This is a genomic window from Burkholderia dolosa (assembly GCF_902499135.1).
GTDB classification, from domain to species: Bacteria; Pseudomonadota; Gammaproteobacteria; order Burkholderiales; family Burkholderiaceae; genus Burkholderia; species Burkholderia dolosa.
In genome coordinates this window covers 56,828-168,662 of the sequence record NZ_CABVPR010000001.1, presented here as the reverse complement: position 1 = coordinate 168,662, position 111,835 = coordinate 56,828, and the positions used below count along the sequence as shown (strand labels likewise).

The following is a 111,835-nucleotide window of genomic DNA, read 5'->3' as shown; positions in this document are numbered from 1 at the left end:
GATCGAGCAATGCCGATCGGCCGCGTCGACGGGGTTCGTCGCGTCGCGGCAAATCGTGCCGGACGACCTGAAAGCGATCCGCAGCGCCGGCTTCCGCTCGGTGATCTGCAATCGGCCGGACGGCGAAGAGGCCGATCAGCCCGCGTTCGACGCAATCGCCGCGGTCGCGCGCGAACTCGGGATGGACGCGCGTTATCTGCCGGTCGAACGCGACCGGATCGGCGATGCGGAAGTCGACGCGTTCGATGCGCTGCTCGACTCGCTCGCGAAGCCCGTGCTCGCGTATTGCCGAAGCGGGAGCCGATCGGCTGCGCTGTGGAACCAGCTCGCGTGCCGGCGCATGGCATCGGCCGAGTAAACGACGTCACGATCGAGCCGCGTGAGCGACGCGGCACGGCGCATCGTCAACGCGCCGACGGTCGGTGCGCATCGCACGCCGACCGTCGCCCGCGTGCACCGCTACCTCGCTACTCCTGCTGGTTTTGTTGCTGCTGCAACTGTCGCTGCTGAATGAACTGCCGCACATCGCTCATCGTCACGCGGCCCGTGTGTTTCGCATCGATCTCGTCGAAGTGCTGCGCGACGAAGCCGAGGCCGCTGCTTTGTGCCTGCGCCTTCGTGACGGCCGCACCGTTGCTCAGCACCGTATTGCCGCCGAGCCGCGCGTCGACGCGCTGCTGCGCCTGCTGCTGCAGCGTCGCACCGGTCGACGGCAGCACCGGCGCCGCGCGCGTCGCAGGAAAGAACGGACCGTCGACGCCGTGCGCGCCGCGCGGCAGCTTCACCGGCGCGACGGCCTGCGGCGGCAGCGCATACGCGCTGCTTGCCATCGCGCCGGCGACGATCAACGAAGAGATACGCCGCATCGAGTTGAGTAAGGACATGATCGCTCGCATTCGGTAAAGGAACAGGGAGTTCGTTCGACGCCTGCGCGCCGGTTCATGGCGCCGCGGCCAGCGTCGCGGCGGCCGTCGCGCCGCCGGGCGTGCTGCCGGTCGGCGTGCCGGCCGGATTCTCGTCCGGCCACGGCGGCGGCAGCATGCGCAGCGTCAGCGCGGTCGGAATCCGCTTGCCCTGATAGAACAGCTTCAGGTCGCGCTTCATCTGTGGGCGTGCGACGTCGTCCAGATACGTCATGTGCCCGCCCTGGAAGAAGTTCACCTGCAGCTTCGGATTCAAACCCTTCACCGTCTGCAGTCGCGCGAGCTGCTTCTCGGTGTTGAAGAACGGCGTCGCGAGATCGTGCAGGCCGTTCTCCGCGAGCACCTTCAGCTTCGGATTCAGCTGCAGCGCGCCGAGCAGATCGGGAATCGTGTCGGGCATCGGCTGGCCGTCGTGCGAGAAGTCCCATACCTCGATGATCGCGTCGTTCAACGGCAGGTACGTCGCGTTCGGCGCGGTATAGCCGAGATAGTCGGGCATCTGCGTCGCGAGTGCGTTCGTGAACGGCTGCGAAATCAGGATGTCCGACGGATCGCCGTCGCTTTGCAGCCGCGGATCCGAGTTCGGCAACGACACGCGTCCGTCGTAACGACCGATCGTCGTGCCGGGCAGCAGGCTCGTGTTGAACGGATTCGCGTTGAAGTAGCCGCGCAGCGCCTGCACCGTCAGGCTCGACGGCAGCGACCACAACCGCAGCGTCGCGTCGCTCGGGAACACCGGCGTGCCGAGCGCATCCGGAATGCCGAGCTGGCTCAGCACCCACGACTGCGAATACTTCTGCAGCTGGTTGTAGATGAGCGTCGTGAACAGCTCCGTCTGCAGCGCATACAGATCCTGGTTGGCCGGCGCCGGCGATACCTGGTTGAAGTACGCCGCCACCGCCGCGTAGCCGGGCAGATAACCGGCGACGGTATCGGTGTCGAGCAGCAGCCCTTCGGTCGACTGCGTGATCGCGACCGCTTCGACCGCATCCGCGAAGTAGTTGAGGATCGACGACTGCAGCACGACGCCCGTCAGATGCACGCCCGCCGATTCGAGCGCGAGCGCGAGCATGTCGGTACGCGGCGTGCCGTACGACTCGCCGTACAGATAGATCGGCGAACTGCCGCGGTTGTTGACCGTCAGGTAGCGCTGGATGAAGTCGCGCATGATGTTGACGTCCGCGTCGGTGCTCCAGTACTTCTGGTTCGTGTTCGGCAGCACCGCTTCGGACAGCCCGGTTCCGGGCGGATCGATGAACACGAGATCGGTCGTGTCGATCAGGCTTTCCTGGTTGTCGACGAGCGGATAGTTCGGCCAGTCGTTGCCGAACAGCGGGTCCGGCGTCGCGACGCGCGTCGGCGAGAATGCGCCGAGACGCAGCCAGATCGAAGACGAGCCGGGGCCGCCGTTATAGACGAACGTGACCGGCCGCGGCTTGCCGTTCGTGCTCGGCGCGGTGTACGCGACGTACGACATCGACGCTTCCGGGTTGCCGTTCGCGTCCTGCGCGGTCAGATGGCCGGTGGTCGTCGTGTAGTTGACGGTCGTGCCGCCGCCGTTCCACTGGTAGTGCATCACCGCCGCCTTCTCGGACACCTGCGACGGCGCGAGGCCGTCGGTCGCGTTCATCGAATACGCGACGGGATCGACGTACGGCTGGTTCGCGGCCGACGTCTGTCCGGCGGCCGACGATTGCGCGCTCGCCTGCCGGCTCGCGGTGGCCTGCGCGAGACTCGATACGCCGACCGACGACGAATCGTCGCCGCCGCACGCCGCGAGCACCGCGGTCATCGCGGCCAATGCGCCTAGCGCGGCCAGCCGGCCATGACGGCCACGGCGGCTGCCGCTACTGCTCCTGTCTGGTTTCATGCCTCTGTCCTTGGTGTGGGGTACGAATGCCGCTTCACAAAGGCCGCCTTTGCCGGCGAGACGCGCACGCTCACCCGCCACTCGCGCTGCCCGGTCGGCATACGGCGGTTGGGGATTGCACTTCTTCAAGAGACTGAATCGATACAGACACAGCAAACTGCTGGCGGAGATGGATGCTCGAACGCCGCCCCCTGCAGTTTTGAACGACTTTTTGTATGACGAGATTTACGACAGAAACAAAAATAGGCGGTGCTGCGCCGCGTTGTCAAAGATCATTCCGATATTAAAAATGTTCTTATGATGCGGACGAACGTCAGTGTCTGGATTTTGAAAGAAAGCGCGGTTATTCGCGATCGATCGGCTTTATTGCGGCGCCGATCGCGCATGCGCCGCGCGGGTTCCGCATGATGGCCGTTTCTTTTAATGATCGAAGCGCGGCTTCCGGAAGTTTTCAAATCGACAGGATTTGTCTTTCATTCTAATTATCCAAATCGATTAATCGGGATCGCCCGCCTTAATAAGGCCTCGCATCCTGAAAATACCGATTTTTATAATGATCCCGAACACGCCGCGGAATTATTTACACGGTATTCAGGCAGGTATCGCGATGCGCGCGGCCGCATTGCGGCGCTCTTCGGGGCATTCACGGTCAGACGGCGATCGTGGGCCGCGCGCGTGTCTGCTTGTGGCCGCGTGTCGGTATCGCTATCGAGCGCCGCGGTCCGCCCGGCACAAACTCCGGCGTTCGTCAGCGGCCGCCGCCCGGCAGCGCGATGTCGACCAGCACCGGATCGTGATCGGACGAACGATACGCGTCCGGCGCGTAGTACGTGTTCTGCTGTTCGGCCGACTTGTACGCGAGCGTGTACTGCAGCGCGATCGGCTCGTCCGCGTTGATGTGCCATTCGTGCACGGCCTTCACGTGCGATGCGAGCGGCAGCGACGCCAGCGCGTGGTCGAGATAGCCGGCTTCACCGTTGTACACGTAGCTGTATGCGTCCGCGCCGACCCAGCGCGACACGAGATTGCGATAGCCGCGCGCTTCGAGCACGCGGATCGGATCTTCGAACGTGTAGCTGTTGAAGTCGCCGATCAGCAGCACGCCCTGCCCCGCGACGCCGGTCGGCGTGCCGGCCAGCCAGTCGGCGAGCTTCGCGGCGGCACGCGTGCGTGTCGCGTTCCAGCAGCCCTGACCGTCGCCCTGATCGAGATCGTCGTTCGCCGCGTCCGGGCAGTTCTTCGACTTCAGATGGTTGACCGCGATGGTGAGCGCCTGCTTGCCGCCGATGCGGCGGAACGATTGCGCGAGCGGCTGGCGGTTCTTGTCGTCGATCGCGAGCGTCGCCGCGCGGCCGACCGGCTCGACCTTGCGGCTGTCGTAGATCATCGCGACGGCGATCGCGTCGCCGCCGAGCCGCGGCGTGCCCGGATCGACCACGCGCCAGTGGCTGCCGAGCTTCGCCGCGAGCTGACGCACCGCGCTCAGTTCGCCGTAGCCGTTGTTCTGAATCTCCATCAGCCCGATCACGTCCGCATCGAGCGCCTTCAGCGCGCTGACGATCTTCGCGTCCTGACGCAGGAATTCCTGATACGTCTTCGCGCCGCGATTGTCCGGATCGTCGAAGCCGCCGCCGACACCGTTCCCGTTGAAGTAGTTCAGCACGTTGAACGACGCGACGCGCAGGTTCGAATGCGGCGCGCGTGCAGGCGCGCGCGTGCGCGGGTTCGCACGCGCGTCGAACGCGGGCGCGGCCGCATCCGGCAGCGGCTGAACGCGCCACGCGCCGTAGCGCACCTCGAGCACGCCTTCGACGTCGCGCACCGTGTAGCCCGAACGCAGCGTGTTCGCGGCCGACAGCTGCGGCGCCGGATACGGAACGCTCGCCGGATTCTGCTTGTTCGAGCCGTCGTCGAGAATCAGCCGGTTGCGTGCGTTCGCATCGATCTGCGTCTTTGCGTACGCGGGCGGCACGACGCTCGTCGGCGTACGCAGCCGGCCGTTGCTGAGCAGCACGCTGCCGTAGCGGCCGAGCTCGTACGTGTCGGTGACGGTCAGCGTCTGCGGCAGCCGCACGCGCATCCCTTCGTACGCGGCGAACGCGTTCGGATTGTCGACCGGCAGCGTGAGCGTCGCGGGCGTGACCGTCTGGCCGTTCGCACACACCGCGATCGCGCCGGCGAGCGTCAGTTGCGTCTGACCGTACTTCTCCTCGACCTTGCCGGTCACATGCACGAGATCACCGGCTTTCGCGCGCGCTTTCGGCGCATAGACGAACAGCCCTTCGGACACGCCCGGCTGGTTGCGGCGCTGCGAATCGGCTTGCTGGACGAAGAAGCCGCCGAAGCCGTCGGTGCCGCCGAAATCCGCGGTGACGACCGCTTCGATCGACACGGTCCGGCCCGCGAGCGGCGACGGCGCGCCGGCGCCCTGAATGTCGGCGATCGGCGTCGCGCTACCGCCGCAGTTCGGGCTGACCGGCGCCGCGCCGGCGGCGAATGCCGGTGCTGCAACCAGCGCAGGCAGCAGCAACAGCGAAGCAAACGAACGGATCGTCGAGCGCATAACAGGCATCCCGGTGATGAGATGGGCGAAAGCTTAGCGGCGCTCGATGACAGTTTGTAGTAACCGGAAGACAGGGGAATGTAATTATTTCCATGTCGATCGAACGCGGTGACGCGTTGCGCCGGGCGGCACCGCATCCGGCGAGCGCCGGACGACGCGCGTGGCGGCCGTATGCGGCGCGTGCGGCGGGCACGACGAACGCATTGCAGCGCTCACAGGCGCGATCGATGCGCAACGGGCCGCAAGGCCGGCGCAAGCTTGCCGAACACCATCCGCTCCGCTAGACTGGCCGACGTCTTTTGGGAGTAGCCTGCTTTCCGCTGCCGGAAAGCGAACGCGTCAACACACTCGGCCGCCGGCCGTGGCGCGTTCGGCCGAATCGGTCTGGCGAGACCAGAGGCGCATCGCGTCGTTCCCGGTCGGACGTCGGCGGATGCGCCATGGTTATCGTCTACGTCCGACCACGGAGTCCCCATGTCTCTTTCCGTCGTCCTCCCGCGCTTCACCGTCTCCGTCGTCCGTGCCTGCGGAGGTGCGGCATGACGGTCATGCTCGTCGAACTCGCGTTCATGCTGATCGTCATCCTCGTCGCGGCCGAACTGTTCACGAACGCGCTCGAACATCTCGGCGAACGCCTGAAGATCTCCGAAGGCGTGACAGGCTCGCTGTTCGCGGCCGTCGGCACCGCGCTGCCCGAAACGATGGTGCCGCTGCTCGCGCTCATCGGCGGCACGTCGAATCAGGCGGTGAACGAGGAAATCGGCGTCGGCGCGATTCTCGGCGCGCCGCTGATGCTCGCCACGCTGACCACGTTCCTGATGTCCGTCGCGGTGATCGGCTCGCGCGGGCTGCGCGGCACGATCGCGCCCGAACGAACCGGCTTCGTGCGCGACCTGAACTACTTCCTCGCGGCGTTCGTGCTGGCCGCCGGCGCCATGTTCGTCCCGCATCACAACTCGGCCATTCGCGCGCTGCTGGCCGCCGCGATGGTCGGCATCTACGTGCTGTACGTGTTCATGACGTTCCGCGCATCGAGCCGGCTCGTCGATGCCGGACACGGCACCGAAGCGCCGCACGCGATGTTCCTGTCGCGTATCGGCATGCCGACCAACCTCGCGACGATCGCCCTGCAGCTGCTGCTCGGCGTCGCGCTGCTCGTCGGCGGCGCGAAGGGCTTCATTCACGGCGTCGAACGCGTATCGCAGCTGATCGGCGTCTCGGCGCTGCTGCTGTCGCTGATCATCGTGCCGATCGCGACCGAGCTGCCGGAGAAGATCAACAGCGTACTGTGGATCCGGCGCAGAAAGGACACGCTCGCGTTCGGCAACATCACCGGCGCGATGGTGTTCCAGGGCACGCTGCTGCCGGCGATCGGAATCATGCTGACGCCGTGGGAGCCGCGCCCCGAAGTGCTGACCGGCGTGATCATCACGATCGCGGCCGCGCTGTGGCTGCGCATTCATGCGCGCACGCACGGGCTCGCGATCTGGGCGCTGCTCGCGAACGGCGCCGGCTATGCCGGTTATCTGTTCGTCACGCTCGCACGCTGAACCTCGTGAGCAAGCGCGCGCGTCGGCCTGCGGCGCGTGCGCTGCTGCACGGCCCGCCGCTCGCGACTGCCGCTGTACTGCGCGAGCGCCGATGCCGATTTCATGCACGGTCGATATCGGCGTCGTACCGGAAACGCACTTCCCTCGCGCGCTGACTCATCGCCCCGCGCGCGAGTCGATGCGCGTCGGCACGCGCACGCGGCCGCTTCGTCAATCGAGCGCCGCACGCGCACGGTGCCGATCATCGTCCCGCATGTTCGTGAAGAACGACCGCACGCGTCCCAGTAATAGGGAAGCCTGCCCAAATGTTGACGCGCTCGGCCGCGCCGCTCTAACGTTTGCTCCAACGCCATTCGATACGGCCGCTCCGCCACGCGGGCGACGGCCGGGCACAGAACACAGGAGACGACCGTGGCCCCTTCCGCGTCCCGCATCGACGATGCGTCCCCGCCGCAGCAGCAGCCGCAACACGCGCGCGCCGCGACCTCGCAAGATTCTTCCGTTGCACCCGCAACGACCGCGCCGCCGACCCGCAAGCGTCTGCTGATCCTCGCGCTGCTGTTCGTCACGGTCGTGATCAACTATCTCGACCGCAGCAATCTGTCGATCGCCGCGCCCGAGCTGTTCAAGGCGCTGAACATCGACCCGGTGCGCGCGGGCCTCGTGTTCTCCGCGTTCGGCTGGACCTATGCGCTGATGCAGATTCCCGGCGGCTGGCTCGTCGACAAGGTGTCGCCGCGTGTGCTGTACGCGGGCGCGCTCGCGCTGTGGTCGGCGGCGACGCTGCTGCTCGGCTTTGCCGGTTCGTTCGTCGGACTGGTCGTGCTGCGTCTCGCGGTCGGCGCGCTCGAGGCGCCCGCCTATCCGATCAACAACCGCGTCGTGACGACGTGGTTCCCGACCCGCGAACGCGCGAGCGCGATCGGCGGCTACACGTCCGGGCAGTTCGTCGGCCTCGCGTTCCTGACGCCGATCCTCGCATGGCTGCAGGTGCATCTCGGCTGGCACATGGTGTTCGTCGCGACGGGGCTCGTCGGCATCGTGTGGGCGGCGATCTGGTATGCGGTGTATCGCGAGCCGCGCGCATGCCGCGGCATCAACGCGGCCGAGCTCGCGCTGATCCGCGACGGCGGCGGACTCGTCGATCTCGAAGACCGCATCGCCGCGCGGCGCGAGCGCACGCCGTCGACGTGGCGCGATCTCGGCATCGTGCTCGGCCGGCGCAAGCTGTGGGGCATCTATCTCGGCCAGTTCGCGCTGAACTCGACGCTGTGGTTCTTCCTCACGTGGTTCCCGACCTATCTGGTGAAGTACCGCGGAATGGACTTCATCAAGTCCGGCTTTCTCGCATCGCTGCCGTTTCTCGCGGCGTTCGTCGGCGTGCTGTGCTCGGGCCTGCTGTCGGACTGGCTGATGCGTCGCGGCGCGTCGCAAGGCTTCGCGCGCAAGCTGCCGATCATCTCGGGGCTGCTGATCTCGACGTGCATCATCGGCGCGAACTACGTGAGCTCGACCGGCTGGGTCATCGCATTCATGACGATCGCGTTCTTCGGCAACGGGTTCGCGTCGATCACGTGGTCGCTCGTGTCGGGGCTCGCGCCGGCGCGGCTGCTCGGCCTGACCGGCGGCGTGTTCAACCTGATCGGCAATCTCGCCGCGATCGCGACGCCGATCGTGATCGGGCTGCTCGTCGACGGCGCCGACTTCTCACGCGCGATCACGTACATCGCCGCGCTCGCGCTGGCCGGCAGCCTGTCGTACGGGCTGCTCGTCGGCAAGGTCGAGCGGATCGACGCGTAAGCGGCGATCGCCACGCTGCGTCGTGGGCCGCGACGCGGTCGCGCGGCGCACGGCATCGGGTACGCAACACGCGCACGCCTACGCGGCAAGCGCACGCGTGCCGATGTCGAATGCGCGACGCAGATCGTCGCAGAACGCATCGACGATCGGCTTGCCGCTCGCGCTGCGCTTCATCGCGAGATGCATCGGCACGTCGAACCCGAACGTCGCGCGTCCGACCGCCTTCACGAGCCCGCGCTGCTCGAACGGCTCCGCGTAATGCGCGGGCAGATAGCCGAGATGGCCGCCCGACAGGATCAGGACGGTCGCCGCCTCGATGCTGTCCGCGCTCGCGGTCACGCGCCGCTCCGGCAGCGCGAGCTGTTCCTCCGGCACGGGATACGTGCGCCACACCCAGTCGTACGCCTGCAGATCGTCGGCCGTCACCGGCCGCGACGCATGAAACAGCGGGTGTCCGCGCCCGCAATAGATCGCCTGCTGCTCGGTGAAGAGCGGCGTGTAGTCGAGCCCCGGCACGCGATGCCAGAAATAGCCGATCGCGAGATCGAGCTGATTGTTGACGAGGCCTTCCTCGAGCTCCTGCGGCGACGCGATCTTCATCGCGAACGTGACGGCCTGGTCGCGCTGGCGGAACGCGCCGATCGCATCGGCGAGCCGCGCATTCTCGACGAGCGGCGCCTGCCCGATCAGGCCGATCGACAGCGTGCCGACCAGCTTGCGATCGATGTCGCGCACGCGCGCGACGAACTCGGACGTCGCCGCGACCAGCGTGCGCGCGGTCGCCGCGAAACGCTCGCCCTTCGACGTCAGGCGAAACCCGCCGCGGCCGCGATCGCACAGCTTGAAGCCGACGCGCGTCTCGAGCGCCGAAAGCTGCGTGCTGATCGTCGACTGCCGCACGCCGAGCGATGCTTCGGCGGCCGTGATGCCGCGCGCGTCGACGACGGCGAGAAAGACCCGGATGAGGCGGAGATCGAGATCGGTGGTATTCGAAAACATGCTGGCTGCCGCTGCGCATGTGCGCGTTGTCCGCGGCCGGCACGATGGCGGCCGCGTTCGCCGATGAACCCGATCGGACGCGCGCCGCCATCGGCAGCGGCGCACGCCGTACGCGACGCGCCGCCTACATCGGAAAGCCCATCGCCTTGATCCCGTTGATCCACGCGCGCTTCCAGCCGCCTTCGGCGTCCGCGCCGTCGAACGCATGGAACGTGATCTTCGCGGCGATCCAGCGCATCGGTTCCGGCGGAATGTAGCTCGGGCTCCGGTTCGCGATGTCGAGCTTGCGCTCGGGGCTGTCGCGATCGAACAGGATGTTCAGCCCCATGAACGCGCCGAACCGGCTCGCGGCGACGCCGAAGCCCGTATAGCCGGCGACGAACACGGCCTTGCCGCCGAGATAGCGCTTCGCGAACACCGACCCGCGCGAACAGTAGTCGATCGGGCCGCCCCATGCGTGCGAGAAACGCACGTCGCGCAGCTGCGGGAAGGTGCGATAGAACGCATGCGCGAGCCGATGATAGGTTTCGCGCCGGCCGTCCTGATGCGGCTCCGGATCGCCGTCGAAGTGATAGCTGACCAGGCCGCCGAAGATGATCCGGTTGTCCTTCGTCAGCCGGAAATAGTTGAGCTGCGTGCGCGTGTCGTACACGCCCTGCCGGTTCTTCCAGCCGATCCGCGCGAGCTGTTCGTCGGTCAGCGGCTCGGTCGCGAGCACGTGGTCGCGCACCTGCATCACGCGGCGGTTGATGTCCGCGATCCCGACCTTCGCGGTGCCGCTGCCGAACACCACGCGCGGCGCGCGCACGCTGCCGTTCGGCGTCTTCACGGCCACCGTGCGGCCTTCGTCGGCCACGGCGACGAGCGGCGTGTGCTCGTACAGCTTCACGCCGAGCGACAGCGCCGCGCGCTTGAGCCCCCACGCGAGCTTCGCCGGATGCACGATCCCGCTGCGATTGCGCGACCACAGCGCGCCCGCGAACAGCGGCGAGTTCAGCTGCGCACGCGTGTCGTCGCGATCGAGCAGCACGACGTCGTGGCCGTACCGGCGATGCAGATCGTAGTCGGCCTGCAGTTGCGCGACGTGCTCGGGATCGACCGCGACCGTCATCTCGCCGTTCCATTCGACGTCGGCATCGATGCCGTAGCGCGTCAGCGTGTCCTCGAAACCGTCGAGGTTGCGATGGCCGAACTGCTCGAGCTGCGCGATGTCGTTCGGGAACACGCGCACCGCGTTCGGCAAGCCGTGCATGACCGACGTCGAGACGATCCCGCCCGCGCGGCCCGACGCGCCGTGCGCGACCTTGCCGGCTTCGATCAGCACGACGTTCAGGTGCGGCATCTGCTCCTTCGCCTGCACGGCCGCCCACAGCCCGGTGAAGCCGCCGCCGACGATCAGCAGGTCGGCCGTCGCGTCGCCCGCGAGCACGGGCTCCGTTGCGGGTGCGGCAGGGTCGTCGAGCCAGTAAGGGAACAGCTTCGTATTCGCGAGCGCGTCGTCGATGTCCGGCACGAGCGGCTCGGCGCGCCGCGCAGCCGCAGCGCCCGGCGTGCCGCGTGTTGCTTCGTTGACTTCCATTTCCATGATCCCAGCCGTCATAGCTTGCGGTCGATCGAAAACGCAGCCGCCGTGCGGCGCTGGTCGCCAGGCAACGGCACCGGCGCGGCGGCCGCCCGCATCACGATTTCTCGAGCAGCACGTAGAACTTCTTCGCGTCCTCGATCGTCTCCCAGCGCCCCGCGAAGCCGGCCGGCAGCAGATAGCCGTCGCCGGACGCGAATTCCTTGCGGTTGCCTTCGACGTCGGTCAGCGCGATGCGGCCTTCGACGAGCCACACCGCTTCGTCGGCTGCGGTTGCCGGAAACTCGACCGCGCCGACCTTGCCCTCCCACCAGCCGACGATGTAGTTGCCGCTGCTGCCTTCGGCCGCGCGCCAGTCGCTTTCGTCCATCCCGAAGTCGAGCTTCGTGAATTCGCCGATGCGTGCGCCGAGCGGCACGATGTCCTTGATCAGTTTTTGGGTCATCTGGATCTTCGTCCGTCGATTGAAAAAGTACGGACAAAGGTACGCATCGGCGTCGCGCCGGTATGCCCCCCTTCGGGGGGGACAAGCACGCTTTCGGTCGCGTGTGCACCACACAAACGTGCGCCGGTATTTCCCCCTAATGACGTCTTTTTTGGCCGACGTTAGAATCCCGCCGGCTTTTCATCAGGGGACCGCATGCTGCTCGACGTGAACCCCCTTCATCGCGACACCGACCGCGCCGGCGTGTCGTTCAAGGCGCTCGGCGAGCTGATCGAAACGGTCGGCACGCCGCACTTCGTGCCGCGTCTCACGCAACTGCTGAACGACGTGGTGCCGCTCGACGTCGCGCACGTCGAACGCTCGCGCGTCGACGGCACGATGCCCACCGGCTACCGCTGCGAATGGATCGGCAGCAGCGGGATCGGTACCGCGACGTCGGAAATCTCCGACGTGATGACGCTCTACTACGAGCGCTTCTTCGATCGCGATCCGCTGTTCGCGGGGCTGCGCGGCAAGACCGGCACGATGCTCGTCGTGCGCGACATCGCGGCGATTCCGCCCGGTGAATTCCGCCAGCGACTGTTCGACGACGTGCGCATCGCACACGAATGCGTGCTCGCACGCGGCACGCGCTATGCACAGCATTCGATCGCGCTCGAACGCGGCCGCGACCGGCCGCCGTTCACGCTCGCGGAAATGAACCGTTTTCGCAGCGTCAGCGACGTGCTGTTTCCGCTGCTCGAGCTGCACGCGTCGACGACCGCCGCGCGACGCGTCGCGCATCCGGCACCCGACGTTCATCCGCTCGCGCAGTTCGATGCGCGGATCGCCGCCGACGGCGTGAAGCTGTCGAAGCGCGAATACGAAACCTGCAAGCATCTGATCTCCGGCAAGACCGTGCCCGAGACTGCCGCGATTCTCGGCGTACGCGTCGCGTCGGCCGAGTCGTACGTGAAGCGGGCGTTCATGAAGCTCTGCGTGCGCACGAAGCGCGAACTCGTCGCGTGGGGTTCGGCCGTCACCGCGCTGCCGGACACGGCCGGACGTCGCGACGACGGCTCGTTGCGCGCGATCGCCGGCTGACCGCTGCTGCAGGTTCGACGCCGCCGCGCGATGCCGGCGCACGGCTTGCATCGACGCCCGTCGATGTAAACGTTGCGACTTCAAGATCTTCGCGTCCGCGTTGTCCTCTACCATCGGCCGATCGTTTTCGTTTGCGAAGCGAGCCGGTTCGATGCACCGCGATGGGAACGACGCGATGCGCGACGGCGGATGCCGCGCGTCGGCAGCATTGCGGCGGCGACCCGCGCGCCGTATCCCGCATGCCGGCGTTGCGGACTTCGCCGCCGCGCGCTTCGTCGGCGCACGCATCGCGTCCGGCATGCGCTGCGCGATGCCGGCCGCCGCATACCGCTAACCCGTTCGACAGGAAACCTTCATGTCCGCCACCGACCTTTCACGTTGCGCCGCGCCGCTCGTGCCGCCCGCCGCACGCATCGCGGGCGTGCCCGTCGCCGCGCAGACCGACGGAGCAGGCGCGCCGATCTTCAACGCGTCGACCGGCGCAGCGATCGGCTGGCAGGCGTTCGCGACCGAAGCGCACGTCGATGCCGCGGTGCGCACCGCGCACGATGCGTTCGCCGGCTGGCGCGACACGCCGCCCGTCGAACGCGGCCGCGCGCTCGCGAAGATCGCCGAGCGCGTCGAAGCCGAGCGCGAACGCCTTGCCGCGCTGCAAATGCAGGTGAGCGGCAAGCCGCGGTTCGAGGCCGACGCGGACGTCGGCGACGTCGCCGCGACGTTCGCGTACTACGCGGCGCTGTGTGAAGATCCGGCGACGTTCGCAGCCGAGCCGGTCGCGCTGCCGAACGGTGCCGTCGCGGCCGAACGTTTCCACGACGCGGTCGGCGTGGCCGCGCTGATCGTGCCGTGGAACTTCCCGATGGTCACGACCGCGTGGAAGCTCGCGCCCGCGCTCGCGGCCGGCTGCACGGTCGTGCTGAAGCCTTCCGAGCTGACGTCGCCGGCCGAGCATGCGCTGCTCGACATCGTCGCGCAGGCCGGCGTGCCGGCCGGCGTCGTGAACGTCGTCAACGGCGGCGCCGACGTCGGCGCGCTGCTGACCGCGCATCCGCTCGTCGACAAGATCTCGTTTACCGGCAGCACGGCCGCCGGCCGCAACGTGATGCGCGCAGCCGCGCACGACATGAAGCGCGTGACGCTCGAACTCGGCGGCAAGTCGTCGCTGATCGTGCGCGACGACGCAGACGTCGACGTCGCCGTGTCGCTCGCGGTGGCCGGCGCATTCACGAACGCGGGCCAGATGTGCTCGGCAACCGCGCGCATCCTCGTGCACGACAGCGTGTACCGCCGCTTCATGGCCGCGTTCGAGACGGCCGTGCGCGCGCTCGTCGTTGCGCCGCCGGACATGGAACGCGCCGCGATGGGGCCGATGATCTCGGCTGCGCAGCGCGCGCGCGTGCACGCGATGCTCGAACGTGGAATCGCGTCGGGCGCACGCGTGGCCTTCACCGGCCGCGTCGCAGACACCGCGGGCGACGGCTTCTTCATCGCGCCCGTCGTGATCGCCGAGCCGGCCGCGGACAACGTGCTGTGGACCGACGAGGTGTTCGGCCCGGTAGCATGCGTGAAATCGTTCCGCACCGACGACGACGCGATCGCGCTCGCCAACGACACGCGCTACGGGCTCGTCGCGACCGTCGTCACGCGCGATGCGGCAGCCGCGAAGCGGTTTCAGGCGCGCTTGCGCGCGGGGCTCGTGTGGATCAACGCGCCGCAGCTGATCTACCCGCACGTGTGCTGGGGCGGACTCGGCCTCAGCGGAATCGGCCGCGAACTCGGCATGGCCGGCCTGCGCAGCTATCAGGAGCTGCGTCACGCGATGCGCGCGGTCGATTGACCGAATGATCGGCGGCGTGGTCGGTCGCGCTACGGACGCTCGGGGCCTGCGATGATGCAGTGCCGTCCACGCTCTATACGCGGCCTGCGTGAGCGATTACATCGACAGCCGTGCGGTGGACGGCACGCGGTGCGCATGCCGGCAGATTGAGGTTGCGTGACTGCTCGGGAACGACACCGGGCGTCGCATAGCAACGACGGCTGTCACGGCGCAGGACGCGGATGCGGTCGTGTTCGCGGCTGACGTATCGGTCGCGGTCCATCCGATTTGATCGCACGCGGTTACACGGCGGCAACGTCGATGACCGCAAAACGCGGCCTGCCGTAATGACGCTGGACGCGAGCGCGGTCGTGTTCGCAGCCGGCGTACCGATCGCGACCTATCCGAAGAACCGGTGCACGCGCAACCAAGCGGGTTGCCGGACCGCGTTCCGTTCGTCGCACCGCGCAACGGTTCGTCACGTCTGCTCGCAGATTGGCCGCCCCGGCTCGACGTGCGTTTACGCACGCGGGTGTCGGTGAACCACGTGGGCCGACATACGGCGCGCATACCTTCGACACGGCCGGCCGACCGAAGCCGCACGCGGCTCACCGTTTTCGCACCTGCCGGCGATCGTCTGCAGACTGGCGCAAGACGCGCGCAGCCTGTCCCGCTGTCAACGCCGATCATCTCGCCGAACGATGTTCGCGTATGCGTGCCGGCGTGCGACCGACGACCGACGGCGGCCTGCATGTCGATATCCCGCATAATCGCGCAGTTGAACGGGCACGATGCCCGGCATCGCCGCGCCGCCGACCGCGCACGGCCGTGCAACGACGCGAATCCCGCCAAGACAGGACACCGACACATGGACCGAGCCGAGCACATCAGCATCGAACAGGCGACCGATCTTCCCGCCGACGAACTGGATGGCTGCGACTTTTCGTTCGAAATCGCGTGGGAGCTCAACCCGCCGTATCGGGATCTGCTCGATCTGCGCGCGCTGCCGGTCCGGCGCAAGGACTACGGCTTCGATCCGGCCGGCTGGGCGCGCGAAGCGTCGGGCAGGACGGCGCTGTTTCGCGCGACCGCCGGCGGACGCCTCGCCGGATTCGTCGCGATCACCGAGAGCTGGAACGGGATGGCGGAGATCGCGGAGCTTGCCGTCGATCGCGCGTGCCGACGGCAAGGCATCGGCCAGCTGCTGCTGGCCGCCGCGGAAGCGTGGTCGCGCAGCCGCGGGTTCGGCTTCATGCGGCTGGAAACGCAGGCGAACAACGTCGCGGCGTGCTGCACGTACGCGCGCGCGGGCTTCGTCCTCGGCGGGCACGACCGCTATCTGTATGCGGACGGCGAGCACGACGGAGAAACCGCGCTGTTCTGGTACAAGGATCTGCGCGACGGTCAGACCGCGAAGAGCCGGACCGTCGATCCGGCTTCGGTACGCGCGATATCCTGACGGCGGCCGCCCGCGCCGCGCTACTTCCGCGTCGCGACGATGAACAGTCGCGGAAACGGCAGCAGCACCGTCCCGTCGTCGAGTGTCGGATAGCCGTTCGGCCCCGCAACGGCATCGCGATAGCGCGCGATGAACGCGCCGCGTTCGCGCTCGTCGAGCGCCGCGAGGAACGGCCGCAACGCGCTGCCCTTGAACCATTCGACGACCGCATCCGCGCCGCCGCGCAGCGGATGGTGGTAAGTCGTGCGCCATACGTCCACGCGCGAGCACAGCGGCGACAGCAGCGTGTAGTAGTGGCGCGCGTCGAAGCGCTCGGTGCGCGCCGCGCCGGCCAGCTTGTCGGCCCACGGTCCGTCCGCGGCGATGTCGCGCATCAGCCGGTGCGCGGGCTCGTCGAGGTTGTCGGGCATCTGCACCGCGAGGTGGCCGCCCGGCGCGAGGCGGCCGACGAGTTTCGGAAACAGCGTGTCGTGCGCGGGCACCCACTGCAGCACCGCGTTTGCGAGGATCAGATCGTAGCCACCCGGATCGTCCCACGTGGAGATATCGGCGATATCGAAACGCAGCGCCGGCAGGCGTTTGCGCGCGGCCGCGATCATGTCGGGCGACGCATCGATGCCGCGAACCGTCGCGTCGGGTGCGCGCGCGAGCAGCGCTTCGGTCGAATTGCCGGGCCCGCAGCCGATGTCGATCGCGGTACGAATCGGCGTGTTCGGCACGGCGGCCAGCAGATCGCGCACCGGCCGCGTACGTTCGTCTTCGAACTGCACATACTGATGCGCGTATTGATCCAGCGAGATCGTCACGGTAATCCTCCTTGTCGGCATGACGGCGTCGCCGTGGGTTGGCAGGACACCGCGCGGCCGCCGATGCAGCGCATTCTGCGATTGCGTCGTCCTTCAGTAAAATGAATTTAATATCGTTATTGATTCAAATTTCTGATGAAAATCGATACGTTGGGCGTGCAGGCATTCGTCGCGATCGCCGACGGCGGCAGCTTCAGACAGGCGGCCGACACGCTGCACGTGACGCAGACCGCCGTCACGCAGCGGCTGCGCAAGCTCGAGTCGTTTCTCGGTGTCGCGCTGATCGAACGCACGACGCGCCGGACGACGCTGACCGAGATCGGGCGGCGCTTCCTGCCGCAGGCGCGGCGGCTGCTCAACGAGCTGTCGGACGCGCTCACCGAAATCCGCGAGACCGGCCTGAGCCAGCGCGGCGACGTCACGATCGCGTGCGTGCCGACCGTCGGCGTCCAATATCTGCCGCGTATCCTTCGTGCGTTCTCCGCTCATCGACCGCACGATCGCGTGAAGATTCTCGATCACGCATCCGCCTCGGTGCTGCAGGCCGTGCTGCGGCGCGAAGCGGAATTCGGGATCGGCATCGCCGGCGATCAGCATCCGGAGCTCGTCAGCGTGCCGCTCGCCGACGATCCGTACGTGCTCGTCTGCCGCGACGATCATCCGCTCGCGAAACGGCGGCGCCTGCGCTGGGCGGCGCTGCAGCCGCATCCGCTGATCTTCGCCGGCGAAGTGAGCGGCAATCGCGGGCTGCTCGACGGCGCGCTGAAGACGAGCGGCGTATCGCTGCATTCGTTCTACGAGGTGCAGCGCAGTTCGACGGCGCTCGGGCTCGTCGCCGAAGGGCTCGGTGCGGCGGTCGTGCCGAAGCTCGCGATCCAGAAGAATGCGTATCCGATGATTCGCACGATCGAACTCGTCGAGCCGGCGGTGTCGCGCACGCTCGTGCTCGTCGCGCGACGAAGCGCGCAGCTGTCGCCGGCGGCACGCGCGTTGTACGACATGATCGTCGAGCGTGCGGCGGCGGTGAGGTGATTTGGGGGCGCGACGGCAGATCGCTTTCGAGCCCGCGTCAGTTGTACCCGAGAATCGCGACCGCAGCGATATCCGGCCGGTCGATCGCATTTCCGACGAGCGACGTCATCGGCTCCTGCAGCACCGCCCGATATGAAGTCACGCGCGGCGCTTCCGGCGCGCCTGCGTCGTCCCACGTCGGTTCGTCGAACGCGTCGACGTCGCTGAAAAACTCCGGCTGCGTTTGCGTAAAAGTCATCTCCACTCCTTCGATATGCGACGTTTCAACTTGCCTGCTTCAGCGCCGCCGCGCGCACGGGCACCGCGTCGTGCGCGGCCTCGGCGCGCAACGGATGATCGATACACCACTCTTCCGGTTCGATTCGGTATGCCGTACAAGCCGGCGTGATTCGACTATGGCAGACACATATCAACAATAAAAACGCATAATGCTGATCGTTACCTTCAGCTTTTCTGATACCGATGAAGATGCTCGATCACGACGTGCTGGCGACCGTCGTCGCCGTTGCGGAGACCGGCAACATGACCCGCGCGGCCGAAGCCGTGAACCGCTCGCAGTCGGCCGTGAGCATGCAGATCAAGAGTCTCGAGGACGCGATCGGACGGCCGCTGTTCGTGCGCAAGCCGCGCAGCATCGTGCTGACGCGCGAAGGCGAGGTGCTGCTCGGATTCGCCAGACGAATGCTCGCGCTGCGCGACGAAGCATGGGCCGCCGTGGTGCGGCCGGAAGTGACCGGCAAGGTGGTGATCGGCGTGCCGGACGACTATGCGTCGTCGCTGCTGCCGTCGGTGCTGAAGAAGTTCTCCGCGACGTATCCGAAGGTGGAGATCCAGGTGATCGGTCTGCCGAGCAGCGCGCTCGCACCGCTGCTGAAGGACGGCACGGTCGATCTGGTGTGCGGCACGCGCGTGAAGGGATTGTCCGGCGACTTCGTCCGCCACGAGCCGATGGCGTGGGCCGCGATGACGAACGGGCCGCGCGTGTGGGAAGAGCGTCCGCTGCCGATCGCGGTGTTCATGCCGGGCAGCGTCGCGCGCGAAAACGCGATCCGCAGCCTCGAACGCGCGAAAGTGCCCTACCGCACGTCATATGAAAGTCCGAGCCTGCTCGGGCTGCTCAGCATGGTCGAGGCCGGCCTCGCGGTCGCGCCGCTCGCGCGCTGCGCGATTCCCGCGCAATTGTCGATGCTCGGCCGTTCGCACGGGCTGCCCGACCTGCCGCCGCTCGAGCTGATTCTGGCGCGCAGCACGAAATCGAAGCGGCCGCCGTGCGACTTTCTCGCGGAACAGTTGATGGAGGATCTGCAGCGGCAGACCGGGCAGGCGGCCGATGCTTGAACGAGGATTTACCCGTGCCGATCGGCACGGCGCGTGACGTGCGCCGCGCGCCGCGCGTGAAGCGACGCTTCACGCGCCGGCGCTATACCGCTGCGTTCGTCGGGAAGGTAGCGTCTGCTGCGTTGCGCCGCTGCGGCGTCACGAATGACCCTGGAGGCCGTATCCGGCCCCGCGCAACGCGGTATTGACGATCGCCGCGACCGTGTCGACGAGCGCTTCGAGCGTATCGCCGTGCACGTGCCGCACGGCGGGCGGCACGTATTCGTTGCGTCGGCCGCCCCACTGCGATCCGGCCGTCACCGACATCGTCGCGCCGAACCGGTTGCCGTGCCGCCGGCCGAACACGCCGATGCGCTGCTCGCCGACATAAGCCTGCTCGGGAAGAAACAGCCGGATCTCGACCGCGATCTGCTGCGGATCGGCGGCGCGCGCGTTCGCATCGACGTCGGACGTACACGTCTTGCCGATGCGGAACGTCACGTGGGAATCCCACGCGGCAAGCGGCCCGCCGGCGGCCTCGACGCGTTCGATGTCGACCGACCACTCGTGACGCTCGGGCACGTGGACGGTCTGGCGCAGCAGCACGTCCGCCGCGCGAACCGTCATCATGATCTGCCGCGCGAGCTGCCGGCCCGACGGCAGCACCGCGGCACGCGCGCGCCGGCTTGCGGGGCGCGCGGTGCGTACTTCTTCCGTAAGGTACATGGACCCTCCGTAGTCAGGAGCGCCGTCGCATACGACGCGGCGCACAAACCGCTGTCGACCGATAGAAAGACACGGCGCGCAGCGGCGGATCGAACGAGCAAGGGCTGTTCCCGTCGTCGCAGACGCTCGCGCGGCGCGTGCTCCAGCAGCGCCGCGCGTCGACGACTCGACGCGACTGCCGCGCGGCCCGCCGCAGTGCCTGATCACGCGCGGCTCCGTCGAGCGCCGCGCGAGCCGAAGCCGCGTGGCACGGGCCGCACGACGCTCACGGCGCGCCGCGCGGCCGCAGTTCGTGCGCCGCGTCATCCACACACGAAGCCGGCGAACGGGACCGGTCTAGCGGATCGCTGCCGGCTCATCGATTCGACATGTCCGCAGCTTCGCGCATTACGCGTCGATGTCGTGCAAAAAAACGCCTTGGGGGTGAAAAAACGGCATGTACGCCCGGGAACCCGGTCGCGGAGCAGAACATCGGGGGTGCCGGAGCGGCAGCCGGAAGCGCGGCCGGCATGCCGCGCGGCGCGGTTCGACACGATGCGACGCGAGGCAGGAAGGCAAGGAGAGGCACCGGCGAACGCAACGACGAGCGGGCGCGGCCGCCCGCTCGCGTCGATTGGAGCAGTGAAGCGAATCCGGCGGGTCAGCGAATCGCCGTGGCGACCACCGTTCGCACGTTGCGCAGCGGGGCTCGGCCGATCGAGCATTCGATGCGGGCGGCGGGCGCATGACACAGCGAACGTCGACACGCCGGCAGCACGATTGCGCGCCGGTACGGACCGGCTTGCGCGCACCGTCCGGCCGCGTCCGCATCGGTTTCGCTGCGAAAGCATCCGTCGCGCGACCGGCATGCACACGTCGATGCCGCCGAAAAACCGGCAGCACCCGCACCCGGGCCGGGCCGCCCCGAAGCCGGCGGCGAATCGCGGCCCGTCCAGATACTCGGCACCACGGCGCACCGCGCGCCGGCTATCGCACGCCCGCGCCGCCGCCGTTCACCGCAGATTGGTTCTCGCCAGCTCGACAATCTCGTCGCCGCGTCCGCTCAGGATCGCGCGCAGCATGAACAGGCTGAAACCCTTCGCATGCGCGAGCTCGATCTTCGGCGGCATCGCGAGCTCGTACTTCGACGTCACGACGTCGACGACCGCCGGCCCGTCGTGCGCGAACGCGGTGCGCAATGCGTGCTCGACGTTCTCCGAATGCTCGACACGTACGCTGAAGATGCCCGCGCCCTTCGCGATCGCCGCGAAATCGGTCGCGCTCAGGTCGACGTTCGTGTCGAGATAGCCGGCCGCCTTCAGCTCCATCGACACGAAGCCGAGCAGGCTGTTGTTGTACACGACGACCTTGATCGGCAGATTCAGCTGGCGCGCGCTCAGCAGATCGCCGAGCAGCATCGACAATCCGCCGTCGCCGGACAGCGACACGACCTGCCGCCCCGGATGCGCGCCCTGCGCACCGAGCGCCTGCGGCATCGCGTTCGCCATCGAGCCGTGATTGAACGAACCGTGCAGCTGCCGCTTGCCGTTCATCGTCAGATAGCGCGCGGCCCACAGCGTCGGCGTGCCGACGTCGGCCGTGAAGATCGCGTCGTCGGCCGCGACTTCGTCGACGATCTTCGTCAGATATTGCGGATGGATCGCGCGGCCCGGCGGCTCGGCCACCGCGAGATCGTCGAGGCTCTTGCGCGCGGCCGCGTAGTGCTTCAGCGCGTTCTCGAGGAAGCGCCGCTGCGTCTTGCGCGTGAGCCGCGGCAGCAGCGCCGCGATCGTTTCCTTCACGGTGCCGACGAGACCGAGCGCGAGCGGCGCGCGATGGCCGAGCTGCGAGCCCTTCCAGTCGATCTGCACGATCTTCGCGCCGGTCGGATAGAACGGCCGGTACGGGAAATCGGTGCCGAGCATCAGCAGCGTGTCGCACGATTCCATCGCGTGATAACCGGAGCTGAATCCGATCAGCCCGGTCATCCCGACGTCGAACGGGTTGCCCCATTCGACGAACTGCTTGCCGCGCAGTGCGTGCACGACCGGCGCGCCGAGCGTATCGGCGAGCGCGACCACTTCGTCGTGCGCGCCCTGCGTGCCGCTGCCGCACAGCAGCGTGACCGCGTCGGACGCATCGAGCAGCGCGGCGAGCCGGTCGAGATCGGCGTCCGCCGGCACGATCGACGGCGGCGCCGATTCGGTCCATGACGGCGCTTCGTCCGGCCCGTCGCCGAGCGCGATATCGCCGGGCAGCACGATCACCGCGACGCCGCGCTCCTCGATCGCGGTGCGCATCGCGCGCGCGAGCACACGCGGAAATTGCGACGCATTGGTCACCAGCTCCGCGAAATGGCTGCACTCGCGGAACAGCTCCTGCGGGTGGGTTTCCTGGAAGTAGCCGAGCCCGATCTCGGTCGACGGAATATGGGCCGCGATCGCGAGCACCGGCTGATGATTGCGGTGACAGTCGTACAGCCCGTTGATCAGGTGCAGGTTGCCGGGGCCGCAGCTGCCCGCGCATACCGCGAGCCGCCCGGTCGATGCCGCATCGGCGCCCGCCGCGAACGCGGCGCTTTCCTCGTGCCGTGTGTGCATCCAGCGAATCGAGCCGAGCTGGCTCAGGCTGAACGACAGACCGTTCAGGCTGTCGCCGGTCACGCCCCAGATCCGTTCGACGCCCGCGGCCGCGAGCGTCTTCGCCAGGTATTCCGCCATCGTCTGTCTTGCCATGATGCCCTCACAGGTTGGTTGTCGCGACATGCCAGCATCCGGGCACGCTTCGCTCGCGCGAACGCGGCGAAGCAATGCGTCCGTGCATGATAGTGAAGAGCGGCAAACGGCGTATCGACGGTGAAGCCGCGCGCGGAATCGGCGCGGCCGCGGCGTACGTGGCGCGCTACAACGGCAGCGCGTGCGTCGACAGGATTTCTTTCAGCACCATGAACGAGCGCACTTGCCGCACGCCCGGCAGATACAGCAGCTGTTCCGCGTGCAGCCGATTGAAGCTCTCGTTGTCGCGCGTACGCACGAGCATGAAGTAGTCGAATTCGCCGGTCACGACATGGCATTCGACGCATCCCGACACCTTTTGCGCGGCCTTCTCGAATGCGGCGAACGCCTCCGGCGTCGAGCGGTCGAGCACGAAGCCGATCACGACCAGCATGCCGGCGCCGAGCGACTTCGGATCGAGCAGCGCGACGATCCCGCGGATCAGCCCCATTTCCTTCAGCCGTTCGACGCGCCGCAGGCACGCGGGCGCGCTGAGCTTCACCTTCGCGGCGAGGCTCACGTTCGAGATCGATGCGTCCTGCTGCAGCTGCCGCAGGATCGCGCGGTCGATGCGGTCGAGCGCCGGTGCGGCGTCGGCGGACGCGGCCGCGTTTCGTTCTAATTTCATTGCGTGTTTTCCCTCTTCGACGAAGTGAAATTTTTCCGAATGCCGGCATCAATGACGTAACGTAGATTCCGGCGTTTTATTTCGCAAGCTCATTTCGCGCGGTGCTGCCTATCATTTTCCCGAGCGACGATGCGGCCGGCCGCCGCGCTTCGCCCCCTTCCGCCACCGCTTTCCGGAGCACGCCGATGAACCTGCAACGCTTCCCCCGTTATCCGCTGACGTTCGGCCCGACGCCGATCCAGCCGCTCAAGCGCCTGAGCGCGCATCTGGGCGGCAAGGTCGAGCTGTACGCGAAGCGCGAGGACTGCAACAGCGGCCTCGCGTTCGGCGGCAACAAGACGCGCAAGCTCGAATATCTGGTCCCCGACGCGCTCGCGCAGCACGCGGACACGCTCGTGTCGATCGGCGGCGTGCAGTCGAACCAGACACGCCAGGTCGCGGCCGTCGCCGCGCATCTCGGCATGAAGTGCGTGCTCGTGCAGGAGCACTGGGTCAACTATGACGATCCGGTGTACGGCCGCGTCGGCAACATCCAGTTGTCGCGGATGATGGGCGCCGACGTGCGGCTGGTCGACGACGGCTTCGACATCGGCATTCGCCGCAGCTGGGAAGAAGCGATGGAGAGCGTGCGGCAGGCGGGCGGCAAGCCGTATCCGATTCCGGCCGGCTGCTCCGAGCATCCGCTCGGCGGCCTCGGGTTCGTCGGCTTCGCGGAAGAAGTGCGCGCGCAGGAGGCGCAGCTCGGTTTCCGGTTCGACTACATCGTCGTGTGCTCGGTGACGGGCAGCACGCAGGCGGGCATGGTGGTCGGCTTCGCGGCCGACGGACGCGCGGATCGCGTGATCGGCATCGATGCGTCGGCGACGCCCGAGCGCACGCGCGAACAGATCACGCGGATCGCGCGGCACACGGCCGAGCTGGTCGATCTCGGGCGCGACATCGGCGACCGCGACGTCGTGCTCGACACGCGCTATGCGGGCCCGGAATACGGGCTGCCGAACGACGGCACGCTCGACGCGATTCGTCTGTGCGCGCGGCTCGAAGGCGTGCTGACCGATCCCGTGTACGAAGGCAAATCGATGCACGGGATGATCGACAAGGTACGGCGCGGCGAATTCGAGCCCGGATCGAAGGTGCTGTATGCGCACCTCGGCGGCGTGCCGGCGTTGAGCGCGTATGCGGGGATCTTCGCGAACGGGTGACGTGCGGCCGGCCGGCGAACGCCGTCGTGACGACGTCCGATCGCGCGATGCGGACCGATACAGCCGATGGCGATCGCTGGCACGTGCACGCTGCGCGTTACGGCGAATCCGCCGCTTCGTCGGCGAACAGCAAAAAAAGCGCCGGCGTGCGGGCCGGCGGTAAAAGGCATGCGCGACGCGTCGTGCACGCCGGAGGCACGCGATATCGCAACCGCGCGCCGCACATCGAAGAACCGCTTCGCTCGCGCGTCGCGCGTTCCACCAGCGAAGCCGGTACGCGCGGATCGCACCGCGCGCACGCTGGTTCGCCCGACAGGAAGTCGACCGGCGCTCCGGCGCCGGCCGTCCATCGAACGTCAGTTGACCTGCAACTGCCCGCCGCGGCCCAGCCCGCCCTTCACGTCCTGCGCCTTGTAGCTGCGCAGCGCGACGACCATCTTGTTCCACGCATCGATGAACGCCACCACCGTCGCCTTGCCCTCCGGCGTCGTCGAGAAGCCCGCCAGCCCGCCGCCCACGCCGCCGCCCAACCCGCCCAGCGCCGCGCCGTAGTTCGTCGCCGTCGAGCTGCCCTCGGCCGCCGCGATCTGCACCGCCGAGCGGACGTCGAACAGCGTCAGCGTCACCACCGACGCCTTCGTCTGCAAATGTCCCGCCACCGCCGCCACCGCGCTGTTGCCGATCAGCCCGCCGATCATGCTGCCGATCCCTCCGATCGGCGAATCGCTGATCACGATCTGCGGCTCCATGTAGTAGTCCGCCGCCACCCGCTGACCCTTCTGCTGCTTCGAGCCCGCCCGGTATTCGCCCGAGTTGCGCTGCAGCTGCGTGATGCGCGACAGCCGCGCGTCCGTCTTCTGGTTGCCCAGCGACGTGATCACGAAGCAGTTCGACTGCTGCACCGCCAGCCGCAGCAGCGGATCGATGCTCGTCACCTTCGTCGCGCTGCCGAACGGGCCCCACCAGTCCGCGTTGCGCCCGTCGTCCACCGCGATCGTGCCCAGCGGCGACGCGCACCGCTGCAGCTGCGTGTCGGCCCCCGCACTCGTGCCGCCCGCGGCCGCTCCCGTCACGCCCGCGTTCTGCCCGCCGGACGTCACCATGCCGCCGCAGCCGGCCACCGATGCGCACAGCGCTGCCGCCAGCGCACCTCGAGTCAGTCGTTGGGAAAAAATGGTCTTCATGTCGTTATCGATCGATAGAGTCGTCGTTCGGCTTATGGGTTCGTGCGAACTTCGATAAGCCCCCCCGGTGTGGCGCGCGATGGTGGTCTCCCCGCGGCTGCCCCCGTTGCTGAATGCCCGGTCAATACCCGTACCAGTACGTCTGCTGCCACACGCCGTAGTACGGATAGCCCGAGTACCAGTAGCCGTAATAGACGTCACGCCATTGCGTGCGCCATTTCCAGTCGTCTTCGTCTTGCTTCTTCGCGTCGCGCGCGAGCGCCAGCAGCTTCTTCGATTCCTTGTCGCCGCGCGCGGCCGCGATCGACAGCCACTTGTCCGCCTCGCGCGGATCGGAGCCCATTTCCTCCAGACCGAACAGGTAGAAACTGCCCAGCGCCTTCTGCGCGTTCAGATCGCCGCGCTCGGCCGCCTCGCGCATCCATTTCAGCGCCTGGTAGCTGTCCTGGCGCACGCCGTCGCCGCGGAAGTAGCGCAGCCCGAGGTCGTATGCGGCCTTCGGCTGCGTCTTCGCGGCCTGCTTGAGCGCGGCGATGCGCGCGTCCTCGTGCCCGTCCGCTTCGTCTTTCTTTGGGTAGGAAACCTGATCTTTGGGCCGATCGAAACACCCGGTGTCGTCGCAGATCCGTACCGTCTTGCTGGTGACCGACGGATCCTGCGCGCACGCGGCCAACAGCAGCAGCAGCCCCGGTGCGGCTAAACGGCGATACATTGGACTTTCCTCACGTTTTATTCGCGCCGCACTGCTTCGCGCTTTCCACCCCCGCGAGCGCGCACCCGGTTTGCGCGCGGCGCGGCGAATGGTTCGCCGACGCCGACATGCGTTCCAACGCACTCTCAGGTTCTCTTTTCGTCTTGCCATGCCGCTGCAACCGCGGAAATCGAAGACCGCGCAGAAACGCACCCGCGCATGCCGCCCCCGATTCGCTCCGTCGCGCGAAACCGCGCGCGCCATAGCAGCGACGCGAAACCGCCGGCTTATCGGCTCAGGTCCCGCTTGTCCAAAGCAGGCACCTCTTTTTCTGGTTTCAAATGATACATATCGGTCTATCTAATAGTCAAGATAACTTACGACCGTATATTGCGGGCGACGCTCGATCCCGAAACGCGCGCGTCCGGATCCAATGTGACCGATCGGTACGATGTAGAATGCGCAGTCTGTGCAGTCGAAGGATCAAGGAGGGAGCCGTTCGTGCGAGCCAGCAAACGCCAATTGGTAGTCGATACTGCTACCGAACTGTTCTCCAAGCACGGCTTTCATCCGGTCGGCGTCGACTGGATCATCGACGATTCCCGTGTCGCGCGAATGACGCTGTACCGGCATTTTCCGAGCAAGGACGATCTGATCCGCGAAGTGCTGATCCAGCGTTACGACATGATCGTCGGCAGTATCGACGCGCAGCTGCAGCACGTGACCGATCCGGTCGAGCGCGTGAAGACGATCTTCGACTGGTACGAAGCGTGGTTCAATACGCCGGCATTCGCCGGCTGCCTGTTCGAGCGCGCGTTGGCCGAATTCGGTACGGCGTACTCGCCGATCTCGGACGTCGCGATCCGTTATCGCCGCAAGATGGTCGAATGGATCGCCGAACTGCTCGCGGATCTCGTTTCGCCGGAAACTGCCAAACGCTTGGCGACCGTTTATATGATGCTGCTCGACGGCGCGACGGTCGAAGCGAGAGCGTTCAACGACTCGGCGTCCGCGGGCCGCGCGTGGCAGGCCGCAAAAGCGCTGCTCGAGCAGGAAGTGCGCGCGCACGGCGTGCGGGTCGAAAGCGAGGATTCCGATCCAAAGCGGAGGTGACGGGTTTTAATCGGCCGTTGGGCCAGTCGTTCGACGAGGCGATCCGGTCAAGACAAAGGGCCTTTGTGCCGCGTCGTCATAGTCGGCCGGCGGATATGCACGGCACGCGTATCCGATCGTCTGGTTCGAAGGTGCGCGGGCCGGTCGTGGCACTCACAAGAATATGTTTTTGACGTCGTAGAAAAATCAGTTACTTCCAAGCCTTTTAAAAGCGACGCCCGCTACGCTCCTTGGAAAACGTGTCCTTCGACACGAAAATTCTCAGAAAAGCGCTCGTTGGAAAGTCGCGCCCTGTGTCGCTCGATCGCTGCTTCGCACCGACAGACCACATATCGGAAACCGCGGTGGTCTTTTCCGGGAGCTTGCAACACAGCGCTATGTACACGCGGCGCAGCCCGCCACACCCGTACCGGCACCCGCCTGACAAACCGTACCGGTACTGTACAGAAAACCGTCGCTAAACTGGCTCCATCCCAGCCCTGCTTCGAAAACGGAGAACCCGCGATGGAATTCCTGACCCTCAGCGCGCTGCCTGCCGGCATGCTGTTCGCGCTCGTCACGTCGATCACGCCCGGCCCGAACAACACGATGCTGCTCGCATCCGGCGTCAACTTCGGTTTCCGTCGCACGGTGCCGCATCTGCTCGGCATCAGCATCGGCGTCGCGATCCTGATGCTCTGCGTCGGTTTCGGTCTCGGCGAAGCGTTCAAGCGTGTGCCGCTGCTGTATACGATTCTCGAAATCGCGAGCGTCGCGTATCTGCTGTACCTCGCATGGCGCATCGGCACGTCCGGCGAAGTGAAGGCGCACGGCGGCAAGCCGCGGCCGCTGACGTTCGTCGAAGCCGCCGCGTTCCAGTGGGTCAATCCGAAGGCGTGGATGATGGTGCTGACCGCCGCGACGACGATCCGCCTGTCCGCCGACTACGGAATCAACGCCGCATGGATGGCCGTCGTGTTCGTGCTGATCGGTTTCCCGTGCATCAGCCTGTGGGCGGCCTTCGGCTTGGGCCTCCGGCGCTTCCTGTCGAACCGCCGCGCATTGCGCATCTTCAACGTGACGATGGCCGTGCTGCTGATCCTGTCGCTGTATCCGCTCGTCGCTCACCTGCTGCCGCAGTAAGCGCTCACCGCGTGCCCGTTGAGCTTCATCCGATGCAGGCGTACCCTTCCGGTACTGGCGCGCGCACCCGCTTCGCCGCTTGCGCCGCTGCTGTCTGGAGATTGCCGATGAAGCCAATGCTGAGAGCAGGCGAGCGCATCGAGGGCATGCACTGGATTGCCGAGTATCACCCGCTCACCCACGACATCCGCGTGCTGCGCGAAGACATCGAAGTGGGTACGTACTGCGCGCCGCCGACGCTGTTCGGCGACGAGCAAGACATGGGCGCCGCGAACCTCGCCGATCATCGCTGTCGCGAAGCCGCGCTGCGCGCGTATCTGCGCAACTTCGTCAAGGAGCACGACGCGGAAGAATGAGCGGCACGCGCTGTGCCGAATCGTCGGGCGGCGCATCCGCGCAGCCCGGCCCGCTTTCGCATATCCGCCGCCGGCCTGCCCCGCGCGCGGGCCGCAGTGCAATCAATGACCGATCGGCTCGACGTTGCCCGCAGACTGCGCAATCACGTGCGGCCGCGCAGCCTGCTTGATCAGCAGCGCGACGCACGCGAGCAGCCCGGCTACCGCGATCGTCGCGAACACGCCCGCGAACGAAAAGTGCCGGCGCGTCAGCTCGGCGACGAGGAACGACCCGGCAATCCCGCCGAAGCGGCCGACGCCGAGCATCCATGCGACGCCCGTGCCGCGCCCTTCGGTCGGATAGAACGCGGCGGCGAGCGCCGGCATCGACGATTGCGCGGTATTCATCAGCACGCCGGCCACGAACACGACCAGCACGAGCATCCCGACGTTGCCGGCCGCTTGCCCGATCGCGTACACGCTGATCGCCGTCAGCGCATAGCAGACGGCGATCACGCGATTCGCGTTGAAGCGGTCCATCAGCACGCCGCACAACACGGCGCCGACGCCGCCGAGCGGGAACAGCGCAGAAATCAGCGTCGCGCTCTTCGGCGTCAGGCCGGCATCCTTCAGCAGAATCGGCATCCAGTTGATCGACGCGTAGAAGATCACGAGCCCCATGAAGTACGCGAGCCACAGCATCACCGAGCCGACGACGTACGAACGCGACAGCACGACGCCCAGCCCCTTGCTGCCGGTCGCCGGCGCGGATTCCGTCATCGCGAACGAACCGGCATTCAGCGCGTCGCGCGAGATGCGCGCGAGCGTCGCGCGGATCCGGTCGACGGCATGGCCGTGCGCGACCATGAAGCGCACCGATTCCGGCATCTTCAGCAACAGCAGCACGCCGAGCACGAGCGGCGTCACGCCGCCGAGCACCAGCACGCTGCGCCAACCGAAATGCGGAATCATCCACGCAGCGAGGAAACCGCCGAACGCGGCGCCGAGCGGAAAGCCGCAGAACATCAGATTGATCACGGTCGCGCGCCGCTTGTCCGGGCAGAACTCGCCCATCATCGTGACCGCGTTCGGCATCGCGGCGCCGAGCCCGACGCCGGTCACGAAGCGCAGGACCGTCAGGTGCCCGATCGTCGTCGAGAACGCGGAGCCGAGACACGCCGCGCCGAACAGGAACACCGAGCCGAGCAGCATCACGCGGCGGCCGAGCCGGTCGGACAGCGGCCCCGACACGAGCGCACCGCACGCGAGGCCGAACAGCGCCGCGCTGAGCACCGGCGCGAGATCGGGTTTCGTGAGGTTCCATTCGCCGAGCAGCGACGGTGCGATAAAGCCGATTGCGGCCGTATCGAAGCCGTCGAGCAGCACGATCACGAAACACATGACGAACACGAGCCATTGAAAGCCGCCGAACGGCTGCTCGTTGATGAAAGTCTGTACATCGACCACCGGTGCGCGATTCATCGCGAGTCTCCTTGTCGACCGGAACGCGCGCGTCGCGCGCTCGGGTCCCATGCAAAGCTGATATAAACGGCGCGGCGTTCAAGCCGCGCCTTTCGTTATCGCGCACCGATTCGTTGCCGGCGCGCGCATTCGTCGTCACGGCCCGCCATCGATATCGACAGCGGGCCGCGCGGCACTGGCATCACTTAGCCGGCCGCATCCTGTTCCTTGAAGATCTTGTCCGCGAGATGGAACGCGGAATTCGCCGCCGGCACGCCGCAATAGATCGCCGTCTGCAGCAGCACTTCCTTGATCTCGTCGCGCGTCACGCCGTTGTTGCGCGCGGCGCGCAGATGCAGCGCGAGCTCCTCGCTGCGGTTCAGCGCGACCATCATCGCGATGGTCAGCAGGCTGCGCGTATGGCGCGGCAAGCCTTCCCGCGTCCAGATCTCGCCCCACGCATAGCGCGTGATCAGGTTCTGGAATTCGTCGGTGACTTCGGTGCGGTTCTCGAGCGAACGGTCGACGTGCGCGTCGCCGAGCACTGCGCGACGCACCTTCATCCCGGCTTCATAACGTTGCTGATCGTCCATCTCGGCGCCTCACGCGGTCAGGAAATCGAGCAGCGCGCGGTTGAAGCCGTCGGTGCACTCGATGTTCGAAATGTGCGCGGCGTCGAATTCGACGTGGCGCGCGCCCGGAATCGCCGCCGCGAGCGCGCGGCCCTGGTCGGGCGGCGTCGACAGATCGTGCGTGCCCGTCACGACGAGCACCGGCAGCGCAATGCCCTTCACCTCTTCACGCAGATCGGCTGCATTCAGCGCATCGCAGTTGGCCGCGTAGCCGTCCTTGTCGGTGTGCACGAAGGTGTCGCGAATCGCGTCGACCAGACGCGGCTCGCGCTCGACGAACGCGTTCGTGAACCAGCGCGGCAGCACTGCATCTGCGAGCGCGGCCATCCCTTCGGTGCGCGCCTTCTGCGCACGCGGCGCCCACACTTCCGGCGACCCGATCTTCGCGGCGGTGTTCGCGAGCACCGCACGACCGATACGCGACGGGAAGCGCGCGGCGAGCGCCGCGCCCGTCAGGCCGCCCATCGAGATGCCGCAAAAATGCGCGCGTGCGATGTCGACGTGGTCGAGCAGGCCGATCACGTCGCCGGCGAGCTGGTCGATCGTGTACGAACCGGCCGGCGCGTCCGAATGGCCGTGGCCGCGCGTGTCGTAGCGCAGGATGTGGAAGTGCTGCGCGAGCGGGCGAACCTGCGGCGCCCACATCTGCAGATCGGCGCCGAGCGAGTTCGAGAAGACGAGCCACGGCGCGTCGTCGCGCGCGGCACGGTCGATCCGGTAATGCAGTTTCACGCCGTTGACAGTGGCGAAAGGCATCAGTGTTCTCCTGGTTGTTGCGCGCCCGCATGCAGCGCGAGCACGGCATCGACGTAGGCCCGCGCCTCGCCGACGTAATGTGCGGGATCGAGCAGCCGGGCCAGCGCGTCGCGCGACAGGTGCGCGCCGACGGTTGCGTCGGCGGCGAGCACGTCGAACAGCGTCGCACCGGTACGCACGGCCTCCTTCGACGCGTGCTCGACGATGTGGTGCGCATCGAGCCGGCCGATCCGGTCGCCGAGCGCGAGCATCACCGCTTCGCCGAGAATCAGCCCGTGCGTGAGGTCGAGGTTCGCGGCAAGGCGCCCGGTATCGACTTCGAGCCCCGCGACGATCTGTGCGATCTGCGCGAGCGCGCCGCCGGTCAGACGTGCCAGGTCGGGCAGCGCGTCCCATTCGGCCTGCCAGCCGCCGAGTGCGCGCTCGTGTTCCTGCACCATTCCGGCGAACACGGTCGCGACGAGGCCCGGCGCGCGCACGGCGGCGGTCAGCACGGCCGCGCAGCCGACCGGGTTGCGCTTGTGCGGCATCGTCGACGAACCGCCCTTGCCGGCGGCGGCCGGCTCGCCGAGTTCGCCGACCTCGGTCTGCATCTGCAGCGACACGTCGCGCGCGATCTTGCCGAGCGTGCCGACCAGCATCCCGAAGCACGACGCCGCTTCCGCGATGCGGTCGCGCTGCGTGTGCCACGGCACCGCGGGCCGCGCGAGTTTCAGGTCGGCCGCGAGTGCGTCGGTTACCGCGCTCGCGTGCTCGCGCAGGCTCGCGAGCGTGCCGGCCGCGCCGCCGAACTGCAGCACCAGCGCGCGCGCACGCAATTCGGCGAAGCGCGCGCGATGCCGCAGCAGCACATCGAGCCATTGCGCGAACTTCAATCCGAGCGTGATCGGCAGCGCCTGCTGCAGCCACGTGCGGCCGATCATCGGCGTCGCGCGATGCGTGCGCGCGAGCGCGGCGAGCGACGCACAGGTTTGGTCGAGCAACGGTTCGAGCACGTCGAGCGTGTCGCGCAGCTGAAGGACGGTCGCGGTATCGATGACGTCCTGGCTCGTCGCGCCCCAGTGCACGAATTTCGCGGCTTCGGGATCGTCGGCCTTCACTTGCGCGGTGAGCTGCTTGACGAGCGGAATCGCGAGATTGCCGCCGAGCGCGGCGTCGCGCGCGAGCGCATCGGCGTCGAGCCGATCGGCGTCGCATGCGCGTTCGATCGGTGCGACCGCTGCCGCAGGAATCACCTGCCGCGCGGCCAGCGCGCGCGCGAGCGCGGCTTCGACGTCGAGCATGCGCTGGACCGTCGCGCGAGGCGACCAGATCCGGTTGAGCGGCTCGGTGCCGCAGATGAGCGAGGTCAGGCGGGCGCTGTCTTCGAGCATGGCATCTGTGTGGGAAACGGCGTGCGCCTATTGTCCACCCAAGCGTGCCGGCGTGCGCGAACCCGCGCTCGCCGGCCGCTCCCGGTTCAGGCGGCCGCCTTTTGCGTCGCGTCGATCAGCGGCACGCCGGTCAGCTTCTGCAGTTCGTCGAACGACAGATCGGTGAAGATCTCGCGCACCGCGAGACCGTCCGCCGTCACGTCGAGCACGGCGAGATCGGTATAGATGCGGCTCACGCACCGAACGCCGGTGACCGGATACGAGCACTGCGCGACGATCTTGCTGTCGCCCTGCTTCGTCAGGTGCTCCATCATCACGAACACCTGCTTCGCGCCAATCGCGAGATCCATCGCGCCGCCGACGGCCGGAATCGCGTCGGGCGCGCCGGTGTGCCAGTTCGCGAGGTCGCCGCTTGCGGACACCTGGAACGCGCCGAGCACGCAGTAGTCGAGATGGCCGCCGCGCATCATCGCGAATGAATCCGCGTGGTGGAAATACGCGCCGCCCGTGAGCAGCGTCACATGCTGCTTGCCGGCGTTGATCAGTTCGTCGTCTTCCGCACCGGGCGCCGGCGCCGGGCCCATGCCGAGCAGCCCGTTCTCGCTGTGCAGGAAGATTTCCTTGGTCGGATCGAGGTGGTTCGCCACCAGCGTCGGCACGCCGATGCCGAGATTCACGTACGCGCCTTCGGGGATGTCCTGGGCGACGCGCTTGGCCATTTCATCGCGGGTCAGTCGTTTCATGTCGGTGTTCCTCCGGTCAGGCGGCGTGGGCTGCGGCACGTTCGGCGGCCAGCTCGGCCGCATGCGTGGCCTGCGGCACCTCGACGATGCGCTGCACGAAAATGCCCGGCGTCACGATGTGCTCCGGATTCAGCGCGCCGAGCGGCACGACCTGCGACACCTGGACGATCGCGACCTTCGCGGCGCTGGCCATGATCGGCCCGAAATTGCGCGCCGTCTTCCGATACACGAGATTGCCCCAGCGGTCGCCCTTGTATGCCTTCACGAGTGCGAAATCCGCGTGGATCGGCGTCTCGAACACGTACGGCTTGCCGTCGATCACGCGCGTTTCCTTGCCTTCGGCGAGCTTCGTGCCGTAGCCGGTCGGCGTGAAGAAGCCGCCGATGCCGGCGCCCGCCGCGCGGATGCGTTCCGCGAGATTGCCCTGCGGCACGAGCTCCAGCTCGATTTCGCCGGCCCGGTACAGCGCGTCGAACACCTGCGAATCGCTCTGGCGCGGAAACGAGCAGATGATCTTGCGCACCCGCTTCGCTTTCAGCAGCGCGGCGAGACCCGTCTCGCCGTTGCCCGCGTTGTTGTTGACGATCGTCAGCTCGCGCGCGCCCTGCTCGATCAGCGCGTCAATCAGTTCGGACGGCATGCCCGCCGTGCCGAAGCCGCCGATCATGATTGTCGCGCCGTCGTGGACGTCGGCGACCGCCGACTGAAGCGATTCGAAAATCTTGTTGACCATGTCTGTTCCTGATACGAACCCGCGGCAACGATGCGCGGCCTGTCGAGGGGACACGCGCATGCGTCGCGTGCCGCGCCGCAGCCGGATCCGACCGCGGCATTTGTTCGTCTATCGAACCTAGATTCGATTAGCGAACGATGGGCCGATCATAGAGTCGCGCACAGCGCGTTGTCAAGGCGGGGCGCATCGGGCGGCGTCGCGTCGTCGAACGGCAGTCCGACGTAGTTCTCGGCAAGCGACTGCGCGGCGGCGCGCGAGCGCGTCACGTACTTCAGCTCCGCGAGTTTCAGCCGGTTGACGAACGGCGTGTCGTCCGCCGACGGATGGAGCATGTTCGTCATGAAGTACGAGAAATGCTCGGCGCGCCACACGCGTTCGAGGCAGGTCGCCGAATACGCGTCGAGCAGCGTCGCGTCGCCGCTTCGATAGCGCGCGCCGAGCGCGCGCGACAGCGCGCGGACGTCGGCGACCGCGAGGTTCATCCCCTTCGCGCCGGTCGGCGGCACGATGTGCGCGGCGTCGCCGGCGAGGAACAGACGGCCGTATTGCATCGTCTCCGACACGAAGCTGCGCATCGGCGTCACGCTCTTCTGCGTGATCCGGCCCTCGGTCGGCGTCCAGCCGGTGTCGTTCGAAAAGCGCGTATGCAGTTCGTCCCAGATCCGCGCGTCGGGCCACTGCGCGAGATCCTCGTCCGGCTTGCACTGCAGATAGAGACGCGTCACCGTCGGCGAACGCATCGAGAACAGCGCGAAGCCGTTCGCGTGGTGCGCATAGACGAGCTCGTCGAGCGACGGCACCGCGTCGGCCAGAATCCCGAGCCACGCGAACGGGTACACGCGCTCGAACGTATTTAGCCGGTCCGCCGGAATCGTCTGCCGCGCAATGCCGTGGAAGCCGTCGCAGCCGGCGATGTAGTCGCAATCGATGCGCTCGGCGCGACCGTCCGCATGCTTGAACGTGACGAACGGCCGCTCGCTGTCGACGTCGTGCAGCGCGACGTCGGTCACTTCGAAATGCATCGGATGCCTATGCCGGACGCCGGCCGCGATCAGGTCGCGCACGACTTCGTGCTGGCTGTAGACGGTGATCGCCCGCCCGCCGGTCAGCCCGGACAGATCGATCCGATGGCGCCGGCCGTCGAACAGCAGCTCGATGCCGTGATGCTCGAGCCCTTCGCGGCGCATGCGCTCGCCGAGCCCGGCTTCGTTCAGCGTATCGACCGTGCCTTGCTCGAGCACGCCCGCCCGGATCCGGTTCTCGCAATACTCGCGCGAACGCGCTTCGACGAGGATCGAATCGACGCCTTGCAGACGCAGCAGATGGGAAAGCAGAAGGCCGGCCGGGCCGGCGCCGATGATGGCGACCTGGGTACGCATGGTTTGTCTCCTGTCGATCGCAGCGGGCCGTTGCGGCCGCCCGGATCGGGTCGAAATTGAACTTCGGTTCGATTAGTGAACGCATTTCAGCGCTTTCCCGACTATGCGGCAACGCGATTACCGAGATAAGTTCTATTCGGTTACGAGATAGTGGTACGACGATGGACGCCCTCGATCTGAATCTGATTCCGTACCTGGTCGCGCTCGACGACGCGCGCAACGTCAGCCGTGCCGGCGAGCTGCTCGGCGTCAGCCAGCCGCGCGTGAGCACCGCACTCGGCAGGCTGCGCGAATACTTCGGCGATCCGCTGTTCGTGCGCACGTCGCGCGGAATGGAGCCGACGCCGCGCGCGCTCGCGCTGCTGCCCGCGGCCCGCGACGCGCTCGCGCAGATCGAGCGCGGCCTCGTCGCGCCGCACGACTTCGACCCGGCGGCGAGCACGCATACGTTCTCGATCGCGCTGTCGGACGTCGGCGAGATCGTGTTTCTGCCGAAGCTGCTGCAGGCATTCGCGATGCACGCGCCGCATGCGAATCTGCGCTCGGTATCGCTGTCGCACGACGAAGTCGGACGCGGGCTCGAAGCCGGTTCGATCGATCTGGCGGTCGGCTACTTTCCGGATCTCGACGGCAACAACTTCTTCCAGCAGCGTCTGTTCACGCACCGGTTCGTCTGCCTGATGCGCCGCGGTCATCCACTCGAACACGCGCAGCCGTTCACGACCGAGCAGTTCCTCGCGTGCGGGCACGCGGTGGTCCGCGCGGAAGGACGCAGCCAGGAAGTGCTCGAGAAATTCCTCGCGAAGCAGCGGATGCAGCGCCGCGCGGTGCTCGAGACGCCACACTTCATGAGCCTGCCGTTCATTCTGAGCCGCACCGATCTGATCGCGACGGTGCCGCATGCGATCGGCTATGCGTATGCGGCCGAGCACGCGTTCATCGTGCCGGTCGAGCCGCCGCTGCCGCTGCCGCGCTTCGACCTGAAGCAGCACTGGCATCGCAAGTTCCACAACGATCCGCGTACCGCGTGGCTGCGCGGCGTGGTCGCGTCGCTGTTCAACGACGAGCAGGACGAATGGCCGAAGTGAGCGGCGGGCCGTGCGCAAGACCCGCGAAAGCATGAAACAATGCGCGGATATCGCGCCGCCGCAGGCGGCCGCTTCGATGGAGCTGATACATGGTGGGTAAGAAATCCGCGCGGTCCAAGCCGGCCGCGGCCCGGCCGAGCCGGGAAGAAGCCGAAGATGCCGTACGCGTGCTGCTGCGCTGGGCCGGCGACGATCCGACGCGCGAAGGGCTGATCGACACGCCCGCTCGCGTCGTGCGCGCATACGAGCAGTTCTTCGCGGGCTACGCGGTGGAGCCGCGCGACATCCTCGCGCGCACGTTCAGCGAAGTGGACGGCTACGACGAGATGATCGTGCTGAAGGACATCCGCTTCGAAAGCTACTGCGAGCACCACATGGTGCCGATCATCGGCCGCGCGCACGTCGCGTATCTGCCGAACAAGCGCGTCGTCGGCATCTCGAAGCTCGCGCGGCTCGTCGATGCGTTCGCGAAGCGACTGCAGATCCAGGAAAAGATGACCGTGCAGATCGCCGATACGCTGTTCGACGTGCTGCAGCCAAAGGGCGTCGGCGTGATCCTCGAGGCGGCGCACCAGTGCATCTCGACGCGCGGCGTGCACAAGCCCGGCGTCGAAATGGTCACGTCGCGCATGCTCGGCACGTTCCGCACCGATCCGTCGACACGGCGCGAATTCCTGTCGATCGTCGCCAATCCTTCTTCAGTGAATCTGACGAACACGTAAATGGAGCCTACGAAGCAAACGGCGAACACGCCGGTCGTGCTCGTGACCGGCGCGGCGCGCCGCGCCGGGCGCGCGTTCGCCGAGTATTTCGCCGCGCACGGCTATCGCACCGCGGTGCACTACGATCGCTCCGCCGATGCCGCGCACGCGGCCGCCCGTGCGATCGCCGAACAGGGACACGATTCGGCCGCGCTGCAGGCGGATCTGTCGGACGCCGCGCAGGTCGCCGCGCTGATCGACGCCGTATATGCGCGCTTCGGCCGCCTCGACGTGCTGGTCAACAACGCGTCGGTGTTCTGGCAGGATCATTTCCCGAGCTTCGATCTGGCCGCGTTCGACCGCGCGTGGTCGGTCAATTGCCGCGCGCCGATCCTGCTGACGCGCGCGTTCTACGAGCGTGCGCGCGCGGCCGGCACGCAGGGCGTGGTCGTGAATGTGGTCGATCAGAAGATCAAGGAAAACTTCCACCGCGACCACTTCAGCTACACGGTCGCGAAGGCCGCGCTCGGCAACCTCACGCAGATGCTCGCGCTGTCGGCCGCGCCGGTGCTGCGCGTCAACGCGGTGTTCCCCGGCCTGATGCTGCCGAGCGACGACCAGACGCAGGCCGATTTCGAACACGCGAGCCGCGCGTCGACGCCGCTTGCGCGCATCGCGGGCCCCGACGACGTCGCAAGCGCGATCCTGCTGCTGACCGGCAGCGCGTACAACGGCGTGGACTTCGTCGTCGATGCCGGGCAGAACCTGATCCGCGTCGACCAGGACGTGCTGTACAAGCATCGGTCGCCGGCCGGCAAGCACTGATCTCGGCAAACGGCGGCGGGGTGCCTCACCGCGCCGCCCCGCGTCACGCCTTCTCGGCGCGCTCCCCTTCGCGAATCTTGCCCTGCGCGACGCTGGTGCCGGGCGGCACGCTGTGCGTGAGCCACACGTTGCCGCCGATCACCGACCCGCGCCCGATCGTCACGCGGCCGAGAATCGTCGCACCCGCATAGATCACGACGTCGTCCTCGACGATCGGATGCCGCGCGTTGCCCTTCACCAGCGCGCCGTCGCCGTCGGATGGGAAACTCTTCGCGCCGAGCGTGACGGCCTGATACACGCGCACACGCTCGCCGATAATCGCCGTCTCGCCGATCACGACGCCGGTGCCGTGATCGATGAAGAAGCTCGGGCCGATCTGCGCGCCGGGATGGATGTCGATGCCGGTGGCCGAGTGCGCGATCTCGTTGATGAAGCGCGCGAGCAGCGGCACGCCGAGCCGATGCAGCGCATGGGCGAGGCGGTGATGCATCATCGCGAACACGCCCGGATAGCACAGCAGGATTTCGGTGATGTGCTGCGCGGCCGGATCGCCCGCATAGGCCGCATGGATGTCGCTGACCAGCAGCGCGCGAATTTCCGGCAGCTGGTGGCCGAATTCGCGCGCGACCTCGAACGCGCGTTCGTCGAGCTCCGCAGCGGGCGTGTCCGCATGCTCGGGCAGGAACGGCAGCGCGCGCCGAATCTGTTCGGACAGCACGCGCAACGTGCTTTCGAGCGTATGGCCGACGTAATAGTCGACGCTTTCGTCGGTCAGATCGGGCGCGCCGTAGTGCGTCGGAAACATCGACGCGCGCAGGCCGGTCACGATCTTGCAGATCGCGTCGCGCGACGGCAGCTCGCGGATGCCGCGCGGATGACGCGTGCGATGGCGTTCCTCGCGCGACTGCCGCAAGCCGGCGACGATTTCTTCGAGGCCCCACTGACGGGCGGGTAATGTCGACATGGCGAATGCACGCGGCCGCGCGATCGCACGGCCGCAAATAAAGTGACGGGTTCCGCAAGATTACCGCGTTTTGCGGTCGCGAGCGGCCCGCCAGGCATCGGCCGAACGGCCGACGATGCTCTGCCCGCCGTCAGACCGTGATGCTGCTCGCGTCGATCCAGCGCACGGCCCAATCGCGCGCATGCGCGATCGCGTCGCCTTCGTCGTTGAATTGGAGATCGGACGGGAAAAAGCGGTTCGCGACGAGTTCCCCGTCGCTCGATCGCGAGATCACGACGTAGGGTTTGAACGAACCGTCGCTCGCGCGCGCGGGCGCGCAGTTCAACAGGTAACCGCGATGCGTGAAGGCCGTAGTAGTCGCTTGCATGAGTCCGCCACCTCTAGTCCCTTGTTTGTTGTTCGCTACCCGTCTTTAAGGGTGCTGCGGCGCCCCGGTGCGGGCGGAGGCGGCGAGACTGCACCCCTGTCGCCGCTTCGCAGGAAAAGAATCATACTCTGTAGAAAACGCGTGTTCTAGCTGAAATAAATCATGACAAATCAGCACGCGCGGAGCGGCTGCGGCGAGCGCCCGCGCGCCTTCTCCCGTCGAGCCCGGAACGGGACTTGCTTGAATCCGGAGCGCTTCGCCGCCAGGAGAGCCGCGATGGAATTGCTCGCTCAAACGCGTCCTGCGCGCCCGCGCAGCATCGAGCTGGACAACGACGACACGCACGACAGCACGGTCGACACCGACGGCAAGAATCGCGAGGCGGCACGCCTCGCAGGCGGCGGGCCGGTCTCGCCCGACCAGATCACGCGCAGCAACGCATCGCTCGTCAACGCGATGCCCGAAGCCGGCGACGGCTTTGCGGGATTCGACAGCCGGCCCGGCGGCAACCATCCGGCGTTCGCGCTGCGCGCGGGCTACGTGGTGATCGAGAAAGGTTTCGACACGCCGGCGCACGTCGGCGACGCGCTGTTCGGCGCGGTGCACCCGATGTACGGCGGTGCGTACGGCGCCGGCCACGGACGCCGGCCGGGGCGCGTGATCGAATTGGCGGCGGCGCCGAAGTAGGTAACGCGCCGTTTGAATCGGTCGTTTGTCGGTCGTGCCGGATCGATCGACGATCGCGTGTGAACGCACGCGGCAGCGAACAGGTATGCGCGACGGTTGCGCGTGTGCAGCTGGAACACGTGCGAGGTCGGCGCTCCGGAAGCTGGGCGTCGAGCACCGGCCGTTGAGCGGATGCCGTCGTTGCGTCGACATGCGTGCGCGTTGATCGACGTCACGGCGCCGCGGCCCGTTTGCGATCTAATGGCGGTGCGCTGGCTCTCGCCTGCATCGCCGCGGGCCGCAGTCGACATCGCACGCCGCACCTGTCGCCGCATGCATTGCATGCATCGACGTCGCGCGTTGCGCAGTCGCGGCAGCGCGGGCAGTTTCGGGTTCGGACGCATGGCCGGCGCTTCGCTGTTCGCTGCAGCGCGCGCAGCGTTGGTTTACTCTGCATCGCAGCAACATGCGCCGCGACCCGGCCGTTCGGCCGACTTCTTTCCCACCCGTCACTCGGAGACACTATGTACAAACGCATCCTGGTTGCCGTCGACGGCAGCGACACGTCCCGTCATGCGTTCGACGCCGCGCTCGCGCTCGCGAAAGAGCACGGTGCGGAGCTGCAGCCGTTCTACGTCGTCGAGAACGCCGCGATCTATTACAACGTGCCCGGCTACGATCCGTCCGTGCTGCGCGACCAGCTCGTCGCGCAAGGCAGCGCGCTCGCCGCGGAATTCACGAAGCTGATGCAGGCAGCGGGCGTGAAGGGCGAAACGCTGATGAACGAAGCGTCGTCGCTGAACGACGTGTCGTCGTTGATCCTCGACGGCGCGAAAACGTTCGGCGCCGATCTGCTCGTGCTCGGCACGCACGGCCGCCGGGGATTCCGCCGCCTCGTGCTCGGCAGCATCGCCGAACAATGCGTGCGACATGCGTCGCTTCCCGTGCTGCTGATTCCGGCAGCGGCGCACACCGACGAGCAGGAAACCTGAGCTGCGTCGGCGCGCGCCGCGCCACACCCGACCTATCGCGATGCGCGCATGCGGCAGCGGTGCGAGTGCGCGATGCGACGCCGCGAAGCATGAGCGCAACCGGCGTGCGGTCGCGACGTTTTGTCACCCGACAGCCGCATGTTGCGGTGGGACAATGATTCCGTCGATTCAATGCCGGAGTAAACGATCATGCTGACGCCCGTCGCTACACGTCCCGCCGCCACGCCGCACGCCAGCTGGGCGCCTCGTCAGGCCGCGCACTGCTCGTCGTGCGCGATGCGCCATCTGTGCATGCCGCAGGGCCTCGCGCCCGAAGCGCTGAGCCGCCTCGAGTCGGTGATCTGCGCGGCTCGTCCGGTGAAGCGCGGCGAGGCGTTGTTTCGCGAAGGCGATGCGTTCGACAATCTGTACGCGGTTCGATCCGGTTCGCTGAAAACCGTCGCGACGCGCCACGACGGCCGCGAGCAGGTCACCGGCCTGCATCTCGCCGGCGAAGCGCTCGGCCTCGACGGCATCTGCGACGACACGCATCCGCGCACCGCGATCGCGCTCGAAGACAGCTCCGTATGCGTGATCCCGTACACCGCGCTGAAAGCGCTGTGCTCGGAAGCGGGTTCGATGCAATTGCGGATGCACAAGCTGATGAGCGAGCAGATCGTGCGCGAAACGTCGCAGACGATGCTGCTCGGCTCGCTGAACGCCGAAGAGCGGGTCGCCGCTTTCCTGCTCGACGTGTCGGCGCGCTACCTGAAGCGCGGTTATTCGCCGTCGGAATTCAACCTGCGGATGACGCGTGAAGACATCGGCAGCTATCTCGGGATGACGCTCGAAACGGTGAGCCGCACGTTGTCGAAATTCCAGAAGCGCGGGCTGATCGAAATGCGGGGTCGTCTCGTGCAGATCGTCGACTTCGACGGCTTGCATCACGTCTGACACGGCGCGGCACGCGCGCATGTCGCGAGCGCCCGCCCCCCATTCTCCCAATCAATCCAGAAACAGCGCGGCGCGTGCTTTCAGCGCGGCGCTGAAATCGTCGAGCCAGCCGATCGACAGGCGCCAGCTCTGCCAGTAGAGCTCGATATCGACGGTTCGTCCGGCCGACATGTCGACCAGCTCACCGGCGGCCAGTTGGCGATCGACCATCCGGTCCGGACACATTCCCCAGCCGAGCCCCGTTTCGCACGCGCGCAGATAGCCGGCGACATGCGGGATCCAGTGCTGCGGCGGGTCGAGTTCCGCGCGCGTCACGCGCCGGATGAAACGCGCCTGCAACCCGTCCTTCGCATTGAACATCACGCACGGCGCGCGACGCAGCGCATCGCGCGTGATGCCCGCGCTGAAATAACGCGCATGAAATGCCGGCGAACACACCGCGCGATACCGGATGCGGCCGAGCCGCGTCGACCGGCATCCCTGAATCGGCTCGGCCTGCGCGGTCACCGCGCCCTGCACGCTGCCGTCGCGAATGCGCGCGGCCGTGTAGTCCTGGTCGTCGATCACGAGATCGAGCAGCGTCTCGCGCTCGGTGCAGAACGGGCCGACCGCATCGATGAACCACGTGGCGACGCTGTCGTCGTTGACGGCCACGCGCAACGTCGGCCACGCGCTCGCGATCTGACCGGGCAGCGCCGGCATCCGGCCGGACAGCTCGGCTTCGAGCAACTGCACGCGCTCCGTATGCCGGCACAGCAGCGCGCCCGACGTCGTCGCGACACACGGCTGCCCGCGCTTGACCAGCACACTGCCCACCCGTTCCTCGAGCAATTTCACGCGCTGCGAAACGGCCGACGGCGTGACGTTCAGCTCTTTTGCGGCGCGCTCGAACGAGCCGTGCCGGATCACTGCCGCGAGGGCGTCGAGCAACGCATAGTCGAGCATCAGTTTTCCTTAATCGACATTAGGTGAATTAGCTTCTCTTATTCGGATCGCGACCGCAGACTAGCGCTACCCGATCGATTCGTCTACTGCTGTCATCCACATGAACTGGCTTGCTTTCTCTCACGGCGCCGCACTGTGCGCGTCGCTCATCGTCACCATCGGCGCGCAGAATGCGTTCGTGCTGCGTCAAGGGATCATGCGCTCGCACGTCGGCAAGATCGTGCTGCTGTGCGCGCTGTCCGACATGATCCTGATCGCCGCGGGCGTCGGCGGTGCATCGGCGCTCGTCGAACGCTATCCGGCGTTCGTCCATGCGGTGCTGTACGTCGGTCTCGCGTATCTCGCGTGGTTCGGCATCAACGCGCTGCGTCGCGCCTTCAAGCCCGGACACGAAACGCTCGACGTCCGCGGCGATGCGGTCGCGCCGCCGCCGCAAAGCGCGGTCGCGATCGTGCTGATGACGCTCGCGTTCACGTGGCTGAACCCGCACGTGTATCTCGACACGTTCCTGCTGATCGGCACGGCCGGCGCACGCGAGCCCGAAGGCGCGCGGCTCGCGTTCGCGATCGGCGCGATGACGGTCAGCATCGTCTGGTTCATCGGACTCGGGTACGGTGCGCGGCTGCTCGCGCCGTGGTTCCGCAAGGCCGTGGCCTGGCGCGTGCTGGACGGCGCGATCGGCAGCATGGTGCTGTTTCTCGCGGCTGTGCAGTTGCGGTAAGCGTGCAGCGGAAAGTCGAGCGACGTGATTCGGCGGGGTCGCGCCGGTCGATCTCTCGTGTCCGTAGGGAGGCAGCAGAATCGGAATCGCCTGCCGTCATATGGACCGATGCGCTTGATCGATCAGCAACGAGCGGATCGGACGCTTCGGCTACGATGCGGTCGACCAGCATCGAGGCCGCGCTCGTTTGCGTTGCAACGACGATAACGATCACGTCATTCGGGGCTTCAACAGATGTCGCAGGCCTGGCGCGCGACGTGCGCCACTCCGTTGCTCGCGTTCGTCGCGTGTTCCGCCCGCCACGACATTGATCCGGGTCGGAAACGCCGGCATCACTCAGACCGCACCGGCTACGTCCGCCATCGCGACGAAGCGTCCGTCATACCGCCACCCACACTGCTCGTGCTGTTCGATACGTAGCCGAAAACCACCGTTGCCCAGCCCGCGTCGGAACCTCTGCCCGGATGTCGCCGTCAGAGCGTGACGACGCAGTTCGATCCTGTCACCTCGCAACCACCCGGAGACGAACATGGCACTACGCAACCTCGGCACGTCAAGCATTCAGGTTTCGCCGCTCGCATTCGGCGGCAACGTATTCGGCTGGACCGTCGACGAAAACACGTCGTTCTCGCTGCTCGACGCACTCGCCGACACCGGCATCAACTTCATCGACACGGCCGACGTCTACTCGGCATGGGCGCCCGGCAACCGCGGCGGCGAATCGGAAACGATCATCGGCAAGTGGCTCAAGCGCTCCGGCAAGCGCGAGCAGGTCGTGATCGCGACGAAGGTCGGTCTGCTCGAAACGCGCGCAGGCCTGTCGAAGGACAACATCCTGAAAGCCGCCGACGATTCGCTGCGCCGCCTGCAGACCGACTACATCGATCTGTATTTCTCGCACCGCGATCTCGCCGACACGGCGCCGCTCGAAGAAACGCTCGCCGCGTATCGGACCCTGATCGACGCGGGGAAGGTGCGCGTCATCGGCGCGTCGAACTACAGCGGCGCGCGCCTGCGGGAAGCGGCCGACATCAGCAAGCGCGACGGGCTGCCGGCCTATCAGGTGATCCAGCCGGAGTACAACCTGTACGACCGCGCGGAATACGAACGCGATCTCGAGCCGGTCGTGCGCGATCTGAAGCTGGGCGTCGTCAACTATTACGCGCTCGCGAGCGGGTTCCTGTCGGGCAAGTACCGCAGCGACGCCGACCTGAAGAAGAGCGTGCGCGGCGATCGCGTCGCCCGCTATCTCGACGAGCGCGGACGGCGCATTCTCGCGGCGCTCGACGCGGTCTCGGCAAAGCACCGGACGCAGCCGGCCGCGATCGCGCTCGCATGGCAGATCGCGCGGCCGACGATCACCGCGCCGATCGCGAGCGCAACGTCGCTTGCGCAGCTCGCGCTGCTCGGCGAGGCCATCCGCGTACAGCTCGATCAGGACGATATCCGCCAGATCGACGAAGCGAGCGCTGTCTGACGCGTTCTTCACGGCGGCCCGGTCTGCGGAATCGCGCCGTTTCGCGGTTTCGTGCTCGGGCCGTTTGCCGATGTATCTGTGCGGCGGCACGTTGCCGAAGCTTGCAAGCCGCGGCTCACATCGAGCTCACATTCAGCTACCAAGCGGCACGACCGGGCCCTAACCAAAACGTCCGCTCCGATCCTTGCGCTTCATCGAAGCCGCTCCGCCCCCAAGACGCGGATACCGATAAGGCGGAAGACCCTGCGTCGTCACATTCGGACGACGAACGCGCCAAAGCGGGAACACCCGAGCGTGAGCGCCTTGACCGACACGAGCACTTCCTCAAGCTGAGAGACGCTCGCGGCTACTCCGAAAGCCCGAGTTCTGTCGCCAAACGATCGCCGCATGCGCGTGCCGACGAGTTCGAGCGAAGCCCGCCCGTTCCGCCGTCGTCGAGCCGGAAGCCACCAAGCGGCCGCGTGCCGTCACCTGACCACCCCATCCCGCCCTCAATAAATGTCCTTGACGCTCTATCTTTCGATATATATCTTTAGATATGTTTTCTGATAGACAGGACACGATCATGCGACACACCCCCTTCCACGCCCATCGCCAATGGAACGATCACGGCCCACACGCGCACCACGACTGGGTTGCCGGTCTGTGGCACGCGATCGGCCGTCACCGCCGCGGTCACGATCCATTCGGCGGCGGTCCGTTCGGCGGCCGCGGCGGACGCGGCTTCGGCGATTTCGGCGACGACGGCATGCCGCGCGGCCGCCAGTTCAGTTCCGACGACCTGCAGCTGCTGCTGCTCGCGCTGATCGCAGAGCAGCCGAGCCACGGCTACGAGTTGATCAAGGCGCTGGACACGCGCTCGAACGGTTTCTACAGTCCGAGCCCCGGCATGGTGTATCCGGCGCTGACTTATCTCGAAGAAGTCGGCTTCGTCGCGTCGCAGGCGGAAGGCAACCGCAAGCGCTACGCGCTCACCGACCCCGGCCGCACGCATCTGGACTCGCAGCGCGAACGCGTCGACATGCTGCTCGCGCGTCTCACGCACCTTGCCCGCAAGATGGAGTTCATGCGCCGCGCGTTCGCCGGCGAATCGGCAGGCGACACGCCAGACGACGCCCAGCCGGGCTGGCTGCCGGAGTTCGTCGAAGCGCGCGTCGCGCTCAAGCACGCGCTGCTGCACAAGAGTGCGGCGACCGCCGACGAGCAACGCCGCATCGCGGCGATCCTGCGCCGCGCGACCGCCGAGATCGAAGGCCGCACCGACGCGTGATCCGCGCCGGCCCGCCCACACAAGGAGAACCGATCGATGCAGAACACTTCCCAGCGCACCGTGACGCGCGTGCGCCATACCCTCAAATTCCGGCTGCTTCAGGTGCTGCGCGTGCGCACCGTGACGCCGCATCTGCTGCGCGTGACGCTCGGCGGCGCGGACCTTGCCGACTTCGAATCGGCATCGTTCGACGATCACGTGAAGGTATTTTTCCCGGCGGCCGGCGCGGAGCGCCCGGCGATGCCGACGCTGGGACCGAACGGTCCCGAGTTTCCCGACGGCGAGCCGCGGCCGATAGCGCGCGACTTCACGCCGCGCCGCTTCGATCGCGCCGCGTGCGAGCTGGATCTGGAATTCGTGCTGAATCATCCGGGCCCGGCCTCGCAATGGGCCGCGCAGGCACGCGCCGGCCAGTGGCTCGGCGTCGGCGGCCCGCGCGGCTCGTTCGTGGTCCCGACCGATTTCGACTGGCATCTGCTGATCGGCGACGATACGGCGCTGCCGGCCGTTGCGCGCCGCCTGGAGGAGCTGCCGGCCGGCTCGCGCGCGGCGGTCGTGCTCGAAGTCGCGGACCGCACCGCGCAAATCTCGTTCGATACGCGCGCCGACGCGCATGAAATCTGGCGCTTTCGCGCCGAAGCCGATCCGGCGGACGGCGACGTGCTGCTGAATGCGGTCCGCGACCTGCCGCTACCGTCGTCCGGCGACGGCTACGTGTGGGCAGCCGGCGAAGCGCAGTCGATGCGGTCGGTGCGCCAGCATCTGACCGGCGAGCGCGGCATCGACAAGTCGCGCATCCGCGCGGCGGCTTACTGGAAGCGCGGCGCGGCGGCCGTGCACGAAACGCTCGAAGACTGACGGACGCGCCCCCGCTTCAACGACCGGAGAGCGGCGCAAGCGCGCACGGCCGGGCTTGGCATCGGCATCGCGGCTGGTATATATGTATGTCTGCGGCGCCGCTGTCGGGCGACAGCCGCCGCAGCCCGCCCAGGAGCGCCAGGTCATGACAAAAGAAAGCCACGCTTCGCCTCTCCTCCGCCATCTGAAATTCGCCGGCTATTGCGGTCTCGCCGCCGTCGTACTCGCACTGTTCGTCGCGATGTGCGCAATCCTGAAGGAAAGCGCGCTCGAACGCGAAGCGGCGCGTCAACCGGCCGATACACCGGAACTGCACGATTCGTCGAGCGGCCCGTCCGCGACCGCCGAAACGACCAAAACGCCGCCCGGCTGACGCCGCGCGGGCCCGATCCGCCGCTTTCCGGCGATCAGGGCGCGCGCTCGCGGCCCATCATTACCGCGTGCACCACGTCGCCGATCCGCTCCAGCGGCTCGGTTACGCGTTCGCCGTACAGGTGCGCGGCCAGCGCGCCGGCCGTGCCGACCAGCACGCCGCCTGCCATGTCGAACGGCCAGTGCACGCCCGCATAGACGCGCCCCCACGCGATCGAGACGGCCATCGCCGCCATCACGTAGCCCGTCACTCGCGTCGTGCTGCCGAGCAGCAGGCCGACGGCAATGCTCCAGGCAAACGTCATGTGATCGCTCGGAAACGAGCTGTCCGGCGCATGCGGAATCAGCTGCGTGCCGACGCCGGCCATGAACGGGCGCGGCGAGAACCACACATGCCCGAGCGCCTGCGCGAGTGCGAGCGCCACGCATGCGCCCACGCTGGCTTCGACCGCCTGCCGTCGCGTCGAACGCTCGCCGAATATCCACGTCATCAACAGCATCGCGGGCAGCGCATAGACGAGCCAATCGGCCGCAAAAATCGCGATACGGGCGACGATCGCGTGCGGCGCAGCGCCGGCGTTGAGCGCGGAAAAAAGGGCGAGATTGAGGTTGTGCATGAATCGGCTTGCGTGAAACGTAGGGGGAATTCGACAGGCTTTATCGGCCACACCGGACAGATACGAACGCGCCGGGGCTCCAGCGATGCGTGGCGCGCCGAGCCCCGGCGAACGAACGCGCTTAGAACCCGCAGTGCAACACAAGTTCACGCGATTATCACAATTCGATTCGCCGTGCTCCTGAAAAAGCTCACCTGCCGTCCCGTAAAAGCTCACCTCCGTCTAAGCTGAACGTCATTCGCGCGTGCGACGATTCGGCTGCCGGCGCGATCCCGGCGCGCGCGCATCGCGTTCGTCAACATTTGCGTCGTCAATTCTTCAAATCGGGCAACAATTAATTCCCGATGCGGCATCGCACAACGACGACGCACAGGCATACGATTACGAGCAGTCGTCCACGAACCGATCCACAACGAGGAGTCCACATGAAGCCCAGCGATGTCAGATCGAAAGCGTTTGCGATGCCGTTGACCAGCCCCGCGTTCCCGATGGGTCCCTACCGTTTCGTCGATCGTGAGTTTTTGATCATCACGTATCGCACCGATCCGGCCCGTTTGCGCGAGATCGTCCCCGAGCCGCTGCAGGTGACCGAGCCGCTCGTGCATTACGAATTCATCCGCATGGCCGATTCGACCGGCTTCGGCGATTACACCGAAAGCGGCCAGGTGATCCCCGTCGAATACAACGGGCAGCCGGGCGGCTATACGCTCGCGATGTATCTCGACGATCACCCGCCGATCGCCGGCGGCCGCGAGCTGTGGGGCTTTCCGAAGAAGCTCGCGTCCCCGACGCTGCACGTCAACACCGACCACCTGCTCGGCACGCTGGACTACGGCAAGGTGCGCGTCGCGACCGGCACGATGGGCTACAAGCACAAGGAGCTCGACATCGCCGAACAGGCGAAACGTCTCGCCGGCCCCAATTTCCTGCTGAAGATCATTCCGCACGTTGACGGCACCGCGCGCGTGTGCGAGCTCGTGCGCTACTACATGCAGGACATCGTGATGAAGGGCGCGTGGACGGGCCCGGCATCGCTCGAACTGTCGCCGCACGCGCTCGCGCCGGTGGCCGATCTGCCGGTGCTCGAGATCGTCGAAGCGCGGCACCTCGTAGCAGATTTGACACTCGGCCTCGGCGAAGTCGTCTACGATTACCTGGCCCAGTAACACGTCCGCAATCCTTTCTCCCAGTCAATCCTTTCACCACGGGAATCCGAAATGAGCAACCTGAATGGCAAGACCGCCGTCGTCACGGGCGCCGCGAGCGGCATCGGCAAGGAAATCGCGCTGGAGCTCGCGAAGGCGGGCGCGGCGGTGGCGATCGCCGATCTGAACCAGGACGGCGCGAACGCAGTCGCCGCCGAAATCAACGCCGTGGGCGGCAAGGCGATCGGCGTCGCGATGGACGTGACCAGCGAGGAAGCGGTGAACAGCGGGATCGACAAGGTCGCCGCGACGTTCGGCTCGGTCGACATCCTCGTGTCGAACGCGGGCATCCAGATCGTCAACCCGATCGAGAACTACTCGTTCGCCGACTGGAAGAAGATGCAGGCGATTCACGTCGACGGCGCGTTCCTGACGACCAAGGCCGCGCTCAAGCACATGTACAAGGACGATCGCGGCGGCGTCGTGATCTACATGGGTTCGGTGCATTCGCACGAGGCGTCGCCGCTGAAGTCCGCGTACGTGACGGCCAAGCACGGGCTGCTCGGTCTGGCGCGCGTGCTCGCGAAAGAGGGTGCGAAGCACAACGTGCGATCGCACGTCGTGTGTCCGGGCTTCGTGCGCACGCCGCTGGTCGACAAGCAGATTCCGGAGCAGGCGAAGGAGCTGGGGATCAGCGAAGACGAAGTGGTGAAGAAGGTGATGCTCGGCAATACGGTGGACGGCGTGTTCACGACGGTGCAGGACGTCGCGCAGACGGTGCTGTTCCTGTCGGCGTTCCCGAGCGCGGCGCTCACCGGTCAATCGTTCGTCGTCAGCCACGGCTGGTTCATGCAATGAAGCCGCACGCCCGCACCGAAAAACAGGCCGTCGACGCGGCGGACCTGCAGCACGAAGCCGGCGCGCCGGCCGCCGCCCGCGCGCTGCCGTACGAAACGATCGCGCTCGTGCTGCAGGGCGGCGGCGCGCTCGGCGCGTATCAGGCCGGCGTGTTCGAAGGGCTGCACGAGGCGGGCATTCCGCTCGACTGGATCGCAGGCATCTCGATCGGCGCGCTCAACACCGCGCTGATCGCCGGCAATGCGCCCGAGCATCGCGTCGAGCGGCTGCGCGAGTTCTGGGAAACGATCTGTCAGCCGGCATTCTTTCCGGCGATGCCTGCCGTGTTCGAGTCCGCGCTGTTCAACAGCGTCGATCAGGTGCGCACGTTCTTCACCGCATCGCAGGCGGCGAGCGCGATGATGCAGGGCCAGCAGGGCTTCTTCGTGCCGCGCTTTCCGCCGCCGCTGCCGGGCGTGTCCGACCATCCGCAGAAGATCAGCTGGTACGACACGTCGGCGCTGCGCACGACGCTGCTGAAGCTGTGCGACTTCGACCGGATCAACTCGGGCGAGACGCGCGTGTCGGTCGGCGCGGTGAACGTCGGCACCGGCAACTTCGTGTACTTCGACAATTCGCGCATCCGTCTGCTGCCCGAGCATTTCATGGCGTCCGGCGCGCTGCCGCCCGCGTTCCCGCCGGTCGAGATCGACGGCGAGTATTACTGGGACGGCGGCGTCGTGTCGAACACGCCGCTGATGGAAGTGCTGCGCGCACGGCCGCGTCGCGATACGCTCGCGTTCCAGGTCGACCTGTGGAGCGCGCGCGGACCGCTGCCGCGCACGATGGCCGACGTCGCCGAACGCACGAAGGACGTGCAGTATTCGAGCCGCACGCGCTTCGTCACCGACACGCTGCAGCGCGAGCAGCGCTATCGGAACGTGCTGCGCCACGTGCTCGAGCAGGTGCCGGAAGCGCAACGCAAGACCGACCCGTGGTGCATCGAGGCCGAAGCGATGTCGAGCGGGAAGAAGTACAACATCCAGCATCTGATCTATCAGCAGAAGGCGTACGAGCATCACTACAAGGACTATCAATTCGGTCTGTCGACGATGCGCGACCATTGGTCCGCCGGCCTCGACGACATCCGCAAGACGCTCGCGGTCAAGGACGGCCTCGCACTGCCGACCAACGACGCGGGCTTCGTGACGCACGACATTCACCGCCGCCGGTAACGCCGTGTACGACGGCTCGGCCCGCGCTGCGTGTGCCGAGCCGTGCTTCATCCCGAATCGACATGCCGATTTTCGTTGCACTGTTCGCGCTCATCGCCGTCGGCTGGGGCGCGGTTCATCTGTTTCACGCGATCGCCGCGCAGTTCGGCCGGCCGATTGCGATCGCGGCCGCCGTGCTGGCCGCCGCGCTGCTGGTCGCGCTCGTCGCCCGGTGGATCAAGCGTCGCCGCGACATCGCACCGAACACGCGCGACGCAGGCTGGACGCACGTCGTGCAGCGCGCGTGGGGCGAGTTGCGCGTATCCGCCACCAAAGGCTTGCTGTGGCTGTCGCATGACGGCGCGGACGGCCGCTATACGCTGTCGCAGCTCGACGGCTGCGAAGCCGTGCCGATCGGCGGCCGCTGGCATCTCGTCGTGCGCGTACGCGACGCCGCGCGCGGCGAATGGAAGTTGCCGATGACCGACAAGCGCGATGCGCAGCGCTGGGCACGCGTACTGATGCTCGCGAAAGACAATCGGCTGTGATGTCGGCGCGCGTCGATCGCGCGGTCGCGTAGTTCGACGGTGAATGGCGAATGGTGAATGACGTCGCGCAGATGCGGCTCACGTTTCACCGTTTTGCGAGCCGCTCGTCACCCGTGGTCACTGCTCCCGTAAACGCTCACCTTTCTACGATCGCGCCGTATCGTCGCCTGCGGACGCATTCAGTTCCTTGAACGCGTCCGCCAGAAAATCGACGCACACGCGCACTTTCGCGGATGCCGCGACGCGCTCCGGATACACGGCCCAGATGTTCGCCGGCTGAATCGCGTCCGGCAGCACGCGACACAATGCGCGCCGCTCGATCAGCGGCCCGGCCTCCCAGATCGAGCGCAACACGATCCCGCGCCCGGCGAGCGCCCATTGCACCGCGACTTCGCCATGATTCGTCGACAGCGCGCCGCCGACTTTCACCGTCGCCGTCTCGCCGCGCACGTTCAGCCGCCATACGCCGAACGGATGGTCGCGCTCCTTGATCGCCAGACAGTCGTGCGACGCGAGATCCGCGAGCGAACGTGGCGTGCCGCGTCGCGCAAGGTAGTCCGGCGACGCGCACAGCACGCGGTAATTCGCGGCGAGGCGGCGCGCGATCAGATGATCGGCGACCTCGTCGCCGATCCGCACGTCGAGGTCGTAGCCTTCGCCTGCCACATCGACGAGCCGGTCGAACAGATCGAGCCGCACGTTCAGTTGCGGATAGCGCGCGGTGAAATCGAGCAATGCGGGCGCGACGACATGCCGGCCGAAGCCGAAACTGCTCGAAATGCGCAGCGTGCCGCGCGGCACCGAACGCGTGGTCGACACGTCTTCGACGAGATGATCGACGTCGTCGAGGATTTTTTCGGCGCGCGCGTACACGCGCTCGCCGGCTTCGGTGACCGTCACGCGACGCGTCGACCGGTGCAGCAGCCGCGTGCCGAGCTGCGCTTCGAGCAACGCGATCCGCTTGCTGACGTACGCCGGCGACACGCCGAGCTGCTCGGCGGCCGCGCTGAAGCTCGCGAGGCGGACGACCACGCTGAACACGCGCAGGTCGTCGAGGTTCGGTGATTTATTCACGATTCGTGGAAAGTCGATTGACGTCCAGGCCGATTTTAATCCGAATGGAAACAAATAGAATGGCGTCGTGTTCCGCTGCCCACCCGCGGCAGCGACCCGATCAGCGAAGGAGAGTTGCATGAGCGACACGATTTACAAGATTGCCGTCATCCCCGGCGACGGCATCGGCCGCGAAGTGATGCCGGAAGGCCTGCGCGCGCTCGAAGCCGTCACCGCACGCTTCGGCATTCGCTTCGACTTCCGTCACATCGATTGGGCGAGCTGCGACTACTACGCGCAACACGGCCAGATGATGCCGGACGACTGGAAGGCGCAGTTGTCCGGCATGGACGCGATCCTGTTCGGCGCGGTGGGCTGGCCCGCGACGGTGCCCGATCACATTTCGCTGTGGGGTTCGCTGCTGAAGTTCCGGCGCGAGTTCGACCAGTACATCAACCTGCGGCCCGCACGCCTGTTCGACGGCGTGCCGTCGCCGCTCGCCGGCCGCCGCGCCGGCGACATCGACTTCATGATCGTTCGCGAGAACACCGAGGGCGAGTATTCGTCGGTCGGCGGCACGATGTTCGAAGGCACCGAGCGCGAAGTCGTCGTCCAGCAGTCGATCTTCACGCGTCACGGCACGGAGCGCGTGCTGAAGTTCGCGTTCGAACTCGCGCAGCGCCGCGACAAGCGCGTGACCGTCGCGACGAAGAGCAACGGCATCGCGATCAGCATGCCGTGGTGGGATGCACGTGCGGCGGAAATCGCGCAACGCTATCCGGACATCGCCTGGGACAAGCAGCACATCGACATCCTGTGCGCGCGTTTCGTGCTGCAGCCCGATCGCTTCGACGTCGTCGTCGCGTCGAATCTGTTCGGCGACATCCTGTCCGACCTCGGACCCGCGTGTACGGGCACGATCGGCATCGCGCCATCGGCGAACCTGAACCCCGATCGCACGTTCCCGTCGCTGTTCGAGCCGGTGCACGGCTCCGCACCGGACATCGCCGGCCAGGCCATCGCGAACCCGATCGCGATGATCTGGTCGGCGGCGATGATGCTCGACTTCCTCGGCAACGGCGCGGGACGCGAACGCGAAGCGCACGACGCGATCGTCGCCGCGATCGAGGACGTGCTGCGCACCGGGCCGCGCACGCGCGATCTCGGCGGCAACGCGGGCACGCGGGAAATCGGCGCAGCGATCGCGGCGCGGATCGCAGGCTGAGCGCAGATTGCCGTCGGTGCGCGATGCGTACGGGTTGGAGCGCGCTTTGTCCGACATGGCTGCATGCGGATCCGAGCCGTCATGCTTGACGGTGAGCGTCGTGATCGGCGGTTGCGCACCCGTCACGTTTCAGCTCGGATGACGGGGAACTTCGGCTACGGTGAGATGGCTGAGATGCGCGACGCGGCCGCATCGAGCGTACGCGTGAACGCGACCACGTAGCTGCATGAGTGGGTGAGTTGCGCGCCATGATTGCTTGCACCGATGCGCGAGCGATGCGGGTGTTTCGAACCGTGCATCGAATAGCTCTACATCGATGCGCTCGCGTGTGTCGTGCTCAATTCGCCGGACGCCATTTGCGTGCATGCGCATCGAGCGTCGCGCTTGTCGTGTTCGCCGCGTGCGCATCGATGCGCGCACGCCGTTACGAATCGAATGCCGGATCGGTGCGTGCATCGATACAGCACGACCCGGCATCGCCCTTCTCCCGGAAAACCTCACCTTAGGGTGCCGGCTCCCGTATTTCCTCACCTTGGAACCGAACGGTGCGCTCAGCGCTGGGTCGAGCGCGCACCGTTCGCATCGTCGACTTGCATCAAAGCCCGAGATCGGACAACCCCGGATGATCGTCCGGACGACGTCCGAGCGGCCAGTGGAACAGACGGTCCGCGTCGCGAATCGGCAGATCGTTGATGCTCGCGTGACGGCGCGCCATCAGCCCGTTTTCGTCGAACTCCCAGTTCTCGTTGCCGTACGAGCGGAACCAGTTGCCCGCGTCGTCGTGCCATTCGTATGCAAACCGCACCGCGATGCGATTGCCGCCGAACGCCCACAATTCCTTGATCAACCGGTAATCGAGTTCGCGCGTCCATTTCCGCTGCAGCAGGCCGACGATTTCGTCGCGGCCGGTCACGAACTCCGCACGATTGCGCCATCGGCTGTCGGGCGTATAGGCGAGCGACACGCGTTGCGGGTCACGCGTATTCCACGCGTCCTCGGCGGCACGGACCTTCTGACGCGCCGTCTCGAGCGAAAACGGCGGAACGGGCGGGCGGACTTCGGGGGAAGCGGACATCGGATGCTCCTGTTCAGGGTTCTGGCTGCGGACCTTCACAGCCGGTTCGGATTCGCTACTTCGACGACCGCGATGCGGCGTCGAGCAGCAGTTCGGCCGCAGCGCGTGCATCGCGCGCGGCATGTGCATCGCCGCTGACCAGCGCGACGCCGATTGCACCGTCGATCAGCACCAGCCATTGACGCGCGAGACGGGCGAGCCCGCGGCGATCGATTCCCGCTTCGTTCGCATACGCATCGAGCCGCTCGCGCACGAACGCCAGCAAGCGCTCCTTGTGCACACGCGCGATCACGCGCACCGGATCGTCGGCATCGGCAATCTCGCCGGACGTGTTCAGGAATGCGCAGCCGTGAAAGTCGGGTTGAGCGAACCAGTCGCGCAGCGTGTCGAACATCGCGAGCAACTGCGCACGCGGCGACTTGCCGCATGCAAGCGTCGTGTCGACGAACCAGCGCATCCAGCGCTCGTCGCGACGTTCGAGCGCAGCGACGACGAGCGCCTCTTTCGACTCGAAGTGCGCATAAAAGCTTTTTCGCGCGGCACCGGACCGCTTCACGATCGCATCGACGCCTGTCGCATGGATGCCGCCGGAATAGATCAGCGCTTCAGCCGCATCGAGCAGCCGGTCGCGTGCGTTCGGTTCGCCGGAATGGTCACGTGTGTTCATGCGCGATAAGGTAGAACGATCGTTCTCCGCCGTCAACGGCTTTTTTGAAATCGCGGTCGGCGTCGGCGCCGCGCGTTCGGGGGACGCTTCGTCGCGTTTGGGTCGTTGCCGGCAAAAAGACGAAGCAGGGCAAGCGAGCTGGGTGACGGGAAAGTGCGGTTGTGCGGAACGGAGCGGTGCGGTGCGCAACGCATGAAGAGTGGGGAGTGAAAAAGAGGAAGGCGTGTGACCGGCACAGGTGAGTGACGCGAATGCGCGAACGCATTTCACCGATGCAGTTGGACGAATCGAATCGTGTCAGCCGCCCCAACGGACGACGCATCGACGTGCCGCGAACGGATGCCTATCGACACAACGCTAAGCGCTACGCCCTGCGGCACCTCGGTCACCGAGCAACGTGCGCTTCGACGTTTCGTTGGCGTGCCCGGCCGGTCGCGCGGAAGTACGATCGGGGCGGCCGCTCTATCGATGGAAGCGACTCCCGAATAATCTCACCTTACGTCGGGAATCGAGCCCCCGCCGAGCTTTTGAATCCGTACTCCGGTAAAGCCGGAGCGCGCGGCGAACCGTCCGCGCGCCCCGCCGGCACTCAGACCGTCCAGTCGAGAATCACCTTGCCGCTTTCACCGGACAGCATCGCGGCGAAGCCCTTCTCGTAATCGTCGGCCGCGAATCGATGCGTGATGATCGGCGACAGGTCGAGACCGCTTTGCAGCATCGCGACCATCTTGTACCAGGTTTCGAACATTTCGCGACCGTAGATGCCTTTGATCTCGAGCCCCTTGAAGATCACCTGGTTCCAGTCGATCGCCGTCTGCGCAGGCGGAATGCCGAGCAGCGCGACCTTGCCGCCGTGATTCATCGCCTCGAGCATGTTCGTGAACGCGCTCGGCACGCCGGACATTTCCAGCCCGACGTCGAAACCTTCGGTCATGTGCAGGTCGGCCATCACGTCGCGCAGCGATTCGCGCGAAACGTTGACCGCTCGCGTCGCGCCCATCTTGCGCGCGAGTTCGAGCCGGTAATCGTTGATATCGGTGATGACGACATTTCTCGCACCGACGTGCTTGGCGATCGCGACGGCCATGATGCCGATCGGACCGGCGCCGGTGATCAGCACGTCTTCGCCGACGAGATTGAACGACAGTGCCGTATGCGTCGCGTTGCCGAACGGATCGAAGATCGATGCGAGATCGTCGGAAATCTCCGGCGGAATCTTGAATGCGTTGAACGCGGGAATCGCCAGATACTCGGCAAACGCGCCTTCGCGGTTCACGCCGACGCCGATCGTGTTGCGGCACAGATGCCGGCGCCCCGCACGGCAGTTCCGGCAGAAACCGCACGTGATGTGGCCTTCGCCGGACACGCGATCGCCGATCGCGAAGCCGCGCACCTCCTGACCCATCTCGACGATCTCGCCGACATACTCGTGGCCGACGTGCATCGGCACGGGAATCGTCTTCTGCGCCCAGTCGTCCCACTTCCAGATATGGATGTCGGTACCGCAGATCGCGGTGCGACGGATCTTGATCAGCACGTCGTTGTGGCCGACTTCGGGCCGCTTCACGCGCGTGAGCGTGAGGCCGGGTGCGCGTTCGAGCTTTGCCAGTGCTTTCATGGTCGCGCCTCCGTCAGACGATGCCGAGCGACTGGCCGACGCGCACGAACGCGGCGACCGCCCGATCGATCTGTTCCGGCGTATGCGCGGCGCTCATCTGCGTGCGGATGCGCGCGCGACCGCGCGGTACGACCGGGAACGAGAAGCCGATCACGTACACGCCTTCGCCGAGCAGCCGGTCGGCCATGTCCGTCGCGAGCTGCGCATCGCCGAGCATCACCGGGATGATCGGGTGCGCGCCGGGCACGAGCGTGAAGCCCGCTTCGGTCATTTGCTCGCGGAACCGTACGCCGTTCTCGCGCACGCGCGCGCGCAGCTTCGCGCCTTCGTCGCTGCCGAGCAGTTCCAGCACCTTCAGCGACGCCGCGGCAATGCTCGGCGTCAGCGTGTTCGAAAACAGATAGGGGCGCGAGCGCTGACGCAACAGCTCGACGATCTCGCGACGCGCGGCGACGTAGCCGCCCGACGCGCCGCCGAGCGCCTTGCCGAGCGTGCCCGTGATGATGTCGACACGGCCTTCGACGCCGCAGTGCTCGGGCGTGCCGCGACCATGCGTGCCGATGAAGCCGACCGCGTGCGAATCGTCGACCATCACGAGCGCGCCGTAGCGATCGGCCAGATCGCAGATGCCCTTCAGGTCGGCAATGATGCCGTCCATCGAGAACACGCCGTCGGTCGCGATCAGCTTGTGGCGCGCGCCGGCGGCGTCGGCTTCCTTCAGCTTCGCCTCGAGATCGGACAGATCGTTGTTCCGGTAGCGATAGCGCTTGGCCTTGCACAGGCGGATGCCGTCGATGATGCTCGCGTGGTTCAGTTCGTCGCTGATCACCGCATCGTTCTCGTCGAGCAGCGTCTCGAACAATCCGCCATTCGCATCGAAGCAGCTCGAATAGAGGATCGTGTCGTCGGTACCGAGAAACGCGGCGAGCGCGCTCTCCAGCTGCTTGTGAACGGATTGCGTGCCGCAGATGAAGCGCACCGATGCCATGCCGAAGCCGTCCTGATCGAGACCGGCCTTCGCTGCAGCGATCAGGCGCGGGTCGTTCGCGAGCCCGAGATAGTTGTTCGCGCAGAAATTCAGCACGCCGGCACCGCCGGCGAGCTGCACGGCCGCCGCCTGGGGACTCGCGATCTCGCGCTCGGTCTTGTAAAAACCGTCCGCGCGGATCTGGTCGAGCGTCCCGCGCACGTGGGCGAGAAAGGCATCACGCATCGCAAAGCTCCTGACAGGAATTCGCAATCCGTCGACACCGCTCGTGGCGGCTGCGCGACGGGCTGCTACTGTTATAGTCGGTCGTTCGATTGACCGCATTTATCCGATATTCCGAACCTGAATTCGAAATACCGAACAACTCTAAGCGAACGGAATTCAAATGGCAAGTTCCTCCGGATCGCGGCGCACGCCGGCGAGCGCCGTGCCGCAGCCGCCGGCCACCACGCCGCCGCGCGTCGGCGAGCAAATCCAGCGCCTGCGCAACGAACGCCGGCTGACGCTCGACGACCTGTCGCGAGCGGCCGGCGTATCGAAGTCGATGCTCTCCGAAATCGAGCGCGACAAGGCCAACCCGACGATCGCGGTCGCGTGGCGGCTGACGAACGCGCTCGGCATCACGCTCGACGAGCTGTTCTCGCAGCCGAAGACGCCGGAGACGATCCGCGTCGACGGCCCGCACGACATTCCGACGCTCGCCGGACATGACGGCCGTTATCAGCTGCGCGTGTGGGGGCCGATCGATCTCGCCGGCAAATTCGAGTGGTACGAACTCACGCTGCCGGCTGGCGGCGCACTCGTATCGAACGCACACGAACCCGGCACGCGCGAGCACCTCACCGTCTTGCAGGGCGCGATGGAAATCGAGGCCGCCGCGGCGAGCCGGCGCCTGAAAGCGGGCGACACCGCGCGCTATCCGGCCGACGCGCCGCACGCCATCCGCAATCCAGGCAAGGCCGAAGCGCGTGCACTGTTGATCGTGATCCATCGCTGAAGGCGTGCATAGTCGGCCGAATGGCCAGTTGCGCGGAGTACTGTATGTTTGTACAGTATACGGACATTCCGCCATGCACGGGCTGGGCGCCGTACCGAAGCCCGCCCCGGCCGACAGGAGCCTGCGATGACAGAAGAACAAGATTTGGCCGCGCTCAGCTTCAAGGCTGCAGCGCACGACCTCGAACTGATCGTTCGCCATATTGCCGAGCGCTACATTCGTCAGCGTGTGCCGCTGACATGGCGCCTGCTGCACGCAATCGAAGCCGAGGCGCTTGCCGATCTCGGCTTCGCGAGCCGACACGAGGCCGGCATGCGTCAATTGTTCGAGCGACCGTCCGACATGACGTTTCCTGAGACCGACGATCCGATCGACTTCGGCCGCTCGAACGCATTGCCCGCCGTCTTTTCGTTTGCCGTGCTCGCTTACGAAGCGGCAGCGAAGGCGGACGAATCGGCGCCGCGCAAGCGCGTCCGACGCGTATCCCATGCGTGGGGCGATTGATGCGTCGAACGGAACACCGCGTGCGGCGCGTTGCTCCGTCATCCCGTTGACCGCCATGTTGCGGAAAGGGCTACCATTCACGCAACTAACGGAACAAATAAAATGTCCCTTCCTTTACCCCCCGATACGCCAGTTCGCCCGGAAGAAAAGGATCTATTCGACCGCGGCGCTGCAGACTGGCTGTTGTCGCCCGAAACCGCGTTCGATGCGTGGCTGGCAATGCAGGACTATCGCCGTTCGTCGGCCGATGTCTATCGCGCTCAGTGGGGCGCCTTTCTCGCGTGGCTGCGCACGCACGGAAAGAATCTGGCGACGGTCGACACCGCGTCGATCGCCAACTTCGTCGGCGAACTGCCGATCCGCAAGACGCAGCGGATGCGCTATCTGAGGCTGATCGAACGCGTGCTCGATCATATTCGCCGGACTGAACTTGCATCGATGAATCCTGCGCGCTTCATCGCTCAGGATGGCGAAGCGGACTGGCGCAACGCACGCGACAACGAACCGACCAGCTTTCTGACGCCCGCCGAGCGCGCGAAGCTGCTCGCCTATCTGTTTTCTCCGATCGGCGTGTCCGGTTCCGCGTACTGGAAAGAGCGGCGCGACCGCGCACTCGTCGCCGCGTTTCTCGGCGCCGGCGTGAAAACCGGCGAAGCGCGCGTACTCACGATTAGTTGCATCAATACGAGCGGAACGTCACTGCTGATTCCGTCGACGCATCCGGATTTCGCGCGCGAAGCTCACCTCGCGTCGTTCGCGATCGCGCTGCTCGAAGCGTGGCTCGTGGAACGCAAGCGCCAGGAAATTGCCGGTGACTTGGTATTTCCCGCGTCGCATGCGGGGCGGCCGATGCACAAAGCGACGATGCTGCGTGCAATCGACGCCATCGTCGAATCGGCAGGGCTCACTTCGTCTCGCACCGCGCGAGCGAGTCCGCAAACGCTGCGCAATACGTACGCAGCCGAATTGTTCGAACATGACGTGCCGCCGGAGCGGGTCGGCAAATGGCTCGGCTTCATGCGGCCAATCTCGGCGAGCCGGCTGCATCGTGCGTGGAAAAACTGGCGAGAGGGACTCGCTAACGGTGACGCACCGGACGACGTCGAAACTCACTGATTCCGCCTTGGCGCTCACGCCGACGGAGCCGTGAGCCGCCTTGTGCGGTAAAGCCTCACCGTTTAACGGCTCCTGAAAAACCTCACCTGTCGGTTCCCGAATTGCCTCACCAGTGAAGATGAGGCATCGAGCCATCGCTCACGCGCGGGCAAACCGGGTGATCGCTTCGAATCGGGACGGCCACGGTCCGGACGCATGTTCGCATTCCGGACACGACACTTCGAAACCGTCGTCGCCGCGTGACAGCTCCGGTTCGCCGTCGCAGTGCGGGCACTGGTTGGGTATCGGTGTGTCGGCATCCAGCGCAGTGCCGATGGTGGCAAACGCGTCGGCGTCCAGCTGGCCAGCAGCCGCCAGGCGCCGAATCAGCGCAGCAATTTCAGGACTGACGCCGCGGCTGGCACGTAGCGCGTTAAGGTCGCGCGTCGCTCGCTCGAGTTCGTCGCTCTGGCTGCGAAGTTGCTCCTCGAGCCGGTCGGCGCGTGTCTTCGCGGAGCTCAGCTGCTGGAGGAAATCGAATTCCTTGCGCTGTACGTCCCGCAAGCCGTTCTGATAAGTCGATGCCATGCTGCGCAACGAGTCGAGTTCGACCAGCATCGGTTTCACTCGACGCTCGGCTTCGGCCACCGCGTCCTTGATCTGCTGCGCATAATGCTCGGTGCGCTGCTGCAGTTCCGCCTGCAGTGCGTCGATGCGGTCGCGCAGCGCTGCGTTCTGTGCCTGCTCGGCGTCGAGGCGGCTCGCCGCAGCGGCCAAGTCCTTTTCCTGTCGCGCGACCGTAGCGGCAAGAGTCGCTTCGTTTGCCGAACCGTGCATCGTCTGCGATGCCAATTGAACTTCGAGTTCGGTCACACGCGCCTGCAATTGCTCGTTTCGCGCTTCGCTGCGCGTGAGCGCAGCTTCGAGCGTTTCCTGACGGACGATCGCCTCGCGTAACCGCTGCTCTGCAGCAGCGACATCGGCGCGAACCTGTTCGCGGTCGACGTCGAGACTGTCACGAGCCGCTTTCAACGCTTCTTCATATAGCGAACCCAATAGCGCAGCCGCCTTTTCTTCCACCGCCTTCGGGATAGCAGCGCCGTCGAGCCTGATCTTCGACGCGGAACGAATGCGCTCCCAGAAGTGATCGATGTCCTTCGGGATGTCGCTGGCACTGCCGGTTTGCGTCAAGTCGCGAACGTTGGCGGCGGACGGGCGAATGCCGAGGTCGAAGAACAAGCGCTTGCATGCATGCAACGACAACTCCTGGCGGCGGGCGCCGCTTGCACGCAGCGCTTCCAGTTCGTCCCGAATGACTTGGCGCATCTCGTCCAGGGTCATGACACGGCTCTCTGACATAGAAACGTTGCAATCATAACGAAATACGTAATCCTCGCTACTTTTTTATGCAACGCGTGGCAAATTTGCGTCACCGCTGCGTGGCGACCGGTTCTGTGGCCCGTCCGAGGAAAGGCGCGCTTCAGATTCCGTGAAACAAAACGAAGAAGGTGCGGTAAGTCATTGTTATCTAAGCATTTCTACACACGCGGTCAGAAATCGCACTTGTTTCACATCGCGAACGTCGCGGCGGGATCGGTGTGCTGGGCAAGGCTTTCTGTGGAAAACTCGGTGGCGAATGTCTTGAGAGTATTAGAAGTAAACACCCTTGAACCCTTAGTTAAAAACGTTAACGCCACCGCACAGCCTTATCCAGCACGGTTTTCCGGCCGATAAGGTGAAGTTTTACGGGATGCAAGGTGAAGTTCTACAGGAGCCGACGTGATGGGGTTCGGGGAGCATCGTGAGCCGCTCCGGGATAGGTCGTGAGCGGATTCAGGAGCACAGCGAAAACACGGGATTCTCAAAGGTGAGCGGTTTCGGGAGACCACGGTTCCCGAGGCCGCGTCATGTCTGCCTGCACAGTTTTCTGCCTGTGCAGAGAACGGTGAGAACTTACGGGAGCCTCTTCCCGCCCCGATTTTGCCCATTTTTTAGGCGTTTTTCTGGAAAGGTGAGGTTTCTCGGGACTCCACGGCGATTTGGCGTGAGGATTTTCGGGACACAACGTCGGTTTTGCCCGATTCGAACTTGTAGGAACGCTCCCGGAGCTATGTAAGGTGAGGTTTTTCGGGAGTAAAAACGGGAAGTGGTCCTTCGAGTAGCCGTTGAGGTGAGGTTTTTCGGGAAACATGTCGTTCACGGGACCACGCGGTATAGGTGAACGTTTTCGGGAGACCGTTTTGCACCGAAATGACTCACAGGTGAGACTTTTCGGGAGCTCGCCGTCGCTGGTATCGCTGAAAAGCCCGTTGGCGTGGGGCGAAATTCCTTTGTTGCTGTTCACCTTTTGCGCACAGGTGAGCGTTTTCGGGAGCCGTGAGACCCAGGTTTCAGCACGAACCGCCACGGAAAGGTGAGAGTTTCCGGGAATGGGTCGTGAGTGACGGCGATCGGACCGGGATGCGTAAGTATCGGAAGCCATTGGCGTTTTCTCTGTCGCGGCGGATTGCCGGTGAGACTTTTCGGGAGCGGGCGGCGTGTCTGCTGCAACGTGGCTTTTTCAATAGGTGAGGTTTTTCGGGAGACTGTAGCAGCGGATCCCGCATGCGTTGGGGCGTTCGCGGATCCTCCACCGGACGAACGCTCAGCATAAAGGTGAGCGTTTTCGGGATTCGACCGATTGAGCACGGTACAATGCGCGCCCGGCATGGTTGCGTGATGTACAGGCCGTTGAGTTGCGGGACTGTCTTCCGGGCAATTGCCCGACTTGCCGGCGCGAGTGTGCTGACGGACCAGTCGTGCTGTACATGCATACAGATGGGCTGGGCCGCTGTTTCCGCGCAGATGAATTGCAAGTCGAATGCGCGTTTTGCCTGTGCATGCGCAGTCGCAAAATTACGACAAAACGAAAGGTGAGCCGATACGGGAATGCATTACGCACGTATCGGGCACAGGCGAAATTCTGTGAGTCGGCGCATCCCGCAACACGTCTGGACGAGTCGGGAACCCAGCAATTCCAGACCGGTGAGGATTTTCGGGAGCGCTTCGGGTGAGTGCGGCATCGTCCGCGTCGATCACCCGCTATGGTGAGCATGTCGTTCTGGACGCGCATCACCACAGGCGCTATTCTTCCGTGAAACTTCTCCTCGACCCGACGCATGGCCACCAAGCGCGCCAAGAAAACCGATGTGGATGTGGTGAGTGCCAGTTCAGCCGAATTGCGTAAGGCCGTCGAGGCGATCGCGATTCAGCCGAAGAGCGGCAAGATCACCCTCCTGACCCGCAAGCTGTTCAATGTCCTGCTCGCCGTCGCGCAGCAGGCCGACGACTCGGGCGACACGTATCGCGCGCTGTTGTCGGATATCGTCGCCAATTCCGCGTTCGATTCGAACGACACTGCGCTCGTGAAGGAGCACCTTCGCCGCATGGTGTCGGTGCAGGTCGAATGGAGCACCGGCACGTCGAGTCAGAAGCCCGGCCGCAAGTGGGGGATTTCGACGCTGATTGCGGACGCGGAAATTCTCGAAGATCCGGCCACGCGCCGCGTATGGGTCGAATTCTCGTTCGCGCCGAAGATCAAGAAGAAACTGCTCGACCCGGTGCAATACGCGCGTCTGAGCCTGCAGTTCCAGAGTCAGCTGCGCAGCAGCGCCGGTCTCGCGCTTTACGAGATCTGCGTGCGCTACCTGACGAACCCGAGCCACTTGACGATGCGTGAGCCGTGGGAATGGTGGCGGCCGATCCTGTCGGGCACGCCGGACACCGAAGCTGGCGACGAGGCGAAGCGCGAGTACAAGTATTTCAAGCGCGACTATCTGCGTCCGGCGATCGCGGAGGTCAACGCGGTCACCAATATCTTCGTGGAACTGATCGAGCATCGCGAAGGACGGCGTGTCGCGGAAATCCAGTTTCGCGTGACCGAGCGCAAGCAGCCGATGCTCGCGCTGGACGAGCATCCGAACGTGTTCGACAGCACGCTGGTCGACCGGATGGTGAAGCTCGGCATTCCGCTGAAGGAAGCGCAGACGCTATACGCGGACAGCGAGGAGAATCGCATTCGCGCGGCGCTGCAGATGACGGAACAGCGGATGCGCAGCACGACGCTACCGCCGGTGCGCAGCGCGGCGGCGCTGTTCAAGGACGCACTGAAGAAAGGCTATGCGCCGCCGGTCGAGTCGGTCGACGCGCTGCCTGCCGGCGCGCCGTCCATGAAGGCCGCAGCGGCCCAGCCGGACGATCTGAAGGCGCGTTTGCTTAGCGAATTCGCGGCGTTCCGCCGCAAGGAAGCGAAGGCGCTATACGAGGAGCAGGGCGACGCGGAACGCGAAGTCGCGCGCGAATCGTTCGAGTCCGAGGTGCTGCCGACATTGGGTTCGCATCTGCGCGACGACTGGCGCAAGCGCGGCCTCGATTCGAAGCTGGCCGAGACGGCATTCTTCGACTGGTTGGCGCTGAAGACTTGGGGCGAGCCGACCGACGGCGATCTGCTGTCCTTTACGCTCAGTCAATCGCGCGCCGCCTGAGGACTGACGCGGCGGTTTGACGAGTTCGTTTGGCCGGACCATTCGGTTGACTCACGGCCGGCAATGTACTTTCCCGAGTGATCGATGCAATCGCGGGCCGCGGGCTCCCTTCGGCTCCGGCTGGCGAACTGCTGTAAGGCTGGCCGGCATGCCGCATCGGCCGCCGCCGGCCGTTTCCGTCACTCCGACAACAGCATTCGCTCGAGCTGCTCGAGGATCGCATCGCGCTTCTCCTTGGGCAGGCCGCGCAAGCGCAATTCGATACGATCATCGCCGTACGACTTCAGATCGCCGACGGACTTGCCGTCGAACTTGATTTCCAGTCGCTGCGCGTAGCGCTGACGGCTGGCGGGCTTCGGCGTTTCCTGCGCGGCGACCCTCCCCTTGACGATGTCCGAGACCTGCCGCGTGCTCAGGTCGTCCGCCACGATCTTGTTGATCAGTCTTAACGTGGCCTCGGTGCCTCGCGCGCTGTGATAGCGGCCCACCTGATACGCCATGTTCGAGCCGAAGCGATCCGGTCGAGCGACCATCTCCTGCATGATCGCTTCGGGCAATTTGCCGATCGACAGCGCGACGGCAACCGTCGACTCGTCGAGGCCAAGATGTTCGGACAACTCCTTCTGGCTCTGAAACAGCTTGTCGTCGAGGAAGCGACGCCATACGACCGCATTGTCGAATACCGTCTGCGAATCGCGTTGTACGTTCAAGTCATAGCCGAGCTTGTAGCTCTGGATGCCGAGCGGCACGTCGATCACGATCGCCTTGACCGATTCCTTGTTCGCTTCCTTCAGCGCGCGTACGCGGCGGCCGCCGTCGCTGACGAAGTACGTGCCCGGATTGTCGTAATCGGGAATCACGTGGATCGCCTGCTGCTGCCCTTGCTTCGCGAGGTTGACGGCGAGTTCGGCAATCGACGATTTCAGATAGAAGTGTCGCGGATTGAACGGACTGTGCTTGATCGACTTCAGCGGAAGTTCAATCACTTGTCCGGGCGCGTAGCGGTTCTCGAGTCGCCATGCGCGATATTGCGGCGATTCGTCGATCGACGCGTCGAGGACGGTGTCCGAAACGGCGGACAACGTGCCGTCCTTCTTCGGGGCTTTCGTCGGTGCTGGCGTGGGCGCTTCCTTGACGAGTCCGTCGATGGCATTGAGTCGGTCCAGGGCCGTACGCTTCTCGCTCGTCGTGATATCCGGGCGCGCCTGGAATCCTTTTGCAAATTGGGAGGGCTTCATGTGAGTCCTTTATGCGCATAAAGTCAGGGCAGCATTGCGTCGATCTCGTCGGCGCATGCTCGGATTTCTGCAGCGGCTAGCTTCGCGCCGCGATCGTTCATCTGCAGCACTGTTTGGCCGAGCGCCATTGCCTGCTTGTAGGCTTCCCGAGTGGGAATCTGCGTCTTCAGCAGCGGGAAGCCGAGTTCCTCTAGTGCCCGCTTCAGTTCGCGGGTCAGCATGCGTTTCTCTTCGGTCTTGTTCAGCAGGAACACGGCACGGAGATCTTCGTTCATGACCTGCGCCTGCTGGATCAGCTTGACCAAGCCGACGCTCGACCAGTAGTCGGCCGGTGAAGAGGACGTCGGAATCACGGCGATCGACGCGGCGAGGAGGACGACACCGGACACCTTTTCGGTAATCGACGGTGGGCAATCGACGACGATGATGTCGTAGTCGTTGATGAACTTCTTGATTTCGCGATGGATCTGACCGCCGGCTTCGGCAAGATTGACGACCGGGAACGGGATACCGGCGTCGCTGTCGCCGGAGGCGCTCGACCAGTGAACCAGTGTGTTTTGACCGTCCGCATCGATGACGAGGACGCGCTTCCCTTTTTCATGGAATGCGGCGCCGAGATGCATGGCAATCGTGCTCTTGCCGACGCCACCTTTCTGTTGAGTGACTGCAATGATTTCTGCGGCCAATTTCCACTCCTGTTTTTGGTCGTTGGAATTCTACAGGACGATATTTATATTTCAATGAAGTTGTCGTTGAACCACTACGACGTTGGCCGTTCGGCCGATGGTTTATGCGCATAAAGGGACTGCGAGGCTCGGTAGCGACGGTGATCGTGATCGTTCTCCCGAACGGTAGCGCTCGTACTGGAGATCGGTGACGGAAAAGCCGGTGCAGCGCAACGCAACTCGATACGCGGAGAATGGGCCGCGCCGCTCTTTGACCTGCTACGTGAGTCCGCTCGAAGACGGCGTAAGGCTGGTTTGTACACGTTTGGCCCGTCGCCTGATACAACGATAAGCCCGCCGACGGCATGTTTTGGGTACCCGCCGATCGAGCGACGGTCCGAGATCGAAGACCTCACGATGGTGCTTCAGTGCGGCAGACCCTTCGCACAAGCGCCCGCATATCGGGGAACCATACATGAAGCGGTTCGTTGACCGGGGTATTTATGCGCATAAACCCGGCAGCCACGTCCTCGTGCTTGCAGCCGCGCCCGACGAATATGTCTGCCGACACACGTCGATCGCTCGACAGAAGTGGTGTATATCGAAACGGTCCCGAAGCTGGCCTGCTCAGCCTTCATCTTGACGAGCCGCGTTCCGGAACGCTCTCGTGACAGCTTTATGCGCATAAACCGCACGGATGCGTGCTGTGCCAGGCGCGAAGTCGCTGCACCATCCCAAAAGAGTAAGCAGCGGTTCACTCGTACGCGCCGATACGACGCATGCGGTTACACAGTCACCTTATGCGCATAAACACATCGCACCGCCGTCGAGCATCCCGCCGTGCCCGTGTCTCGCCACCAACATCGCGTCCGTAGCGCTACGCCAAGAAGGGCTGTAACGCGCCTTCAACTCCCGGCGCTTCTCCACACCGCGATGCCCACGGACGACTCGCCGCACGCCAAAGCCGCCTCGCATAGACTCGCTACAATACCGCCCTCTACTCTCCCACGTCCGAACGATGATCACGATCTACCACAATCCCCGTTGCTCGAAGTCCCGTGAGACGCTCGCGCTGATCGAGACGCTGAACACCGCCGGCGAGCCGCTGAATGTCGTCGAGTACTTGAAGACGCCGCTCACGATCGAGGAACTGCAAGCGTTGCACCGCCAACTCGGACGCCCGGTGCGCGACATGCTGCGCGACGGCGAAGAGCCGTACAACGCGCTCGATCTCGCGCGCGAGGATTTGACCGATGCCGACGCGTATCAAGCAATCGCGTCGCATCAGATCCTGTTGCAGCGTCCTATCGTCGTATATCGCGGCAAAGCAGCGATCGGGCGGCCGCCCGAGTCGGTGCGCGCATTGTTCGAATAATTATTTTTCGGCGTATTTTTCCTGGTTCACCGATCTTCTGCATCAGCACGGCTCGGTGAACCGGCTACCGCTCGGATAATTCCGCGGGGCTTACAACGGTACGATGGACGCCCTGAGAAATACCCGCCGCGATTCCGGTAGCCCATTTCGCCCAGCGTCGTCGAACAACGCAACGCATACGACGCGCCGTCTGACCTGCGCTATCCGACCAGCCTGCGAATCAACCCGCTGCCACCACGTCGACCCAAGCATCAATCCCGATCGTTCACCGTATCGCGCCCGGCCGCCGTCTTCGCCGCTACGCGCAGCACCGCTATTTGCCCGCGATACGCGCGGCATCCGCTACAAGTCGGCAGATGCACGCGCACCTGCAGGCGCTCGCCTAGCGTCAGCCGCCGATCGAGCGCATCCGACAGCAGGCGTGTCACATCCTTACATTTCCCCGGCAGCATCTTCGGTCGTGAGTCCTTTTTCGCTGAGGCAGGTGCGCAGGCGCGTGCGCGCCCGATACAGCAGCACGCTGCAATGATTGGCCGTCAACGTCAGTTCGCTGCAAATGTCGTCGATCTCGACGTCGAGGAATTCGCGCATCATGAACACGCGTCCGATTTGCTCCGGCAAATGGTCGAGACAGACCTGGAACAGCGTCCAGAACTGTCGCTGCTGCAACAGCGTTTCGGGACGCGGCCACGGCCGCGGCTTCGCGTGCGCAACCCAGTGCCCGTTTTCATTGAACAACTCGCGGTCGAGCGCCGCTTCGCCGTCGAGTTCCGCGTCGAGCGCGGACAAGCTCACCGTTCGCCGCCGCGCGCGCAGCACGTCGATCAGCTTGTTGCGCAGAATCCCGAACACCCATGTCTTGTGAGCGGACAGCCTTGCGAAGTCGCCGGCGTGCGACCACGCGGCGGCCAGCGCTTCCTGCACGGCGTCCTCCGCCGCGTCGGCATCGCGCAGCTGCAGCCGCGCGAAGCGCAGCAAGTCGTAGCGCAATTGCGCGAGATAGGCGGGATCGTCGTAGGCAGACGGCATGTCGGGCTCGAGGGCGGTATCGGCACCGCACGCATCGGACGCCGCGCGTCGCGGTGCGAGCAGCTTACTGGGCGCGATGCCGGTTCGCAACGCGCATTCGCTCGCCGGCTCGCTGAGCGGCTCGCCCCGCTGCGTTATGCTTGCCGCAGTCCCGCATCGTGCGGCCGCATCCTGTAACGTCGGAGCATAACGGCCGAGTTATCCACAATTTCTGTGGAAAACCTTGTGGAAAGTCGGCCGGATAGCCGCGTCGGACGGTTCGCGGGCTGGCCTGCCTATAAACAGACCTTTGTCGCCTGTATCGAAGCAATCGGTTCGATTCCTCACTCACCCGAAGGAGAAAAAGCATGTCCTATCGTGTTGCGGTCGTCGTCGGCAGCCTGCGTCGCGGTTCGTTCAACCGCGCGCTCGCGCATGCGGTGATCTCGCTCGCCCCCGCCGATTTTTCGTTCGAGTTCGTCGAGATCGGCGATTTGCCGCTGTACAGCCAGGATTACGATGCGGATTTCCCCGAAGTCGCGAAGCGCTTCAAGCAGTCGATCGAGGCGGCCGACGCACTGCTGTTCGTCACGCCCGAATACAACCGCTCGATTCCCGGCGTGCTGAAGAACGCGATCGACTGGGGCTCGCGTCCGTGGGGCTCCAATTCGTGGGCCGGCAAGCCGGGCGCGGCGCTCGGCACGTCGGTGGGTGCGATGGGCACCGCGCTCGCGCAGCAGCATCTGCGTAACGTGCTGTCGTATCTCGACGTGAAGATGCTCGGCCAGCCCGAAATGTTCATCAAACACGACCCGACGCGCATCGACGACGAAGGCCGGATCGTCAGCGACGACACGCGCAAGTTTCTGCAAGGTTTCGTCGACCGTTACGCCGACTGGGTTCGCTTCCTGAAGAAGCCGGCCTGATCGCGGCGCCCCGTCGCGCGCCGAGCGCCACGACGCGCGACGACGGTCAGGAACCGGCGTGCCGATCGTCGCGTGCGTCGCGGATGCCCAGCAGAATCTCGTCGAGCAGCGCGATGTCGAACGGCTTCGACAGCACGCGCACGTTCACAGTACGCGTGCGGTCGAGTTCCTCCGCGTAGCCGGTGACGAGAATCACCGGCAGCTTCTCCGGCCGCTTCCCGATCGCCTCGGCGAGATCGATCCCGTTCAGCCGGCCCGGCATGTGGATATCCGAAATTACCAGATCGAACGCATCGCTGCCGGCCGCGTTTTCGATCAGGCGCAGCGCATCGTCGGCGGTGGCCGCGTAGGTCACGCGATGTCCGAGCAGCGTGAGCAGCGCTTCGGTGCCGGCCGCGACCTCGCTGTTGTCCTCGACGAGCAGCACGTGCAGGCCGGCTTGCGCGCCCGCGCCGTGCGCGGCGGCCGGCGGCCGCGCGACGATGTCCTCCGCACGCGCGCGCGGCAGGTAGAGCCGCACCGACGTGCCGGCGCCGACCGCGCTGTCGATCGTCGCGAGCCCGCCCGAGCGTTCGCAGAACGCGAAGACCTGCGGCAGACCGAGCCCCGTCCCCATCCCCTGCGCCTTCGTCGTGAACAGCGGCTCGAACGCGCGCGCGAGCACGTCGGGCGCCATGCCGGAACCCGTATCGTCGAGCGAGATCTGCACGAAATCGCCGATCAGCGGAAAGCCGTCCTCGCGCCGCAGCGTCACGTTGCGCGCGCCCACGGTGAAGCGGCCGCCCGTCGGCATCGCGTCGCGCGCATTGACGGCGAGGTTGATCACCGCGAGCTCGAGCTCGGCGACGTCGACGCGGATCGGCCACACGCCCGGATCGATCGCGACGACGAGCGACGACTTCGAGCCGAGCGACGTCTTCAGCAACTCGCGGCACGTGCCGAGCCATTGCGCGACGTCGATCGTCTCGCTGTGCAGCGGCTGCTTGCGTGCGACGCCGAGGAGCTGGCGCGTGAGCGACTGCCCGTTCTTCAGCGCGCGCTCGATCGCATCGAACTCCTTGTCGAGATTGTGAACGCCGCGCCGCCGCGCGATCTGCACATTGCTCGAGATGATCATCAGCAGGTTGTTGAAGTCGTGCGCGACGCTGCCGACGAGGTTGCCGAGCGCCTGCATCTTGCGCGATTGCCGGTAGGCCGACTCGATCGAGCGCCGCATCGACGCTTCCGCCTGCCAGCGATCCCACGCCTGCTCTTCGGCCTTCAGCCGCTTCAGCGACAGCCAGATCACGCACCACAGCGCGACCGACGGCGCGAACATCGACAGGAACAGTACGCTCAGGTGTTCGTACCATTCATGCCAGATCGCGGAGGTCCGATACGCGCAGGTCACGTACACCGGATAGCTGCCCACCTGGCGATACGCGACGATCTCGCTGCTGGCGCCGTCGTGCCGCACGTGCACGACGCCGGCGCGCGGATCGTTGTGCGGGTTGCCGAAGGTCGCCGCGCGATCGGTGTGCGCGCGCGACGGCGGCGGCGGATACGATGCGATCACTGCGCCGTCGGAGCGCGCGAGCGCCATCGTCATCGGCGTGGCCGCCCCGCCGAGCAGGTCGCGATAGAACGCGCTGAAATACGACGACTTCAGCGCGATCGACACCATCCCGGCGAACGAACCGTCGCTGCGCCGTCGTGCGATGCCCGTGTTGAACACCGGAATGTTCTCGAGCTTGAGCGGCCCCATCATCAGCTTCGAGATGTGCTCGATCACCTTGCCGTCGCGGATGCCGGCGAAGTCGTCGCGGTTCGCGATCGACGCATAGGGCGCCGGATAGTAGAGGCTGTTCGCGAGCAGCATGCCGCTCGCGCCGAAGATCGACACGGCGGCGACCTGCGGATAGCCGCCGCCGATCGTGTTCAGCGCGTCATGGATGTCGGCTTCCTGAGCGCGGATCGTCGCATCGTTCATGTCCTGCACGAGATCGACGATGCGCGCATCGAGCGTTTCGGTCAGATCGAACACCTTCAGCGCATGCTCTTCGGCCACGCGCACGGTGCGCATCGTCACGTCGCTCGCGGCGGCTTCGCGCGCCTTCAGGTCGTTGTACGCCATCACGACCACGTAGATGCACGGCAGCACGATCGCCGCGACGAGCAGCACGATCAGCGTCACGCGCCGCACCGCGAAATCGTGCTCCGGCGCGCCGGCCGCGTAACTCGTATCGTCCTGCCAGTCGTCGGCGGGCGGGGAAGCAGGAGCGCGGGAATCGGCGGGCCGGTCGGACGTCATTGAAAAAGGGTGAAGCGAAGGTGCCTGCCATCATAAACGAGTTGCCCACGCGTTCCGTGTGCGCAGCCTGACGATTCCGACAGCGGCGCACCGTCAGATTGAAAACGCGACGAATCCGGAAGCGCAAACGTACACAAAGAAAAATTTTGCGTACTTATCGTGGAAATGATCGCGGCTGTTTTCCGAATGACCGGCGATCGAATCGATTCTGTCCGAAATAGTAAAAATGGCGAGTTGCACCGCCTCCGGTTTACTCAGAGAATCGCGCCTTGATTTCCCTATGACAGAAATATGCGCTCGCCGGCATTCGCCGCGCGGCGCGTCGCGCGCATCCGTGCCGCGGCGCCCGCGTGCGGCTGCACGGCGATTGCCCGCGCCCGATCGCACGGCATCTCAAGAAGCGCGCCGCGCGGTCGTTAACGCGAGAGAGACCATTCCGTATACCGCTTCGCCGCCATGCCTTTGCCGATTGTGATTGCCGACGATTCGCTGCTCGCTCGCAAACTTCTGACAAAGGCGCTGCCGGGAGACTGGGACGTCGACGTCGCCTATGCAGCGAATGGTCGAGAGGCGCTGGCGCTCTATCGCGACGGCAAAGCTTCCGTGATGTTTCTGGATCTGACGATGCCCGACATGAGTGGCTATCAGGTGCTGGAGACACTGCGCGACGAGGATATGAACACGTTCGTGATCGTGGTATCCGCCGATATCCAGCCGCAGGCGCAGGCCCGCGTGCGCGAGCTGGGCGCGATCGCGTTCGTTGCCAAGCCCGTGACGTCGGAGGCGTTGCTGCCCATTCTCAAGGAGTATGGGTTGTATGCCTGAATCGGTGTTCACGGCGGAGCAACGCGACGCGTTGCAGGAGATCGCCAACCTCGCGATGGGGCGGGCCGCGGCGCGGCTCGCGTTGCTGCTCGGGCGCTTCATCGAGCTGTCGGTGCCGCGCGTGCGGGTCGTGAAGGCGGCCGACGCGGGCGACGCGCTGCGCGAGATGACGGGAATCCACGACAACGTGACGGCCGTGCGGCAGGGCTTTCGTTCCGACATCAAGGGCGAGGCGATCGTGCTGTGCCGCAGCGTGGGCGTCGGCCGGCTGATGTCGCTCGTCGATCGCACGTTCGGCGACGGCATGCACGGCGGAATGGCGACGCAGGACGAACTCGTGTTCGACGTCGCGAACGTGCTGATGGGCGCGTGCGTGTCGTCGATCCTCGACGAGCTCGGCCGCAAGCCGGTGTTTTTTCCGCCGGGGCTGCTCGGCGCGAACGTATCGTTCGACGACGTGTTTCAGCCGACCGGCCTCGCATGGAGCGTCGCGCTGCTGCTCGAGGTGAACTTCGGGCTCGAGGACCACACGTTCCGCGCGCATTTCGTGATGCTGATGGCCGAGGATTCGATGCGGCTGATGGGCGACGCGCTCGACGCGTTGCTGTCCGCGCTATGACGGCCGGCTCGCCGTCGCTGAGCGACCTCGTGATCGAGCGCGTGGGCTTCGGCCTGTTCGTGCTCGATCGCTCGATGACCGTGCTGATGTGGAATCGCTTCATGCAGGACCACAGCGGCATTCCGGCCGCCGACGTGATCGGCCGCAACCTGTTCGAGCGCTTTCCCGAGCTGCCGCGCGCGTGGCTCGCGCGCAAGGTCGAGAGCGTGTTCCAGCTCGGCAGCTTCGCGTTCAGTTCGTGGGAGCAGCGGCCTTACCTGTTCCGCTTCGAGCACGACCGGCCGATCACGGGCGGCGTCGACTACATGCAGCAGGACTGCACGTTCATGCCGCTCACGCGCGGCCGCGACGTCGAAGCCGTGTGCGTGACGATTTCGGACGTCACGCACGTGAGCGTGATGCAGCGCGAACGCGAGGAGGCGGTGGCGAAGCTGCGCGAGCATGCGAATCGCGACGGGCTGACGGGAATCGCGAACCGGCGCTTCTTCGAAGCGCGGCTCGGCGACGAATTCGCGCGCTGGCAGCGCTACGGCGGCGATCTGTCGGTGCTGCTGTTCGATCTCGACCACTTCAAGACGATCAACGACCGCTTCGGCCATGCGGTCGGCGACGCGGTGCTGCGCGAGACGGCGCGCCGCGTCGCGTCGATCGTGCGCGCGCAGGATACGTTCGGCCGCTTCGGCGGCGAGGAATTCGCGCTGCTGCTCCCGTGCACGAATCTCGACGAGGCGATGCTCGTGGCCGACAAGGTGCGCGATGCGATCGGCAATGCGCCGGTCCATGCCGAAGGCGCGAACGTGCCGGTGACGGCGAGCGTCGGCGCCGCGTGCGCGAAGCCGGGCGCGCCGACGTGCGACGTGCTCGTCAACGAGGCCGACGCCGCGCTCTATCGCGCGAAGCGGCTCGGCCGCGATCGGTCGGTCGCGTACGCGTAGCCGGCCGCGCCGTGCGCGTTCGGCCGTTCAGCTTTTCGCGATGTCGGCCAGCACGCCGGCCAGCACCGCCGGCTGCGACACGAACGGCGAGTGACTGCTGTCGAGCTGGTGCACGTGCGTCGGATTGCCGGGCGCGAACGCGTCCGCTTCGTCGATGAAGCGCTGCTGCAGCGCGGGCAGGATCACGCGATCCTGCAGACACTTGATGTAGTGGCGGTCGATCGCGCCCCACCGCGCGGCCGTCGTCGGGATCGCGGTCGCGAACGGCGCGGCCGGCACGTCGCAGCTCATCAGGTTCGCGACCGCATCGAAATCCGCCTGCGGCACGTCGTCGTACAGCGCGCGCTTGACGGTTTCGCGGTACGCGGCGTCGCCGCTGCGCGGATCGATCCGCAGCGCGCCCGCGACACGCGGACTCGCGAGCATCAGCGGGCCGAGCATCTCGCCGCGGTTTTCGGCGGCACGCACGTAGTCGAGTCCCGGCACGCCCGATGCCGGCATGAACGCCGCGAGATACACGAGCTTCGCGATCTTCTCCGGCGCGCGTTCGGCGGCTGCCGTGATCGCGAGGCCGCCCATGCTGTGACCGACGAGCACGACCTTGCCGCGGCCGAGCGCGTACGCGTCGTCGACCGCCTGCAGCACGTGCGACGCGTAGTCGTCGAGCGTCGTGTTCGCGACCGGCGACGGCTCGGCGCCGAACGCGTCCTTGTCGAGCGGCCGTTCGAGGTAGGACGCGGGAAAGCGGGCGTTGATGCCGTGTGCGGGCAAGTCGCGTGCGATCGACAGATGGCCGCGCGCGGCCAGCGCGGCGGCGACGTGCGCGAAGCACCACGCGCCGTGCCATGCGCCGTGTACCAGCACGAAGACCGGATGAGCGGCCGGCGAGGTCGCGGTAACGTTCGTCTCCATGATGTCCGTATCTTGTTCGGGAAAGCCGTCATCTTAGACGAACGGGTGCGCGTGCAAAGACCGCGGCGGCGCAAGCGCGGGCGAGCTGCGGCGGTCTGGTCGCGCTCGCCCGTTGTTTCGCACAGGCAACATTTCATCCGAATCTGATTTGAATTTTCGCCAAATCGCGCTAATTTGGCGCTTTGCTTCCGATCGCGCCCCATGAACGTCGACTATCTCTTCTACCGGAAGCCGGACAAACCGGGTCCCTATTCGCTCGACGACCTCGGCGACGTCGCGCCGCCGATCGGGCCGAGCGATGCGATCCGTGCCGGCATCGCGCGCGTGTTCGAGGAAATCCACTGGCAGGAGTCGCCCGACGTGCCGGGCGCCTGGTTCGGCACCGGCGGCGCGGTGTTCCAGTTCACCGCGGAGCCCGACGGACGCGTGACGAGCTTCATGGGCTCGCGCCTCGAGCGCCGCTCGATGCTGCAGCTGACCCGTGAAATGGGCCTCATCGCGCTCGACCTGCAGCGCGACATCGTCTACGGCTGACTCGATCGCGCATCGCCCGCCGGCAGTCCGGCGGGTAGGCCCGCACGGGCCGGCCGCGAACGGTCGCCGGCGCGGCGGGTGTCCCGCCATCGGCCTTCAAAGATTGCTATACTTTCGCCCAATTCCGGCTTCCGGCCGGTAATTTGTGCCTGTCTGCGTCGATCGTTCGCATATCTCGCACGCATTTGACGCCCTGACCATCCCAGCCGGGCATGGCTTCTTCAATCGCCCCGCGTGGGTGTCTCCGTGGAGCTCGTCTTGGCCGTTTCCAATCTCGTCGTGGACGAACCAGAAACCGACGCCGCTGCCGTCACATCGGGCAGTTCCTTCTATCTCGCGATGCGCATCCTGCCGGCCGCGCAGCGCGACGCGATGTTCCAGGTCTACGCGTTCTGCCGCGCGGTCGACGACATCGCCGACAGCGACTTGCCGCGCGCCGAGCGCAGCGCGGGCCTCGAGCGCTGGCGCGCCGACATCGACGCCTGTTTCGCGGGCCGCCCGCCGCGCCATCTGATCGCGCTCGAGCGCGAGATCCGCGCATTCAACCTGCAGCGTGACGACTTCCACGCCATGATCGACGGGATGGCGATGGATGCCGCCGAAGACATCTGCGCGCCCGACGAGCCGACGCTCGACCTCTACTGCGATCGCGTCGCGAGCGCCGCGGGCCGCCTGTCGGTGAGGATTTTCGGGATGCCGGAAGCCGAAGGGATCGAGCTGTCGCACCACCTCGGCCGCGCGCTGCAACTGACGAACATCCTGCGCGACATCGACGACGACGCGGCGATCAACCGCTGCTATCTGCCGCGCGAACTGCTGCAGCGCGAAGGAATCGCGATCGCCGATCCGGCGACGATCGCACGCGAGCCGGCGCTGCCGCGCGTGTGCGCGACGCTCGTCGATCGCGCATACGCGCACTTTCGCGCGGCCGACGCCGTGATGGACACCTGCGCGCGTGCGCAGGTGAAGGCGCCGCGCATCATGTCCGGCGCGTATCGCTGCATTCTCGAAGCGGCGGTCGCACGCGGCTTTGCGGCGCCGCGCGCGCCGCTGCGCAAGCCGAAGATGCGCATGCTGCTGACCGCCGCGCGCTACGCGCTGTTCTGAGCCGATGCCCAGAACCGTCCACGTGATCGGGGCCGGACTCGCGGGCCTGTCGGCCGCCGTCGAGCTGCAACGCCGCGGGCGGCGCATCGTGCTGCACGACGCGCTCGCGCATGCGGGCGGCCGCTGCCGCACGTGGTTCGACGCGACGCTCAATGCGACGGTCGACAGCGGGCTGCACGCGATTTTCGCGGGACAGCCCGCGACGCAGCGCTACCTGCGCGCGATCGGCGCGGCCGATCGGCTCGCCGGTCCCGCGCTGCCCGAGTGTCCGGTCGTCGACGTCGCGTCGCAGCAGCGCTGGACGCTGCGCTTCGGTAACGGACGCTGGCCGTCGTGGCTGTTCGACGCCGCATCGCGCGCGCCGGGCACGACGCCGCTCGACTATCTCGCGCTCGTGCCGCTCGCGTTCGCGCGCACGGGCCGCTCGCTCGCGCAGACGATGCGCTGCGACGGCGTGCTGTGGGATCGCTGGCTGCGACCGTATTTTCTCGGGGTGCTGAACGTCGAGCCGCGGCACGCGAGCGCGGAGCTCGCGCGCGCGGCGCTGTGCGGCACGTTTGCCGCCGGCGGCTCCGGTGCGCGCCCGCTCGTCGCGCGCGACGGGCTCGGCAGCGCATTCGTCGAGCCGGCGCTGCGGCTGCTGCAGCACGGCGGCGCGCAGATCCGGCTGAATTCGCGGCTCGATGCGTTCGAATTCGGCGCGCACCGCAATGCGGTCGATGCGATCGCGATCGGCGGCGAGCGCATCGATCTCGCACCGGGCGACGCGGTCGTGCTGGCCGTGCCGCCGGAGGCCGCGCAGCCGCTGGTGCCGGATCTCACCGCGCCCGACGCGTTCGGCGCGGTCGCGACCGCGTATTTCGCGGTCGAACCGCCGGCCGGCACCGCGCTTCAGACGACGGTCGTCAACGGCGTCGTCGACGCGGTGCGTGCCGGCATCGGCCAGCTCGCGGCGACGATCCGCGATGCGGGCCGCTGGCTCGACACGCCGCGCGACGCGCTCGCGAAGCGGATCTGGGAAGACGTCGCGCGCGTGACCGGCGCGAACGCGGAAACCGTCCCGCCGTGGCAGCTCGTTATCGAGCCGCGCGCGGGTTTTGCGGCGGTGCCGTCGCAGGAAATGAAACGTCCGGCCGTGCGTACGCGCTGGACCAATCTCGTGCTGGCGGGCGACTGGATTGCCACCGGCTTGCCCGCCACGATCGAGGGCGCGATCCGTTCCGGCCAGCTGGCCGCGGACGCGCTCCAGACACAATAAGAGAGGGACCGATGAACGATCTCACCGATATGGCTACCCTGTCCGCCGGCGCCGCGCCGGCGGCCGACCTCGACGCGGCCGTCGCCCGCGCGACCGACGCGCTGCTGGCTGCGCAGAACGCGGACGGGCACTGGGTCTACGAACTCGAAGCCGATTCGACGATTCCGGCCGAATACGTGCTGCTCGTCCACTATCTCGGCGAGACGCCGAACCTCGAGCTCGAACGGAAGATCGGCCGTTATCTGCGCCGCATCCAGCAGGCGGACGGCGGCTGGCCGCTGTTCACCGACGGCGCGCCGAACGTCAGCGCGAGCGTGAAGGCGTATTTCGCGCTGAAGGTGATCGGCGACGACGAAAACGCCGAGCACATGCAGCGCGCGCGCCGCGCGATCCACGCGATGGGCGGCGCCGAGATGTCGAACGTGTTCACGCGCATCCAGCTCGCGCTGTACGGTGCGATCCCGTGGCGCGCGGTGCCGATGATGCCGGTCGAAATCATGCTGCTGCCGCAGTGGTTCCCGTTCCATCTGTCGAAGGTGTCGTACTGGGCGCGCACGGTGATCGTGCCGCTGCTCGTGCTGAACGCGAAGCGTCCGCTCGCGAAGAATCCGCGCGGCGTGCGCATCGACGAGCTGTTCATCGATCCGCCGGTCAACGCGGGGCTGCTGCCGCGCCAGGGCCACCAGAGCGCCGGCTGGTTCGCGTTCTTCCGCGTGGTCGATCATGTGCTGCGGGCGGTCGACGGACTGTTCCCGAAATACACGCGCGAACGCGCGATCCGCCAGGCCGTGTCGTTCGTCGACGAGCGCCTGAACGGCGAGGACGGCCTCGGCGCGATCTACCCGGCGATGGCCAACGCGGTGATGATGTACGACGTGCTCGGCTACGCGGAAGATCACCCGAACCGCGCGATCGCGCGCAAGTCGATCGAGAAGCTGCTCGTCGTGCACGACGACGAAGCGTATTGCCAGCCGTGCCTGTCGCCGGTGTGGGACACGTCGCTCGCGGCGCACGCGCTGCTCGAGACGGGCGATCCGCGCGCCGAGGATGCCGCGCTGCGCGGCCTCGAATGGCTGCGTCCGCTGCAGATCCTCGACGTGCGCGGCGACTGGATCTCGCGCCGCCCGAACGTGCGGCCAGGCGGCTGGGCGTTCCAGTATGCGAACGCGCACTATCCGGACGTCGACGATACGGCGGTCGTCGCGATGGCGATGGACCGCGCGCAAAAGCTGAGGCAGTCGGACACGTACCGCGAGTCGATCGCGCGCGCGCGCGAATGGGTCGTCGGGATGCAGAGCAGCGACGGCGGCTGGGGCGCGTTCGAGCCGGAAAACACGCAGTACTACCTGAACAACATTCCGTTCTCCGATCACGGCGCGCTGCTCGATCCGCCGACGGCCGACGTGTCGGGCCGCTGCCTGTCGATGCTGTCGCAGCTCGGCGAGAGTGCGCTGACCAGCGAGCCGGCGCGCCGCGCGCTCGACTACATGCTGAAGGAGCAGGAGCCGGACGGCAGCTGGTACGGCCGCTGGGGGATGAACTACGTGTACGGCACGTGGACCGCGCTGTGCGCGCTCAACGCGGCCGGCCTCGGGCCGGACGATCCGCGCGTGAAGCGTGCCGCGCAATGGCTGCTGTCGATCCAGAACAAGGACGGCGGCTGGGGCGAGGACGGCGACAGCTACAAGCTGAACTACCGCGGCTACGAGCAGGCGCCGAGCACGGCGTCGCAGACGGCGTGGGCGCTGCTCGGTCTGATGGCGGCCGGCGAAGTGAACAATCCGGCGGTCGCGCGCGGCATCGACTATCTGCTTGCCGAGCAGAAGGAGCACGGGCTGTGGGACGAGGTGCGTTTCACGGCGACCGGCTTCCCGCGCGTGTTCTATCTGCGCTATCACGGCTATCGCAAGTTCTTCCCGCTGTGGGCGCTTGCGCGCTACCGCAACCTGAAGCGCGCGAACGCGACGCGCGTGACGGTCGGGATGTAACGCGTGTCGGCGTCGCAGCACAACGGCACGTTGCCCGTCATCGCGGTGACGGGCATGGCGTTCGAGGCGCGCATCGCGCGCGGCGACGGCGTCGACGCGGTGTTCGCCGCGCGCGCCGACCGGCTCGAGCGTGCACTCGCCGACGCGACCGAGCGTGGCTGTGCGGGCATCGTGAGCTTCGGTACGGCGGGCGGTCTCGCGCCCGATCTGCCGCCCGGCGCGCTCGTGATCGCGGACGCGATCGACGGGCCGTTCGGCCGCGTGCAGACCGATACGGGCTGGAGCGCGCGACTCGTCGCCGCGCTGCACGACACGCCGGTGTGGGCGCGCGTCGCGCGCGGCGCGATGGCGGCCGTCGGCGCACCGGTGATCAGCGAGCAGGACAAGACGTCGCTGCATCGCGCGAAGGGCGCGCTCGCCGTCGACATGGAGTCGCACATCGCGGCCGCGTTCGCGGCTGCCCGCGGCGTGCCGTTCGCGGTGTGCCGCGCGATCGTCGATCCCGCATGGCGGACGCTGCCGCGCGCGGCCACCGCCGGGCTGCGCGAAGACGGCAGCACGGCGATCCTGCCGATCCTGCGCGAACTGCTGAAGCAGCCGTCGCAGCTCGGCCCGCTGCTCCAGGTGGCGGCGGACGCGCGCGCGGCGCGCACGACGCTGATCCAGGCGCGGCACGCGTTCGAACGTGCGGGTGCGCTGCGGATCGGGTGAGCGACACCTTCGGCTTACGCTTCTTCCTTCCTTTTCTCCTTCCGTTTGATCGGACGCAGCCGGCACATGCGCTGCGCGATCGCTTCCCGTCTCCGTCCGTGGTGCGGCGGCGCGCTCGTCACGCGTGACGCTTCTATCGCGTCGGCCCCGATAGTGGCCCGGCTATTTGTTTTCGGCATTCTGCTTCGAGCACGATTTCAGCAAACGGCAGCGGAAGCGCTCTTTGACGATTGATCGGTTTCATGCGCCGGTTTTCCGCTGCGACGTCGTCATATTCGGCTTTTTCGGTTTTGTCCGATTGACGCGTCGTAGGCCGTCTTTCATCGTTCGCTTGGTTTGATTCTTTATTCAACCGGGGGACTAATGGCGCAGGATATTTTCTTGAGACTGACGGGTATAGCGGGCGAATCGACAGATCGTGTCCATTCAAACGAAATCGAGGTTCTGACGTGGGATTGGTCGGTCAGTCAGCAATCCACTATGCATATGGGAAGCGGCGGTGGCGCAGACAGATGTACCGTCGACGATCTGACCTTCGAGCATTACATCGACCGCGCGACGCCGAATCTGCTTCAGTATTGCGTGACGGGAAAACATATTGGAAGCGCGGTGCCGGTGATGCGCAAGGCTGGCGGTACCCCGCTCGAATACCTGACGATCACGTTGGAGGACGTGCTCGTTACCGAAGTCAAACAGGTTGGCAACGTCACCATGCGCGCTCCGCGCGAAGAGATTCGACTGTCTTTCGCTCGCGTCAGGCAGGAGTACGTGATCCAGAATGCCGGAGGCGGCAGTGCCGGGGCGGTAAGTGCGGCGTACGACATCAAGACCGGTAGGTCTTTTCGATAGCGAGGGGCATGCAATGCTATTTATTTCAAAACAAGGTCATGTCGACGCTGAATGCATCAAGCTCAAGATTTTTCCCATGATCGAGCGTGGTCCGATGGTGAAAGTGAATGGAATCGTTGTTCACCAGACCGACGCGACCACGGCCGCCAGTTCCTTTAACAGCTATGCAGAAAACGGCGCAAACGGAGCACACTTCCTGATAGACAAGAACGGAACCATTTATCAGACCGCGTCAGTGTACAAAAGAACGAACCACGTTGGCTTGCTTAAATCTCGATGCCTTATGAAACGAAAATGTAGTCCATCGGAGTTCAAGAGAGTATCGGACATGAAAGGGAAATATGCAAAGCTGTCGAGATGGGAGCATGGGAAGAGTTTCCCTGACCGATATCCAGGGAATGTCGACTCTATCGGTATAGAAATCGTCGGTCGCATGGATAGAAAAACAGAAATATACGAAGCGGTAAATGAGAGGCAAAACGAGTCGTTAAAGTGGCTTGTGAAAGAGCTTTGCGTCACGTTGGGGATATCGTTTGCGGAAATATACAGACATCCTGAGGTGTCGTACAAAATGGAAACCGAGGCGAGGACTGCAAAATGGGATTGATATACAAATCACTGTTGCTCGCATGCACGTCTCTGTTCTGTATCTCCACCCACGCACGCGGAGTGGCATCCATCGAAATTCGAGAATATGGAAAGAGTCGTGACGCCGACGCCGCAAGCGAGTGCAAAAAATTTCGGCCCACCGTCAAGCAACTCCGAAATTTCTTCTCGAAGGCCTACCCTGTAGAAGGATATATGTTCACTCACGAACGCTATTCGTCGTGCTATGCGACGGGAGCGTTGAAGTTCAGTGACGGCAGTTCGGGGACATGGCAACTGTCATCAAGCGGTGTTGCAACACTCACGTTTACAAGAGGCGATGTCGTGACGCTTTATTACAAGAACAATAAATGGCGCGACCCGTTTGCTTGTACTTATGGGCTTGGCGAGGCCGGAGATTGCTAGCTTTGCGAGATCATCGCCAGGTTCGGCTCCGTGGCGGCAGTGCCCGAATCGTGGAGGTCGCAACGGCGGCGTCGACTAAAAAAAGAGCGCCGCGTATTTGCGGCGCTCTTCGGCATGTCGCGCTATCGACCGCGCGATGTCATTGCGAGGCAGGTGTGCTGGCCGGCACGGCCGGCGCGGTCTGCGTGCCGTCGATAGGCTGCGCCGCCCCCGCATTGTCCGCCCCCGGATCGTCATACTGCGGCAACCCCGGCGCGGCCGGCGCGTTGTTCGGCGCCGCGGCGCCGTCGCCCGGATCCTCGTAGTTCGGCAGCCCCGGTGCGGCCGGCGTCGCGGCCGGCACGGCGCCCGGGACCGCGCCCGATTCACCGGGCTCGCTGTAGTTCGGCAGCGCGGCCGACGACGACTGGCTGTGATACGTGAGCGACTTGCGCTGCTGCAGATAGGCGTCACGCACGAACGAATACGGATCGAGTGCGGCCTGCTTCAGCAGGTCGGTCGCGCCGAGCAGGTCGGAGCGTGCGCTCACGAACTGCATCACGTACATCGGGTTGCGCGCGGCCGGCTCGATGTAGTTCAGCAGGTTGAAGCGGACGTCGACGGCGCGGCCGACGCCGTCGCGGAACGTGCTCGGCCCGAACACCGGCAGCACGAGGTACGGACCCGACGGCACGCCCCAGCGCGCAAGCGTGAGCCCGAAGTCCTGGTGATGCTTCGGCAGCCCGGCCGGCGTCGCGATGTCGATCAGCCCGCCTACGCCGAACACGGAGTTCATCGCGACCCGCATCAGATCCTGCGTCGCATCGGTGATGCGCAACTGCAGCAGGTTGTTCGCCATGTTGCCGAGATCGCCGAGGTTCGAGAAGAAGTTGCTGATCGCCGTGCGCAGCGGCGTCGGCGTGATCTTCTGGTAGCCCTTCGCGATCGGCACCGCGATGTTCTGGTCGACCGTGTCGTTGAACTTGTACATCGCACGGTTCATCGGCTCGAGCGGGTCGTTGGGGTTGCGATTCGGGCCCGTCGCGCAGCCGGTCAGCATCGCGCTCGCGGCGACGGTCGCCGCAATGATTCGCATCTTATTCATCGTTCCCTTGCGATTGGTTCTGCGCGCGTTTCACGCGCGGTTTGCCCATGAGGACGGGCTGGAACACCACGGCGCCGATCAGCGTGCAGGTCAGCGCCAGCGCGAGCAGCTTGCCCATGCTCGACGTGCCCGGATGATGCGACAGCCACAGGCTGCCGAATGCGGTTGCCGTCGTCGCGGCGCTGAACAGCACCGCGTGCGTGAGGCTCGAATGCAGCAGGCCCGTCTGCCCCGCGCGCCACGCCATCACGAAATACACCTTGAACGCGACGCCGACGCCGAGCATCAGCGGCAGCGCGATGATGTTCGCGAAGTTCAGCGACATGCCGAGCACGACGCACATTTCGAGCGTCACGATGCCCGATACGAGCAGCGGCACCAGCGTGCGCAGCACGTCGCCGAAGCGGCGCAGCGTGATCCACAGCAGCACGGTGATCGACAGGATCGACCACAGCCCCGCATGCAGGAACGCGCGGATGATCGTATCGGCCGAATGCAGGATCGAGATCGGGCCGCCGATCGCGCCCGGCTCGGCGGCTTTCACGGCCGTTGCGAAGCGGCGCAGCATCGCGTCGTCGTTCGGGTCGACGCCCTTCGGCACCTTCGGCGAAATCTGCACGAGCGCCTGTCCGTCCGGCGCGACCCAGTCGCGCACCAGCGCCGGCGGCAGCGATTCGCGCGTGACGTCCTGCGGCTGCAGCAGCGCCGTGAGCTGACCGAGCGCGATGCGCAGCGTGCCGGAGAACGCACGCTCCGCGCGGTCGCGCGTCGCGGCGTCGGCGGCCGCGAGCTTCGCGAGCGACGCGGACAGATGTTGCGCGGCCGGCGCGCCGGGCCCGGGATGATCTTCCGCCGCATAGCTCAGCAAGTCCGACACGCGCTTGAGCGCGGCGACGCGCTGGGCGTCGGTCGCGGGCGGCGCGGCCGGCTGCGTGAGCGCGGGCAGCAGCTCGCTGGCGGCCGCGGCGATCGCCGCGCGCTTGGCCGGCTGATCGGCGGGGATGAACGTCGACAGCGTCGTCGTGCGGCCGACTTCGGGCAGCGCGTCGAGGCGTTTCGCGGCCGCGTCGGCCTGCGCGAGCGACGGCGCGAGCAGCGTCACGTCGTTGACGGCCGCTTCCGGCGAATCCTTCAGCGCGAGCAGCGTGCCCATCGATTCGCTGTGCGGATCCTTCAGGTGCAGCGGATTGAAGTCGAAGTGCAGGAACGCGAGCAGCGGCAGCGCGCCGATCACGACCGCGAGCGTGCCGATCAGGATCGGCTTGCGATGACGATCGAGGAAATCGTCCACCGGCGCGAGCCACGGAAAGCCCGGCGTCTTCGATTCGCCCGGCGGCGCGAACAGGCGCAGCAGCGCGGGCAGCAGCGTGAGCGTGGTCAGCAGCGCGACGAACATCCCGACGCCGGCGATCAGCCCGAGTTCGGACACGCCGCGATACGCGGTCGGAATGAACGAGAAGAAGCTCGCGGCGACCGCCGCAGTGGCGAGCGCGAGCGGCATGCCCATTGAATGCGCGGCGCCGATCAGCGCGTGATCGATCCGCTCGTCGCGAAAGCGTTCTTCGCGATACTTGACGCCGTACTGAATCGAGAAGTCGACGCCGAGCCCGACGAACAGCACCATGAACGCGACCGAGATCATGTTCAGCGAGCCGACCATTGCGAGGCCGAGCGCGGCGGTGACGACGAGCCCGACGAACAGCGTGGCGAGCACCGACGCGATCATCCGCTTCGAGCGCAGCGCGAGCCACAGGATGCCGAGCACGACGAGCAGCGTGATCACGCCGTTGAGCACCGCGCCGTCTTCGACCGATGCGAATTCGTCGTCGGCGAGCGGCTGTTCGCCGGTCAGGCGCACGACCGCGCCGTAGCGCTGGCCGAGATCGAGCGCGCGCGCGGTGTCGCGGATCACCTGGCTCGTCTCCGCGCCGGCCTTCAGCGCGCCGTAGTTCACCACCGGCTGCACGGTCACGAACGCGCGCGCGGGCTGCTTCGCGGCATCGTTGTCCACCAGCGCGCGCCACGAGAACGCGGCCGGCTTGCCGGCCAGCACGTCGTCGACCGTCGCGGCGCTGCGCGACAGCAGCCGCGCCATCGTGGGCAGCTTCACCTGGCCGGTCAACAGCGGCTGGCCGAGCGTCGTCGACAGCGTCGTCGCGAGCCCGGTCAGGCTCGGGTTCTTCGCGAGCTCGTTGATGAGCGGCCGTGCGCTCGCGAGCTGCGACGTGGTGTCGGCAACTTCCTGCGGCGACAGGAACAGCAGCCCGTTGTGCTCGAAGAACGGTCCGCCGCCGGGTTCGGCGACCGGACCGACGCGGCCCGCATCGGCCTGCTTCTGCAGCGCTTCGGCGAGCGCATGCGCGGCGGCGGTCGCGAACTCGGGCGCCGGCGCCTCGACGACCGCGAGGATCGTGCCGTTGCGTTGCGGAAACGCGCGATCGACCGCGCGGCTCAGCGCGGCCCACTGCGGCTCCGCGTCGACGAGCTTGCTGATGTCGGTATTGATCTTGAAGTGACGCGCAACATAGACGCCGCTGAGCGCGGCGATGATGAGCGACAGTACGACGACCCAGACGGGGCGACGCACCGACCACGCGACGAGTCGGACGATGAGAGATGTCACCATGTGGCGGTGGGGAGGGGCTGGCAAGGGCAAAGCAACGAGTATACCGGCGCGGCGCGACGTCAGTCGCGACGTTGGCGAGTTTTAGGGCGGGAAGGATATTTGCTCCGCCGCGAAGGAATCGGCGCGGCCTGCGGTTCCTTTGTAAATCGATATTTAAATAATCGTGCGAAGCATCGCCGCGGGCCGCCGCGCTGCCGCCTGTGTCAAAAGGGGCGCAAAGGTAACAGTCGGTCACGCGCACGGCAGCCGGCGGTGCGCGCCGGTATACTTCGATCCACCGGCGCGATCCGACGCGCCGGCCGTTTTTTCCTACCGAGTGCGATATCCGTATGAAACGTCATCTGTTTGCTTTCCTCGCCGCGGCCGCTGTATCGGTTTCCGCTTTTGCGCAGAGTGCGCCGGTCGACGTCGTCCGCAATGCGGTCGAAGGCACCGTGAACGCGATGAAGGCCGATCCGGCCGCACGCGGCGGCGACATGGCGAAGATCACGCAAGTCGTCGAGCAGCGCTTCCTGCCCGTGACCAATTTCGAGCGCACGACGCGCATCGCGGTCGGCGATGCGTGGAAACAGGCGACGCCGCAACAGCAGCAGGAGCTGTACAAGCAGTTCAGGCTGCTGATGACGCGCACCTATGCCGCGTCGCTCGCGCAGCTCGGCAACCAGGACGCGAAGTTCTCGTTCAAGGCCGGCGGCGCGTCGGGCGCCGACGCGCTCGTGCAGTCGACGGTGACGACGCCGGGCGACAGCCAGTCGGTCGGCTACCGGCTCGGCAAGGTCGGCAGCGACTGGAAGATCTACGACATCGACATGTCGGGCGCGTGGCTGATCCAGGTGTACCAGGGCCAGTTCAAGAGCCAGCTCGCGTCGGGCGGGATCGACGGCCTGATCGCGTATCTGCAGAAACACAACGCGCGGACGAACTGAGCGGCGGGCTTCACCGTTCACGCACGGTTCATCGCAGCACGAAGGGCGCGTCGGCGCCCTTTTTTCTTGGCCCGCGCGCCGCGGTGCCGCTACCGCCGCCGATGCTCGACCGCGAACTTGATCAGTTCGGCCTGACCTTCGATGTCGAGCTTGCGCTTCAGGTTCAGCCGATGCGTTTCGACCGTGCGCACCGACAGCCCCGTCTGCTGCGCGATCTGCTTGCTCGACAGTCCCTCGGCGAGCGCGTCGAGGATGTCGCGCTCGCGCGGCGTCAGCCGGTCGAGCGGCGACGCGGCCGCGCTCGCCTGGATCATGCGTGCGGCGAGCCCTTCGCTGAAGAACGTCTGCCCGGCGAGCACCGCGCCGATCGCGCGGACGATCTCGCTCGCCGGCGAATCCTTCAGCAGATAGCCGCTCGCGCCGGCCCGCACGGCCTGCGTCACGTATTCGACGTTGTCGTGCATCGACAGCATCAGCACGCGGATCGCCGGAAAGCGCTCGTGGAAGACGCCGGCGAGCGCGATGCCGTTCATCCCGTTCATCCCGACGTCCATCAGCGCGAGATCCGGTTCGAGCGACGCGGCGAGCGCGAGCGCCTCGTCCGCGTTGCCGGCTTCGCCGACCACGGACAGGTCGGCCGCTTCGAGCCGCATCCGCAGCCCGTCGCGCACGAGCGGATGATCGTCGACGAGCAGCAGTCGGGCAGCGGGCCGGGCGGGGTCGGGGGCGCTCATGGGCAAAGGTCTCCTGTGATGGGGCGCGTCGTCATCCAGCGGTGCGCAGCGGCACGTGTGCGGCCACGACGGTGTGGCCGACCTGCGACGTGATCGTCAGCGTACCGCCGAGCGCATCGAGCCGCTCGCGCATGTTGCGCAGCCCGATGCCGCGGCGCGCATCGGCTTGCGAGCGCACGGCGTCGAAGCCGCAGCCGTTGTCCGCGATGCTCAGCGTGACGGCTTGCGCGCCGACGTCGAGCGTGACGGCCGCGCGCGACGCATGCGCATGACGGACGATGTTGCTGAGCGCTTCCTGCGCGATCCGGAACAGCGCGGTGTTCACGGCCGCCGGCAGCGGCCGCGCGCCGCTGTGCGCGACCTGCGTGTAGCCGATGTCGATCCCGGTTTCCGCGCCGAGCTCGCGGATCAGCTGCTCGAGCGCCGCCGCGAGGCCGAGATCGTCGAGCATCGCCGGGCGCAGCGCATGCGAGATGCGGCGCACTTCGCGCAGCGTGTCGCCGAGCCGTACGATGCCCGACGCGAGCGCCTGCTCGGCTTCGGGCATGCGTGCCGCCCCGCGTTCGAAACGCGCGAGCGCCGATTCGAGCATCAGTTTCGCGGACACCATCATCTGACTGATCCCGTCGTGCAGCTCGCGCGACAGCCGCGCGCGTTCCTGCTCCTGCGATTCGACGACGCGCTGCGCGAGCTGCTTGAGCTTCGCATCGGCGCTGCGCGATTCGCTGACGTTGAGCACCAGCGCGCAGACCGCGATCGCCGCCGCGCCGGTCAGTGCGATCGCGGTGAGCCAGCTCATCGTGCGCTCGATGTTCGCCGATGCGCGCGCGTCGATGCGCTGCAGCGCGGTGTCGACGTCGTCGAGATAGATGCCGGTGCCGACCATCCAGCCCCAGCGCTCGAGCGCGACGACGTAGCCGAGCTTCGGCGCGACCTTGCCGGTCGACGGACGCTGCCACGCGTATCGCACATAGCCGCCGCCGCGCGACGCGGCGCCGATCAGCTGCTGGATCGTCAATGCGCCCTGCGGGTCGCGCATCGACCAGAAGTTGTGGCCGACGCGTTCGGGCTCGCGCGGATGCATCAGCGAATTGCCGTGCAGGTCGTACACGAAGAAATAGCCGTCGGGGCCGAAGTCCATCTTCTGCAGCATCGCGAGCGCCTGCGTGCGCAGCAGCGCTTCGTCGCGCGCATTGCGGCCGCTCGCTTCGTAGAGCGGCATGATCGCGCTCGTCGCGAGCTCGACGTAATGCTTCAGCTCGACTTCCTTGCTCGACAGATACGCGGCCTGGATCGTCGCGTGCTGCGTGCGCGCGAGCGACGTCGCCTGCTGGCGCACGCCGAAGCCGATGCCGGCGATCGCGAGCAGGAACGGCACGATGGCCAGAAGGAAAATCTTTGCCTTGAGTCTCATGGTGGTGTGGCCGGCCGCGAACCGCGGCGGGACCGTAGCGGAACCGCAGCGGCGCTGTAGCGGAACCGCGGCGTAACCGGTGCCGGCACGCCCGTCTGCCGCGCGGCCGCGCGTGGAGCCGCCATTGTCCGCGATTTTGCGCGCATCCGGCGTGCGCCGCCGGCCGGCTCGCGCCGTCGCGGATTACGCGCGCCGCAATGCGGGCCCGGCGGCCGCGGCCGTCTGCACGACCACGCAGTTGCGCCCGCGCTCCTTCGCGCGATACAGCGCATCGTCGGCGAGCTTCAGCGCGGCCTGCATGCCGGCGTCGCGGTCCGGATCGCACGTACTCACGCCGATGCTCACGGTCAGGCAGCCGAACGGGCTCGCATCGTGGCGGATGCCGAGTTCGACGACGCTCGTGCGGATCGTTTCGGCGATCGCGACCGCGCCGTCGGAGTCGACGTCGGGCAGCACGACGACGAATTCCTCGCCGCCGTAGCGCGCCGCATAGTCGGCCGGCCGGCGCAGGCACGCGGCGATGCAGCGGCCGACCGCCGCGAGCGCATCGTCGCCGGCCTGATGGCCTTGCGTATCGTTGTAGCGCTTGAAGAGATCGACGTCGACGAACAGCAGCGACAGCGCATGCTGCGAACGCGCGGCGCGGTGCCACTCGCGCGCGAGCGTCACGTCGAGCATCCGGCGGTTGTCGAGACCGGTGAGGCCGTCGGTGCGCGCGAGCGCGCGCAATTCCGTTTCCGCGCGATGGCGTTTGCGCAGCTGCACCTCGAGCAGCAGCGACAGGCCGACGAAACCGATCGCGAGCACGCCCATCGCGGAGCCGATCGGAATCGCGCGGTCGTACCACGCCGCGTACACGTCCGCCTCCGAGCGCGCGATCATCACGATCAGCGGCAAATGATCGAGATGCCGGAACACGTACAGGCGCCGCACGCCGTCGATCGTCGCGGTATCGGCGAAGCTGCCTTCTCTCGCGGTCATGAAGTGCCGGAACGTGCTCGCGTGGCTGATGTCGCGGCCGACGATCGCCGGATCGTACGGCTTGCGCGCGACCATCAGGCCGCTCGTGCTGATCAGCGCGGCGGAGCCGCGTTCGCCGAGCGCCAGGCGCGAGAACAGGTTCTGGAAATATTCGAGCCGGATGGAGATCACCGCGACGCCGCCGAACGAACCGTCCGGCCGCGTGATGCGCCGGCTGAGCGCGATGCTCGGCGAGCCGGCGCGCAGCCGCGAATGGTACGGCGGACTCACGTACAGGCCGGCGTCGGGCCGATCGCGATGCACGGTGAAGTACGGTTCGTTGCCGAAGTTCGCACGGCGCGGCACGTCGCTCGCGCCGTCGACCGCGATGTCGCCGTTCGCGTCCAGCACGTAGATGCCGCCGAGATACTTGGCCGTCGTCGCGCGGTCGAACAGCACCTGCCGGCGCAGCGGCATCGGCAGCTGCCTGACCTCGGGATCGTTCTCCCCGTCGACGACCGCCTGCAGCGACAGCGCATACAGCTCGATGTTGCGCTCGATGTCCCACGACGCCATCAGCGCGATGTTCTGCTGCGTGACGCGTGCGCGGTCGCGCGCGTCGACGCGCCCTTCATACAGCACGATCGCGCACAGCAGCAACAGCAGCAGCGCGATCAGCAGCCCCGAATAGAAGATCAGGTGCGGCAGCAGCCACCGCCGCAGATGCGCGGCGACGCGGCTCGCGAGGCCGGACGGGTTGGGCGCTGCGTAGTCGGTTTGTCCCATGGTTGGCGAAGCGGTGGGGCCGGCACCGCGGGCGGGCCGATGCAATTGTTCGTATGTCGTGCTGGCGGCGATCCGGTGTCCGGCCACTGCGATGCGCGCCGACCGACGCTAAAAACGGGCGCCGATGATCGGCAACGGCGGTCGGATCGGCGATCGATCATGCATTCGCCGGCATCTCGAATCGAATTCGGCGAGCGGGCGAAATGGGCGAAACGGGCGGTGCGGATGGCGTCGAGTATAGCGCGCGCGTTTGCATGCGCGGGAAATGTCGCGTGCCGTTGATCCGGATCAAATTTCGCGGCCGGCGACCTGTGCGAACGACGCGCGAAGCGTGGTTCCGCACGGTGAGTTGCCGGTCGCGCCGACGCTGACGGGCCGTGGCCCGCACGATCGGTGTGGGCGTGAAGTGGGCGTGAATCGCCGCAGCGGCGCAGGCGCAGCGACGACACGCGCGACACTTGCCGCTCGTCCGCTTCGACGGCCGCGCGGCCCGTCGTCGTCGAAACGTGCGGCGCGAACGCCGCCCGTTTCGACGAGCCGGCATGCGGGAAGGCCCGCATGCTACCGGTCACGCGGCGCGCTGCTGCGCCTTGAACGCGAGCCGGAACCGGTGCAGCAGCGGCTCGGTGTAGCCGCTCGGCTGCGACGTGCCTTGGAGCGCGAGCGCGCACGCGGCGCTGAACGCGGTCGACTGGTCGTAATCGGGCGCCATCGGCCGATAGTTCGGGTCGCCCGCGTTCTGCTGGTCGACGACGCGCGCCATCCGCTTGAACACGTCGATGACGAACGCCTTGGTGATCACGCCGTGACGCAGCCAGTTCGCGATGTGCTGGCTCGAGATGCGCAGCGTCGCGCGGTCTTCCATCAGGCCGACGTCGTGGATGTCGGGCACCTTCGAGCAGCCGACGCCCTGTTCGACCCAGCGCACGACATAGCCGAGAATGCCCTGCGCGTTGTTCTCGACTTCGCGCAGGATCTCCTCTTCGCTCCATTCGGCGCGCTCGACTACCGGCACGGTCAGCAGCCCTTCGAGCAGCGTGTCGCGCTCGCTCGCGTAGCGCGTCTTCTCCAGTTCCTGCTGGACGGCCTGCACGTCGACCAGATGGTAGTGCAGCGCGTGCAGCGTCGCGGCGGTCGGCGACGGCACCCACGCGGTGTTCGCGCCCGCGCGCGGATGCGCGATCTTCTGCTCGAGCATCGCGTGCATCAGGTCCGGCATCGCCCACATGCCCTTGCCGATCTGCGCGCGGCCGCGCAGCCCGGCCGACAGGCCCGCGAGCACGTTGTTGCGCTCGTACGCGGCGATCCACGCGGACGATTTCATGTCGCCCTTGCGGATCATCGGCCCCGCTTCCATCGCGGTGTGCATCTCGTCGCCGGTGCGGTCGAGGAACCCGGTGTTGATGAACGCGACGCGCGCGGCCGCTGCCGCGATGCACGCGGCGAGATTCACGCTGGTGCGCCGTTCCTCGTCCATGATTCCCATCTTCAGCGTGTTGCGCGGCAGCCCGTACAGATCCTCGATGCGCGCGAACAGCGTGTCGGCGAACGCGACTTCGGCGGGACCGTGCATCTTCGGCTTCACGATGTAAATCGAGCCGGTGCGCGAATTGCGCTTTGCCTTCAGGTCGTGCAGCGCGCACAGCGTCGTGACGACGCCGTCGAGCATGCCTTCCGGAATCTCGTTGCCGTCGCGGTCGAGCACCGCGCCGATCGTCATCAGGTGACCGACGTTGCGCACGAACAGCAGCGAGCGGCCGTGCAGCGTCAGCGTGCCGCCGTTCGGCGTCGTGTAGTCGCGGTCCGCGTTCAGGCGGCGCGTGAAGGTCTTGCCGCCCTTCGTCACTTCCTCGACGAGCGTGCCCTGCATCAGGCCGAGCCAGTTGCGGTAGAGCTGAACCTTGTCGTCGGCGTCGACGGCCGCGACCGAGTCCTCGCAGTCGATGATCGTGCTGACTGCCGCTTCGAGCACGACGTCCTTCACGTTCGCGAGATCGGCGCGGCCGATCGGCGTCGACGCATCGATCTGGATCTCGATGTGCAGCCCGTTGTGCTTCAGCAGGATCGCGGACGGCGCGCCGGCCGGCCCCTGATAGCCGACGAACTGCGCGGGCTGTGCGAGAGGCACGACGCCCCGGCCGGTTTCGACGGCGAGCTGGCCGTCCTCCACCCGATAGCGCAGCGCGTCGCGATGCGAGCCCTGTGCGAGCGGCGCGGCATTGTCGAGCACGTTGCGCGCGTAGTCGATCACGCGCTGGCCGCGTGTCGGGTTGTACGCGGCGGTGCGTTCGGCGCCGCCGTCCTCCGGCAGCGCGTCGGTGCCGTACAGCGCGTCGTACAGGCTGCCCCAGCGCGCATTCGCGGCATTCAACGCATAGCGGGCGTTCGACAGCGGCACGACGAGCTGCGGGCCGGCCTGCGTCGCGATTTCGCTGTCGACGTTCGCGGTCGTTGCGGCGACGTTCGGCGGGACCGGCACCAGATAGCCGATTTTTTCGAGGAACGCGCGATACGCGGCGTGATCGCGCACCGGGCCGGGATGCGCGCGGTGCCACGCGTCGAGTTCGTGCTGCAGGCGGTCGCGCTCGGCGAGCAACTCGCGGTTGCGCGGCGCGAGGTCGTGCACGAGTTCGGAAAAGCCGCGCCAGAACGCGGCCTTGTCGATGCCGGTGCCCGGCAGCGCTTCGTTTTCGATGAACTGGCTCAGCGCTGGCGCGACTTGCAGTCCGTGTTGGTCGATCATCGTGAATCCTCCCGGGGAAAATGTTCGCGCGCGGATCCGTCCGCGACGCTTTGTGTGCCGGCGCGCGCGACGAGCGCATCCTGCTCGGACTTTACGCCGGACACACCGATCGCGCCCGCAACGCGGCCGCCGACCGCGACGGGCACGCCGCCTTCGAGCAGCCCGTTCAGCGGTGCGCTGAGAAACGCGGTGCGGCCGCCGTTGATCATATCTTCATATGCTTTCGTTTCACGCCGGCCGAGCGCCGCGGCACGCGCCTTGTCCTGCGCGATGCGGGCGCTCGCCGGCGATGCGCCGTCCAGCCGCGCGAACGCGAGCAGGTGGCCGCCGTCGTCGACGATGGCGATCGAGACGGCCCGCCCGTGGCGCTCGGCTTCCGCGCGGGCCGCGGCGAGCATGCGTTCTGCGTCGCCGAGTTCGAGTTCGGGCTTCGTTTTCATCGGGATGCTCCGGCGTCAGCGGTCGATGGGCGGGGCGGTCGTCGACGTCTCGAGCGCCGTGCGGCGCGCACGTGGCGTGCGCCCGTTCGGACGAGTCTGGCAGCGGGCGCCCTCCATGACAATCGGGGCTTGCCGGGCGGTATCGGCGCGTCCGGTTGTCGCCGCGCCATTTCGTTGTGCGCCCGCGCGGGATCGGCGAAGGCGGGACGGCAGCCGCGACGCGACGTTCGTCGGCGATATTCGCCCGATCCGGGCCGGGCCGCGTCGGAATGCGCTCGATCGTACGCACAGGCACCGTACGTGCTGCAGCGTGCAACGCGAGCGTGCGGCGACGCAATGCGATGCCGCACGCATCGGCGCTCGCGACGAGCGGTTTCGGCGCGATTGTGCGGCAACGCGGTGCGCGAGCAAGCGCGCCGACATGCGTTCGCTGTTCGCATCGCAGGTTACGGACACGAGCGCAGGAACGCATGTTCGTTGCGGTGATCCATATCAAGCTCATCGCTGCCGCGCCGCGGCGCGGCGACCGAACATGTCACAATGTGATCCATTCGGCGAGCGGCGCGCCGCTACGTATGCAGTTCGGCGTGCGCGCGTCGGGCTCGATACGCCGCCGAACCGAAAACACCGCAAGGAGGGCAGCGCATGTCGAATCCAACGCATCGCGACGCGGCCGAAGCCCGCGCCGCCCGGCTCCTGCATCGTCCGGTATGCGACCTGTTCGGCTGTACGTGGCCGATCGTGCTCGCCGGCATGGGCGGCGTCGCCCGCTCCGAGCTCGTGAGCGCGGTCACCCTGGCCGGCGGCTTCGGTTTTCTCGGGATGGTGCGCGAACCGGCCGCGCTGATCCGGCGCGAAGTCGCGCGGGTGCGTGCGGCGACCGATCGTCCGTTCGGCGTGAATCTGATTCCCGCGGCCACGCCGCCCGATCTGCTCGATGCGCAGCTCGACGCGTGCATCGAATTGCGCGTGCCTTTCGTCGCACTGTTCTGGGACGTGATGCCGGCCGTCGTCGGGCGCTTGCGCGATGCGGGCGTGCGGGTCGTGCATCAGGTCGGCTCGCTCGACGATGCGCGTGCGGCCGACGCGGCCGGTGCCGACGCGCTGATCGCCCAGGGCTGCGAAGCGGGCGGGCACGTGCGCGGCGATCGGCCGCTCGCCGCGCTGCTGCGCGACGTCGTCGGCGCCGTGCGCGCGCCGGTGCTCGCGGCCGGCGGGATCGTCGACGGCGCGGGCGTCGCGGCCGCGATGGCGCTGGGCGCGCAAGGCGCGGTGCTCGGCACGGCGTTCATCGCGACGCACGAGTCGTTCGCGCATCCGTATCACAAGCAGCGGATCGTCGATGCGCGCGACGGCGATACGCTGCTGACCGACGTGTTCCACATCAACTGGCCGCGCGGCGCGAAGGTGCGCGTGCTGCCGTCGAGCGTGACGCGCGGCGAACGCGGCGATCCGTTCGGCGCCGAGCGGATCGCGATCGGCGACGACGAAGGGCGGCCGATCTACCTGTTCAGCACCGATTCGCCGCTGCGCACGACGACCGGCGACTTCGACGCGATGGCGCTGTATGCGGGCACCGGCGCGGGCCGCATCCGCGCGATCGAACCGGCTGCCGACGTGGTGCGCCGCATCGCGTTCGATGCGGCCGCGATCCTCGAAACAGGTGCGGCGACGCGTGCGTCCGGCGTCGTGGACGAACGCCGTGCCGCGTTGCTGGCCGCGCTCGACGAACTGCTGGAAGCGGAGCGCGCGGGCGCCCGCGTCGCGTCGGAGACGGCCGCCGAAATCGACGACGATCCAGCGCTCCACCGGCTGATCGCGCATATCCGTCGCGACGAGGCGCACTGGTGCAGCGTGCTCGTCGATGCGATCCGTACGCTCGGCGCGACACCGACGCGCGCGACCGGTGCGTTCTACGAAAAGGCGATGGCGATCGCCGATCTGGCCGAACGCATGGCGTTCCTGAACCGCGGCCAGCGCTGGGTGGTCCGCAAGCTGCAGGCGTTGCTGCCGACGCTCACGGAGCCGGACATTCACCACGCGCTGTCGCTGATGCTCGTTGCGCACGAGAAGAACATCGGCGCGGTGGACGTGCGGCTGCGGGACAGCGGACGCGGCGCGGTGTAGCGGGCCGCGCTTGCCGACGACGTTGCGGGATCCAGGGATGAGCGACCGAGCTGCGTTGGCGCGCGGGGCACGTGCTGCAGGCCGCGGCCGGGACGCGCGGCGAACAGCCGGCGAAGACATCGGCCGGTGGCGAACACGATCCGGACGGCTATGTGCGCAAGTTCGGCGCGGATGCGTTCTCCGGGCAGGCCGAGCGCGCGATGCTGCCGTCGCAATTGCTGCCGAACGACGCGATTTCCGGCAACGCGCTCGACGCCACGTGGTGACGGACGAATGCAGCGCCCGATTTAGACGAACGAATCGGCAACCGTCGGACGACGATCGCTTTCCATCGGATACGCGCGCACCGCGTTTAGGACCGACATCGCACCGACCGCGCAGGCCTCCGGGCGCATCCGAACCAACCGCTGCGCCGCCGCGATCGCGAATAGGATAAAAAATAACATATTGAATATGCGATCCTCATGAACTACTTTCTCGAAGGCCGATGACAAAGCGGCCAGCGGATCGAACCGACGCGCCGTCGAATATGAACAGAAATTGCATATAAAGCCGCGCGCCCGAAACGCCGACATACAAAACGGATCGCTCACGATCCTCAATGGAGACGACACTGATGAGCAGCGTTATCGAGCCGGGCGCCCGTGCGGGCGCCGCGCCGTTTTTTTCGAAGGAAGCCACCATCGCGCGGCCGGGGTTTTCGCGCTGGATGGTGCCGCCCGCCGCGCTGGCGGTGCATCTGTGCATCGGCCAGGCCTATGCATTCTCGGTATTCAACGGGCCGCTCACGAAAGTGATCGGCATCACCGAATCCGCGCCTGACGACTGGTCGCTGACGACGCTCGGCTGGATCTTCTCGCTCGCGATCTTCTTCCTCGGCCTGTCGGCCGCGTTCGCCGGCAAGTGGCTCGAACGCGTCGGCCCGCGCCGCACGATGTTTACCGCCGCGTGCTGCTTCGGCGGCGGCTTCCTGATTTCCGCGCTCGGCGTGAAGCTGCACCAGATCGCGCTGCTGTACATCGGCTACGGCGTGGTCGGCGGGATCGGGCTCGGGCTCGGCTACGTGTCGCCGGTGTCGACGCTGATCCGCTGGTTCCCCGATCGCCGCGGGATGGCGACCGGGATGGCGATCATGGGCTTCGGCGGCGGCGCGATGATCGCCGCGCCGCTGTCGGTCGCGCTGATGAATCACTTCAAGAGCGCGACGAGCGTCGGCGTCGCCGAGACGTTCGTCGTGCTCGGCGTCGCGTACTTCATCTCGATGTCGATCGGCGCGCTCGCGATCCGCGTGCCGCCCGCCGGCTGGAAGCCCGCAGGCTGGACGCAGGCCGCGGTGACGAAGCACAAGATGATCACGTCGAATCACGTGCACATCGACGAAGCGCTGAAGACGCCGCAGTTCTATCTGATCTGGCTCGTGCTGTTCCTGAACGTAACCGCCGGGATCGGCATCATCGGGCAGGCGTCGGTGATGATCCAGGAGAGCTTCAAGGGCGCGGTGAGCGCGGCGGCCGCGGCCGGCTTCGTCGGGCTGCTGTCGCTGTTCAACATGGGCGGGCGCTTCGTGTGGGCGTCGGCGTCCGACTGGGTCGGGCGCAAGAACACGTACTTCATCTTCTTCGCGCTCGGCGCGGTGCTGTACTTCTGCGTGCCGCTGTTTGCCGCGTCCGGGCAGATCGCGTTGTTCGTGCTGACATTCTGCGTGATCCTGTCGATGTACGGCGGCGGCTTTTCGACGGTGCCCGCGTATCTCGCGGACATGTTCGGCACCGCGTACGTCGGCGGCATCCACGGCCGGCTGCTCACCGCGTGGGCCGCGGCGGGGATCGCCGGGCCCGTGCTCGTCAACTACATCCGCGCATATGAAGTCGCGCACGGCGTCGTGAAGGCCGACGCATACACGATGACGGTTCACATCATGGCGTCGCTGCTCGTGATCGGTTTCGTCTGCAACCTGTTCGTCACGCGCGTGAACGAGCGCCATCACATGACCGACGCGCAGCTCGACGCCGGCAAATAAATCCAGGAGACGCGAACCATGAACGAAACCGTCGCTGCGGTGCGCCCGACCAACAAGGCGGCGCTCGCCGTGTTTTGGCTCTACGTGCTGATTCCGCTCGCGTGGGGCGTCGTCAACACGCTGACGACTGCGATGAAGCTGTTCGGCTGAACGTGCCGAGCATGCGTGTCCGGGAGCGGGCGCGCATGATCGGCCGGCGCGCGCGGGCGCCTTCGCCGGCACGCACGCGATCGTATGAGCGTGACGCGCTTCGGTCGGCATCCATAGCGACGCCGACAGCCGAATCGTCGCTGGCGCCGACGTCGAATTCGCGATCCTCGGCAACCGGCCGCACGCAATAGCCGTGCAACGAACAGCGCGATCGTCTGCGCCGTCCGTTCGCTCGGCATCGCATCTGCGCGCGCCCGCTCGCGTTTCGCCGTACCGGCGGCGCGTGCGCCGGCTTCCGTTTATTCCGCGTGCAGCGCCGCGACTGCGGCCCGCAACGCGAGCAGATAGCTTTGGACGCCGAAGCCGCAAATCTGCCCGGTGACGATCTCGGCGAAGACGGAGCGATGCCGGAACGGTTCGCGCGCATGGATGTTCGACATGTGCAGCTCGACGATCGGGCACGCGAGAATGGCGAGCGCGTCGCGGATGCCGTAGCTGTAGTGCGTCCACGCTCCCGCGTTGATCAGCACCGCATCCTGGCGTTCGTCGAACGCCCGATGAATGCGCTCGCACATCGACGCCTCGCTGTTCGTCTGGAACGATTCCACCCGCGCGCCGAGCTCCTCGGCCAATGCCTGCAGCCGCGCATCGATTTGCGCGAGCGTGATCGTTCCGTACTGCGCCGGGTCGCGCTTGCCGAACATGTTGTGATTGATGCCGTGGAGCATCAGGATCTTCTTCATGCGGATCTCCGTCGCGTTCAGTCGAACGGCACGGCGAGCCGATCGATCACCGAGCTCGTCTGCGGGCGTACGCCGCGCCACCATGCGAACGCTTCGGCCGCCTGCTCGACGAGCATGCCGACACCATCCGCGATCCCGTGCACGCCCGCGTTTTTTGCAAGGCGCAGAAACGGCGTCAGACGCTTGCCGTACGCGAGCTCGTATGCGGTGCCGCGCGGACTGAACACGCTCGGCGGCACGGGCGGCAGGTCGCCGGTCAAGCTGGCCGACGTCGCATTGACCACCAGATCGAAACGCCCCATCCGCGCGAGCTCCGCGTAGCTGCCGACGACGAGCGGGCCGCGTCCCGCCACCTGCGCGGCGAGCGCGCGCGCCTTGTCGACGTCGCGATTCGCGATGACGAGCTCGGCCGGCCGCGCTTCGATGAACGGCAGCAGCGCACCGCGCGCCGCGCCGCCGGCACCGAGCAGCAAGACGCGCTTGCCGGCGATCGGGACACGCAGGTTCACTTCGATATCGCGAACCAGGCCGATGCCGTCGAAGTTGTCGGCCCGGATGCGGCCGCCGTCGAACTTCAGCGTGTTGGCCGCGCCCGCGAGCCGCGCGCGCTCGCTGCGTTCGTCGGACATCGCGAACGCGTCGAGCTTGAACGGCGCCGTCACGTTGATGCCCTTGCCGCCGCCTTCGAAGAACGCACGAACCGCATCGGCAAAGGCGCCGGCCGGCTCGAGCGGCCCCTCGATCGCCGTATAGCAGATGTCCTGCCGCGTTTCTTTCGCGAAGAGTCCGTGAATCAGCGGGGATTTCGTGTGCCCGATCGGATTGCCGATCACCGCGTACTGGTCAGTCATCGTTGGCTCGCTTTTGAATAGAGGACGCCATCGGCCTGCATCGCCTCGATTTCGGCCGGATCGAAGCCGAGCGAACGCGCGATGTCGGCGTTGTGCTGCCCGAGGTCGGGCGCGACGTCGCGAATCGTCGTGTCGCAATCGGAGAAGCGGAACGGAAGGTTCGGCAGGCGCAGCGTTCCGTAGCGCGGATGCTGCTGCTCGACCACCATCCCGCGCGCGTGGATCTGCGGATCGGCCAGCACTTCGTCGATGCGCTGCACCTTCGCGCACGGCACGTCGATACCGTCGAGCAGCTCGAGGATCGACGCGACGGAGCGCTGCGCAACCCACGGCTCGACCACCGACAGAATCTCGGCGCGATGCGCGTTGCGGCCGGTGCCGTGATGGAACCGCGTGTCGGCGCCGAAGCCCGCCGGGCCGCCATGCGCAGCGATCAGTGCGGCGAAGCGCTTCCACGCGTCGTCGACCTGCGCGGCGATCACGAGATCGCCGTCCGCCGCGCGAAACACGCCGTACAGCGGCGACGTCGGCATGTCGTGCCCGGTCTGCTCGGGTAGCACGCCCTGCAGCGTGTAGCACTGCACCGCGTATTCGTGCATCGACACCAGCGTGTCGTACAGCGCCATGTCGATGTGCTGGCCGCGGCCGCTCTTCACACGCCCGAGCAGCGCCGCGTTGATCGCCGCGACCGCATGGATGCCGGTGTACATGTCGCCGAGCGAGATGCGCAGCAGCGGCGGCCGCTCGCCCGGCGTGCCGACCATCTGCATGATGCCGCTCTTCGCTTCGGCGATCAGCCCGAAGCCCGCGCGGTGCGCATCGGGTCCCGTGTGCCCGTACGCCGAAATCGAGCAGTACACGAGGCCGGGATTGCGTGCGGACAACGCCGCATAGCCGAGCCCGAGCTTGTCGAGTGCGCCGGGCCGATAGTTCTCGATGAATACGTCGGCCGAGTCGCACAGCCGCTGCATGAACGCCTTGCCGCGCGCGTCCTTCATGTCGACGCTGACGCCGCGCTTGCCCATGTTGAGCTGCAGGAAATAGCCGCTTTGCTGGTCGTCGAGCACGGTTGCGTGCTGGCGTCCGGCGTCGCCGCTGCCGGGCCGCTCGACCTTGATCACGTCCGCGCCGAGCGCCGCGAGACAGCGCCCGACGTACGGACCGGCGAGGAAATGGCTGTAGTCGACGACGCGAATGCCTTCGAGGGGACGCGCCTGCATCACAGCGCTCCCGGACGGCGCGGCACCATCAGGCGATGCTCGCCGCGCTGAACGACTTGCCCGTCCTGATTGATCAGCTCGGACGGCAGCACGACGATGCCCCAGCCCGGGCGGCTCTTGCTGGCCCGCATCGAACCGACGCGGAACTTCACGTGCAGCACGTCGCCGACCTTGATCGGCAGCAGGAAATCCCAGGTCCAGCCGAGCGACATGCCCGGCACGAAGCGATAGTCGCTCTGCGTCTTCAAACCGTCGGCGATCGACAGGCCGAACAGCCCGTGCGCGACGAGGCAGCCGAAATGGCTCGCGTTCGCGTAGTCCTCGTCGACGTGGACGGGCGTGTGGTCGCCGGTGAGATCGGCGTACGCGAGAATGCGCTCCTTCGTCACGACGTAATTCGGACTCGTGCACGCATCGCCTTCGCGCGCGTCGTCCCAGTATTTTTCGACGATCGTCATGGTCATGCCTCCGCGCGCGGGTCGATCGCGAGCGCCTGCGCGACGCACGACGCGGGCTTCGCCTGGATCAGTTCGACCGCGAGACCGTCGGGCAGCCGGATCCAGTTGCGCCCCTGCGGCATTTCGGTCACGCCGAACCGGCGCGCGGCGGCGAGCGCGGCTTCCAGGTCTTCGCACATCACGCCGAGATGGGCGAGCCGGCCTTCCGGGCCTTCATGTTCCGGCGCATGGATGAACTGCAGGCCGCCGAGCGTCCAGTACTGCCGCGGCGCGTCGAGCGTGCCGTCCAGTTCGCGCAGCGTCATGCCGAGCACTTCCTCGAAGAAACGGATGTGCCAGCGGATGTCCTTCACCCAGATCGCAACGTGCTCCACATAGGCTTTCGGCGCATTCATGCGTGAACCTCCTCGCGCCGGCGATCGGCCATCGCGCGCTCGATTCCCTTGATGCACGCGACGAGCGTCGCGTTCACCGGCGTCGGCACGCCGTAGCGCTGCCCGCAGCGCACGACCGAACCGTTGATGAAGTCGATCTCCGTGACCGAACCCTTCTCGAGGCTTTGCAGCATCGACGTCTTGAACGTCGCGGGCAGCCCTTCGGCGGCGAGCGTCCACGCCTGTTCGGGATCGGTCATCGACAGCGTCACGCCGGCCGCGTGCGCGGCCGCAATCGCTTCCGCCACGGCGGCGAGCGACGTCGCCTTCAGCAGCGGCTCGTCGTAGAGCTGTCCATAGGTGAGGCCCGTGACGCCGGTCAGCGCGCCCGTCGCGACGTTGACGAGCAGCTTGTCCCACATCGTGCCGACGATGTTGTCGCTGATCGTCGTCGCGAGGCCGGCCGCATCGAACGCGTCGGCGATCGCGCGGATACGCGGCGTGATGCGGCCGTCGAGCTCGCCGATATGCGTGTACTTGCCGATCACGCCGGACTCGATGTGGCCCGCGCCGCGCAGCACGCCGCCGACGTAGGTCTTGCCCGCGATCACGCGCTCGCGGCCGACGGCGTCGGCGAGGATGTCCTCGTGCCCGAGACCGTTCTGCAGCGACAGCACGACCGTATCGGGTCCGATCAGCGCGTGCGCGCCGCGGATGGCCGCGTCGGTCTGGAACGACTTCACGAGCACGATCACCAGATCGGCGATGCCGGCTTCGGCAGCCTGCGTCGTCGCACGGACGCGCACGTATCGCGAGCCGCCGGCGTCGTCGACGCGCAGCCCGTCGCGGCGCATCGCATCGACGTGCGCGGGCGAACGGTCGATCAGCCAGGTCTCGTGACCGCCGCCGGTGAGCGTCGCGCCGATCGCGCAGCCCAGTGCGCCGGCACCCAGAATCGCTATCTTCAAAGGCTTCTCCTTGACGTATGGCCGTACGATAGGAGCCGCCGCTCATGCGGACAATGCAATGGCTACAATGACGCCATTGCCCTGGTCAATAATGCGACGATGCCCGCCGATCTGCCCGACCTGAAGCTGCTGCAGCTTTTCGATCTTCTGTACGACGTGCGCAGCGTCACGCGCGTCGCCGAGCAGCTCGGCCAGAGCCAGCCGACGATCAGCATCTGGCTCGGACAGCTGCGCGAACATCTTCACGATCCGCTGTTCATCCGCACGCCCGGCGGCATGGCGCCGACGCCGCAGGCCGACGCGCTGATCGGCCCGTGCCGGGAAATCCTCGAGTCGCTGCGCCGCTTCGCCGCGTGGGAGATCGCGTTCGATCCGGCGACGGCGCAGCGGCGGTTCCGCATCTGCATGACCGACGCGAGCCACGTCACGCTGCTGCCGCGGCTGCTCGCGCACGTGCGTGCGCAGGCGCCCGGCGTGCGGCTGGAGGTCGCGCGGATCGACGGCAACACGGAGCGCGCGCTGGAATCGGGCGAAGCCGATCTCGCGATCGGCTATGTGCCGTGGCTCGGCGGCGGTATTTATCAGCAGAAGCTGTACGACCAGGACTGGGTATGCCTGGCCAATCGGCATCATCCGAGGATTCGCGGCCGTCTCGGCGCGAAGCAGTATCGTTCGGAAGGCCATGTCGCGATTACCGCGGGAACCGGCGCGCAGCTTCTCGAGCAGGCGCTGCGCCACGCGCGTATCGAGCGCGACGTGGTGCTGGAGCTGCCGGGCTTTCTCGGCCTGGGCGCGATCATCCAGAGCACCGACCTGATCACGACGCTTCCTCGTCATATCGGCGAGACGCTCGCTCACGCGAGCGATCTGGCGGTTCATGCGTGCCCGATCGCGGTCGAAGGGTTTGCCGTACGGCAGCATTGGCATGCGCGCTATCACCAAGAGGCCGGCAACCGGTGGCTGCGCGGCGTCGTGATTCAGTTGTTCGGCGCTTCGCGTTGACCGGCGGCGGACGGCGCTCGGACCGAACCGAAACGTCGCGCGATTTCCGTCGGAAGAATGGCTGCCGGACGATCGGACGTCCGATCGGACACGAGCGCTCATCGGTCGGTCGCGCCGATGAGCGCCCGCAATGCGCCGCATCGACCGCCGGCCCGATCCCGCACGACAAAAAAAGCCCGCCGAAGCGGGCAACCTCTCGATGCGGAGGGGGAGATGCGTGTGCGGCTGGCGCGTTCAGCCCTTCGTCGCGCCGAACGTGAGCCCCGCGACGAAATGCTTCTGCATCGCGAAGAACATCGCGACGGACGGCAGCGCGGCGAGAATCGACCCGGCGGACACGAGGTTCCACGACGTCGTCCATTGTCCCTTCAGCGCGGCCACGCCCGCGGTGATCGGCGCGGCTTCGTCGCCCTGCGTCAGGCACAGCGCCCAGAAGTAGTCGTTCCACACGAACGTGAACACGAGGATCGCGAGCGCCGCGAGCGCGGGCCGGATCAACGGCAGCACGATCCGCCAGAACACCGTCCACTCGCCGGCGCCCTCGATGCGCGCGGCTTCGATCAGCTCGAACGGCAGCTGCTTGATGAAGTTGCGCAGAAACAGCGTGCAGAAGCCGGTCTGAAACGCGACGTGAAACAGGATCAGCGCTTCGACCGTATTGAACACACCGAGCCTGAGCGACAGGTCGCGCACCGGAATCATCAGCACCTGCACCGGCACGAAGTTGCCGGCGACGAACGTGCCGAACAGCGCGGTATTGCCGCGGAACCGGTACGTCGCGAGCGCGAAACCGGCCATCGCGGCGAGCGCGATCGATCCGAGCACCGACGGCACCGTGATCTGCACGCTGTTCCAGAAGTAATGCAGCATCGGCGACGTGGTGAGCGCGTCGCGATAGTTTTCGATCATCGAGAAGTGCCGCGGCCAGCCCCAGTAGTGGCCTTCGACGAGCTCCTCGGTCGAGCGCACCGACGTGACGAACACGGCGATCAGCGGCAGCAGCCAGATCACGAGCGCGACGGGCAGCGACAGCTTGTACAGCCGGCGCGACACGGGCTTCCATTGGGCGACGGGTGTCGGAAACATGAGGGCTCCCGGTGGGTTCACTGCTCGTTGCGCAGCATCCGGCGCAACTGGAATGCGATGTAGACGAGCATGATCGCGAACAGCACGACCGCGATCGACGCGGAATAGCCGAGCCGGTAGTACTTGATCGCCTGGTCGTACATGTAATACGCGAGCACGGTCGAACTTTCGAACGGACCGCCGCCGGTCATCACCGAAATCAGGTCGAAGCTGCGCAGCGCGCCGATCACCGTGACGACGATCGCCATGAACGTGGTCGGCCGCAGCTGCGGCAGCACGACGTGCCACAGCAGCGCGAAGCCGCGCGCGCCTTCCATCCGCGCCGCTTCGATCTGTTCCGGGTTCACCGACGTGAGGCCGGTCAGGTACAGGATCATGCAGTACGCGGTCTGCGGCCACAGCGCGGCGAATACGACGCCGAACGTCGCATAGCGCGCGTCGCCGAGCACCGGAATCCCGTGTCCGGCGATCAGCGCGAGCAGCCCGAAGGTCGGATCGTAGAACCACGAGAAGATCAGCCCGACGACCACGCCCGACAGCACGAACGGCGCGAAGAACAGCGACTTCACGAGCCGGATGCCGGCGACCGCCTGGTTCAGGTAGAGCGCGAGTGCAAGGCCGAGCGGCGGCGCGAGCATGAACAGCGCGAGCCAGATCACGTTGTTGCGCAGCGCGGTGTAGAACGTCGGCGCATGCAGCAGCTCGACGTAGTTCGCGAGCCCGACGAACGTGCGCTCGGTCATCCCGTCCCAGTTGCACAGGCTCAGCCACAGCGTCGACAGGATCGGCCAGATCACGTAGACGGCCACCATCGCGCATGCGGGCGCGAGAAACAGCCACGCGGCGCGCCGTTGCCGGCGCACGGCGGGCGACGGGCGGCGCGCGGAATGCGGGCCCGGCGCCGCTTCGCGCGGCGTGCCGGCCGCGCCGGCGGGCGGGCTGGACGGGATCGGACTGGACACGGCAAGCCTCCTGAACGGACGCGGCGGCGCGGGCCGCCGCAGGGGTCACGCGCTTACTTCTTGTAGATCCGCTTGCGGGTCTGCTCGAGCTGCGCGAGCACGGTATCGAGCTGCGCGGGATTCGCGACGAACTGCTGCATGCCCTTCATCCCTTCGTCGGCCATTTCCTTCGTCATGTCGCGGTCGTAGAACTGCGCGACGCCGCCCTTCGTGTCGGCGAGAATCCGGAAGCCGATGCGCGAGATCGGGTCGGCGGGCTCGGGCGACTTGCTGTTGGCCGACAGCGAGCCGAGGCCTTCCGCGAGCTTCGCGCCGATCTCGGGCGTTTCGACGAACGCGAGGAACGTGTGCGCGTCGGCCTTGTTCTTCGCCTTCGTCGGGATGTGCAGCGATTCGACCGGGCCGTCCTCGGCGGTCGGCACGTTCGGGTCGATGATCGGGAAGCGGTAGTAGCCCATTTCGGGCTTCACGCTCGGCGGGAAGCCGGCTGCGATGAACGTGCCCATCAGCATCATCGCGGCCTTGCCCTGGAACAGGAACGGCTGCGCGCCGTCGAGATCGTACGACAGCGCGTTGTCGATGAAGTAGCCGGCATCGATCAGCGATTTCCACGTCGTGTAGACCTTCTTCACGCGCGGGTCGGTGTACGGCACGTCGCCGGCCATCAGCTGCTGGTGGAACGCGTTGCCGTTCAGCCGCAGGTCGAGATAGTCGAACCAGCCGGCGAGCGTCCACGCGTCGCGGCCGCCGACCGCGATCGGCGTGATGCCGGCGGCCTTCAGCTTCTTGCACGCGTCGAGAAACTGGTCCCACGTCTTCGGTTCGTCGGCGATGCCGACCTTGCGGAACAGGTCCTTCCGATAGAAGAGCCCCCACGAGTAATAGACGGTCGGCGCCGCGTACTGCTTGCCGTTGTACGACGATGCGCTGCGCGTCGATGCGTACATCGCGTCCCAGCCGTTCTTCGCCCAGTCGCCGCTCAGATCCTCGAACAGCCCGCGCTTCGCGTAGTACGCCATCCGCTCGCCCGCGTGCCAGTTCACGACGTCCGGCGCGACGGTCGTGAGCCACGCGGGCAGCTGCACCTTGTACGCCTCCTCGTCGACGAACGTCGCCTTCACGTCGATGTCCGGGTGCGCCTTGCGGAACGCTTCGAGCGTCGATTGCCAGACCGCGCGCTGGCTCGCGCCCTTGAACGCGATGTTGATCGTCATCGTGCCGGCGTTGGCGGGTGCGGTCGCGGCGAGCGACGCGAGCGCGACGGCGGCGGCCGTCGCGAGCCTGGCAGCGACGCGAAGAGGGCGATGGGTCATGTCTGTCTCCATTCCTGTGTGTCGTTGTGCGTGACCGGCGCGTTGCGGCGCCGGGGGCGGTTGCTACGAACGGCTGCTACGAAACGGTGGTACGAAACGCTGCTGCGAAATGCTGGTACGAAACGCCGCTGCGGACGACTGCTACGAACCGCTGCGATAAACGGCGACGCCCTGCGGCTCGACCTGCGCGGCGCCGAGCACGAACGCCGACGGCGGCACCGCATCGATCGTGTGCGGCGTGTCGCCGTAGTTGACGACATACGTGAGGCCGCCGCGGCGGCTGATGCGTACGCCGTCGGCGAGCGGCGTCGGCGCAAGGCCGGCTTCGGCCGCGACGTCGGCGAACAGCCGCACGGTCGTCGCGTCGTCGAACAGCGCGGCCCAGTAGTGCAGCGCGCCGTGCGACACGTACGCCGGATGGCCGTCCGCGAAGCGCGCGCGCATGGCGCTGCGCGCGGCGTCGTGCAGTTCGACGAGATCGCGCCAGCGCTGCGCGCGGCCCGCGAACGGCGAACCGTCGCGCAACGTGCCGTCGACCGGCTCGGTCACGTTCGGCCGCAGCGATTCGACGCGCCACACGCGAATCGGCAGGATCGACGCGAGCGGGCCGGGCGGCAGCGTCGGCGGAATCTGCAGATCGGCGGTCTTCGATCCGGTGCGCGGCCCGAACACCGCATGCGCGCCCGATGCCGCGATGCGTGCCGCGAAATCGTCCGGCACGATCGGCAGCGGCGGCACGACGACGAGCCGGTAGCCGTCGAGCGGCGCGTGCGCGGACAAGACGTCGACGTCGAAGCCGAGCGAGCGCAGCGCCGAGTAGTACTCGAACGCGATGCGCGGGTAATGGAAGTCCGCGCCCTGCGGCTGCACTTCGAACAGCCACTTCGCTTCGTAATCGAAGACGAGCGCGACCGGCGCGCGCACCGCGGCGTCCGCGTCCGCATCGGCGTCGCGCACGGTCGCGATCTCGCGCGCGACGCGCTCGGCTTCGCGGCCGCCTTCGTCGAGCCGGTCGTCCGGCGTGTGCAGGCCCGCGTGCATCTGCTCCTGCGCGAACGGCGCCTGCCGCCAGCGGAAGTACGACACGCAGCCGGCGCCGTGCGCGAACGCTTCCCAGCTCCACAGCCGCACCATCCCCGGCAGCGGCGCGGGGTTCCAGTGCGCCCAGTTCACCGGCCCCGGCTGCTGCTCCATCACCCAGAACGGCAGCTTCGACATCCCGCGATACACGTCGTGATTGAACGATGCGAAGTCGGGGTGGCCGGTGCGCAGCCAGCGCGCCTTCACGCCCGGCGCGAACCAGTGTTCTTCCAGCGCGCCGAGCGGATAGCTGTCCCACGTCGCGACGTCGAGATCGCGCGCGACGTCGTAGTGGTCGAACTCGGTGAACAGCTGCATGAAGTTGTGCGCGACCGGGCGGCCCGGCGAATGCGCGCGGATCACGTCGACCTGCATCCGGTGATAGCGCGCGACTTCGTCGGACGCGAAGCGCCGGTAGTCGAGCCGATGCGTCGGATGCGCCTCCGTGACGGTGCCGACGGGCGCGTCCACCTCGTCGAAGTGGCGATACTCCATGCTCCAGAACACCGTGCCCCACGCGCGGTTCAGCGCATCGATCGTGCCGTAGCGCGCCTTCAGCCATTCGCGAAAGCGCACGAGCGCGGCCGGCGAGTAGCTGACGACCGTCTGATGGCAGCCGAGCTCGTTGTCGGTCTGCCAGTAGCGCACGGCCGGGTGGCGGCCGTAGCGTTCGGCGACCGCTGTGCAGATCCGGCGCGACGCGTCGAGATAGGTCGGCGACGAGAAGTCGTAATGGCGGCGGGAGCCGAACGCGCGCGGCCGGCCGTCCGCGCCGATCGCGAGGATGTCGGGGTGCCGGTCGACCAGCCACTTCGGCGGCGTCGCGGTCGGCGTGCACATCACGACGTCGAGGCCGGCCGCGCCGAGCACGTCGACCGCGCGATCGAGCCAGCCCCAGTCGTATTCGCCGGGCGACGGCTCGATGCGGCTCCATGCGAATTCGGCGATCCGCACCTGCGCGATGCCGAGCGCTTTCATCCGGCGGGCATCGTTCGCCCACATCGATTCCGGCCAGTGTTCCGGGTAGTAGCAGACTCCGAGGCGCATGCCCGATCCTTATGCGTAGTGGTGGACGTGGACGTCGGCGCACGCGGGCACCGCGCGGCCGTCTTCGGTGAACAGGTGGCACGCGGCGGCCGGCGCATGCACCGGCATG

At 66.6% G+C, this 111,835-nt stretch carries 106 protein-coding genes and 1 riboswitch (2 of these 107 cut by a window edge); of the genes, 51 read left to right on the top strand and 55 right to left on the bottom strand.

Annotation, left to right across the window (positions count from 1 at the left end):
* Nucleotides 1-358, top strand: partial view of an aminotransferase class V-fold PLP-dependent enzyme gene (locus BUB20358_RS00775; protein ID WP_006766783.1) — the end only. The gene continues 1,130 nt to the left of window position 1, outside the view; 358 of the gene's 1,488 nt are visible here — the last part of the coding sequence; the start codon falls outside the window, past its left edge; it ends in the stop codon at nt 356-358.
* Between the two features lie 109 nt (nt 359-467).
* On the opposite strand, the gene BUB20358_RS00770 is transcribed toward BUB20358_RS00775, so the two are convergent.
* From BUB20358_RS00770 to BUB20358_RS00760, 3 genes are all read right to left on the bottom strand, one after another.
* Nucleotides 468-884, bottom strand: coding sequence for a hypothetical protein (locus BUB20358_RS00770; RefSeq protein ID WP_035975407.1), 417 nt, complete (start codon nt 882-884; stop codon nt 468-470).
* Nucleotides 885-939: 55 nt separating this feature from the next.
* On the bottom strand, nt 940-2,793 hold the full coding sequence (locus BUB20358_RS00765) for a S10 family serine carboxypeptidase-like protein (RefSeq protein WP_006766781.1): 1,854 nt from the start codon (nt 2,791-2,793) through the stop codon (nt 940-942).
* Nucleotides 2,794-3,541: 748 nt separating this feature from the next.
* Nucleotides 3,542-5,356 (bottom strand): ExeM/NucH family extracellular endonuclease, encoded by a 1,815-nt coding sequence (locus tag BUB20358_RS00760; protein WP_035974884.1) that lies wholly within the window; start codon nt 5,354-5,356, stop codon nt 3,542-3,544.
* Between the two features lie 288 nt (nt 5,357-5,644).
* A riboswitch (yybP-ykoY riboswitch) is annotated at nt 5,645-5,821 on the top strand.
* 74 nt (nt 5,822-5,895) lie between these two features.
* Between BUB20358_RS00760 and BUB20358_RS00755 the strand changes: the two genes are divergently transcribed.
* Both BUB20358_RS00755 and BUB20358_RS00750 read left to right on the top strand, forming a co-directional pair.
* Complete coding sequence (locus BUB20358_RS00755; RefSeq protein ID WP_035974877.1) at nt 5,896-6,906, top strand: sodium:calcium antiporter; 1,011 nt, start codon at nt 5,896-5,898, stop codon at nt 6,904-6,906.
* A gap of 411 nt (nt 6,907-7,317) precedes the next feature.
* Nucleotides 7,318-8,706, top strand: a complete 1,389-nt coding sequence (locus BUB20358_RS00750) for an MFS transporter (protein WP_006766778.1) — start codon at nt 7,318-7,320, stop codon at nt 8,704-8,706.
* Nucleotides 8,707-8,784: 78 nt separating this feature from the next.
* Here BUB20358_RS00750 and BUB20358_RS00745 read toward each other — a convergent pair whose 3' ends face one another.
* From BUB20358_RS00745 to BUB20358_RS00735, 3 genes are all read right to left on the bottom strand, one after another.
* Entirely contained in the window at nt 8,785-9,705 is a 921-nt protein-coding gene (locus BUB20358_RS00745; protein ID WP_035974873.1) for a LysR family transcriptional regulator, read from the bottom strand.
* A gap of 124 nt (nt 9,706-9,829) precedes the next feature.
* On the bottom strand, nt 9,830-11,290 hold the full coding sequence (locus BUB20358_RS00740; RefSeq protein WP_035974872.1) for an NAD(P)/FAD-dependent oxidoreductase: 1,461 nt from the start codon (nt 11,288-11,290) through the stop codon (nt 9,830-9,832).
* Nucleotides 11,291-11,384: 94 nt separating this feature from the next.
* A complete protein-coding gene (locus BUB20358_RS00735) occupies nt 11,385-11,732 on the bottom strand; it encodes a cupin domain-containing protein (protein ID WP_035974871.1) in 348 nt (115 codons plus the stop codon).
* A gap of 195 nt (nt 11,733-11,927) precedes the next feature.
* On the opposite strand from BUB20358_RS00735, the gene BUB20358_RS00730 reads away from it, so the two are divergent.
* The 3 genes from BUB20358_RS00730 (at nt 11,928) to BUB20358_RS00720 (ending at nt 16,090) form a co-directional block, all read left to right on the top strand.
* Nucleotides 11,928-12,815, top strand: coding sequence for a helix-turn-helix transcriptional regulator (locus tag BUB20358_RS00730; RefSeq protein ID WP_006766774.1), 888 nt, complete (start codon nt 11,928-11,930; stop codon nt 12,813-12,815).
* A gap of 355 nt (nt 12,816-13,170) precedes the next feature.
* Nucleotides 13,171-14,652 (top strand): aldehyde dehydrogenase family protein, encoded by a 1,482-nt coding sequence (locus BUB20358_RS00725; protein WP_006766773.1) that lies wholly within the window; start codon nt 13,171-13,173, stop codon nt 14,650-14,652.
* Between the two features lie 847 nt (nt 14,653-15,499).
* Nucleotides 15,500-16,090: a GNAT family N-acetyltransferase gene (locus BUB20358_RS00720; protein ID WP_006766772.1), complete on the top strand. Its 591-nt coding sequence runs from the start codon at nt 15,500-15,502 to the stop codon at nt 16,088-16,090.
* A gap of 20 nt (nt 16,091-16,110) precedes the next feature.
* Here the strand turns inward: BUB20358_RS00720 and tam are convergent, their stop codons facing one another.
* On the bottom strand, nt 16,111-16,896 hold the full coding sequence (gene tam / locus BUB20358_RS00715) for a trans-aconitate 2-methyltransferase (protein WP_035974868.1): 786 nt from the start codon (nt 16,894-16,896) through the stop codon (nt 16,111-16,113).
* 135 nt (nt 16,897-17,031) lie between these two features.
* Here tam and BUB20358_RS00710 point away from each other — a divergent pair, with 135 nt between their 5' ends.
* Complete coding sequence (locus BUB20358_RS00710; RefSeq protein ID WP_006766770.1) at nt 17,032-17,928, top strand: LysR family transcriptional regulator; 897 nt, start codon at nt 17,032-17,034, stop codon at nt 17,926-17,928.
* A gap of 37 nt (nt 17,929-17,965) precedes the next feature.
* Here BUB20358_RS00710 and BUB20358_RS00705 read toward each other — a convergent pair whose 3' ends face one another.
* Nucleotides 17,966-18,166, bottom strand: a complete 201-nt coding sequence (locus tag BUB20358_RS00705; RefSeq protein ID WP_035974866.1) for a hypothetical protein — start codon at nt 18,164-18,166, stop codon at nt 17,966-17,968.
* 224 nt (nt 18,167-18,390) lie between these two features.
* On the opposite strand from BUB20358_RS00705, the gene BUB20358_RS00700 reads away from it, so the two are divergent.
* Nucleotides 18,391-19,266, top strand: coding sequence for a LysR family transcriptional regulator (locus BUB20358_RS00700; RefSeq protein WP_006766768.1), 876 nt, complete (start codon nt 18,391-18,393; stop codon nt 19,264-19,266).
* Nucleotides 19,267-19,404: 138 nt separating this feature from the next.
* Here BUB20358_RS00700 and BUB20358_RS00695 read toward each other — a convergent pair whose 3' ends face one another.
* The 3 genes from BUB20358_RS00695 to BUB20358_RS00685 form a co-directional block, all read right to left on the bottom strand.
* Nucleotides 19,405-19,971 (bottom strand): hypothetical protein, encoded by a 567-nt coding sequence (locus BUB20358_RS00695; RefSeq protein WP_006766767.1) that lies wholly within the window; start codon nt 19,969-19,971, stop codon nt 19,405-19,407.
* Between the two features lie 992 nt (nt 19,972-20,963).
* Nucleotides 20,964-22,685, bottom strand: a complete 1,722-nt coding sequence (gene poxB, locus BUB20358_RS00690) for a ubiquinone-dependent pyruvate dehydrogenase (RefSeq protein WP_006766766.1) — start codon at nt 22,683-22,685, stop codon at nt 20,964-20,966.
* Between the two features lie 166 nt (nt 22,686-22,851).
* Nucleotides 22,852-23,352 carry an Lrp/AsnC family transcriptional regulator gene (locus BUB20358_RS00685; protein ID WP_006766765.1) on the bottom strand — a complete coding sequence of 167 codons (501 nt, stop codon included), beginning with the start codon at nt 23,350-23,352 and terminating at the stop codon, nt 22,852-22,854.
* Between the two features lie 185 nt (nt 23,353-23,537).
* Between BUB20358_RS00685 and BUB20358_RS00680 the strand changes: the two genes are divergently transcribed.
* Nucleotides 23,538-24,554, top strand: coding sequence for a 1-aminocyclopropane-1-carboxylate deaminase (locus BUB20358_RS00680; RefSeq protein ID WP_006766764.1), 1,017 nt, complete (start codon nt 23,538-23,540; stop codon nt 24,552-24,554).
* 356 nt (nt 24,555-24,910) lie between these two features.
* Here the strand turns inward: BUB20358_RS00680 and BUB20358_RS00675 are convergent, their stop codons facing one another.
* Together BUB20358_RS00675 and BUB20358_RS00670 are read right to left on the bottom strand one after the other, a co-directional pair.
* On the bottom strand, nt 24,911-25,738 hold the full coding sequence (locus BUB20358_RS00675) for a hypothetical protein (RefSeq protein ID WP_035974865.1): 828 nt from the start codon (nt 25,736-25,738) through the stop codon (nt 24,911-24,913).
* Nucleotides 25,739-25,859: 121 nt separating this feature from the next.
* Nucleotides 25,860-26,450: a tetratricopeptide repeat protein gene (locus BUB20358_RS00670; RefSeq protein ID WP_006766762.1), complete on the bottom strand. Its 591-nt coding sequence runs from the start codon at nt 26,448-26,450 to the stop codon at nt 25,860-25,862.
* A gap of 480 nt (nt 26,451-26,930) precedes the next feature.
* Here BUB20358_RS00670 and BUB20358_RS00665 point away from each other — a divergent pair, with 480 nt between their 5' ends.
* The 3 genes from BUB20358_RS00665 (at nt 26,931) to BUB20358_RS00655 (ending at nt 29,020) form a co-directional block, all read left to right on the top strand.
* Entirely contained in the window at nt 26,931-27,542 is a 612-nt protein-coding gene (locus tag BUB20358_RS00665) for a TetR/AcrR family transcriptional regulator (RefSeq protein ID WP_045552282.1), read from the top strand.
* Nucleotides 27,543-28,046: 504 nt separating this feature from the next.
* Nucleotides 28,047-28,664, top strand: coding sequence for a LysE family translocator (locus BUB20358_RS00660; RefSeq protein ID WP_006766760.1), 618 nt, complete (start codon nt 28,047-28,049; stop codon nt 28,662-28,664).
* A gap of 107 nt (nt 28,665-28,771) precedes the next feature.
* The gene (locus BUB20358_RS00655; RefSeq protein WP_006766759.1) at nt 28,772-29,020 is read left to right on the top strand and encodes a hypothetical protein; all 249 of its coding nucleotides are present in this window, start codon (nt 28,772-28,774) and stop codon (nt 29,018-29,020) included.
* Nucleotides 29,021-29,122: 102 nt separating this feature from the next.
* Here the strand turns inward: BUB20358_RS00655 and BUB20358_RS00650 are convergent, their stop codons facing one another.
* The 7 genes from BUB20358_RS00650 to BUB20358_RS00620 form a co-directional block, all read right to left on the bottom strand.
* Nucleotides 29,123-30,481 (bottom strand): MFS transporter, encoded by a 1,359-nt coding sequence (locus BUB20358_RS00650; protein ID WP_035974863.1) that lies wholly within the window; start codon nt 30,479-30,481, stop codon nt 29,123-29,125.
* Nucleotides 30,482-30,666: 185 nt separating this feature from the next.
* Complete coding sequence (gene pcaC, locus BUB20358_RS00645) at nt 30,667-31,053, bottom strand: 4-carboxymuconolactone decarboxylase (RefSeq protein WP_006766757.1); 387 nt, start codon at nt 31,051-31,053, stop codon at nt 30,667-30,669.
* Nucleotides 31,054-31,062: 9 nt separating this feature from the next.
* Nucleotides 31,063-31,848, bottom strand: a complete 786-nt coding sequence (gene pcaD, locus BUB20358_RS00640; protein ID WP_006766756.1) for a 3-oxoadipate enol-lactonase — start codon at nt 31,846-31,848, stop codon at nt 31,063-31,065.
* Nucleotides 31,848-33,221 (bottom strand): 3-carboxy-cis,cis-muconate cycloisomerase, encoded by a 1,374-nt coding sequence (locus tag BUB20358_RS00635; RefSeq protein ID WP_006766755.1) that lies wholly within the window; start codon nt 33,219-33,221, stop codon nt 31,848-31,850. The genes pcaD and BUB20358_RS00635 overlap by 1 nt, the downstream gene beginning before the upstream one ends.
* Before the next feature lie 86 nt (nt 33,222-33,307).
* Entirely contained in the window at nt 33,308-33,964 is a 657-nt protein-coding gene (locus BUB20358_RS00630; RefSeq protein ID WP_006766754.1) for a CoA transferase subunit B, read from the bottom strand.
* 16 nt (nt 33,965-33,980) lie between these two features.
* Nucleotides 33,981-34,697, bottom strand: a complete 717-nt coding sequence (locus BUB20358_RS00625) for a 3-oxoacid CoA-transferase subunit A (protein WP_006766753.1) — start codon at nt 34,695-34,697, stop codon at nt 33,981-33,983.
* Between the two features lie 146 nt (nt 34,698-34,843).
* Nucleotides 34,844-36,076 carry a 4-hydroxybenzoate 3-monooxygenase gene (locus BUB20358_RS00620; protein ID WP_006766752.1) on the bottom strand — a complete coding sequence of 411 codons (1,233 nt, stop codon included), beginning with the start codon at nt 36,074-36,076 and terminating at the stop codon, nt 34,844-34,846.
* Between the two features lie 161 nt (nt 36,077-36,237).
* On the opposite strand from BUB20358_RS00620, the gene BUB20358_RS00615 reads away from it, so the two are divergent.
* From BUB20358_RS00615 to BUB20358_RS00605, 3 genes are all read left to right on the top strand, one after another.
* Nucleotides 36,238-37,164 carry a LysR family transcriptional regulator gene (locus tag BUB20358_RS00615; protein ID WP_006766751.1) on the top strand — a complete coding sequence of 309 codons (927 nt, stop codon included), beginning with the start codon at nt 36,238-36,240 and terminating at the stop codon, nt 37,162-37,164.
* Between the two features lie 89 nt (nt 37,165-37,253).
* Complete coding sequence (gene folE, locus BUB20358_RS00610; protein WP_006766750.1) at nt 37,254-37,886, top strand: GTP cyclohydrolase I FolE; 633 nt, start codon at nt 37,254-37,256, stop codon at nt 37,884-37,886.
* Nucleotides 37,887-38,690, top strand: a complete 804-nt coding sequence (locus tag BUB20358_RS00605; protein ID WP_006766749.1) for an SDR family oxidoreductase — start codon at nt 37,887-37,889, stop codon at nt 38,688-38,690.
* Between the two features lie 43 nt (nt 38,691-38,733).
* Here BUB20358_RS00605 and epsC read toward each other — a convergent pair whose 3' ends face one another.
* Both epsC and BUB20358_RS00595 read right to left on the bottom strand, forming a co-directional pair.
* On the bottom strand, nt 38,734-39,654 hold the full coding sequence (epsC, locus tag BUB20358_RS00600) for a serine O-acetyltransferase EpsC (protein WP_006766748.1): 921 nt from the start codon (nt 39,652-39,654) through the stop codon (nt 38,734-38,736).
* Nucleotides 39,655-39,784: 130 nt separating this feature from the next.
* Nucleotides 39,785-40,021, bottom strand: coding sequence for a hypothetical protein (locus tag BUB20358_RS00595; protein ID WP_006766747.1), 237 nt, complete (start codon nt 40,019-40,021; stop codon nt 39,785-39,787).
* A 276-nt stretch (nt 40,022-40,297) separates the two neighbouring features.
* On the opposite strand from BUB20358_RS00595, the gene BUB20358_RS00590 reads away from it, so the two are divergent.
* The 3 genes from BUB20358_RS00590 to fnr all read left to right on the top strand — a co-directional run bounded on the left by BUB20358_RS00590 (nt 40,298) and on the right by fnr (nt 42,612).
* Nucleotides 40,298-40,708, top strand: a complete 411-nt coding sequence (locus tag BUB20358_RS00590; RefSeq protein ID WP_035974860.1) for a DUF3005 domain-containing protein — start codon at nt 40,298-40,300, stop codon at nt 40,706-40,708.
* Between the two features lie 503 nt (nt 40,709-41,211).
* Nucleotides 41,212-41,679 (top strand): universal stress protein, encoded by a 468-nt coding sequence (locus tag BUB20358_RS00585; RefSeq protein ID WP_006766745.1) that lies wholly within the window; start codon nt 41,212-41,214, stop codon nt 41,677-41,679.
* A gap of 189 nt (nt 41,680-41,868) precedes the next feature.
* Nucleotides 41,869-42,612, top strand: coding sequence for a fumarate/nitrate reduction transcriptional regulator Fnr (gene fnr / locus BUB20358_RS00580; protein WP_035974856.1), 744 nt, complete (start codon nt 41,869-41,871; stop codon nt 42,610-42,612).
* Nucleotides 42,613-42,663: 51 nt separating this feature from the next.
* Here fnr and BUB20358_RS00575 read toward each other — a convergent pair whose 3' ends face one another.
* A complete protein-coding gene (locus BUB20358_RS00575) occupies nt 42,664-43,557 on the bottom strand; it encodes a LysR family transcriptional regulator ArgP (protein WP_006766743.1) in 894 nt (297 codons plus the stop codon).
* A gap of 100 nt (nt 43,558-43,657) precedes the next feature.
* On the opposite strand from BUB20358_RS00575, the gene BUB20358_RS00570 reads away from it, so the two are divergent.
* The 5 genes from BUB20358_RS00570 to BUB20358_RS00550 all read left to right on the top strand — a co-directional run bounded on the left by BUB20358_RS00570 (nt 43,658) and on the right by BUB20358_RS00550 (nt 48,256).
* Complete coding sequence (locus tag BUB20358_RS00570) at nt 43,658-44,278, top strand: LysE/ArgO family amino acid transporter (protein ID WP_006766742.1); 621 nt, start codon at nt 43,658-43,660, stop codon at nt 44,276-44,278.
* Nucleotides 44,279-44,807: 529 nt separating this feature from the next.
* The gene (locus BUB20358_RS00565; protein WP_006766741.1) at nt 44,808-45,755 is read left to right on the top strand and encodes an aldo/keto reductase; all 948 of its coding nucleotides are present in this window, start codon (nt 44,808-44,810) and stop codon (nt 45,753-45,755) included.
* 565 nt (nt 45,756-46,320) lie between these two features.
* Entirely contained in the window at nt 46,321-47,025 is a 705-nt protein-coding gene (locus tag BUB20358_RS00560) for a PadR family transcriptional regulator (protein ID WP_006766740.1), read from the top strand.
* 36 nt (nt 47,026-47,061) lie between these two features.
* Nucleotides 47,062-47,883 (top strand): siderophore-interacting protein, encoded by an 822-nt coding sequence (locus BUB20358_RS00555; protein WP_006766739.1) that lies wholly within the window; start codon nt 47,062-47,064, stop codon nt 47,881-47,883.
* 145 nt (nt 47,884-48,028) lie between these two features.
* A complete protein-coding gene (locus tag BUB20358_RS00550; protein WP_006766738.1) occupies nt 48,029-48,256 on the top strand; it encodes a hypothetical protein in 228 nt (75 codons plus the stop codon).
* A gap of 34 nt (nt 48,257-48,290) precedes the next feature.
* Here BUB20358_RS00550 and BUB20358_RS00545 read toward each other — a convergent pair whose 3' ends face one another.
* On the bottom strand, nt 48,291-48,872 hold the full coding sequence (locus BUB20358_RS00545; RefSeq protein ID WP_035974854.1) for an undecaprenyl-diphosphatase: 582 nt from the start codon (nt 48,870-48,872) through the stop codon (nt 48,291-48,293).
* A gap of 425 nt (nt 48,873-49,297) precedes the next feature.
* Here BUB20358_RS00545 and BUB20358_RS00540 point away from each other — a divergent pair, with 425 nt between their 5' ends.
* From BUB20358_RS00540 to BUB20358_RS00525, 4 genes are all read left to right on the top strand, one after another.
* Entirely contained in the window at nt 49,298-50,038 is a 741-nt protein-coding gene (locus BUB20358_RS00540; RefSeq protein ID WP_035974851.1) for an acetoacetate decarboxylase, read from the top strand.
* Nucleotides 50,039-50,089: 51 nt separating this feature from the next.
* A complete protein-coding gene (locus BUB20358_RS00535) occupies nt 50,090-50,875 on the top strand; it encodes a 3-hydroxybutyrate dehydrogenase (protein WP_006766735.1) in 786 nt (261 codons plus the stop codon).
* Entirely contained in the window at nt 50,872-52,089 is a 1,218-nt protein-coding gene (locus BUB20358_RS00530; protein ID WP_035974849.1) for a DUF3734 domain-containing protein, read from the top strand. The genes BUB20358_RS00535 and BUB20358_RS00530 overlap by 4 nt, the downstream gene beginning before the upstream one ends.
* 62 nt (nt 52,090-52,151) lie before the next feature.
* Entirely contained in the window at nt 52,152-52,616 is a 465-nt protein-coding gene (locus tag BUB20358_RS00525) for a hypothetical protein (protein WP_035974846.1), read from the top strand.
* 144 nt (nt 52,617-52,760) lie between these two features.
* Here the strand turns inward: BUB20358_RS00525 and BUB20358_RS00520 are convergent, their stop codons facing one another.
* Nucleotides 52,761-53,690: a LysR substrate-binding domain-containing protein gene (locus tag BUB20358_RS00520; RefSeq protein ID WP_035974843.1), complete on the bottom strand. Its 930-nt coding sequence runs from the start codon at nt 53,688-53,690 to the stop codon at nt 52,761-52,763.
* Nucleotides 53,691-53,808: 118 nt separating this feature from the next.
* Here BUB20358_RS00520 and BUB20358_RS00515 point away from each other — a divergent pair, with 118 nt between their 5' ends.
* Nucleotides 53,809-54,894, top strand: coding sequence for a tartrate dehydrogenase (locus tag BUB20358_RS00515; protein ID WP_035974841.1), 1,086 nt, complete (start codon nt 53,809-53,811; stop codon nt 54,892-54,894).
* 595 nt (nt 54,895-55,489) lie between these two features.
* Here BUB20358_RS00515 and BUB20358_RS00510 read toward each other — a convergent pair.
* The 4 genes from BUB20358_RS00510 to BUB20358_RS00495 form a co-directional block, all read right to left on the bottom strand.
* Nucleotides 55,490-55,969, bottom strand: a complete 480-nt coding sequence (locus BUB20358_RS00510; RefSeq protein ID WP_035975404.1) for a nuclear transport factor 2 family protein — start codon at nt 55,967-55,969, stop codon at nt 55,490-55,492.
* A gap of 55 nt (nt 55,970-56,024) precedes the next feature.
* Entirely contained in the window at nt 56,025-56,636 is a 612-nt protein-coding gene (locus BUB20358_RS00505; RefSeq protein WP_006766730.1) for a TetR/AcrR family transcriptional regulator, read from the bottom strand.
* 589 nt (nt 56,637-57,225) lie between these two features.
* The gene (tdh, locus tag BUB20358_RS00500; RefSeq protein WP_006766729.1) at nt 57,226-58,254 is read right to left on the bottom strand and encodes an L-threonine 3-dehydrogenase; all 1,029 of its coding nucleotides are present in this window, start codon (nt 58,252-58,254) and stop codon (nt 57,226-57,228) included.
* Nucleotides 58,255-58,267: 13 nt separating this feature from the next.
* Nucleotides 58,268-59,467, bottom strand: a complete 1,200-nt coding sequence (locus BUB20358_RS00495) for a glycine C-acetyltransferase (protein WP_035974834.1) — start codon at nt 59,465-59,467, stop codon at nt 58,268-58,270.
* 160 nt (nt 59,468-59,627) lie between these two features.
* Here BUB20358_RS00495 and BUB20358_RS00490 point away from each other — a divergent pair, with 160 nt between their 5' ends.
* The 3 genes from BUB20358_RS00490 to BUB20358_RS00480 all read left to right on the top strand — a co-directional run bounded on the left by BUB20358_RS00490 (nt 59,628) and on the right by BUB20358_RS00480 (nt 61,859).
* Nucleotides 59,628-60,239, top strand: coding sequence for a helix-turn-helix domain-containing protein (locus BUB20358_RS00490; RefSeq protein ID WP_006766727.1), 612 nt, complete (start codon nt 59,628-59,630; stop codon nt 60,237-60,239).
* Nucleotides 60,240-60,365: 126 nt separating this feature from the next.
* Nucleotides 60,366-60,743 carry a DUF2471 family protein gene (locus tag BUB20358_RS00485; RefSeq protein ID WP_035974832.1) on the top strand — a complete coding sequence of 126 codons (378 nt, stop codon included), beginning with the start codon at nt 60,366-60,368 and terminating at the stop codon, nt 60,741-60,743.
* Between the two features lie 102 nt (nt 60,744-60,845).
* Complete coding sequence (locus BUB20358_RS00480; protein ID WP_006766725.1) at nt 60,846-61,859, top strand: tyrosine-type recombinase/integrase; 1,014 nt, start codon at nt 60,846-60,848, stop codon at nt 61,857-61,859.
* Nucleotides 61,860-61,997: 138 nt separating this feature from the next.
* Here the strand turns inward: BUB20358_RS00480 and BUB20358_RS00475 are convergent, their stop codons facing one another.
* Nucleotides 61,998-63,179, bottom strand: a complete 1,182-nt coding sequence (locus BUB20358_RS00475) for a DNA-binding protein (RefSeq protein WP_035974830.1) — start codon at nt 63,177-63,179, stop codon at nt 61,998-62,000.
* A 1,817-nt stretch (nt 63,180-64,996) separates the two neighbouring features.
* Between BUB20358_RS00475 and BUB20358_RS00470 the strand changes: the two genes are divergently transcribed.
* A complete protein-coding gene (locus tag BUB20358_RS00470; RefSeq protein WP_006766723.1) occupies nt 64,997-66,361 on the top strand; it encodes a replication initiation protein in 1,365 nt (454 codons plus the stop codon).
* A 179-nt stretch (nt 66,362-66,540) separates the two neighbouring features.
* On the opposite strand, the gene BUB20358_RS00465 is transcribed toward BUB20358_RS00470, so the two are convergent.
* Nucleotides 66,541-67,599 (bottom strand): ParB/RepB/Spo0J family partition protein, encoded by a 1,059-nt coding sequence (locus BUB20358_RS00465; RefSeq protein ID WP_006766722.1) that lies wholly within the window; start codon nt 67,597-67,599, stop codon nt 66,541-66,543.
* Between the two features lie 23 nt (nt 67,600-67,622).
* On the bottom strand, nt 67,623-68,285 hold the full coding sequence (gene parA, locus BUB20358_RS00460) for a ParA family partition ATPase (RefSeq protein ID WP_006766721.1): 663 nt from the start codon (nt 68,283-68,285) through the stop codon (nt 67,623-67,625).
* Nucleotides 68,286-69,282: 997 nt separating this feature from the next.
* Here parA and arsC point away from each other — a divergent pair.
* Nucleotides 69,283-69,639 carry an arsenate reductase (glutaredoxin) gene (gene arsC, locus BUB20358_RS00455; RefSeq protein ID WP_006766720.1) on the top strand — a complete coding sequence of 119 codons (357 nt, stop codon included), beginning with the start codon at nt 69,283-69,285 and terminating at the stop codon, nt 69,637-69,639.
* Nucleotides 69,640-69,890: 251 nt separating this feature from the next.
* Here arsC and BUB20358_RS00450 read toward each other — a convergent pair whose 3' ends face one another.
* Nucleotides 69,891-70,091 carry a zf-HC2 domain-containing protein gene (locus BUB20358_RS00450; RefSeq protein WP_006766719.1) on the bottom strand — a complete coding sequence of 67 codons (201 nt, stop codon included), beginning with the start codon at nt 70,089-70,091 and terminating at the stop codon, nt 69,891-69,893.
* Nucleotides 70,072-70,668, bottom strand: coding sequence for an RNA polymerase factor sigma-70 (locus BUB20358_RS00445; protein WP_035975403.1), 597 nt, complete (start codon nt 70,666-70,668; stop codon nt 70,072-70,074). The genes BUB20358_RS00450 and BUB20358_RS00445 overlap by 20 nt, the downstream gene beginning before the upstream one ends.
* Before the next feature lie 347 nt (nt 70,669-71,015).
* On the opposite strand from BUB20358_RS00445, the gene BUB20358_RS00440 reads away from it, so the two are divergent.
* Entirely contained in the window at nt 71,016-71,573 is a 558-nt protein-coding gene (locus BUB20358_RS00440; RefSeq protein ID WP_006766717.1) for an NADPH-dependent FMN reductase, read from the top strand.
* Between the two features lie 46 nt (nt 71,574-71,619).
* On the opposite strand, the gene BUB20358_RS00435 is transcribed toward BUB20358_RS00440, so the two are convergent.
* Nucleotides 71,620-73,863: a hybrid sensor histidine kinase/response regulator family protein gene (locus BUB20358_RS00435; RefSeq protein WP_035974828.1), complete on the bottom strand. Its 2,244-nt coding sequence runs from the start codon at nt 73,861-73,863 to the stop codon at nt 71,620-71,622.
* A gap of 456 nt (nt 73,864-74,319) precedes the next feature.
* Here BUB20358_RS00435 and BUB20358_RS00430 point away from each other — a divergent pair, with 456 nt between their 5' ends.
* Genes BUB20358_RS00430 through BUB20358_RS00420 form a run of 3 tightly spaced genes read left to right on the top strand, consistent with a single transcriptional unit; the run spans nt 74,320 to nt 76,242 of the window.
* Nucleotides 74,320-74,688, top strand: a complete 369-nt coding sequence (locus BUB20358_RS00430) for a response regulator (RefSeq protein ID WP_006766715.1) — start codon at nt 74,320-74,322, stop codon at nt 74,686-74,688.
* Complete coding sequence (locus BUB20358_RS00425) at nt 74,681-75,307, top strand: chemotaxis protein CheC (RefSeq protein ID WP_006766714.1); 627 nt, start codon at nt 74,681-74,683, stop codon at nt 75,305-75,307. Before BUB20358_RS00430 ends, BUB20358_RS00425 begins: the two co-directional genes overlap by 8 nt.
* Complete coding sequence (locus BUB20358_RS00420; RefSeq protein WP_035974826.1) at nt 75,304-76,242, top strand: GGDEF domain-containing protein; 939 nt, start codon at nt 75,304-75,306, stop codon at nt 76,240-76,242. The genes BUB20358_RS00425 and BUB20358_RS00420 overlap by 4 nt, the downstream gene beginning before the upstream one ends.
* A gap of 27 nt (nt 76,243-76,269) precedes the next feature.
* Here BUB20358_RS00420 and BUB20358_RS00415 read toward each other — a convergent pair whose 3' ends face one another.
* The gene (locus tag BUB20358_RS00415; protein WP_006766712.1) at nt 76,270-77,154 is read right to left on the bottom strand and encodes an alpha/beta fold hydrolase; all 885 of its coding nucleotides are present in this window, start codon (nt 77,152-77,154) and stop codon (nt 76,270-76,272) included.
* Nucleotides 77,155-77,355: 201 nt separating this feature from the next.
* On the opposite strand from BUB20358_RS00415, the gene BUB20358_RS00410 reads away from it, so the two are divergent.
* From BUB20358_RS00410 to BUB20358_RS00375, 8 genes are all read left to right on the top strand, one after another.
* On the top strand, nt 77,356-77,688 hold the full coding sequence (locus BUB20358_RS00410) for a hypothetical protein (protein ID WP_006766711.1): 333 nt from the start codon (nt 77,356-77,358) through the stop codon (nt 77,686-77,688).
* A gap of 258 nt (nt 77,689-77,946) precedes the next feature.
* Complete coding sequence (hpnD, locus tag BUB20358_RS00405) at nt 77,947-78,795, top strand: presqualene diphosphate synthase HpnD (protein ID WP_035975402.1); 849 nt, start codon at nt 77,947-77,949, stop codon at nt 78,793-78,795.
* A gap of 4 nt (nt 78,796-78,799) precedes the next feature.
* The gene (gene hpnE, locus BUB20358_RS00400; RefSeq protein WP_006766709.1) at nt 78,800-80,053 is read left to right on the top strand and encodes a hydroxysqualene dehydroxylase HpnE; all 1,254 of its coding nucleotides are present in this window, start codon (nt 78,800-78,802) and stop codon (nt 80,051-80,053) included.
* Nucleotides 80,054-80,064: 11 nt separating this feature from the next.
* Nucleotides 80,065-82,041, top strand: coding sequence for a squalene--hopene cyclase (gene shc, locus BUB20358_RS00395; RefSeq protein ID WP_006766708.1), 1,977 nt, complete (start codon nt 80,065-80,067; stop codon nt 82,039-82,041).
* Nucleotides 82,042-82,095: 54 nt separating this feature from the next.
* Nucleotides 82,096-82,752: a phosphorylase gene (locus tag BUB20358_RS00390; RefSeq protein WP_045552333.1), complete on the top strand. Its 657-nt coding sequence runs from the start codon at nt 82,096-82,098 to the stop codon at nt 82,750-82,752.
* 363 nt (nt 82,753-83,115) lie between these two features.
* On the top strand, nt 83,116-83,601 hold the full coding sequence (locus BUB20358_RS00385) for an Hcp family type VI secretion system effector (protein ID WP_035974823.1): 486 nt from the start codon (nt 83,116-83,118) through the stop codon (nt 83,599-83,601).
* Between the two features lie 94 nt (nt 83,602-83,695).
* Nucleotides 83,696-84,208, top strand: coding sequence for a peptidoglycan recognition protein family protein (locus tag BUB20358_RS00380; RefSeq protein ID WP_223296957.1), 513 nt, complete (start codon nt 83,696-83,698; stop codon nt 84,206-84,208).
* 62 nt (nt 84,209-84,270) lie between these two features.
* A complete protein-coding gene (locus BUB20358_RS00375; protein WP_123806739.1) occupies nt 84,271-84,612 on the top strand; it encodes a hypothetical protein in 342 nt (113 codons plus the stop codon).
* A gap of 139 nt (nt 84,613-84,751) precedes the next feature.
* On the opposite strand, the gene BUB20358_RS00370 is transcribed toward BUB20358_RS00375, so the two are convergent.
* Together BUB20358_RS00370 and hpnN are read right to left on the bottom strand one after the other, a co-directional pair.
* Nucleotides 84,752-85,696, bottom strand: coding sequence for an MlaA family lipoprotein (locus BUB20358_RS00370; RefSeq protein WP_006766704.1), 945 nt, complete (start codon nt 85,694-85,696; stop codon nt 84,752-84,754).
* On the bottom strand, nt 85,689-88,322 hold the full coding sequence (gene hpnN / locus BUB20358_RS00365) for a hopanoid transporter HpnN (protein ID WP_035974820.1): 2,634 nt from the start codon (nt 88,320-88,322) through the stop codon (nt 85,689-85,691). Before hpnN ends, BUB20358_RS00370 begins: the two co-directional genes overlap by 8 nt.
* A 329-nt stretch (nt 88,323-88,651) precedes the next feature.
* Here hpnN and BUB20358_RS00360 point away from each other — a divergent pair, with 329 nt between their 5' ends.
* Entirely contained in the window at nt 88,652-89,248 is a 597-nt protein-coding gene (locus BUB20358_RS00360; protein WP_006766702.1) for an MlaC/ttg2D family ABC transporter substrate-binding protein, read from the top strand.
* Between the two features lie 89 nt (nt 89,249-89,337).
* Here BUB20358_RS00360 and BUB20358_RS00355 read toward each other — a convergent pair whose 3' ends face one another.
* The 5 genes from BUB20358_RS00355 to BUB20358_RS00335 all read right to left on the bottom strand — a co-directional run bounded on the left by BUB20358_RS00355 (nt 89,338) and on the right by BUB20358_RS00335 (nt 96,325).
* The gene (locus BUB20358_RS00355; RefSeq protein WP_006766701.1) at nt 89,338-89,982 is read right to left on the bottom strand and encodes a response regulator; all 645 of its coding nucleotides are present in this window, start codon (nt 89,980-89,982) and stop codon (nt 89,338-89,340) included.
* 31 nt (nt 89,983-90,013) lie between these two features.
* A complete protein-coding gene (locus BUB20358_RS00350; protein ID WP_006766700.1) occupies nt 90,014-91,396 on the bottom strand; it encodes a cache domain-containing protein in 1,383 nt (460 codons plus the stop codon).
* Between the two features lie 183 nt (nt 91,397-91,579).
* Complete coding sequence (locus BUB20358_RS00345) at nt 91,580-93,142, bottom strand: sensor domain-containing diguanylate cyclase (protein ID WP_035974818.1); 1,563 nt, start codon at nt 93,140-93,142, stop codon at nt 91,580-91,582.
* A 568-nt stretch (nt 93,143-93,710) separates the two neighbouring features.
* Complete coding sequence (locus BUB20358_RS00340; protein WP_035974816.1) at nt 93,711-95,885, bottom strand: malate synthase G; 2,175 nt, start codon at nt 95,883-95,885, stop codon at nt 93,711-93,713.
* Nucleotides 95,882-96,325: a GlcG/HbpS family heme-binding protein gene (locus BUB20358_RS00335; RefSeq protein ID WP_045552283.1), complete on the bottom strand. Its 444-nt coding sequence runs from the start codon at nt 96,323-96,325 to the stop codon at nt 95,882-95,884. Before BUB20358_RS00335 ends, BUB20358_RS00340 begins: the two co-directional genes overlap by 4 nt.
* Nucleotides 96,326-96,970: 645 nt before the next feature.
* Here BUB20358_RS00335 and BUB20358_RS00330 point away from each other — a divergent pair.
* Nucleotides 96,971-98,452, top strand: a complete 1,482-nt coding sequence (locus BUB20358_RS00330) for a nitronate monooxygenase (RefSeq protein WP_045552284.1) — start codon at nt 96,971-96,973, stop codon at nt 98,450-98,452.
* 71 nt (nt 98,453-98,523) lie between these two features.
* Complete coding sequence (locus BUB20358_RS00325; protein WP_006766696.1) at nt 98,524-98,718, top strand: hypothetical protein; 195 nt, start codon at nt 98,524-98,526, stop codon at nt 98,716-98,718.
* A gap of 21 nt (nt 98,719-98,739) precedes the next feature.
* Here the strand turns inward: BUB20358_RS00325 and BUB20358_RS00320 are convergent, their stop codons facing one another.
* Entirely contained in the window at nt 98,740-99,045 is a 306-nt protein-coding gene (locus BUB20358_RS00320; protein ID WP_123806740.1) for a hypothetical protein, read from the bottom strand.
* Nucleotides 99,046-99,068: 23 nt separating this feature from the next.
* On the opposite strand from BUB20358_RS00320, the gene BUB20358_RS00315 reads away from it, so the two are divergent.
* Complete coding sequence (locus tag BUB20358_RS00315; protein ID WP_035975400.1) at nt 99,069-100,472, top strand: L-lactate MFS transporter; 1,404 nt, start codon at nt 99,069-99,071, stop codon at nt 100,470-100,472.
* A gap of 18 nt (nt 100,473-100,490) precedes the next feature.
* Nucleotides 100,491-100,622 (top strand): MFS transporter small subunit, encoded by a 132-nt coding sequence (locus BUB20358_RS00310; protein ID WP_035974814.1) that lies wholly within the window; start codon nt 100,491-100,493, stop codon nt 100,620-100,622.
* Nucleotides 100,623-100,921: 299 nt separating this feature from the next.
* Here the strand turns inward: BUB20358_RS00310 and aroQ are convergent, their stop codons facing one another.
* From aroQ to BUB20358_RS00280, 6 genes are read right to left on the bottom strand one after another with little or no spacing between them, the layout of a single operon-like run.
* Entirely contained in the window at nt 100,922-101,365 is a 444-nt protein-coding gene (gene aroQ / locus BUB20358_RS00305; RefSeq protein WP_035974812.1) for a type II 3-dehydroquinate dehydratase, read from the bottom strand.
* A 17-nt stretch (nt 101,366-101,382) separates the two neighbouring features.
* Nucleotides 101,383-102,216: a shikimate dehydrogenase gene (gene aroE, locus BUB20358_RS00300; protein ID WP_035974810.1), complete on the bottom strand. Its 834-nt coding sequence runs from the start codon at nt 102,214-102,216 to the stop codon at nt 101,383-101,385.
* Complete coding sequence (locus BUB20358_RS00295) at nt 102,213-103,436, bottom strand: CaiB/BaiF CoA transferase family protein (protein WP_006766693.1); 1,224 nt, start codon at nt 103,434-103,436, stop codon at nt 102,213-102,215. Before BUB20358_RS00295 ends, aroE begins: the two co-directional genes overlap by 4 nt.
* The gene (locus tag BUB20358_RS00290; protein WP_035974808.1) at nt 103,436-103,894 is read right to left on the bottom strand and encodes a MaoC family dehydratase; all 459 of its coding nucleotides are present in this window, start codon (nt 103,892-103,894) and stop codon (nt 103,436-103,438) included. Before BUB20358_RS00290 ends, BUB20358_RS00295 begins: the two co-directional genes overlap by 1 nt.
* 2 nt (nt 103,895-103,896) lie before the next feature.
* Entirely contained in the window at nt 103,897-104,289 is a 393-nt protein-coding gene (locus BUB20358_RS00285) for a VOC family protein (protein WP_035974805.1), read from the bottom strand.
* Complete coding sequence (locus tag BUB20358_RS00280; protein ID WP_035974803.1) at nt 104,286-105,236, bottom strand: ketopantoate reductase family protein; 951 nt, start codon at nt 105,234-105,236, stop codon at nt 104,286-104,288. The genes BUB20358_RS00285 and BUB20358_RS00280 overlap by 4 nt, the downstream gene beginning before the upstream one ends.
* Nucleotides 105,237-105,317: 81 nt before the next feature.
* Here BUB20358_RS00280 and BUB20358_RS00275 point away from each other — a divergent pair, with 81 nt between their 5' ends.
* On the top strand, nt 105,318-106,238 hold the full coding sequence (locus BUB20358_RS00275; RefSeq protein ID WP_035975399.1) for a LysR family transcriptional regulator: 921 nt from the start codon (nt 105,318-105,320) through the stop codon (nt 106,236-106,238).
* Between the two features lie 234 nt (nt 106,239-106,472).
* Here BUB20358_RS00275 and BUB20358_RS00270 read toward each other — a convergent pair whose 3' ends face one another.
* The 5 genes from BUB20358_RS00270 to BUB20358_RS00250 all read right to left on the bottom strand — a co-directional run.
* Nucleotides 106,473-107,324 (bottom strand): carbohydrate ABC transporter permease, encoded by an 852-nt coding sequence (locus BUB20358_RS00270; RefSeq protein ID WP_006766688.1) that lies wholly within the window; start codon nt 107,322-107,324, stop codon nt 106,473-106,475.
* A gap of 17 nt (nt 107,325-107,341) precedes the next feature.
* Nucleotides 107,342-108,286 carry a carbohydrate ABC transporter permease gene (locus BUB20358_RS00265; RefSeq protein ID WP_006766687.1) on the bottom strand — a complete coding sequence of 315 codons (945 nt, stop codon included), beginning with the start codon at nt 108,284-108,286 and terminating at the stop codon, nt 107,342-107,344.
* Between the two features lie 53 nt (nt 108,287-108,339).
* Nucleotides 108,340-109,599 (bottom strand): ABC transporter substrate-binding protein, encoded by a 1,260-nt coding sequence (locus tag BUB20358_RS00260; protein ID WP_006766686.1) that lies wholly within the window; start codon nt 109,597-109,599, stop codon nt 108,340-108,342.
* 141 nt (nt 109,600-109,740) lie between these two features.
* Nucleotides 109,741-111,726, bottom strand: a complete 1,986-nt coding sequence (locus tag BUB20358_RS00255; RefSeq protein ID WP_006766685.1) for a beta-galactosidase — start codon at nt 111,724-111,726, stop codon at nt 109,741-109,743.
* 9 nt (nt 111,727-111,735) lie between these two features.
* Nucleotides 111,736-111,835: the 3' end of an ABC transporter ATP-binding protein gene (locus BUB20358_RS00250; protein ID WP_006766684.1), read on the bottom strand. 1,049 nt of this gene lie beyond the right edge of the window; 100 of the gene's 1,149 nt are visible here — the last part of the coding sequence; the start codon falls outside the window, past its right edge — the gene reads right to left on this strand; its stop codon occupies nt 111,736-111,738.

What these genes read in the sequence shown, in the direction of transcription:
- poxB (WP_006766766.1), bottom strand. Translation starts at nt 22,685, where the DNA reads ATGGCAAGACAGACGATGGCGGAATACCTGGCGAAGACGCTCGCGGCC.
- BUB20358_RS00355 (WP_006766701.1), bottom strand. Translation starts at nt 89,982, where the DNA reads ATGAGCGCCCCCGACCCCGCCCGGCCCGCTGCCCGACTGCTGCTCGTC.
- BUB20358_RS00420 (WP_035974826.1), top strand. Translation starts at nt 75,304, where the DNA reads ATGACGGCCGGCTCGCCGTCGCTGAGCGACCTCGTGATCGAGCGCGTG.
- BUB20358_RS00255 (WP_006766685.1), bottom strand. Translation starts at nt 111,726, where the DNA reads ATGCGCCTCGGAGTCTGCTACTACCCGGAACACTGGCCGGAATCGATG.
- BUB20358_RS00705 (WP_035974866.1), bottom strand. Translation starts at nt 18,166, where the DNA reads ATGACTTTTACGCAAACGCAGCCGGAGTTTTTCAGCGACGTCGACGCG.
- BUB20358_RS00755 (WP_035974877.1), top strand. Translation starts at nt 5,896, where the DNA reads ATGACGGTCATGCTCGTCGAACTCGCGTTCATGCTGATCGTCATCCTC.
- epsC (WP_006766748.1), bottom strand. Translation starts at nt 39,654, where the DNA reads ATGTCGACATTACCCGCCCGTCAGTGGGGCCTCGAAGAAATCGTCGCC.
- BUB20358_RS00745 (WP_035974873.1), bottom strand. Translation starts at nt 9,705, where the DNA reads ATGTTTTCGAATACCACCGATCTCGATCTCCGCCTCATCCGGGTCTTT.
- BUB20358_RS00570 (WP_006766742.1), top strand. Translation starts at nt 43,658, where the DNA reads ATGAACTGGCTTGCTTTCTCTCACGGCGCCGCACTGTGCGCGTCGCTC.
- BUB20358_RS00285 (WP_035974805.1), bottom strand. Translation starts at nt 104,289, where the DNA reads ATGAATGCGCCGAAAGCCTATGTGGAGCACGTTGCGATCTGGGTGAAG.
- BUB20358_RS00350 (WP_006766700.1), bottom strand. Translation starts at nt 91,396, where the DNA reads ATGAGACTCAAGGCAAAGATTTTCCTTCTGGCCATCGTGCCGTTCCTG.
- BUB20358_RS00515 (WP_035974841.1), top strand. Translation starts at nt 53,809, where the DNA reads ATGAGCGACACGATTTACAAGATTGCCGTCATCCCCGGCGACGGCATC.
- BUB20358_RS00310 (WP_035974814.1), top strand. Translation starts at nt 100,491, where the DNA reads ATGAACGAAACCGTCGCTGCGGTGCGCCCGACCAACAAGGCGGCGCTC.
- BUB20358_RS00555 (WP_006766739.1), top strand. Translation starts at nt 47,062, where the DNA reads ATGCAGAACACTTCCCAGCGCACCGTGACGCGCGTGCGCCATACCCTC.
- BUB20358_RS00530 (WP_035974849.1), top strand. Translation starts at nt 50,872, where the DNA reads ATGAAGCCGCACGCCCGCACCGAAAAACAGGCCGTCGACGCGGCGGAC.
- BUB20358_RS00510 (WP_035975404.1), bottom strand. Translation starts at nt 55,969, where the DNA reads ATGTCCGCTTCCCCCGAAGTCCGCCCGCCCGTTCCGCCGTTTTCGCTC.
- BUB20358_RS00770 (WP_035975407.1), bottom strand. Translation starts at nt 884, where the DNA reads ATGTCCTTACTCAACTCGATGCGGCGTATCTCTTCGTTGATCGTCGCC.
- BUB20358_RS00710 (WP_006766770.1), top strand. Translation starts at nt 17,032, where the DNA reads ATGAAAATCGATACGTTGGGCGTGCAGGCATTCGTCGCGATCGCCGAC.
- BUB20358_RS00340 (WP_035974816.1), bottom strand. Translation starts at nt 95,885, where the DNA reads ATGATCGACCAACACGGACTGCAAGTCGCGCCAGCGCTGAGCCAGTTC.
- BUB20358_RS00700 (WP_006766768.1), top strand. Translation starts at nt 18,391, where the DNA reads ATGAAGATGCTCGATCACGACGTGCTGGCGACCGTCGTCGCCGTTGCG.
- BUB20358_RS00495 (WP_035974834.1), bottom strand. Translation starts at nt 59,467, where the DNA reads ATGCGTGATGCCTTTCTCGCCCACGTGCGCGGGACGCTCGACCAGATC.
- BUB20358_RS00585 (WP_006766745.1), top strand. Translation starts at nt 41,212, where the DNA reads ATGTACAAACGCATCCTGGTTGCCGTCGACGGCAGCGACACGTCCCGT.
- BUB20358_RS00740 (WP_035974872.1), bottom strand. Translation starts at nt 11,290, where the DNA reads ATGGAAATGGAAGTCAACGAAGCAACACGCGGCACGCCGGGCGCTGCG.
- BUB20358_RS00760 (WP_035974884.1), bottom strand. Translation starts at nt 5,356, where the DNA reads ATGCGCTCGACGATCCGTTCGTTTGCTTCGCTGTTGCTGCTGCCTGCG.
- BUB20358_RS00330 (WP_045552284.1), top strand. Translation starts at nt 96,971, where the DNA reads ATGTCGAATCCAACGCATCGCGACGCGGCCGAAGCCCGCGCCGCCCGG.
- BUB20358_RS00730 (WP_006766774.1), top strand. Translation starts at nt 11,928, where the DNA reads ATGCTGCTCGACGTGAACCCCCTTCATCGCGACACCGACCGCGCCGGC.
- tdh (WP_006766729.1), bottom strand. Translation starts at nt 58,254, where the DNA reads ATGAAAGCACTGGCAAAGCTCGAACGCGCACCCGGCCTCACGCTCACG.
- BUB20358_RS00595 (WP_006766747.1), bottom strand. Translation starts at nt 40,021, where the DNA reads ATGCAAGCGACTACTACGGCCTTCACGCATCGCGGTTACCTGTTGAAC.
- hpnE (WP_006766709.1), top strand. Translation starts at nt 78,800, where the DNA reads ATGCCCAGAACCGTCCACGTGATCGGGGCCGGACTCGCGGGCCTGTCG.
- BUB20358_RS00315 (WP_035975400.1), top strand. Translation starts at nt 99,069, where the DNA reads ATGAGCAGCGTTATCGAGCCGGGCGCCCGTGCGGGCGCCGCGCCGTTT.
- BUB20358_RS00360 (WP_006766702.1), top strand. Translation starts at nt 88,652, where the DNA reads ATGAAACGTCATCTGTTTGCTTTCCTCGCCGCGGCCGCTGTATCGGTT.
- BUB20358_RS00410 (WP_006766711.1), top strand. Translation starts at nt 77,356, where the DNA reads ATGAACGTCGACTATCTCTTCTACCGGAAGCCGGACAAACCGGGTCCC.
- BUB20358_RS00345 (WP_035974818.1), bottom strand. Translation starts at nt 93,142, where the DNA reads ATGGGACAAACCGACTACGCAGCGCCCAACCCGTCCGGCCTCGCGAGC.
- BUB20358_RS00550 (WP_006766738.1), top strand. Translation starts at nt 48,029, where the DNA reads ATGACAAAAGAAAGCCACGCTTCGCCTCTCCTCCGCCATCTGAAATTC.
- BUB20358_RS00465 (WP_006766722.1), bottom strand. Translation starts at nt 67,599, where the DNA reads ATGAAGCCCTCCCAATTTGCAAAAGGATTCCAGGCGCGCCCGGATATC.
- BUB20358_RS00260 (WP_006766686.1), bottom strand. Translation starts at nt 109,599, where the DNA reads ATGACCCATCGCCCTCTTCGCGTCGCTGCCAGGCTCGCGACGGCCGCC.
- BUB20358_RS00425 (WP_006766714.1), top strand. Translation starts at nt 74,681, where the DNA reads ATGCCTGAATCGGTGTTCACGGCGGAGCAACGCGACGCGTTGCAGGAG.
- BUB20358_RS00625 (WP_006766753.1), bottom strand. Translation starts at nt 34,697, where the DNA reads ATGGTCAACAAGATTTTCGAATCGCTTCAGTCGGCGGTCGCCGACGTC.
- arsC (WP_006766720.1), top strand. Translation starts at nt 69,283, where the DNA reads ATGATCACGATCTACCACAATCCCCGTTGCTCGAAGTCCCGTGAGACG.
- BUB20358_RS00670 (WP_006766762.1), bottom strand. Translation starts at nt 26,450, where the DNA reads ATGTATCGCCGTTTAGCCGCACCGGGGCTGCTGCTGCTGTTGGCCGCG.
- BUB20358_RS00445 (WP_035975403.1), bottom strand. Translation starts at nt 70,668, where the DNA reads ATGCCGTCTGCCTACGACGATCCCGCCTATCTCGCGCAATTGCGCTAC.
- BUB20358_RS00720 (WP_006766772.1), top strand. Translation starts at nt 15,500, where the DNA reads ATGGACCGAGCCGAGCACATCAGCATCGAACAGGCGACCGATCTTCCC.
- BUB20358_RS00540 (WP_035974851.1), top strand. Translation starts at nt 49,298, where the DNA reads ATGAAGCCCAGCGATGTCAGATCGAAAGCGTTTGCGATGCCGTTGACC.
- BUB20358_RS00380 (WP_223296957.1), top strand. Translation starts at nt 83,696, where the DNA reads ATGGTGAAAGTGAATGGAATCGTTGTTCACCAGACCGACGCGACCACG.
- BUB20358_RS00535 (WP_006766735.1), top strand. Translation starts at nt 50,090, where the DNA reads ATGAGCAACCTGAATGGCAAGACCGCCGTCGTCACGGGCGCCGCGAGC.
- BUB20358_RS00385 (WP_035974823.1), top strand. Translation starts at nt 83,116, where the DNA reads ATGGCGCAGGATATTTTCTTGAGACTGACGGGTATAGCGGGCGAATCG.
- BUB20358_RS00525 (WP_035974846.1), top strand. Translation starts at nt 52,152, where the DNA reads ATGCCGATTTTCGTTGCACTGTTCGCGCTCATCGCCGTCGGCTGGGGC.
- BUB20358_RS00605 (WP_006766749.1), top strand. Translation starts at nt 37,887, where the DNA reads ATGGAGCCTACGAAGCAAACGGCGAACACGCCGGTCGTGCTCGTGACC.
- pcaC (WP_006766757.1), bottom strand. Translation starts at nt 31,053, where the DNA reads ATGGACGATCAGCAACGTTATGAAGCCGGGATGAAGGTGCGTCGCGCA.
- BUB20358_RS00695 (WP_006766767.1), bottom strand. Translation starts at nt 19,971, where the DNA reads ATGTACCTTACGGAAGAAGTACGCACCGCGCGCCCCGCAAGCCGGCGC.
- BUB20358_RS00575 (WP_006766743.1), bottom strand. Translation starts at nt 43,557, where the DNA reads ATGCTCGACTATGCGTTGCTCGACGCCCTCGCGGCAGTGATCCGGCAC.
- BUB20358_RS00565 (WP_006766741.1), top strand. Translation starts at nt 44,808, where the DNA reads ATGGCACTACGCAACCTCGGCACGTCAAGCATTCAGGTTTCGCCGCTC.
- pcaD (WP_006766756.1), bottom strand. Translation starts at nt 31,848, where the DNA reads ATGCCTTTCGCCACTGTCAACGGCGTGAAACTGCATTACCGGATCGAC.
- fnr (WP_035974856.1), top strand. Translation starts at nt 41,869, where the DNA reads ATGCTGACGCCCGTCGCTACACGTCCCGCCGCCACGCCGCACGCCAGC.
- BUB20358_RS00490 (WP_006766727.1), top strand. Translation starts at nt 59,628, where the DNA reads ATGGCAAGTTCCTCCGGATCGCGGCGCACGCCGGCGAGCGCCGTGCCG.
- BUB20358_RS00685 (WP_006766765.1), bottom strand. Translation starts at nt 23,352, where the DNA reads ATGAAATTAGAACGAAACGCGGCCGCGTCCGCCGACGCCGCACCGGCG.
- BUB20358_RS00415 (WP_006766712.1), bottom strand. Translation starts at nt 77,154, where the DNA reads ATGGAGACGAACGTTACCGCGACCTCGCCGGCCGCTCATCCGGTCTTC.
- BUB20358_RS00675 (WP_035974865.1), bottom strand. Translation starts at nt 25,738, where the DNA reads ATGAAGACCATTTTTTCCCAACGACTGACTCGAGGTGCGCTGGCGGCA.
- BUB20358_RS00430 (WP_006766715.1), top strand. Translation starts at nt 74,320, where the DNA reads ATGCCTTTGCCGATTGTGATTGCCGACGATTCGCTGCTCGCTCGCAAA.
- shc (WP_006766708.1), top strand. Translation starts at nt 80,065, where the DNA reads ATGAACGATCTCACCGATATGGCTACCCTGTCCGCCGGCGCCGCGCCG.
- aroQ (WP_035974812.1), bottom strand. Translation starts at nt 101,365, where the DNA reads ATGAAGAAGATCCTGATGCTCCACGGCATCAATCACAACATGTTCGGC.
- BUB20358_RS00390 (WP_045552333.1), top strand. Translation starts at nt 82,096, where the DNA reads ATGGCGTTCGAGGCGCGCATCGCGCGCGGCGACGGCGTCGACGCGGTG.
- BUB20358_RS00485 (WP_035974832.1), top strand. Translation starts at nt 60,366, where the DNA reads ATGACAGAAGAACAAGATTTGGCCGCGCTCAGCTTCAAGGCTGCAGCG.
- BUB20358_RS00370 (WP_006766704.1), bottom strand. Translation starts at nt 85,696, where the DNA reads ATGAATAAGATGCGAATCATTGCGGCGACCGTCGCCGCGAGCGCGATG.
- BUB20358_RS00655 (WP_006766759.1), top strand. Translation starts at nt 28,772, where the DNA reads ATGAAGCCAATGCTGAGAGCAGGCGAGCGCATCGAGGGCATGCACTGG.
- BUB20358_RS00650 (WP_035974863.1), bottom strand. Translation starts at nt 30,481, where the DNA reads ATGAATCGCGCACCGGTGGTCGATGTACAGACTTTCATCAACGAGCAG.
- BUB20358_RS00615 (WP_006766751.1), top strand. Translation starts at nt 36,238, where the DNA reads ATGGACGCCCTCGATCTGAATCTGATTCCGTACCTGGTCGCGCTCGAC.
- BUB20358_RS00545 (WP_035974854.1), bottom strand. Translation starts at nt 48,872, where the DNA reads ATGCACAACCTCAATCTCGCCCTTTTTTCCGCGCTCAACGCCGGCGCT.
- BUB20358_RS00630 (WP_006766754.1), bottom strand. Translation starts at nt 33,964, where the DNA reads ATGAAACGACTGACCCGCGATGAAATGGCCAAGCGCGTCGCCCAGGAC.
- hpnN (WP_035974820.1), bottom strand. Translation starts at nt 88,322, where the DNA reads ATGGTGACATCTCTCATCGTCCGACTCGTCGCGTGGTCGGTGCGTCGC.
- BUB20358_RS00560 (WP_006766740.1), top strand. Translation starts at nt 46,321, where the DNA reads ATGCGACACACCCCCTTCCACGCCCATCGCCAATGGAACGATCACGGC.
- BUB20358_RS00470 (WP_006766723.1), top strand. Translation starts at nt 64,997, where the DNA reads ATGGCCACCAAGCGCGCCAAGAAAACCGATGTGGATGTGGTGAGTGCC.
- BUB20358_RS00505 (WP_006766730.1), bottom strand. Translation starts at nt 56,636, where the DNA reads ATGAACACACGTGACCATTCCGGCGAACCGAACGCACGCGACCGGCTG.
- BUB20358_RS00480 (WP_006766725.1), top strand. Translation starts at nt 60,846, where the DNA reads ATGTCCCTTCCTTTACCCCCCGATACGCCAGTTCGCCCGGAAGAAAAG.
- BUB20358_RS00475 (WP_035974830.1), bottom strand. Translation starts at nt 63,179, where the DNA reads ATGACCCTGGACGAGATGCGCCAAGTCATTCGGGACGAACTGGAAGCG.
- BUB20358_RS00290 (WP_035974808.1), bottom strand. Translation starts at nt 103,894, where the DNA reads ATGACGATCGTCGAAAAATACTGGGACGACGCGCGCGAAGGCGATGCG.
- BUB20358_RS00735 (WP_035974871.1), bottom strand. Translation starts at nt 11,732, where the DNA reads ATGACCCAAAAACTGATCAAGGACATCGTGCCGCTCGGCGCACGCATC.
- BUB20358_RS00660 (WP_006766760.1), top strand. Translation starts at nt 28,047, where the DNA reads ATGGAATTCCTGACCCTCAGCGCGCTGCCTGCCGGCATGCTGTTCGCG.
- BUB20358_RS00635 (WP_006766755.1), bottom strand. Translation starts at nt 33,221, where the DNA reads ATGCTCGAAGACAGCGCCCGCCTGACCTCGCTCATCTGCGGCACCGAG.
- BUB20358_RS00270 (WP_006766688.1), bottom strand. Translation starts at nt 107,324, where the DNA reads ATGTTTCCGACACCCGTCGCCCAATGGAAGCCCGTGTCGCGCCGGCTG.
- BUB20358_RS00680 (WP_006766764.1), top strand. Translation starts at nt 23,538, where the DNA reads ATGAACCTGCAACGCTTCCCCCGTTATCCGCTGACGTTCGGCCCGACG.
- aroE (WP_035974810.1), bottom strand. Translation starts at nt 102,216, where the DNA reads ATGACTGACCAGTACGCGGTGATCGGCAATCCGATCGGGCACACGAAA.
- BUB20358_RS00435 (WP_035974828.1), bottom strand. Translation starts at nt 73,863, where the DNA reads ATGACGTCCGACCGGCCCGCCGATTCCCGCGCTCCTGCTTCCCCGCCC.
- BUB20358_RS00765 (WP_006766781.1), bottom strand. Translation starts at nt 2,793, where the DNA reads ATGAAACCAGACAGGAGCAGTAGCGGCAGCCGCCGTGGCCGTCATGGC.
- BUB20358_RS00450 (WP_006766719.1), bottom strand. Translation starts at nt 70,091, where the DNA reads ATGCTGCCGGGGAAATGTAAGGATGTGACACGCCTGCTGTCGGATGCG.
- BUB20358_RS00440 (WP_006766717.1), top strand. Translation starts at nt 71,016, where the DNA reads ATGTCCTATCGTGTTGCGGTCGTCGTCGGCAGCCTGCGTCGCGGTTCG.
- BUB20358_RS00725 (WP_006766773.1), top strand. Translation starts at nt 13,171, where the DNA reads ATGTCCGCCACCGACCTTTCACGTTGCGCCGCGCCGCTCGTGCCGCCC.
- folE (WP_006766750.1), top strand. Translation starts at nt 37,254, where the DNA reads ATGGTGGGTAAGAAATCCGCGCGGTCCAAGCCGGCCGCGGCCCGGCCG.
- BUB20358_RS00620 (WP_006766752.1), bottom strand. Translation starts at nt 36,076, where the DNA reads ATGCGTACCCAGGTCGCCATCATCGGCGCCGGCCCGGCCGGCCTTCTG.
- BUB20358_RS00335 (WP_045552283.1), bottom strand. Translation starts at nt 96,325, where the DNA reads ATGAAAACGAAGCCCGAACTCGAACTCGGCGACGCAGAACGCATGCTC.
- BUB20358_RS00590 (WP_035974860.1), top strand. Translation starts at nt 40,298, where the DNA reads ATGGAATTGCTCGCTCAAACGCGTCCTGCGCGCCCGCGCAGCATCGAG.
- BUB20358_RS00295 (WP_006766693.1), bottom strand. Translation starts at nt 103,436, where the DNA reads ATGCAGGCGCGTCCCCTCGAAGGCATTCGCGTCGTCGACTACAGCCAT.